Origin of the sequence: Stenotrophomonas sp. LMG 10879 (assembly GCF_002750935.1) — a bacterium.
GTDB classification, from domain to species: Bacteria; Pseudomonadota; Gammaproteobacteria; order Xanthomonadales; family Xanthomonadaceae; genus Stenotrophomonas; species Stenotrophomonas lactitubi_B.
Genome location: NZ_PEJT01000003.1, coordinates 228505 through 341312, shown reverse-complemented (window position 1 = coordinate 341312; position 112808 = coordinate 228505). Strand labels below are relative to the sequence as shown.

Here is a 112808-nt window from a genome sequence, read left to right as displayed (position 1 = left end):
GTCCTTGCGGTCGTGGTCCAGGCGGATTGTATTGTCGTGGTGCGGCAGCATTTCACCGAACCCGGTCATGCCGATGCGCCAGTCACCCGGCACGGTCAGCGCTTCCTTCAGGTCGGCGCCGATGTTCAGCTCGGCGATCTCGCGCGACCAGCCGTTTCGGCTGGCACCGCCCTGGTAGCCGAACCCGCGCAGGTAGCCACGCTTGTCGGCTGCGACGTTGCGGAAGCGCGGAATGTAGAAACCGCAGGGACGGCGGCCGAAGTAGTACTTGTCTTCGTAGCCCTCGACCCGGCCCGAGGCACCCGCACCGAAATGATGATCCATCACGTTGTGCCCCAACTCACCGGACGAAGAGCCCAGCCCGCCGTCCCATACATCGGTCGCCGAATTCATCAGCAGCCACGTCGAGTTGAACGACGACGCATTGAGGAAGATCACCTTGGCGGTGTATTGGTAGGTCTGGCCGGTTTCGGCGTCGATGACCTCCACGCCACGCGCACGCTTGCGATCCTTGTCATAGAGCACTTCCTTGACGATCGAGAACGGACGCAAGGTCAGGTTGCCGGTCTTCATCGCCGCTGGCAGCGTCGCCGCCTGGGTCGAGAAGTAGGCACCGAAGGGACAGCCCAGGATGCACTTGTTGCGGTACTGGCAGTTGACGCGCCCCTGCTCGGGCATCGGCTTGGTGATGTTGGCGGTGCGCGAGTGGATCATGTGGCGCGTTCCGCCGAAGGCCTTCTTGATACGCGCGGCCACATCCTTCTCGACGACGTTCAAGGGAATCGGCGGCAGGAACTCGCCGTCCGGCAACACATCCAGTCCCTCACGCGTGCCGGCGATGCCGGCGAACTTCTCCACATGGTCGTACCAGGGGGCGATGTCGGCGTAGCGGATCGGCCAGTCGGTGGCGATGCCGTCCTTCAGATTCGCTTCGAAATCCAGGTCGGAGAAGCGATAACTCTGACGGCCCCACATCAGCGAGCGTCCACCCACGTGGTAGCCGCGGAACCAGTCGAATCGCTTGGTCTCGATGTAGGGCGACTCCTGTTCGTCGGCCCACATCCCCTGCAGGTTCTCGGCCAGCGCGTAGTCGCGCATCAATACCGGGAAGGCAGCCTTCATCGCCTGTGTAGGCCGATTGCGATGCGGGAAATCCCACGCCTCCTTCATCGCATTGACGTAGTCCTTGACGTGCTCGATGTTGCGTCCGCGTTCCAGCATCAGGACCTTCAGGCCCTTCTCGGTCAATTCCTTCGCCGCCCAACCGCCACTGATTCCCGAGCCAACAACGATGGCGTCGTAATGATTGTCTGCCATGGATCTCTCACCTGGTGGATATCGTTTCAGACGTCGCAGAGGCGGATCGCCTCGCGCAGCGAGCCGACGGGATCCGGCGCTGCAGGCATGAATTCCTGCGCCAGATAACCATCGAAACCGGTGTCGCGGATCGCGCGACAGATGGCGGGGTAATTGAGCTCCTGCTGGTCCCCGATCTCGTGCCGTCCAGGCACGCCGGCGGTGTGATAGTGCTTGAAACAGGCATGGTGTTTGCCGATGGTGGCGATGATGTCGCCCTCCATGATCTGCATGTGGTAGATGTCGTACAGCAGGCCGAAGTTGTCCGAGCCAAGCCGCTTGCACAGCGCCACGCCCCAAGCGGATTGGTCGCACAGGTAGTCGCGATGATCGACCCTGGAGTTGAGCAGCTCCATCACCAGCACCACGCCACGTTTCTCGGCATGCCCGAGGATGCGCTTGAGGCCAGCCTCGGCGTTGGCCATGCCCTCCTGCGGGTCCATGCCGTTGCGGTTGCCGGAAAAGCAGATGAGATTGCGATAGCCGGCATCGGCGACCAGATCGATGTGCCGCGTGTAGCGCTCCACCAGCTGGTCGTGGAACTCGCGGCCGGCAAAGCCCTTGGTGAGGCCTAGCTCGGCGCCGTTGCACATCGAGCTGTATACGCCATGGGCCTTCAGCGTGGGCCAATCCTCCGGGCCCACCAGGTCGATCGCGGCAAAACCGATGCCCTTCACCGTCTGGCAGAGCTGGGCGACCGACAGCTGCGGGAAGGTCCAGCGGGCCACGGAATGCTTCAGGTTGCCCTTGAGCGGCGCAGTGGCTGCAAACGCAGGCAGAACGCCCGCAGCGCCGAGGCCGAGACTGCCGGCAACCGCGATGCGCAGCGCATCGCGCCGCGTGAGCCCCGGGCCCGGTCTGATCGAATGGATGGACATCCACCTTCCGGCCTCCCAACCGGTATCAAACACTGACGATTTCGCCGCAATGCAATCGATTGCACCATGGGGAGGAAATTGTTTTTTTGCAAGACGCAGTGCAAGAAAGCGGATGCTGCGGGGCACAACGGCAAGGCCGATTCCGGCGCCATCGCAGCTGAGCGGCGGAAGGTGTGCAGCGCACCGGCACTGCAGGAGGCGAGCGCGTACGGGGCTCAGGGCATCTCGCGTTGACCCTGCGTCCGGGCCAGCGCGCGCAGGTGTTGATGCCAGCGCGGCTCGAATTCCGCATAGCTGCCGATCAGCTGCTGGAATGCCGCAGGATCTCCACGACGGTGCAGAAGCAGCAGGGCTTGCCGATGATGGGCCTGGCCATCGCCCTCCATCAGGAAGTGGACCAGGCTCCACCACGCCAGGTAATAGCCGTTCACATGCTCCGCGACCGGCGGCCCGCTGTCCTCCACGAGTTGGCGCAGGGTGGGCAGCAGCGCATTTTCGAGGCTGGGGCGCCCGGCGCTGTCGAACCGCAGTTCGCCCAGCCACCAGACCGGATAGCTGGCCGGGTCCGGCGCGCCCACGTGCAGCACTCCGTCTGAAAGCCGGCTGGCGCCGAAGTAACAGGCCATGCCTTCGTTCATCCAGCGCCGCGGCGCCAGGCCACTGGCCTCGGCGAGCAGCTGGTGGCTCACTTCATGCAGCATCCACTGATGGGGCGCGTCACCCTCGCCCGGGTAGGCAAAGGCATGGGGCCGACGGTAGTACGCCTCGGCCCATGGGCTGCTGCGGTTGTGTGCCTTGAAGTCGGCCTGATCGCGATACAGCACCAACTGGAAGGGCCCGGCGGTGCCGTGCTGTCCCACGGTCATGGCATAGGACCGATGCAGCGCTTCCACGGCCATGCCGACCGCAGCGGTCTGTTCCGGGGTCGCCGCACTGTGGATGATGAAATGCGGAGTGCGCGACACCGTCGCAGGCAGGCCCGGTGGCGCGCCCGCAGGCGCTTCGCGCTGACCAGCGCCGCTACCGGCGTCGCCGCAGCCGCCGAGAATCAGCAGCAGGGCCACGCGGGCAAGGCGGATGGGCGTCATGTGCGCCCACGCTACAACAAAAAACCCCGGCAGGCGCTGGGCCTTGCCGGGGTTCTGCAGGCCGGAGCCTGGCGGGAATCAGAACGGAATATCGTCGTCAGCGAAGTCATCCATCGGCGGGGCCGACTGCTGCGGCTGCTGCTGTGGACGCTGCTGGCCGTAGCCGCCGCCCTGGTTGCCGCCCTGGTTGTAACCACCGCCCTGGCCGCCACGTGCGTTGCCGCCGCCACCGCCACCACCGCCGTACTCCTGGCGCGGGGCCTGCTGGCGCTGCGGACGCTCGCCGCCGCTGAAGTTGCCACCACCGCCGCCACCGCCGCCTTCACCGCGGCCGCCCAGCATCTGCATTTCGTCGGCGATGATGTCGGTGGAGTACTTCTCCACGCCGTCCTGGCCGGTGTACTTGTCGTAACGCAGGCTGCCTTCGACGTACACCGAGCTGCCCTTGCGCAGGTACTCGCCGGCGATCTCGCCGAGCTTGCCGAAGAACACCACGCGGTGCCACTCGGTACGCTCCTGCTGGTTGCCATCCTTGTCCTTGCGGACGCTGGTGGTGGCCAGGCTGATACGGGTGATCGCCATGCCGCTCTGGGTGTACTTCACGTCCGGGTCGTTGCCGAGGTTGCCGACCAGGATGACTTTGTTGATGCCGCGCGCCATAGGTACCTTCGTCCGTTGTCCAAGGGCAGGCCGCCAGTGATAGCACGTCCCCGGCCGGGGGTGCAGAGCGCTGGGGTCGCCCCCGGGAAATTTGGGGGATGCAAGAACGGGGCATCTTACCATCCCCGTGGCCGACACCTGGGTCAGGAAAGCGCCCGGACGGGGCCGGAATCGGGCCCGAAGCCCTGTCGCAGGGTCCTGCGCGCACCCTGCCCTGGCACCGGCGCCAGCCCAACGGCGCCGCATGGCATCATTCCCCGATCATCCCCCTTCCGGCCCCCATGACCATCAAAGGCAAAGCCACCTCCCTGGACATCGCCCACCTGGCGGGGGTCTCCCAGCCCACGGTGTCGCGGGCCCTGCGCGGCAGCCCGATGGTCAACGCCGAGACCCGCGAGCGCATCCTGCGCATCGCCCGCGAGCTGAACTACAAGGTCGACAAGAACGCCTCCAGCCTGCGCCTGCGCAATGCCGGCACCCTGGCCCTGCTGTTCTTCGAGGACCCGACCAATGACGACTCGCTGATCAATCCGTTCTTCCACTCGATGCTGGGCTCGATCACCCGCGCCTGCGCGCTGCACGGTCAGGACCTGCTGGTGTCCTTCCAGCAGCTGTCCACCGACTGGCAGGCCGATTACGAAGACAGCAACAAGGCCGATGGCATCATCCTGCTCGGCTACGGCGACTACCACGAGTCGCGCGACCGCCTGCAGCGGCTGGTGGAGCAAGGCACCCACTTCGTGCGCTGGGGCGCGGCCCTGCCCGGCCAGCCTGGCGTGTCCATCGGCAGCGACAATTTCCAGGGCGGGCATGACATCACCGTCCACCTGCTGCAACAGGGCTGCCGCCGCATCGCGTTCCTCGGCCATGCGTCCAGCCACTATCCGGAATTCCAGGAGCGCTATCGCGGCCACGTGGAAGCGCTGCGTGCGCATGGGCTGGCCGCCGACCCGGCGCTGCAGCACGATGCGATCACCACCGAAGCGTCCGGACACGAGGCCTGCCTGGCGCTGCTGGCGCAGGACCGCTCCATTGATGCGGTCTGCGCGGCCAGCGACCTGATTGCCATCGGCGCGGTGCGCGCCCTGCGCGAGCAGGGCCTGCGGGTGCCGCAGGACGTGGCGGTGACCGGCTTTGATGACATCCCGCTGGCGGCCTCGGTGTCGCCGCCACTGACCACCGTGCAGCAGGACACCAAGCAGGCCGGCCAGCTGCTGGTGGAGAAGCTGCTGGCGCTGATCGGCCGGCAGCCGGTGGAAGGCCAGAGCATCCCGGTGAAGCTGGTGGTGCGCGAGTCGTCGCTGCGCGCCTAGCCTCCTGTAGTGCCGAGCCATGCTCGGCAAAATGCATGAGAAGCAAAGCCAACGGCAGCCGAGCATGGGCTCGGCTCTACAAGGCCTACAGCGCTACGCGCCGCCGGGCATCGCCGTGCGTACCGCCATGCTGAACTCGTCCAGCAGGAACGGCTTGGCGATCATCGCCATGCCTTCGTCGAGGAAGGCCGCGCGTTCCTGAGCCTTTTCCGCATAGCCGGTCATGAACAGGATCGGCAGCGCTGGCCGCGATTGCCGCGCGATCTCCGCCAGCTGGCGGCCGTTGAGCCCCGGCAGCCCGACATCGGTGACCAGCAGATCGATGGTCTGCGCCGAGGCCAGGATCGGGATCGCCGCGTCGGCATCGCCCACCACCTGGGCGTGATACCCCAGGTCTTCCAGCACCACCGTCACCAGCATCCGTACCTGTTCGTCATCCTCCACCACCAGGATGGACTGGCCGGCACCACGCCGGATCGGCTGCGCGGGCGCAGGCTCGTCCTCCGCCACCGCTTCCGACAACGGAATGAACAACAGCACCGTCGTGCCCTCGCCCAGACTGGACTGGATCGCGATATGGCCGCCGGACTGCTGCATGAAGCCGTACACCATCGACATGCCCAGCCCCGTGCCCTTGCCGATGGGCTTGGTGGTGAAGAAGGGCTCGAACGCGCGTTCCACCACTTCCGGCGCCATGCCGGCACCGGTATCGGCTACCGCCACCATCGCGTAGTCGCCTGCGGGCACGGCCGTGTATTGACCTTCGCGAACGCTGACCGCCGATGCGCGCAGGGTCAGATCACCCCCGTGCGGCATCGCATCGCGTGCATTGATGGCCAGGTTCAACAGCGCGCTCTCGAACTGGTTGGCGTCCAGCGTGGCGTGCAGCGGCAGCGGCGAGGGCTCGGCGCGGATACGCACGGCCTCGCCCAGGGTGCTGTGCAGCAGGTGCTGCACCGAAACCAGCAGTGTGTTGATCTCCACCGGCCGCGCATCCAGCGACTGCCGCCGGGAGAACGCCAACAGGCGCTGGGTCAGTGCCGCCGCACGCTGGGCCGAGGCGGTGGCGGTGTCCAGGAAACGTTCGAGGTCGTCGACCCGCCCCATGTCCAGGCGCAGCCGCACGATGTCCAGCGCGGACAGGATGCCGGTCAGCATGTTGTTGAAGTCGTGGGCGATGCCGCCGGTCAGCTGGCCGATCGCTTCCATCTTCTGCGACTGCCGCAGTGCGGCGTCGCTGGCCTCGCGCGCCGCCATCTGCGCTTCCAGCTCACGGGTACGCTCGGCCACCATCGCCTCCAGCGCGTGCGCGTGCTGTTGGCTGCTGGCAAGGGCCAGCTTGGCGGCGGTGATATCGGTGACGAACACATGGAAGCCGTCGATGCGACCATCGGCATCCCGGCGTGGCGAGTAACGCACTTCGCAGTCCCGGCGCCCGTACACACGATGGGGCCAGACGATCTCGAACACCGCCTCACGGCCGACCAACGCCGCTTCCATCGCCGGCCGACGCTGCTGCCACACCGGCTCGCCGATGACCTCGCGCACATGCCTGCCGATCACGTCGCCGGTGGCCAGTTCGAACCAGCTTTCGTAAGCCTTGTTGGCAAAGCGGAAGCACAGCGCGCGGTCCACGAACGCGATCAGCACCGGCATCGCGTCGGCGATCAGGCGCAGCTCCGATTCGCTGCGCGCCAGCGCCGCGCGGCCATCAGCCAATGCGGTGACCTGGTCGCGCACCACGAACTGCTTCGCGCGTGCACGCAGCGCACCCTGCACTGCGCTGAGCAGCGACATGCTGCCCAGCGGCCGGTCCATCTCCACCACGTTGATCGAGCCGGGCAGCAGCGGTTCGCGGGTGGAACGCCGGTAGGAACGCGCCGAGCGCAGCAGGATGAACGGAATGTCCGACCAGGCCGGCTGCTGCTGCAGCGCCTGCAGCAGCGCTTCGCTGTCGCGCGCCACTGCTTCCTGGGTCACCACCACCAGCCCGGTGCAGTCATCGAGCTGGCGGGCCAATGCCTCCAGACCGGGGGCGATGTACGGTGTCAGACCCGCGTTGGCCAGCACCGCCGCGATGCTGTCGGCATCGCGGCCGAACGGAGCAACGATGCGGACAACCATGCCGCCATCATCGCTATCGGACATTGGACTGGCCCAGCAGCGCCGCACTGTCGCCGACGAATTCGGGCGTGCCGGTGAGGATGCCCTGGAAATCGGCCAGCGCGGCGCTGACCGTGATGCCGCGCCCGTCGATCTTCAGTTCACGGATGGTGTCCTCGTGCGCACCACCGCGGTTCTTGATCACCGAAATTGCTTTGCGGATGCGTCCCTTGGCTTCAAAGAAGCGGAACAGCACCACCGCATCGGCGATGTAGGACACGTTGAGGCTGCCGGTGGACATGGTGCCGACCAGCCCATGCTGTGGGTTGATCATGAAGGTCGCCACGCCCTTCTGGTTCAGGTAGGACAGCATCTCGTGCAGCTGCAGCATCAGCTGTTTTTCCTGCGGCATGGCGGTGACATAGCCGTTGAGGCTGTCGATCACCAGCACGCTGCAGTTTCGTTCTTCCACGGTCTTGCGCAGGTTCCAGGAGAACTCGCCGGGCGATATTTCCGCAGGATCGATCTGCAGGATTTCCAGCAGGCCCGAACGCAGGTGCTTGTCCAGGTCGATGTCCAGCGCGGAGGCGCGTGCCAGCAGTGTGCCGACCCGCTCGTCGAATTCGAAGATGCAGCTGCGCTCACCGCGCTCGCAGGCGGCCCAGACGTATTGCAGTGCCACGTTGGTCTTGCCGCTGCCGGCCGGGCCGGTCAACAGCGTGGAGGTACCGCGCAGCGGTCCACCGCCCAACAACCGATCGATCTCGTCCACTCCGCTGCTGATGGGCGTTCCGACGAACCGGCCGTGATGCTCGGAGGCGATCAGGCGCGGGAAAATCTGCACGCCGCCACGACGGATCACCATGTCGTGGTAGCCGGCAACGAAATCGACGCCCCGCAGCTTCTGCACCTGCATCCGCCGCCGCGCAGGGCCGAAGTCCAGGGTCAGGCGTTCCAGCGACAGCACGCCGTGGCACAGGCTGTGCAGCTGGCCATCGCGCTCATCGCCGGTGGACGTCAGGTCGTCCACCAGGAACACCGTCGCGCTTTTGGGCGCGAAGAACTGCTTGAGTGCGAGGATCTGCCGGCGATAGCGCAGCGAATCCTGTGCCAGCAGGCGCAGTTCCGACAACGAATCGAACACGACGCGCGTCGGCCCGATGCTGTCCACCTTGGACATGATCAGGTTGACCGTCTCGTCCAGCTCCATTTCCCACGAGTGCAGCACCGACTGCAGGCGGCCGTTGCCCATCGCCCCTTCGGCCGTACCCAGCTCGAACAGGTGCAGGCCGTCCAGCGACCAACCGTGGGCCAACGCGACTTCGCGCAGCTCCTCGGCCGTTTCCGAGAGCGTGATGTACAGGCAGCGCTCGCCGCGTCGCAGGCCTTCCAGCAGGAACTGCAGGGACAGCGTGGTCTTGCCGGAGCCCGGTGGCCCTTCGAGCAGGTACAGCCTCGCCTGCGGCAGCCCGCCGCCAATGATGCTGTCCAACCCTTCAATTCCCGTTGTGATCCGCATGCGCGCTCGCATTGACTTCGCTGTATGAGGGGCAGAGCGTATCGGCGCCCCTGTCGACGCATTGTGTGATCCAGCGCACCGATGCCAACGCATTCAGGAAGATTTCACGGCCGCCGCTTCACTGCACCAGCGACCCGCAGTTACGCTATGCGGGCGCAGTCCGCGCAGCACTCCCTACCGCCAGGAGAAGGCCTTTGTCCTCCGCCAGCAGTTCCCACACCGCACCGGTGACGGCGGCGAACGGCGAGTTGCACCTGGGCTGAGGCTCACGCTGCCCTGCCCTCGCACCGGAAATGCCCTTCCGGGCAACTCCCTGTCGAGGTTCCCATGCTCATTCCTGCGTCCGCACACGACGTGCGCGCTCTGCTGTCCTGCACCCATACCGCTGAAAACGCTGTCGCCCCACCCCAAGTGATCGCCCTGCTGGCCGACCTCACCGCCGCCATCGAGCCGCAGTTTGCGCCGGCCGCATGGCGGATCGTCGTGGCGGCACGCACGGTGGGCCTGCTGTCGCTGACCTGCACGCCGCAGGCCGGTGTTCTCACCCTCGGCTATGGCATCGCCCCGGCCCACCAGGGACGCGGCCTGGCCGGCGCCGCACTGGCCGAGTTCGTGCAATGGGCGTGGACGGAGCCGCGCATACACGTGCTGAAGGCCGAAACGGCGGTGGACAACCTGCCCTCGCAGGCAGTGCTGCGCCGGAACGGTTTCCGCACGGTCGGCCGGCGCGTGGATGCCGAGGACGGTGCGCTGCTGTGCTGGCAGCTGGATCGCTGGCCAAAGGCACCATGACCAAAGGGGCATGACGCAGCCCCCCGTTCAGCGCGATAAACAGCAGATCAACACACGGAAAGGTGTACGTCGCATGCTGAAGATCGATTCGCTGTCCAAGACGTACGCCAACGGCGTGCACGCGTTGAACGGGGTCACCCTGGATATTCCCCGCGGCATGTTCGGCCTGCTCGGGCCGAACGGCGCGGGGAAATCCTCACTGATGCGCACCCTGGCCACCCTGCAGGAGGCCGACAGCGGCAGTGCCACCCTGAGCATTCCGGGTGAATCACCGATCGACGTACTGCGCGACAAGGACGCCGTGCGCCGCCGCCTGGGCTACCTGCCACAGGACTTCGGCGTGTACCCGAAAGTCAGCGCGCTGGACCTGCTGGAGCACTTCGCCGTGCTGAAGGGCCTGACCCAGCGTGGCCAGCGTCGCGAGGTGGTCGATGGCCTGCTGCAGCAGGTGAACCTGTGGGATGCACGCAAGCGCAAGCTGGGCACCTACTCCGGGGGCATGCGCCAGCGCTTCGGCATCGCCCAGGCGCTGCTGGGCGACCCGCGCCTGGTGATCGTCGACGAACCCACCGCCGGGCTCGACCCGGAAGAACGCAACCGCTTCCTCAACCTGCTGGCGGCCATCGGCGAGAACGTGGCGGTGATCCTGTCCACCCACATCGTCGAGGACGTGACCGACCTGTGCCCGACCATGGCGATCATGAACAAGGGGCAGGTGCTGCTGACCGGGCGCCCCACCGATGCGATCGAGGCGCTGCAGCAGCAGGTCTGGCGCAAGCAGGTGGACCCGTCCGAACTGGCTGACCATGAGGCGCGCTACACGGTGCTGTCCTCGCGCCTGGTGGGTGGCCGTCCGGTGATCCACGTGCACAGCGCCAGCGACCCGGGCGATGGTTTCGCGCCCGTCGCACCCGATCTCGAGGATGTGTACTTCCAGCGCCTGCGCCTGCAGGCGCGTGCCCGCGCAGCCTGAGCGGAGCACATCGATGATCCTTACCTTCTTCCGCTTCGAGCTGCGTGAGCAGCTGCGATCGCCATTGCTGTGGCTGCTGGCTTTCCTGTTCGCTGCGCTGGCCTTTGGCGCGGCTTCCAGTGATGCAGTGCAGATCGGTGGCGGCAGCGGCAACGTGCATAGCAACGCGCCGACCGTGATCGCACAGATGCTGGGCGTCTTCACCCTGCTCGGCATGTTGGTCACCGCGTTGTTCATCAGCAATGCGCTGCTGCGTGATTTTGAACTGGGCACCGCCGAACTGATCTTCGCCAGCCCGGTGAAGCGTCGCGACTATCTGGCCGGGCGCATCGCCGCAGCGCTGGCGGCCGGCCTGCTGGTCTATATCCTGATCGCGTTCGGCCTGTGGCTGGCGCCATTCATGCCCTGGGTCGATCCCGAGCGCATGGGCCCGATCAGCTGGCAGGGTTTTGCCTGGACGTTCGCGGTAATCGTCATTCCCAACCTGCTGTTCACCACTGCGCTGCTGTCGCTGTTGGCCGCGTTGACCCGCTCGATCCTGTGGGTCTACATCGGTCTGGTGGCCTACCTGGTGCTGTTCGGCGCCAGCGCCGCCCTGCTGCGCGACATCGACAACACCTGGATCGCGGTGCTGACCGAGCCCTTGGGCATGCGTGCGCTGTCGCGCACCATCCGCTACTGGTCCACCGAAGAGCGCAACAGCGGCATTCCGGAACTGGCCGGCTACCTGCTGGTCAACCGCGTGCTGTGGCTGACCGTGGCCGCCGCGCTGTTCGCGGCCACCTTCGCCCTGTTCCGTACCGAGCGCAGCGGCAGTGGCCGCCGGCGCTGGGGCCGCGGCAAGGCGGTGGCATCAGCAGATCCCGCGCCGCTGCGACCGGCAACGACCACGCTGCCGCGGGTGACGCCGGTGTTCAGTACAGGCACCGCGTGGCGGCAGTTCCTGCGCCAGGTGCGCTTCGATACACGCGGTGTACTGCGCAGCGTGCCCTTCATCGTACTACTGGTGTTGGGCCTGGCCAATTTCCTGCCGTCCGCGCTGTTCCGGCAGACGCTGTACGGCACCTCCATCTGGCCGGTCACCTCGCAGATGATCATGGCCCTGCAGGGCGCCTTCAGCTGGCTGCTGATCATCATCGTGCTGTTCTTCGCTGGTGAGCTGGTGTGGAAGGAGCGTGGCGCACGCATCAACGAGGTGAACGATGCGATGCCGGTACCCAACTGGGTGCCGTTGCTGGCCAAGCTCGTCGCACTGCTGGCGGTGATCGCCTGCTTCCAGGCGGCCGGCGCACTGGCTGCCATGGCCGTGCAGCTGGCCAAGGGCTACACCCATCTCGAACCGCTGCTGTACCTGCGCAGCCTTGCGCTGGATTCGGTGGTGTACGTGCTGATGGGCGGCCTGGCGCTGGTGCTGCAGGTGCTGACCAACAACAAGTTCTTCGGCTACGCGCTGCTGATCGTGGTGATGATCGGCCAAGGCGTGCTGGGCATGCTCGACTACACCCAGAACATCTACAACTTCGGCAGCTGGCCGATCGCCCCCTATTCGGACATGAACGGCTACGGCCACTTCCTGACCGGACAGCTGGCCTTCCAGGGCTACTGGGCGCTGTTCCTGCTGGCACTGATGTGCCTGGCATCGGCATTCTGGGTACGTGGCGTCAGCCAGGGCCTGCGCCAGCGGCTTGCCCTGGCCGGGCGACGCCTGCGTGGCCCGACCGGCGCGATGGCAGCGCTGGCCGCCGTCGCGTTCATCGCGGTAGGCGGCTGGCTGTACTGGAGCACCAACATCCGCAACGACTTCCTTTCGCCGGACCAGCAGTTGGACCTGCAGGCCCGTTACGAACGCGAACTGTCGAAGTACCGCAACCTGCCGCAGCCGCGCATCATCGCCGTGGACAACCGGGTGGACCTGCATCCCGAGACCCAGTCGATGGTGATCGACGCCAACTGGACGATCCGCAACACCCATACCGCGCCCATCCAGGAGGTGCACGTGGCCATGGCCGACGACAAACAGCTGGTGGCCGTCGACCTGGGTGGACAGACGCTGTCGATGCACGACGCCGACCTCGGCTACCGCATCTATCGCCTGGCTGCGCCGTTGCAGCCGGGCGAAGAGCGCCGCGTCCATTTCCGTGTGGTGCAGCAGCCCCATGGCATCACCGCAGATCAGGCGCCGAGCAACATCGTCGACAACGGCAGCTTCTTCAACAGCCGCGTACTGCCGTCCTTCGGCTACAACGAACGCGTTGAGATCAGCGACCGCAACGAGCGGCGCAAGCGTGACCTCGGCGAGCCACGGCGCATGCCCAAGCTGGAGGACGAAGCCGCACGCGCGAACAACTACGTCACCAACGACGCCGACTGGCTCGACTTCCGCAGCACCATCTGCACCGCACCGGACCAGGTGGCACTGGCGCCGGGCTACCTGCAGCACGAGACCACGGTGAACGGGCGGCGCTGCTTCAGCTATGCGATGGACCGGCCGATGCTGAACTTCTACGCCTACCTGTCGGCACGCTGGGAGATTCGTCGGGCGAGGTACAAGGACATGCCGATCGAGGTGTATTTCGATCCCGCCCATGGCTACAACGTGGACCGCATGATCGACGCGGTGCAGAAGTCGCTGGCCTACTACGAAGCCAACTTCACTCCGTACCAGCATCGCCAGGTACGCATCATCGAGTTCCCGGGCTACCAGCGCTTCGCCCAGTCCTTCGCCAACACCATTCCCTATTCGGAGTCGATCGGCTTCATCGCCGACCTGCGCGACCCGGACAAGGTGGACTATGTGTTCTACGTGACCGCCCACGAAGTCGCGCACCAGTGGTGGGCGCACCAGCTGATCGGCGCAAACGTGCAGGGCGCAACCGTGTTGTCCGAGTCGCTGTCGCAGTATTCGGCACTGATGGTGATGGAGCAGGAGTACGGTCGCCAGCACATGCGCCAGTTCCTCAAGCGCGAGCTGGATGGCTACCTGTCCGGGCGCGGCGGTGAGGCCATCGAGGAGCTGCCGCTGGAGCGTGTCGAGAACCAGCAGTACATCCACTACCAGAAGGGTTCGCTGGTGTTCTACCGCCTGCGCGAGGAAATCGGCGAGGAGGCGTTGAACCGCGCCCTGAAGCGTTTCCTGCAGGACAAGGGCTACCAGCAGCCGCCGTACACGACCTCGCGGGAACTGCTGGCCTACATCCGCGCCGAAACGCCCGCCGACCGCCAGCAGCTGGTCACCGACTTGTTCGAGAAGATGAGCTTCTACGACAACCGGGTGTTGGCCACCAGCGCGCGCAAGCGTGCGGACGGTCGCTACGACGTGACCCTGGACCTGCATGCCAGCAAGCAGTACGCCGATGGCAAGGGCAAGGAAACCGCCGGCACCATGGACGACTGGGTGGAGATCGGTGTGTTCGCCAATGGTCCCTCGGGCAAGGAGCGCGACCAGAAGGTGCTGTACCTGCAGCGCCATCACATCACCACGGCAGCGCCGACGATCACGGTGACGGTGGATGCCAGGCCGGATGAGGCGGGCTTCGATCCGTACAACAAGCTGATCGACCGGGTGAGCGAGGACAACCGGCGCAAGGTGACGATGTGATGTGAGCGACGGTGCCGGTCCGTGGGCCGGCACCGTTTGCGGAAGCATCCACGCATGGCGTGGATCTACTGACATGCATCCACGCATGGCGTGGATCTACTGACATGCATCCACGCATGGCGTGGATCTACTGACATGCATCCACGCATGGCGTGGATCTACTGGCATGCATCCACGCATGGCGTGGATCTACTGGCATGCATCCACGCGTGGCGTGGATCTTCCCGGACGATGCGATGGCGGAAGCAGATCCACGCCATGCGTGGATGCAGTACTGCCCGGTTGACGCCCTCGGCTACGCTGCGGGGCTCTGCGAACCGGCCTTCGGCCCCAACACCGCCAACAGCACGTAGATCACGATCGACGCCACGGTGCCGAGTGCAGCCAGCAACATGAAGGCAAACTCCGAACGGCCCTGCTGCCGCGCCCACTGCCCCAGATGCCAGGCCGCGCCCAGATTGATCAGCCAGGCGATGACGAACACCGGCCACTGCACGATGCCGACCGCGCGCAGCAGTGGCATGGCGACGAGCGCTGCGACGATGGCGCCGATCAGGAAGACCAGGGCCAGACGGGAATGGCGTACCGAAGCGGCGGTCATGCGCCCAGCTCCCGTACCATCACCAGTACGCGATAGCCGTGGCTGTCGGCTTCCTGCACGGGCGTCCAGCCCAACCGCGCGTAAAGGCCGCCATCCAGGGCTTCGGTCTGCAGGTACAGATGCGAGACGCCCATCCGCACCGCCTGCGCCGCAGCCTGTTCGACCAATCTGCCTGCCAACCCACGGCCTCGATGACTGTCGGCCACGAACACACTGCCCAGCCAATGCTCGTACTGCGGAAATGCCTGCATCTCCCGGCGCTTGAGCTGCACCGCGCCTGCCACCTGGCCGCCATCGAATGCTGCAATCAGGTGCGGGAAGCCTTCCGCATCCTGCGGCTGGTTGAGCCGCTGCAGTTCCTGCTCCAGCGACACGCCGGCATCCCGGCCCCATTGCGCGTTGTACCACTGTGCCAGCTGCAGCCTTTCCGGCGCGTCGGCGGAGAGCACTTTGAATTCCACGGCGAAGCCTCAGTTCCGTTGTTGACCAAGGGGATCACGTACGGCACCCGAAGGGAAGCAGCCGAGCATGGGCTCGGCTCTACACCTGCGCGAAGTCCTTCAGGATCTCGCCGATGCCGCTGGGCGAGATCTCGAAGCCCAGCGAGGTACCCGGGTTGATCACCACGCCGTAGCCGCCCGGCACGCGACGCAGCACGTCCAGCATCAGCCAGCGGACCTGGTGTTCGGCCTGCTGGCTGTAGATGCCCACCCGCGCCGGATCGGTGAACACGGCCACGTGCAGGGTGCCCTGCTTGTCGAACAGCAGCGGATCGAAGCCGCTGCCATCGGGGGTGACCAGGCTGCCAGTCAGCAGCACTACCTCGGAGGCGACGAAGGCCTCCATGAACGCGCGGATCGGCACTGTTCCGTCCATCGCGGCCTTGAGCAGGGTTTCGATCGGGGTCTGCGGGGCAAGGTCGGTCATGGCGGTGCGGTGAGGCAATCAGGGGTGCCCATTGTAGAGCCGAGCCCACGCTCGGCTGCCACCATCTGCAGTCCGGGGAAGCGCAGCCGAGCGCAGGCTCGGCTCTACAGCCGCCCGGCCCGGGTCTCCCAGCGCCCCAGACGCTGGTCGCGAGACTGCTGGTCTGCCATGGCCTTGTCCAGTTCGGCCTGCAGGGCCGGCTGCTGCACCGGTGCATCCAGCACGTACACCTTCACCCCGTGCGCCGGCACCTCCACCTTCAGCGCGCGCTTCACCTTCATCTCGCCGCCGTCCAGCGCATCACGCCAGGTACCCGCCTGCAGGTACCGGTCCACTTCGATGCTGCGCACAGCATCGCCCTTGTTCAACAGCACCAGCGCAGTCTGCGCGACGTCGCCGTGCTGCAGCACGCGGAAGAACACCGCTTCATCGCCCTGCAGACGTTCGGTCACCTGCAGGCCGCGCTGCAGTGCGGGGGTGGCTTCACGCAGCTTGGCGATGCGTTGCAGCGACGCGAAGATCGGGCTCTGCGGGGCGGCATCCACCCGCGGCTGGCCGAAGTAGGCGCGGTTGCCGGCATGTTCCGCACGGCCACGCATGAAGCCGGTTTCCGAACCGTAATAGACCACCGGAATGCCACGTGCGGTGAACAGCCAGTTGTGCGCGTCGATGAAGCCGTTGTCGCTGGCCTGCAGGCGCGGCATGTCATGGTTGTCGTAGAAGCTCATCAGCTCGTACGGGTTGGCGTACGGGCCACCGGTCAGGTGCAGTGGCTCGGACAGGGTTTCAAACCCCTTGCCGGCGGTGCCGAAGGTCTGCTCCAGCGCGCCGCGCAGCGGGAAGTCGAGCACGCTGACATTGGCGTTGGCCGGCCAGGTGTGTTCCGCGATGCTGGCCGCGTTGTAGTCGAACGCTTCGCCGAACATGAACATGCCCGGGTGCTGCGCGCGGATGCGGTTGACGAACGCGTGCCACCACGGATGCGGCAGCCAGCCGATGGTGTCGATGCGCAGCGCATCCACGCCCTGCGCGGTCCACTGCAGATAGGCCCCCACCAGGTAGTCCATCACTGCCGGGTTGTCCTGATTGAAGTCGCTCAGCTCTGCCAGGTTGCCGTCGAAGATCGATCCGTCCTTGCTGTCGACCGGGCCGATGGCGTTGTAGAACGCGTGCAGCGGGTTGTGCTCCGGGTCCAGCTTCTGCGGCGGCAGGTTCTGGTGGTCGGCGATCAGCGTGCCGTTTTTGTCGAAGATCTGGCCGAACTGCGGCTGCCGCTTCGGCATGGTCCAGGCCGGCGACCCGTGGTTGCCGACGATGTCCAGCACCACCTTCAGGCCTGCGCCGTGCAGGCCCTTGGTCAACCCGGCAAAGTCCAGGTCCTTGCTCGGCAGGTGTTCATCGAGTTTGTAGAAGTTGATGCCCCAGTAACCGTGGTAGCCGGTCTTGCCACGGTCGGTCAGCGTGCTCGTGCAGCTGATCGGCTTGCTGCCGGTGAAGGCCTCGTCCGGGTTGTCGACGATCGGGGTGATCCACACCGCGCCGAAACCGAGGTTGCGGATGTAATCGGCGTTGTCGAGCACCCCGCGGAAATCACCACCGAGGTAGCCGATGTTGCCGTCCACCTTGTCCGGGCATGGCACCGGGATATCGAAGGTACGGTGCTTGCCGCCCTGGTCGCGATGGTCGTTGGACGGATCACCGTTGACGAAGCGGTCGGTGACCACGAAGTACACCGCGTCGCTGGCGAACGGCTCGGTGGTGCCGACATAGGCCGGGCGTGGCGCGGCCGCAGCATGGCCAGCGAACAACACAAGGGATACAGCAACAGACAGAGCACCACGCATCACACCACCTCCGGACGGGACGGAACCCGCAACACGCACAGGCCGGCAATCAACAGACTGCAGCCACCCAGCACCAGTACATGCATCGGCTGGCCCCCCAGCCATGCGCGCAGGGCGAAACCGAGCGCGCTGGCCGCGACCAGCTGCGGGATCACGATGAAGAAATTGAAGATGCCCATGTACACACCCATTTTCGCCGCCGGCACGCTGTCCGACAGCAGCGCATAGGGCAACGACAGGATCGAGGCCCAGGCAAAACCCACGCCGACCATCGACAGCAGCAGCCACTGCGGATCGTCGATGAACATCATCGAGATCAGCCCTGCCCCGCCCAGCCACAGGTTGACCAGATGGCTCCAGCGCAGGCCGATCGCCCGCACCATCGGCGGGATCATCAGCGCGGCCAGTGCAGCGAAGCCGTTGTAGGCACCAAACAGCACGCCCACCCAGTTGGCGCCTTCGTTGTAGGCCGCCGATTCGACGTCGGTGGAACCGAAGTGCATGCCGGCCACCGCGCGCGTGGTGAAGATCCACATCGCGAACAGGGCAAACCACGAGAAGAACTGCACCCAGGCCAGACGGCGCATGGTGATCGGCATCGCGCGCAGGTCACCGACGATGGCGGCCAGCATGTGCGTGCCCGGCAGTACCCGCGCCGCCGCCAGCAGTGCGCCATAGCCCGCGCACAGACCGGCCAGCACGTAAAGCATCTTGTCGCCCTGGCGCCACGCGATCAGTGCCGCCAGCAGCACGCCGAGCCCCAACCACAGCGCAACCTGCGCCCATGGCGCAGGGCCGCTGACCGCAGTGCCGGCGTGGTGCGCCGGCGGTTCGGCGTCATCGAAGCTGGCCAGCTCGTCGGGCGAATACTCACGTGTGCTGACCACCGTCCAGGTGATCGCTGCCAGCAGCACCACCGCGCCGAAGTAGAACGCATAGCGCACGGTATCGGGCACCTCGCCCGCCGCCGCCGTATTGGCAACCCCGAAGTGGGCCAGGATGAAGGGCAGGAAGCTGGCAACGATCGCGCCGACGCCGATGAAGAAGCTCTGCATCGCATAGCCGGCCGGGCGCTGCCGCGGTGCCAGCTGGTCGCCGACGAAGGCGCGGAACGGCTCCATCGATACGTTGATCGAGGCGTCCAGCACCCACAGCGTGCCGGCCGCGATCCACAGCGTCGGCGAGTTCGGCATCACCAGCAGGGCCAGCGTGGTGAGCACCGCGCCGATCATGAAGAACGGCCGGCGCCGTCCCCAGCGCGTCCAGGTGCGGTCGGACAGGTAGCCGATCACCGGCTGCACCAGCAGGCCGGTCAGCGGCGCGGCGATCCACAGTCCCGGCACCGCCTCCATGTCCGCACCCAGCGTTTCGAAGATGCGGCTGGCGTTGGCATTCTGCAGGGCGAAACCAAACTGGATGCCAAGGAAGCCGAAACACATGTTCCAGATCTGCCAGAACGACAACTGCGGCTTTGCAGGACGACTCATCGTGCGTCCTCTGCTGCCGTCACCGGCGCGACCTTCAGGGCGTGCACCTGGGCCTGGTTGAGCACGCCATCGCGCCCGCCCTTGCCGCCGGTGTAGTGCGCGAAGTGCTGCAGCGCGCTCATGTTGAAGCCCTCTTCAAGGGTCACCGTGCAGCGGCCCTTGGGCACCGCGAAGGTTGCAGCGGTCGAATCCTGCGCCGCCACGCTGTGCGGCAGAGCCACCGTGTGCCGCTGCGGCGGCTGGCCCTTGCACTGCACGGCCAGCTGTTTCACCGCCGCGGTCACACCGGTGTTGATGGGACCGTTCGGGTTGCTGTACTGCAGACGCAGGCGCACGTGGCCCGCCCTGGCGGCGTTGAACTGCCACTGCCGGCTGCCACGCAGCACCTGCTGCGGGCCGACGCAGACCATCGGACTGTGCAGTGATTCCAGCGAACCTTCACGACGGGTCAGGCTCAGGCAGTGCTGCAGGCCATCATCGCCGATACGCACCACGCCCTTTGCGGCAGTGGCCGCGACACCGTCCTGCCACAGCACCTGGCCGGCGGCGACCGCGACGGCCCACCACTTGCCGCTGCGCTTTGCCTGCGGCGCCAGCGGCGTGGCCGGCGCACGTGCATTGGCATCGGCGCGCGGCATCTCGCGGCTCACCGCTGCCGGCGCGGCGACCAGCTGCACGGTCGTCGTGGCGCCGCGCGTGCGCGTCTTTCCTGCGACCAGCAAGCCAGCGCCCACCTGCTTCGGGCGCTCCAGCACATAGCGCTTGCCGCCCGACTCCAGACTGATCCGCTTCTGCTTCCCGAACAGCTCCGGCACCAGCTCGGCCGGCAGCTTGGGCTGCACGCGACCGTCGTCCTGCACGCCGAACACACCCTCGGTCACCATCGACAGATAGCCGGCCACCGACCACAACTGGCGCTCGGAATTGACCACCGGGCCGCTCAAGGCGCCTTCGTCCACGTGCACGGCCTGGGTGACCAGCTCGTAGTTCTCCATGTTGGAACCGGCCAACGCCGCCCCTTGCATCAACGAGCGGATCTCCGCGGCGATGCGTGGCGCGTCGTCCACCCTGCGCGCCGCGCGCAGCGAGTAGGCGCTGACGAACGGCCAGATCGCGCGGTTGTGGTAGATCGGCTGCTGCGCTTCCTGCGGCCACACCACCGGGCTGCCGGCAGCACCCATCGGATAGCCCGCCAGCGCCCGGCGCGCGCGCTCGGCAGGCAGCACGTCGGCAAGGATGCCCAGCGACAGGCCAAGCAGATCGATCTTGGCGTACGGCACCGGGTGCGCCGCTTCGCCGATGTAACTCATGTACTGGCCCATGTCTTCGCGCCAGAAACGCGCGTCGATCTGCACCGCCAGTGCGTCGGCCCAGGCCTTGTACTGCTCGCTGCGTTCGCCGCCCCGCTGCGCGGCCATCTGCTGCGCCAGGCGCAGCGCCTGGTAGTGCAGCACGTTGGTGGACAGCGCATAGGAATCGCCGATGAAGCGCACGTCCTCGCGCGTCCAGTCCGGATAGGTCTGCTCGCGCCAGTCGAGGAACGAGGTCTCGCCGCGATACAGGCCCATCTGCGCGTCGAACACCATCGCCCGGTCCTGCGCCAGCGTGGCCTGCAGCGCCTGCCAGACCTGATCGGCAAACGCAGGATCATCCAGCAGGTGGCGTGCGGCCAGGAACCACACCACGCGGTCGCTGCTGATAGGCCAGCTGCCACCGGAGCCGGTGTCCTGGGCCACGAACAGGCCAGGCGTATGCCCGTCGCGCGCCGCCGACAACTTGAACTGCAGCGACTGCCGGGTGCGCTTCGGGTCCAGCTTGGCCAGCGCCAGGTCGGCAGCGAAGCTGACGTCGCGCGTCCACACGTATGGCCAACGCGCGCCGGTCTGGAAGCACTCGCACGGTACCGGACGGCCTTCATCGAAGGCCGGATCGCGGATGGCGTCCACCCGGTCCTGGTCCATTTCCTGTTGAGCCAGTGCGAACAGCGCATCGAACATCACGCTGCCGGTCTGGCTGCGCATGGGCGCGGCGGCGATGCGCACCTCACCCTTGGGCGCATGCAGGATGAAGCTGCCCTTGGCAGCGGCTTCGGCACGCGCCTGGCGGCCGTCGAATGTCAGGTCGGCCGCGTGCGCGGTCGTCCCCAGCGCTGCCCCCAGGGCAGCGGTCAGGCAAATGATCTTCAGCATCGAAGCGGCAGACCGGCTTGCGCCCGTCGACCTCCCTCCCTCTCTGCACCGTTGTGGGTCCGCACTGCCGTTGCCGGCGTGCGGGCGCGGCACCTCCCTCAAGGTGCCCTGGCCCCATGGTAGACGCGGGGCTGTGGGCTGCGTCCAGCTGCATACGTATTCATGGCGCGCGGGACCGGCGCACCTGCTGCGCTGGCTTATGGTCCGGGTCTGTCAACGGCGCCTTGGGAGGGGAAATGCCGACGTCACCCACAACGGTACGCGCAGTGTTCGCGCACGCCTTCGGCCTGGCCCTGCTGGGATTGGCCACGCTGGCACAGGCGGCGGCACCGCAGATCGCCAGCGTCGAATCACCGGACAAGGTATTGAAGGTCAGCCTGGTGCTGGACGGCGGTACCGCACGCTACCGCGTCGAGCGCCTTGGCCAGACCGTGGTGGCCGATTCGAAGCTGGGTTTTGAACTGCGTGATGGTCGCCTCGACCGCGACTTCAGCCTGCTGGCGCAGGAACGCCGCAGTGTCGACGACCGCTGGGAGCAGCCGTGGGGCGAGCGCCGCCTCACCCGCAACCACTTCAACGAACTGACCGTGCACCTGGCCGAAACCACCGGCAGCAAACGCCGGCTGGACCTGGTGTTCCGCGTCTACGACGACGGCCTGGGGTTCCGCTACGTGTTCCCCGAGCAACCGAATCTGCGCGAAGCGATCATCGATGACGAACTGACCGAGTTCGCCATCGCACCGGAGTCCACCGCCTGGTGGATACCCGCAGGCGAACCGATCCACTACGAATACCTGTACCAGCGCACGCCGCTGCGCGAAGTGCCACTGGTGCACACGCCGATGACCCTGCGCAGCCACGACGGCCTGCACGTGGCCATCCATGAAGCGGCCCTGGTCGACTATGCAGGCATGTGGCTGCGCCGCACCGATGGTCAGCGCCTGCGCGCGCAGCTTTCGCCTTCGGCCGAGGGCTGGAAGGTACGCCGCGCCCTGCCCTTCGCCACGCCATGGCGCACCCTGCAGATTGCCGACCGCGCCGGCGGGCTGGTCGAGTCCGATCTGATCCTCAACCTCAACGAGCCCAATGCGCTGGGCGACGTGAGCTGGGTGAAGCCGGCCAAGTACCTGGGGGTGTGGTGGTCGATGCACCTGGATGAAGAAAGCTGGGCGACCGGACCGAAGCATGCGGCCACCACCGCCAAGACGAAGAAGGTGATCGACTTCGCCGCCGCGCACGGCTTCCGTGGCGTGCTGGTGGAAGGCTGGAATCCGGGCTGGGACGGCAACTGGGTCGGCAACGGTTACGACTTCGACTTCACCCGCGCCACGCCGGATTTCGACATCGAAGCACTGTCGGCGTACGGGTTGAAGAAGGGCGTGCACCTGATCGGCCACCATGAAACCGGCTGCGCCATCGAACACTACGAAGACCAGCTGGATGCTGCGCTGGACCTGTATGCGCGGCTGGGCGTGGACCAGTTCAAGACCGGCTACGTCTGCGACGACGGCCAGGTCGATCGCCGCAACCCGGCCGGCGGCCCGCTGTGGCGCGAGTGGCACGACGGGCAGTTCATGGCCCGTCATCACCTCAAGGTCGTGCAGGAGGCCGCGCGCCGGCACCTGTCGGTGAATCCACACGAGCCGATCAAGGACACCGGCCTGCGTCGCACCTACCCGAACTGGATCTCGCGCGAAGGCGCGCGCGGCATGGAGTACAACGCCTGGGGCCAGCCGCCGAACCCGCCCGAGCATGAGGTCAACCTGGTGTTCACCCGCATGCTGGCCGGGCCAATGGACTACACCCCCGGCATCCTCAGCCTGAAGGGCCGCCACGGCCAGGCCATCCCCAGCACGCTGGCCCGCCAGCTGGCCCTTTACGTGGTGCTGTACAGCCCGATCCAGATGGCCGCGGATCTGCCCGAACACTACCTGCAGCACCGCGACGCGTTCCGCTTTATCGAGGACGTGGCGGTGGACTGGGAGCAGAGCCGCGTGCTCGATGGCGAGGTCGGCGACTACGTGACGATCGTGCGCCGCGACCGCAACAGCCGCGACTGGTTCCTCGGCAGCATCACCGATGAGAACGGCCGCGTGCTGCCGGTGTCGCTGGGCTTCCTGGAGCCGGGCGTGCAATACCGCGCCGAGATCTACCGCGATGGCGACGGCGCGGATTTCCGCAGCAATCCCTTCGCCTTCAAGGGCGAGACCCGCGAGGTCAGCAGCACCGATTCACTCACCCTGGTGCTGGCGCCGGGCGGCGGGCAGGCAATCCGCTTCACGCCGGTCCACTGAACGCTTGCCGGCCTGCGCGCCCCTGTAGCGCCCGAGCCCATGCCCGGGCGGCGGTGCGCAGCACCGGAACGCAGCCGAGCGTGGGCTCGGCTCTACGGAACGATGCACCTGAAAGCGATTACAACCCTGCAAACGCCATTGAATACGTATGCAGGGTGATTCCCACGAAGAACGCGCTGCCTACCATAGCGGCGACGACAGCGGCCACCGCGTCGCACGTCCTCGACAGCATCTGGACGACCACGAATCGCACTACAACATTGCCTGGGAGGGGAAAATGTTGAACCACAAGCGCAGTGCGCTGAGCATCGCGTTGGCCGTCGTACTGACGCCGTCGCTGGCAGCAGCACAGTCCACGCAGACCACCACCACCCCGCCGACCGGCACCGCCGCCACCAACCTGGATGCCGTGCAGGTCACCGGCATCCGACGCGGCATCGAAAGCGCCATCGCGACCAAGCAGGACGCCACCTCGGTGGTCGAAGCGATTTCCGCCGAGGACATCGGCAAGCTTCCCGACGTCAGCATCGCCGAATCGATCTCGCGCCTGCCCGGCCTTGCCGCGCAGCGTGTGGCCGGCCGTGCGCAGGTGATCAGCGTGCGCGGCCTGTCGCCGGATTTCGCCACCACCCTGCTCAACGGCCGTGAAGTGGTCAGCACCGGCGACAACCGCGGCGTCGAGTTCGACCAGTACCCGTCCGAGCTGGTCAACGGCGTGACCGTGTACAAGACCCCGGATGCGGCGCTGGTCGGCCAGGGCCTGTCGGGCACCATCGACATGCAGACCGCACGTCCGCTCAGCTTCCCCGACCGTGTCATCGCGATCAGCGGCCGCTACCAGAAGAGTTCGTTGGGCCGCGCCGCCGACACCGATCCGTACGGCAACCGCTTCAGCGCCAGCTACATCGACCAGTTCCTGGACAAGACGCTCGGCATCGCCATCGGCTACGCGCACAGCGACATGCCGATCCAGGAAAACCAGGTGGGCCTGTACGAGCCGTGGACCACCGAGCACACCACCAACGGCAACCGCCCCGGGGTTGCTGCTGGCACCTACTTCACCGACGGCATCAAGGCGTTGCGCCGCACCGGCAACAACAAGCGCGACGGTGTGATGGCCACGATCCAGTTCCGGCCGAACAACAGCTGGACCAGCACCTTCGACGCGTTCCATACCGAGGCGGAGCAGATCGACACCGCCAACCAGTTCGAGCTCAACCTCAGCAACTACAACGGCAACTACACGCCGGGCCTGCTGGTCAGCAATCCGCAGGTCAATGCCAATGGCACCTTCACCGGTGGCACCGCCAGTGGCGTGTACCCGCTGGTGCGCGGCATGTACAACAAGCGCAAGGACAAGATCGATGCGTTCGGCTGGAACAACGAGTTCACCTTCGGCAGCGTCAAGCTGGTCGCCGACCTGAACTATTCCAAAGCCACCCGTGACGAGCTGAACCTGGAAAACAACCTGCAGCTGACCCCGATGCCGCAGCTGGATACGGTCGGTGTGCAGTTCCGCCAGGATGGCTTCTCGCAGATCAGCCCGGGCCTGAACTACTCCAACCCGGATGCGCTGTTCCTGACCAACACCATCTACGGTTCTGGTTACGGCAAGGTGCCGAAGGTGGAAGACCGCCTGAAGGGCGGCAAGCTGGCCGCGACCATCGCCCTGCCCGAAGCAATGGCGTCGTGGGCACCGGACCTGGATATCGGCGTGAACTATGCCGACCGCCGCAAGGTGAAGACCCAGTCTGAAGGCAACATCCTGCTGGGCGCGCAGGGCGATGCCAACATCGCATCGGACCTGCAGTACCGCCCGGTCAACCTCGGCTTCGCTGGTCTGGGCACCATCCCGGCCTGGAACGTGCCGGGCGCGGTCGGTCGCTACATGACGTTCAATCCGGTCGACAACCTCGACTACCTGATTCCCAAGTCGTGGACGGTGCAGGAAAAGATCACCACCGCCTGGGCGCGCCTGAACATCAACACCGACATCGGTGTGGTCGGCGTGCGCGGCAACATCGGCGTGCAGATGCAGCACACCGACCAGAGCTCGGACTCACGCTACTGGGACAGCTCGCAGGCGGCCGGCAACAACATCCAGCCGTACTCCGATGGCCGCAAGTACAACGACTGGCTGCCGAGCTTGAACCTGGCCTTCATGTTCCCGCACGAACAGACCCTGCGCTTTGCTGCAGCCAAGCAGGTCGCCCGCCCGCGCGTGGACCAAATGCGGGCCGGCCTGGAGTTCGGCGTGGATACCGGTACCGGCCGCCCCGGTGGCAGTGGCGGCAATCCGCTGCTGGATCCGTGGCGCGCCACCGCGCTCGACCTGTCCTACGAGAAGTACTTCGGCGAAAAGGCCTACGTGGCCGCCGCGATCTTCTACAAGGACCTGAAGAGCTACGTCTACACCCAGTCGGTGGACAATTACGACTTCACCGGGCTGCTGGGCAACTATGTGCCGCCGCCGGGCATGGTGGTGCCGGTGCTGCCGACCGGTACGTTCTCGACCCCTGAAAACGGCAAGGGCGGCACGCTGAAGGGCCTGGAGCTGACCGCGTCGTTCCCGCTGGACATGCTGACCGACAGCCTGCGTGGCTTCGGCGTGCAGGCCAGTGCGACCTTCAACAAGAGCGACATCCAGATCCTGGATCCGGAAAGCGCCTCCAGTGTGGGCAGCGATCCGATCAGCCTGCCCGGTCTGTCCAAGCGCGTGTACAACTTCACGGCCTACTATGAGCGCAGTGGCTTTGAAGCACGTGTCAGCCAGCGTCGTCGTTCGGACTTCATCGGCGAGATCGGCAACTTCAACGGCAACCGCACCCTGCGTTACGTGGTGGGCGAGAACGTGACCGATGCGCAGATCAGCTACACCTTCAGCGACAGCAGCAGCCTGCGCGGGCTGACCCTGCTGCTGCAGGGAAGCAACCTGACCAACGAGCCGTACCGCACCTACGCCGGCACCAAGGATCGCCCGCTGGAGTACATCGAGTGGGGCCGCACCTACATGCTGGGCGTGAACTACAAGTTCTAGGATCAGGATCAGTAGTGCCAGGCCATGCCTGGCAACGACATCAATCGGCAGAAGCGGAAACCCGCTGCGCAGGCAGCGGGTTTTCTTTTGCGCGCGTGCCGACAGATGATCGGTAAGGCCCATCCACGCATGGCGTGGATCTACCCGATTGGCATCGCATCCATGCATGACCGGGATCCATTCGGCACACCCCAGGTAGATCCACGCCATGCGTGGATGCCGATCGCCGGAACATCGCCTCTCCGGTAGATCCACGCCATGCGTGGATGCTCTACACCGCAACCGCGCCCACAAAAAAGGGACGGGGCGCTTCGGCCCCGTCCCCGCAAGTACCGCCACCGGAGAAATCGGTCAGCTGCGTCGTGCGCAATACACCGCGCGCGGCGGCAGCTGCAGTTCGTTGCCCTGTACCGTCCCCGCATCCGGGCCCGGTACGGTCACCTGCTGCCAGGTGCCCGCCGGCAGCGGATGGGTCACCGCCTCGGCCGAAAGGTTGAAGGCCAGCAGGAGAGTTTCATCTGCAAGCATACGCTCGAACAGCAGCACTGGCTCGGCACTGTCCAGGAACCGGATGTCACCGTGCAGCAGGGCCGGCTGGGTACGGCGCCAGGCCAGGAAACCACGGAAAGCCGACAGCACCGACTGCGGATCCTGCGCCTGCACCGCCACGGCCGCCGCCTGGTGCTCGGCCGGGATCGGCAGCCACGGCTTGCCGGTGGTGAAGCCGGCCAGCGGCGCGTCGATCCACGGCAGCGGCGTGCGGCAGCCGTCGCGCCCCTTGAAGTTCGGCCAGAAGGTGATGCCATACGGGTCCTGCAGCGCCTCGAACGGCACCTCGGCCTCGGCCAGGCCCAGCTCCTCGCCCTGGTACAGGCAGACCGAGCCGCGCAGGGAGCACAGCAGCGCCACCAGCATCCGCGCCAGGCGCGGATCGGCCGGATGGCCACCCCAGCGGCTGACCGCCCGCTCCACGTCGTGGTTGGACACCGCCCAGCACGGCCAGCCCTGGGTCATCGCCGCTTCCAGGCGCGACACCGTGTCGCGGATGTAGGCCGCGCTGTAGTCGTTGACCAGCAGCTCGAAGCTGTAGCCCATGTGCAGGCGGCCATCCTGGGTGTATTCGGCGGTGGTCGCCAGCGAGTCCTCCGACGAGATCTCGCCCAGGCTCACCGCCCCCGGGTACTCGTCCAGCAGGGCACGCAGCTGCTCCAGGAACGGCAGGTTCTCCGGCTGGGTGTTGTTGTAATAGTGGTACTGGTAGGCGTACGGGTTGTCCGCGCTGAAGCCGCGGCCGACGCGCTTGTCGGCCGGCTTGGGCGGGTTGTCGCGCAGCTGCGCGTCATGGAAGCAGAAGTTGATCGCATCCAGGCGGAAGCCATCCACGCCCCGGTCCAGCCAGAAGCGCACGTTGTCCAGGGTCGCCTGCTGCACCTCCGGGTGGTGGAAATTCAGGTCCGGCTGGTCCACCAGGAAGTTGTGCAGGTAGTACTGCTCGCGGCGCGGCTCCCACTGCCAGGCGCCGCCGCCGAACAGCGACAGCCAGTTGTTGGGGGGCGTGCCGTCCTCGCGCGGATCCACCCACACATACCAGTCCGCCTTCGGATTGCTGCGGTCCTGCCGGCTCTCGCGGAACCAGGCATGCTCGATCGAGGTATGGCTGAGCACCTGGTCGATCATCACCTTGAGGCCGAGACCATGCGCCTTGGCCAGCAGCCGGTCGAAGTCGTCCAGGCTGCCGAACAGTGGATCGACATCGCGGTAGTCGGCGATGTCATAGCCGAAGTCGGCCATCGGCGATCGGAAGAACGGCGAGATCCAGATCGCATCCACGCCCAGCGCGGCGATATGGTCCAGGCGCTGGATGATGCCGGGCAGGTCGCCTACCCCGTCGCCGTTGGCGTCGAGGAAACTGCGCGGGTAGATCTGGTAGATGACGGCTCCGCGCCACCATGGATAGTGCGACATCGACAGCCCCCCTCCGGGCATGCGGGACCCGCTGCAAGCGGGCCGAAAACCAACTCCCGCAAGCTTAGCGGCGGCCCGGGACGATGGCGCCGCCTGCATACGTATTCACGCCGGACGCCGTGCTCGGCGGTCCGCAGCGGCGGCCTGGGAACCGGTTTCCTCCCCAATTCACAGGCAACGCCTATAATCAGGGATGAGCCTGAAAGCCTGATCGCATGACCATCACTGAAGACACCCGTCCCGCCCTGGGCCTGTCCCAGATCCAGTCGCTTGCCGCAGCCGACATGGCTGCCGTCGATGCCCTGATCCGCCGCCGGCTGTCCTCGGATGTGGTGCTGATCAACCAGATCGCCGACCACATCATTTCCGCGGGCGGCAAACGCCTGCGGCCGATGCTGGTGATGCTGGCCGGCCATGCGGTCGGCGGCGCCGGCCCCGAGCACCACCAGCTGGCCGCGATCATCGAGTTCATCCACACCTCCACCCTGCTGCACGACGACGTGGTGGACGAATCCAGCCTGCGCCGCGGCCGCAGCACCGCCAATGCGCTGTGGGGCAACGCGCCGAGCGTGCTGGTGGGCGACTTCCTGTACTCGCGCAGCTTCCAGTTGATGGTCGAGCTGGACCGGATGTCGGTGATGCAGATCCTGGCCGACACCACCAACCGCATCGCCGAAGGCGAAGTGCTGCAGCTGCTGCACGTGCACAACCCGGACACCGACGAAGCGGCCTACCTGCGTGTGATCGAGCGCAAGACCGCGGTGCTGTTCGCCGCCGGCACCCGCCTGGGCGCACTGGCCAGCGGCGTCGATGAAGCCACCCAGCAGGCCCTGTACGACTACGGCATGCACCTGGGCTACGCGTTCCAGATCGCCGATGACGTGCTGGATTACTCGGCCAACGCCGACGAACTGGGCAAGAACCTGGGTGATGACCTGGCCGAGGGCAAGGCCACGCTGCCGCTGATTCACGCGATGGCGCATTCGGATGAAGCCACCCGCCAGCGCCTGCGCGAGATCGTGCAGAACGGCGACGCCTCGGCGATGCCGGAAGTGCTGGCCGCGATCCACGCCACCGGCGGCCTGGACTACAGCCGCCGTCGTGCCGAGGAATATGCGGAAGCCGCCGAACGCGCGCTCGACGGCCTGGCCGACAACGATGCCGTCGCCGCCCTGCGCGGCCTGGCCCGCTACGCGGTACAGCGCTCGCATTGACCGGTAGTGCCGACCAACGGTCGGCACCTACCAGGGCAGGTGGGCGCCGACCGTTGGTCGGCACTACATGAACCGCTCCTCGAAGAACTCATCCAGCGCCTTCCAGGCACGCTTCGCCGCACGCTCGTTGTACTGGCAGCCCGGCGGGCTGTTGGCATCACGCTCGGCAAAGCAGTGCACCGCACCGCTGTAGTTGGTGAACTCCCAGTCCACCTTGGCCGCATCCATTTCCTTCTGGAAGCTGCCGATATCCTCGGCGGTCACGCTCTTGTCGTCGGCGCCGTTCAACACCAGCACCGAAGGATGGCTGCCACCGGCCTGCGCCGGCAAGGGCGACCCGAGCCCGCCATGCAGGCTGACCACACCTGCCAGCGGCGCACCGGCACGGGCCAGTTCCAACACCGTGGTGCCACCGAAGCAGAAGCCCACCGCGCCGATCCGGCTGGCATCCAGCGGTGCCTTGCCCGCCTGCGCCTTCAGCACGTTCACCGCCTCCAGTGCCCGCGCCCGCAGCAGCGGCCGGTCGTTGCGCAGCTTGGTCGCCACCGGCCCCGCCTCGGCATCGGTCTTCGGTCGCACACCCTTGCCATACACGTCGGCCACCAGCACCACGTAATCATCGCCAGCCAGCTGCTTGGCCTTCTCGATGGCCGATTCGTTCACGCCCTTCCAGTTCGGCACCATCACCAGGCCGGGGCGCTTGTCATGGTCGCCATCGTCATAGACCAGCACGCCGCTGAAGGTCGTGCCCTGGTGCTTCCACTCCACCGGCTGCGTCTTCATCGCCGCCCACGCTGGCATCGCCGCCAGCCCCAGTACCATCGCCACACCGCAACGCCAACGGTTCATGCGCCTGCTCCAGAGTAAGGGACGGAAGGGATTAAGCCGCAGAACGCCCTCCCGTGTCGCATTCTGCATTGGCTGCGTGACGCAGGTGTGGTTGGATACGACCTGATCCCCTCCGTCCCCTCTCTGCATGAACCTTGTTGATCGCTTTCTGTCTGGCCTGATCCCGCGCTTGCCCGAGGACGATGCCCCGCAATGGGCATGGACCGAAGGTGCCAGCGAGGCCGATCTGCAACGCCTGCGCGCGCAGTGGCCGCAGGTTCCCGACAGCCTGGTGGAGCTGCTGTCGCGCGTGGATGGCACGCACTATCGCGAATACCCGAAAGGCGAGGTCTGTGTGCTGATGCTGGGTTCGGACGTGGGCGACTACCCCTACTACCTGCGCTCGGTGGCACAGATCTTCGAGGACCAGCAGCAGTGGGACGACAGCATCCGCTCCATCTACGAAGAATGGCTGGATGACGAACCGGACATCCTCGGCGAAGGCATCGACGCCGACCTGCCAATGAACCGCCGGCTGTGCTTCTCGCACTGCATGAACAACGGCGGCACCTCGATGCTGTATCTGGATTTCGATCCTGCGCCCGGCGGCAGCGTCGGCCAGGTGGTGCGCTATCTGCATGATCCGGACAGCTACGTAGTCATCGCGCCCAGCTTTGATGCGTACCTGCAGCAATTGATTGATCGCGATTACGCGTTCATCAACGAAGACGAATGAAGGCAGCCGAGCGTGGGCTCGGCTCTACCGTAGATCCACGCCATGCGTGGATGGCGGTTTCACCCGCACTCGATCCAATGCAACGTCCCAGGCTCAAATGCCAGCAGGTCCGCCGCCTCCAGCTGATCCCGCGACCAATGACGTTCCGGCGGTTTCGGCTGCCGGGCGCCCACCGAACCGTCGTAATCGCGTACCAGCAAGCCAATGCGCGCGGCCCCGGACTGCAGCAGCGCGTCGATGCGCTGCAGCCATTGCCCGGCATCGCCCAGGGCTTCATCCTGGCGCCCCTGCTGATCCTGCTCATGTCGCGCCAGCTGCTCGGCCAGCGCGCGGGCGATCTTGGCCTCACTCCAGCCTTTTCTACGCCAGCGTTCGGCATCGCCCTTCCACTCCGATTCGGCACGCGCCGAGGCCAGCGCCGTACCGCAATCGCAGTGGCCCGCGCTCAGCCAAGGCTGCCAGCCGGGGCCGACGGCCGCCTGCAGGCTGGGTGAATCCTGCACGAACAACCGCCGGCCGCTGCGTTCCATGATCGCGGCGGCGTCAACGTGCGGCAACGAAGCAGGCAGGAACAGGGTAATGAAGGTGCACATGCGGTCCACCAGGCCAGTCCAGGAATCAACACATGGTAGATCCACGCCATGCGTGGATGGATGCATGCGGGGTCAATCCGGGGTCAGAGCCCTTTCCTGCGGAAAGGGATCCGACCCCTCAGCCGATCCCGATACCCGGAATCGCGCTGATGGTGTCCGGGTCGAACCCGGCCAGCTCGGCGAAATGCCGCCCGCGTGCGACGTAATCGCGATAGGCGCCATAGCTCGGCGCGCCCGGCGACAGCAGCACCACCCCACCCTGCTCGCCCAGTGCGCGACGCGCCAGCACCATCGCGTCGGGCAGATCGGCAGCAGCATGCAGACCAAAACGGCCGGCATCGGCCAACGGCTGCAGCATCGCGTGGATGCGTGGGCCGTTGCTGCCCATGGTCACGATCTCCACCGGCGGCACGTCGTGCGCCATGTGCTGCATGAAGTCGGTCCAGTCCAGGCCGCGATCATGCCCACCCACCAGCAGCGCGATGCGCTGGCCGGCGAAGCACTCCAGCGCCGCCAGGCTGGCGTGCGGCGTGGTGCTGATCGAATCGTTGACGTAGGTCAGGCCATCGGCCTCGCCAATGCGCTGCAGGCGGTTCGGCAGCGGCCGGAAATCCTGCACCGCCGGCGCCAGCGCCACCGCATCCAGGCCCAGCGCCTCCAGTGCGGCCAGCACCGCGCACAGGTTGCCGCGGTTGTGCCGGCCCGGCAGCGGCGTGTTGCGGGTATCAAACACCGCCTGCTCGGCGCGATGCACGATGTCGCCGCGCATATGCCAGCCCTGCGGCTGGTTGAACCAGACCACCTCGCTGGCGGGCAGCGACAGCGCGGCCAGATGCGGGTCCGCGGCATTGAGCACGGCAACGCGCGGCGCGGCGCCGGTCACCAGCTGCAGCTTGTCTTCGATGTAGCGTTGTTCGCTGCCGTGCCAGTCCAGATGTTCCGGGAACAGGTTCAGCACCACGGCTACCTGCGGGTGCGCACCACTACGTGCGACCTCGCCGGTCTGGTAGCTGGACAGCTCCACCGCCCAGTACGCAGGCGCCGGCTGCGGGTCCAGCACTTCCAGCAGCGGCAGGCCGATGTTGCCGACCAGACCGGTGCGATGCCCGGCTGCGCGCAGCAGGTGCGCGACCAGCGCGGTGGTGGTGCTCTTGCCCTTGGTGCCGGTCACGCAGATGGTGTCGCGCACGGTGCCTTCGGCATCGGCATGTTCGGCAAACCACAACGCCGTGCCACCGATGAAGGCGGTGCCCTGCTCCGCCGCCGCCAACGCGATCGGCAGATACGGGCTGATCCCTGGCGACTTGATCACCACCTCGAAAGAAGCCAGTGCTTCGGCCGTGGGTTCGCCGCGGACATCCAGCGCGCCCTGCGTTTCCGCACGCGCGGCCTCGACCTCGGCGGCCGGGCAGAACAGGCTCAGGCCAAGCGACGGCAGGCGCGCACGCAACACCGCAAACGCAGCACGCCCCTCACGCCCCCAGCCCCACAGCGCTACGCGCTTGCCGTCAAGCTGCGAAATCTTCACGCACCCGTTCCCACAGCGCCGCCGGAATACGATGTTCGCCCTGCAGCTGCATCAGCGGTGCCAACTCCAGTTCGGCCGCATCCAGCTGCGGCCGGATTTCATTGCAGAAGCGCTTCACCAGCGCGTCTTCCTTCCACTCCGGGCGCTGCGCCAGGGTTGCCATCGCCGCACGCGATTCGCGGCCTTCGCCCACGCATTCGAACGGCTTGTGGTCCTGGAACTCCAGCAGCGCGTCGAAGCCACCGGCCTGCTCGATGTCGTCCAGCAGGTTGCGGCCGAAGATGCGCACCAGGCGGGTCTTCGGCATGAACGGGGCCAGCGCCAGGAACACGAAGTGGCACTTCGGGCAGACGCCGCACCAGCGGTTCACCGGGCGCTCGCCGAGAATGTGGAAATTGCGGTTGCAGCTGGAGAAATGCGCGTCGTAGAAATCGCTCTTGGCGAACTGGCGGGCCACCGCCAGCTCCGACATCGGCCGCAGCAGCGAGTAGTACTGCAGATCAGCGGCTACCTGCTTCTGCACGTACTCGCCAAAGGCCTGCTCGAACGCCCAGCCCTTCGACCACTGGTGGTTGACCTCGCCGGTGCCCGGAATCTGGCTGCCGTAGCTGGCCGAACGTTCGTTGGAGAACACCACCTGGTCCACACCCTGCAGCACTGCCGCCAGCACCATGATCGCCGAGTTCACCGCGGTGACCGGGATGTGCCCGTTCCAGGCGCCCTGGCGGTTGAGCTCGAACAGCTCCGGTGCCAGTGCGCGGCCGAGGTTCAGGGTCGGCAGGCCGGTGCGTTCGGCGCAGGCGCGGATCAGCTGCGAACCGCCGATCCAGGTCACCGTCTCGTCCACGCCGGCGCGACGCAGCGCTTCGATGCTGACCAGCGAATCCTTGCCGCCACCGATGGCGACCAGCGCATGCGCCTGCAAGCCCAGCTCCGGTGCCTGCACCGGCTGACCCTGTACCGGCAGGCGGAAGCGACCGCGCAGGTTCAGGCCGTTGCGGTAGGCGAATTCGCCCAGGCCGTTGAGGTAGATGGTTTCCACCAGCGCCGCGGTATCGGCGTCGATGCTGTAGCTGTCGATGCTGACCGTATCGGGCACACCGGCCTTGTAATAGCTCACGCCGGCAATCAGGTGCAGCAGCCGCAGCGCGCGCTGCACGGCGTCGGCACGGGCCGGTTCCAGTACGAACGGGGCGCCCGGCACGGTCACGGTTTCCACCATCTCCGGGCCGTCATCGAAGGCGTAGACCAGCTTGGCCACGCCGGTGTCCGCGGCGAATTCGCAGCGGACGAAGCGGAAGCGGGAAACCTGGTGTTTATCGAAAGCAGTCATGGTGAATCCAGTTCAAGCACGGTCAGGCACGTGCCCGCGCGCAGGCGCGGGACGTGTCGGTGGGCGGGTGCAGGGCGCGCAAGGCGGCAATCATTCGATCACGTCCTCGCGCGGCATCGCCCGCTGGTTGTAGGTGTTGGACATCACATAGCCGTACGCGCCGGCGTCGGCGATCAGCATCACATCGTCCGGCGCGGTCGACACCGGCAGCTTGCGGCGCTTGCCGAACACATCGCTGGATTCGCAGATGGGACCGACCACATCAAACGCGGCTTCGGCGTAACCGCCCTGGCGGCTGAGGTTCTCGATGTCGTGCCAGGCGTCGTACAGGGCCGGGCGCATCAGCGTGTTCATGCCGGCATCCAGGCCGACGCGGCGCACGCCGTCCTTCTCCACCACCTGGGTGGCGTGGGTCAGCAGCACGCCCGATTCGGCCACCAGGAAGCGACCCGGCTCGATCGCCAGGCGGAACGCCGGATGCAGCGCCTTGACCTCGGCCAGGCCCTCGGCCCAGGCCTCCAGGTCGAACGGCTCGTCTTCGTCGCTGTACGGAATCGGCAGGCCACCACCGATGTCGATGGTGTGCACGCTGCCGATACGGCGCGCGAAACCGGCCAGCTCATCGCACATCAGGCGCCAGTGCTGGGCTGTTTCCACGCCACTGCCCAGGTGCGCATGTAGGCCGACCACGCGGGTGCCCAGCTCGGTGGCCGCGCGCACGAACTCGTCCACGCGCGCGATCGGCAGGCCGAACTTGGATTCCTTGCCACCGGTGCGGACCTTGGCGTGGTGGCCTTCGCCACGGCCCAGGTCCACGCGCAGCCACAGCTCGCGGTTGCGGAACAGGTCCGGCCAGCGCTGCAGGGCTTCGACGTTGTCGACGGTGACGGTCACGCCCAGCGCGAACGCCGCTTCGTACTCGCTGCGCGGGCAGAAGCTGGGGGTGAACAGCACGCGCTTGGGCGACAGTTCCGGAATGGCCTGGAACACATGCTTCAGCTCACCGTGCGACACGCACTCCAGGCCGAAACCTTCGGCTTCCAGCAGCTGAAGGATGGCCGGATGGCTGTTGGCCTTGATCGCGTAGTAGCGCTGGTCGATCGGCTTGATCGCCGCCAGCGCGCGGGCACGCGCCCGCACCGTCGGCAGGTGGTAGACGTAGCGCGGTGTGCCGGCATCGGCCAGCTGCAGCAGGTGCGCCCGCTGGCCGCGCCACCACGGCGTACCACGCGGACGCACGGTGCCGGCGATTTCGCGCCAGCGCGGGCCGAATACTTCGGTCTCTTCCACCGGCATCGCGCCGCTGTCGATCAGTTCGGCGTGCAGGATCGGCAGCAGGCCATCGGCATCGGCTTCGTCGATGACGAAGGTCAGGTTCAGGTCGTTGGACGACTGCGAGATCATGTGCACGCGCTCACGACCGAAGGTCGCCCAGACGTCCGACAGCTTGTGCAGCAGCGAGCGCATGCCCAGGCCGACCAGGGTGATCGCCGCGCACGGCACGATCACCTTGACCTTGCAGATCTGCGACAGGTCGGCCGACAGCGCGGCCAGCACATCGGTGTTGACCAGGTTCTCGGACGGGTCCAGCGACACGGTGACGTTGGTCTCGGCCGAACCGATAAGGTCCACCGACAAGCCGTGCTTCTTGAACAGGCCGAACACATCGGCGAGGAAGCCGACCTGCTGCCACATGCCGATGCCTTCCATCGACACCAGCACGATGCCGTTGCGACGGCTGATCGCCTTCACCCCCGGCACCGGCGCGGCGTTGCCGTCGATGCTGGTACCCGGCAATTCCGGGCGCTCGGTATCGAGGATCGCCATCGGCACGCCGGCATCGCGGCACGGCTTGATCGAGCGCGGGTGCAGCACCTTGGCGCCGGTGGTGGCGATTTCCTGCGCTTCGTAATAATCCAGGCGGGTCAGCAGGCGCGCATCCGGCACGTCCTTGGGGTTGGCGCTGAACATGCCCGGTACATCGGTCCAGATCTCCACGCGACTGGCGCCGAGCAGCGCACCGAAGTACGCCGCCGAGGTATCCGAACCGCCGCGACCGAGAATGGCGGTGCCACCGTCGGCATGACGCGAGATGAAACCCTGGGTGATCAGCAGGCGCGTGGGCTGCGCACGGAAGCGCTGCGCCCACTCGGCATCGGCACGCCACTGGCAGTTCACCGACAGGCGTTGCGACCAGTCGCTCTGGTTCGGCTGCGGTGGCAGCGCGTCCAGCCACTGGCGCGCATCCATCCAGCCGAAATCCAGGCCGCTGGCGCGCAGGTAGGCCGCGCCCAGGCTGGAAGACAGCAGTTCACCCTGGCCCAGCACTTCGGCCTGCCAGTCCAGCGGACGGTTGGGCGCACGCGGGTCGTCCAGCAGGCCCTGCAGTGCGGCCAGCCGCTCGGCCAGCACCTCGGTGCCGAGGCCCAGCTCTTCCAGGAACCCCTGGTGGCGTTCGACCAGCGCCGCCACGCGATCGCGGCTGTCCGGCGCGCCATCGGCAATCGCGGTCAGTTCATTGGTGACCCCGGACAACGCCGAAACCACCACCAGCACGCGCGATCCGGTCTCTTCCGCCCGTTTTTTCGCCAGCTTCCCGATCGTGTCCCAGCGGTGGCGACGCGACACCGAGGTGCCGCCGAACTTCAGTACGATCCAACGATCGACAAGGGGGGAAGCTGACATGGATAGGCTATGTGTAATGTGGGGAAGCCGCCCTTGGGGGCGGAACCTTCGATTCTAAGCCCAATACACCCGTCAATGACCGCCTACCGTTACCTGCAGCTCGATGTCTTCGCCCATCACCCCGGTACCGGCAACCCGCTCGGTGTCGTGTTCGACGCGGATGGGCTGTCCACCGACCGCATGCAGGCCCTGGCCGCCTGGCTGAACCTGTCCGAGACCGTGTTCTTCCTGCGCCCCACCGCTGCCGGCGCCGACTACCACGTCCGCATCTTCACCCCCGCCAGCGAGCTGCCCTTCGCCGGCCATCCCAGCGTGGGTGCCGCCTGGGCGGCGGTCACCTGCGGCCTGGTGCAGCCACGCGACGGGGCCTTGGTACAGCAGTGCGCGGCCGGCCTGCTGCCGGTGCAGGTCACGGGCCCGGCCAACGCGCCCACCATCCGCCTGGCCAGCCCAGCGGCGCGCCTGCTGCCGACAGCACCGGGCGCCGTCCCGGAAGCGCTGCGCGCCGCCACCGCTGAAGGCCAGTGCGCCGAACTCTGGGAAAACGGCCCGCGCTGGTGGCTGCTGCCGCTGCGCGATGCCGACGCCGTACGCACGCTGGTACCGGACATGGCCGCCCTGCGCGACTGGAGCATGGCCACCGATGCGCTCGGCGCAGCGGTGTTCGCGCTCGAACCCGGTACCGGCCATGACCTGGTGGTGCGTGCGTTCTGCCCTGCCGATGCCCCCAACGTGCCCGAGGATCCGGTGACCGGCAGCGTCAACGCGCTGATCGGCGCCTGGCTGCGGCAGCGCAATGCGTTGCCCGGCGAGAACGGGAGCTATGTGGCCAGCCAGGGCCGCGAGGTCGGCCGCGACGGCCGCGTCCAGGTCACTGTCGATGCACAGGGCACGGTATGGATCGGTGGGCAGGTGCAGCCGGTGATCGACGGCAACATCCGCTGGTAGCGTCGCCCCCGCCGGCCTGCCGCGCTGCGCGCTCGCGGGGCATGGCCCCGCGCTACCCTATGCGGCCTGTTTCCTGGAGTTCACGCCTGATGTCCGCACGCCGTTTCCTGCAGCTGGATGTGTTTTCCCCGCGCCCGGGCGCCGGCAATCCGCTGGCTGTCGTGCTCGATGCCGAAGGCCTGGACGATGCGGCAATGCAGGCCATCGCCCGCTGGACCCGCCTGCCCGAAACCACCTTCGTGTTCCCGCCACAGGGCCCCGGCGCCAGCTACCGGCTGCGCATGTTCAGCCCGCAGAAGGAAGTGCCGTTCGCGGGCCATCCCAGCGTCGGCACCGCCCATGCGGTACTGCAGGCGGGCCTCGCCCTGCCCATCGATGGGCTGCTGGTACAGGACGGCATCGCCGGGGCGTTGCCACTGCGCGTGACCGGTGAAGGCGCGCAGCAGCGCATTGCCATCCGTACGCCGCGTGCACAGCTGGCCGAGACCGCGGCAGCCGACGATCCGCGCCTGCAGCCCGCCCTGCAGGGCTGGCCGCTGGGTGCGCTGCCACCGGCGCGCATGCAGGGCGGTCGCAGCTGGTGGGTCGTGCAGGTTGCGGACGAAGCCGCGTTGCGCGCCCTGCGCCCCGATTGGGACGCGATCGCCACGCTGGCTGAATCGACCGACAGCATGGGTGTGTTCGCCTATGCCTTTGCCGATGGCAGCGACGGTTACGACCTGGCCGTGCGCGCCTTCGTCGGCAATGGACGCCGCTTCGAGGATGCGGCTTCAGGCGCGGCCAACGCCGTGCTGGCGGCCTGGCTGGATCTGCGTGATGCCCTGCCGGACGGCCGCCAGCCCTTCGAAGTCAGCCAAGGCCGCGAAGTCGGCCACGATGCGCGCCTGACCCTGCTGGTCGACGAAGAAGGCGAGGTCTGGTCCGGTGGCCAGGTGCAGACGGTGATTTCCGGCACCATCGACTGGTGATTACCCGCACGCGGGTAGCGCCGGGCCATGCCCGGCGTCTTTCCGCCGCGCTCGCCGGGCATGGCCCGGCGCTACCAACTTCTCAGCCCAGCTCGGCTTCCAGACTGATCGGCACTGCGCTCAGCGCCTTGGAAACCGGGCAGTTCTGCTTGGCGTCATCGGCGATCGCGCGGAACTGCGTCGCATCGATTCCGGGCACCACCGCCTTCACTTTCAGCCGGATCTGCGACAGCTGCGGGCCGCCTTCCATCGACAGATCGACCTTGGCTTCGGTATCCAGCGAGGTCGGGGTGAAGCCGGCTTCGCCGAGCTTGGCCGACAGCGCCATGGTGAAACAACCGGCGTGCGCGGCAGCGATCAGTTCCTCGGGGTTGGTGCCCTTTTCATCACCGAAACGGCTGTTGAAGCCGTAGCGGGTTTTGTCCAGAAGGCCGCTCTGTGGCGTGCTCAACTGGCCCTTGCCTGACTTCAGGTCGCCTTCCCAATGCGCGGTAGCGTGTCGCGAGATTCCCATGTCCTGCTCCGTTGTGGCTGCGATGAACCAATACCCTGGCACGCACCGCGTTAGCCCTGCGTCGCTCCGCCGCATGCGCCGCGCCTGTCCCGAGCCAGCGAGTGGACACTTCTTCGCCATCACTCCGGCGATTTTTCCCTTGTTTTCAGTCATTTCGCCAACCCGACCGAAAACAACAACAGCGCAATGCAGTGCACCACCGCCCCCGCTTCCCCCACGGCCGGCCATGTACTGAATCGGCCTGGATATGAAAAAACATGCACTTTCAGCGCTCCAGGCTATTGGCGGCGCCCAAGAGTTGCCCTACATTGCGCTTGCCGACGGGGTTCGGCGCCGACCAAACAACCAACCGTTCACGGAACAGGAAACCATGGCAAAGACCGCTAAGAAGGCTGCCCCGAAGAAGGCAGTGAAGAAAGTCGCGACGAAGGCTGCCGCCGCCAAGCCGGCCGCTCCGAAGCCGATCAAGGAAGTGCTGACCAAGTCGGGCCTGGTTGCACACATCGCTGAAGTCTCCGGCGTTGTCGCCAAGGACGTCCGCGCTGTGCTGGCCTCGCTGGAAGGCGCTGTCGCCGCTTCGGTGCACAAGAAGGGCGCCGGCTCGTTCACCCTGCCGGGCCTGCTGAAGATCAGCACCGTCAATGTGGCAGCCAAGCCGAAGCGCAAGGGCATCAACCCGTTCACCAAGGAAGAGCAGTGGTTCGCCGCCAAGCCGGCCACCACCAAGCTCAAGGTTCGCCCGCTGAAGAAGCTCAAGGACGCTGCGCTCTAAGCGCGCGCCCTGCAGCGGATACCTGACGGGACGGCCTTGGCCGTCCCGTTTTTATTTACCCGCTCTCCAGTAGATCCACGCCACGCGTGGATGCCGCCCCCTGCGACCCCGCAACACAGCGTTTCCCGCGCCCGCGCAATCACCCGCACAGGCCCGCCGCCCATGGCCGCGCCGCTGTTTTTCCAGTGCAGGAACGAACCGGGTGGAACACTGCGTGCAGCCCCGGCCATCGCCGCCGACCGATGCCTTGCCTATGGTGGAGCCATTCCTCCCCACCAGCGCGAGCACCCCTCATGGCCAGCCCCTCCACCCGCTACCGGATCTCGGTGACCCCGATCGAAAAGGACGGGCACCAGTGCACCGGGCGCTGCACCATCGAACTGGAACACCGCGCCAGCCGCGACCTGATGCGCCTGCTGGAATCAGCCCCGCGCACGGCCGGGCTGAGCGGCGACGAACGTGCCACCCTGGTGGTGGCGACCCAGCTGCTGCGTGACATCGTGCAGCGCCATGCGGACACCGACGGCCATGCGCTGGCCGCTATCGCCGCCCAGGTGCTGCCGGCGCTGGATGCGCTGGAGCAGCTTCCCTCTTCGCGCTGAGGCGGCCCCGGCCGCTACACTGCCGCCTTCCAGGTCGCCTCGGGGAGGAGGCAGACATGCGCGGTTTTCTTTGCTTGTTGATCCCGTTGCTTGCGGTGGGGTGTTCCAACCCGCCGCCTCAGGCGGATTCCACGACACCAGACTCAGCCCCCGCCGCAACCACCGCTTCCGCACCAATGACGGAAGCGGCATCGGAGGCGGCTTCCGTCGACGCCATCACCATCGACCCGCTGTATGGCGCCGTTGCCATCGGCAGCGAATCGCCCGCAGCGATGCTCAACCGCTACATGCTCGACCTGCTCAACCAGAACAAGGCGCGCAGCGATGCGGCCTGGGCCTACGCCCCGGCCGACCCGCGTCACGCTGACGACGCCGTGCTGCGCCTGCTGCCCGACGTACGCAACCTGCGCCTGGACAGTGATGTGGCGGTGCCGCGCGACGATGGCCAGCCGCCGCGCCTGCTGCAGGTGCCGGTGAAGATCCGCGCGGTGACCGCCGAAGGCACCTTCCGCTACCACGGCTGGTACCGCGTACAGCCCAGTGCCGACGGCCGCGCCTGGCAGATCCAGTCGGCCAGCCTGCAGCCAACGCTGGACTGAACCGTTGCAGCGGTGTGTACCCGCGATTCAGCGGGCAAAGCTACTCTGTAGGCCTCTTCGATCCTTCTTCCGGTCACCACCATGCGCCTGCGTTCCCTGATGACCCGCCTTGCCGCCTCGACCGTGCTGATTGCTGCCGCGATCGGTGCGCAGGCCGCCCCTTCGATCTCCGGTCGTGAACTGGCGGTCGGCGCCAGCGACGTGCAGCAGTACCTGGACGGCAGCTTCCCGCGCACCCAGGACGCACTGGGCGGCCTGATCGCACTGACCATGAGCCACCCGCAGCTGAGCCTGCCGGCAGGCGAACGATTGAACCTGGGCATGGACGTGGCGCTGGCCACTGCGGGCGGCAACCCGGCCAAGCTGGGTACCGTGAAGCTCAGCAGCGGCCTGCGCTATGACGCGCAGACCCAGGGCTTCCACCTGCAGCAGCCGACCGTAGATGATTTCACCCCGGCCAGCCAGGGCGGCCGCCTCGACTCCCGTACCCGCGGCCTGCTCAACGCATGGCTGAGCGACTACGCCCAGCGCGAACCGATCTACAAGCTGGACCCGGCCGTGGCCGGCCTGCTCGGTGCCCTGCAGGTGCAGTCGGCGCAGGTAAAGAACGGCAAGCTGGTGGTGACCTTCAACCAGAACCTGGGCAACCTGGTGCCGGCCGGCGTCCTGGGAAAATAAGCTCCCGCCAGATACGGTAGCGCCGGGCCATGCCCGGCGGCTTCTGCCCTTTCCGCGCTTCGCGCTCGCCGGGCATGGCCCGGCGCTACCGCATCACACCATCACGCCGCCAGCGCCTTCACCAGCGCCTCGCTGAAAGCGGGAATGTCATCCGGCTTGCGGCTGGTGATCAGGTTGCCGTCCACCACCACTTCCGCGTCGCGCCAGCGCGCGCCGGCATTGGCCAGATCCTGCTGCAGCGACGGCCACGACGTTACCTCATGTCCCTTGGCCAGCCCGCTGTTGATCAGCAGCCAGGGGCCGTGGCAGATCGCCGCCACCGGCTTGCCGGCATCGGCCACGCCGCGGATGAAGTCCAATGCCGCTTCGTTGGTACGCAGGGTGTCCGGATTGATCACGCCGCCGGGCAGCACCAGCGCATCGAAGCGGCCGGCATCGGCCTCGTCCAGCGGCTGATCCACGGCGACCGAATCACCCCAGTTCTTGTCCTTCCAGCCCTTGATGCTGGCCTCTTTGGCCGGCGAGACCACGCTCACCCGCGCACCCTCCGCTTCCAGCAGGCGCTTGGGCTCGATCAGTTCGGACTGCTCGAAACCGTGCGTGGCGAGGATGGCGATCTGCTTGCCGCGTAGGCGCTGTGTCATGTCGTGCTCCAGATGAAGGGGAGCGGACAGGGTGGGCGAAGGCGCATTGAACGACGGTGACCTGGTCGTGCACGGCAGGTGCAGAAACGCCCGGGTAGCGCCGGGCCATGCCCGGCGGCTCCTGATTCCGCCCGCGCTTCGCGCTCGCCGGGCACGGCCCGGCGCTAGCGGATCAACGCTTGGGCTGCAGCATCGTGCCGGTGCACTTGGGCGAACCGCAGCGGCACTCCCAGATCTTCTTCAGCTTGGCCGTATGCCGCTCGGCCAGGGTGATGCCGTAGTTGTAGGTCAGCTCTTCGCCGGCCTTGATGTCGCGCAGCGCCTCGATGAACACCTTGTCGCCGCGGCTGTCACCGTCTTCGTCTTCCTCGATCACCGCCTCGCAGTTCGGGTCGCAGCTGTGGTTGATCCAGCGCGCGTCGTTGCCCTTGTAGTTGGCATCGATCACCCAGTCGTCGTTGAGGGTGAACAGGAACGTATGGCCGCTTTCCACGTCGCCACTGTCATCGGCATCGACATCGCCGTGGCTGCGCAGCAGGCCCTTGTACTGGATCACGCGCTCGCCCTGCTTGATCGGGGCCACGGAAAACACACCGTTGCCGTGGATGGCGGACTTGCGGGCTTGGATCTTCTTGGGCATCGGCAAGAGACGTTTGCAGCGAAAGGAACGTTGATTCTCGCCCATTCCGGGTGATTGCGAAAATCACCCCCATGCCCCAGCATGTCGCCCCGTCGGCCGCCCTCGGCCGCCGACCTGCAGCCGGCCCCAAGCGCCCGCTGAATGGCCGGGTTGGATGCCGGTGAATAAAAGCGTACAATTTCAGTCCGCTTTAAGAACCACTCGCATCCCATGTTGCGCGTCACCAAGCTCACCGATTACGCCACCGTCGTACTGACCGTGCTCGCCGCCCGTCCGGGCGAGGTGCTCAGTGCCACCGAGCTGGCCGAATTCACCGGTCTGGAGCCGCCCACCGTCAGCAAGGTGCTCAAGCCACTGGCCCAGGCCGGTCTGGTCGAAGGCCTGCGCGGCGTCCGCGGCGGCTACCGCCTGACCCGCCCATCGATCGAGATCTCGCTGTTTGAAGTGGTTGAAGCCATGGAAGGGCCGTTGGCCCTGACCGAGTGCAGCCACGACCACCACCAGTGCGGCATGGCGCCCAAGTGCGGCGCACGCAGCAGCTGGCGGCTGATCAACGACGTGGTCTCCGAGGCCCTGCGCGATGTCAGCCTGGCGCAGATCCTGCCCCCTCTTCCCCTTGTCGACGAAGAACAGCGCCGCACCATCGCTGTCGACGTCGTCTCCTGATCCGTAGGCAGCCCCCCATGGCCACCGAAACCATCGAAACCGTCGCCAGCGACGACACCCCCAACCGCGAGATCCACGAGCAGCTCGGCCGCAAGTATTCGGCCGGCTTCATCACGGACATCGAGTCGGACTCCCTTCCCGCCGGCCTGGACGAGGACACCATCCGCGCCCTGTCGGCGAAGAAGGAAGAGCCGGAATGGATGACGCAGTGGCGCCTGGACGCCTACCGCCACTTCCTGACCATGCCGATGCCGAACTGGGCCAAGCTGCAGATCGCCCCGATCGACCTGCAGGCGCTCAGCTACTACTCCGCGCCGAAGGGCCCGAAGTACGCCTCGCTGGATGACGTGCCGAAGGAACTGCTGGACACCTACGACAAGCTGGGCGTGCCGCTGCACGAACGCGCCAAGCTGGCCGGCGTGGCCGTGGATGCGGTGTTCGATTCGGTCTCCGTCGGTACCACCTTCCGCAAGGAGCTGGCCGAGAAGGGCGTGATCTTCTGCTCGATGTCCGAAGCCATCAAGGAACACCCGGAACTGGTGCGCCAGTACCTGGGCACCGTGGTGCCGGTCGGCGACAACTACTTCGCCGCGCTCAATTCGGCGGTGTTCTCCGATGGCAGCTTCGTCTTCATCCCCAAGGGCGTGCGCTGCCCGATGGAACTGAGCACCTACTTCCGCATCAACGCCGGCCACACCGGCCAGTTCGAGCGCACGCTGATCATCTGCGAAGAGAAGGCGTACGTGTCCTACCTGGAAGGCTGCACCGCGCCGATGCGCGACGAGAACCAGCTGCATGCGGCGGTGGTCGAGCTGGTGACGCTGGACGATGCCGAGATCAAGTACTCCACCGTGCAGAACTGGTACCCGGGTGATGAGAACGGCGTCGGCGGCATCTACAACTTCGTCACCAAGCGTGCCGAATGCCGTGGCGCGCGCAGCAAGGTCACCTGGACCCAGGTCGAGACCGGCTCGGCGATCACCTGGAAGTACCCGTCCTGCGTGCTGCTGGGCGACGATTCGGTGGGTGAGTTCCACTCGGTGGCGCTGACCCACCATCGCCAGCAGGCCGACACCGGCACCAAGATGATCCACGTCGGCAAGCGCACCAAGAGCAAGATCATCAGCAAGGGCATCAGCGCCGGCCGCGGCCAGAACACCTACCGCGGCCTGGTGAAGATCGACCGCAATGCCGACGGCGCGCGCAACTACACCCAGTGCGATTCGCTGCTGATCGGCAAGCAGTGCGGCGCCCACACCTTCCCCTACATCGAGGTGAAGAACCCGGGCGCGACCGTCGAGCACGAGGCCACCACCTCGAAGATCTCCGACGACCAGCTGTTCTACTGCCGCGCACGTGGCATCAGCCAGGAAGACGCGGTGTCGATGATCGTCGACGGCTTCTGCAAGCAGGTGTTCCGCGAACTGCCGATGGAGTTCGCGGTGGAAGCCAAGAAGCTGCTGGAAGTCTCGCTGGAAGGTTCGGTGGGCTGATCGCCCGCCCTGCCCTCGCACAACGCATTCTTTTTACCGGCGGGCCGCGGCCCGCACCACGGAAACCCCCACCATGCTGAAGATCGAAAACCTCCACGCCCGCATCGGCGACAAGGAAATCCTCAAGGGCCTGTCCCTGGAAGTGAAGCCCGGCCAGGTGCACGCCATCATGGGCCCCAACGGCGCCGGCAAGTCCACCCTGGGCAATGTCCTGGCTGGCCGCGACGGCTATGAGGTCACCGAAGGCAGCGTGCAGTTCGAAGGCGTCGACCTGCTCGACCAGGACCCGGAAGCGCGCGCCGCAGCCGGTCTGTTCCTGGCGTTCCAGTACCCGGTGGAAATCCCCGGCGTGAACAACACCTACTTCCTGCGCGCCGCGCTGAATGCACAGCGCAAGGCACGCGGCGAGGAAGAACTGGATTCCATGCAGTTCCTCAAGCTGGTTCGGCAGAAGCTGGCCGTGCTGCACCTGAAGGACGAACTGCTGCACCGTGGCGTCAACGAAGGCTTCTCCGGTGGCGAGAAGAAGCGCAACGAGATCTTCCAGCTGGCCGTGCTCGAGCCGAAGCTGGCGATCCTGGACGAAACCGATTCGGGCCTGGACATCGATGCGCTGAAGAGCGTGGCCGACGGCGTCAACGCGCTGCGCAGCGCGGACCGCTCGTTCCTGGTCATCACCCACTACCAGCGCCTGCTGGACTACATCAAGCCGGACGTGGTGCACGTGCTGGCCGATGGCCGCATCGTCAAGAGCGGTGGCCCGGAACTGGCGCTGGAACTGGAAGCGCACGGCTATGACTTCCTGAAGGACCGGGTCGTGCCCGAGGCGGCGGTCTGATGAGCGCCCTGCTCGACTCCATGGCCCAGGCCTTCTGCGGCAGCGATGCGCGCCGCGAAGTGCTCGACAGCGTGCTGCGCGACGGCCTGCCCGGCGCACGCAGCGAAAGCTGGAAGTACACCTCGCTGCGCCAGCTGGAGCGCCGCAGCTTCACGGCCGCGCCGTTGGCCCCGGCGCTGCTGGATGTCGCCGTGCTGGAGGACATCCCGGCACCGCGCCTGGTGTTCGTCAATGGCCGCCTCGACGACGCGCTGAGCGACGTGCAGGGCCTGCCGGCCGGCGTGCAGCTAGAAACGCTGTCTTCCGCGCTGGCCGCTGGCGAGGACGCCGTGCGCTTCCTCGGCCGCCGCTACGAGCGCAGTGACGACGTGTTCGCCCGCCTCAACGCCGCCCTCGCCGATGAAGGCGTGGTGCTGCGCGTGGACGACGGCGTGCAGGTCGAGGTGCCGCTGCAGCTGGTGTTCGCCAGCGTCGCCGGCGACACCGACCTGGCCTGGCATCACCGCCACCTGATCGAACTGCGTGCGGGCGCCAGCCTGGGCGTGGTCGAGCACCGCTTCAGCGTCGGTGACTCGGCGCACCTGGACAACACCGTGCTGCACGCCCACGTCGCCCGCGATGCGGTGCTCAAGCACGCCCGCGTGCAGGCGGGCAGCGCGCGCCAGACCAGCTTCCTGCGTACCGACGCGGTACTGGCCAAGGACGCGCAGTACCACCGCGTGGACCTGGAGCTGGGTGCCGCGCTCAGCCGCCATGAACTGAACGTGCGTCTGGAAGGCGACAACGCCCAGCTTACCGCCAATGGCGTGCTGCTCGGCACCGGCCGTCGCCACGTCGATACCCGCCTGGGCATCGACCACATCGCCCGCGACACCAGCGCCGAGCTGCAGTGGCGTGGCGTGGCCGCCAACCGCAGCCGCGTGGTGTTCCATGGCGGCATCCAGATCCGTGCCGGCGCCGATGGCACCGACGCCAACCTGTCCAACAAGAACCTGCTGCTGTCGGCCGACGCCGAGATCGATACCCAGCCGACGCTGGTGATCGACGCCGACGAAGTGAAGGCCGCACACGGTGCCACCGTCGGCCAGCTCGACGCCAACGCGTTGTTCTACCTGCGCTCGCGCGGCCTGCCGCAGGCCCAGGCGCAGGCGCTGCTGAGCGCCGCGTTCTGCCACGAACCGCTGAAGGTGCTGCCCGAAGCGCTGCGCGAGCAGCTGGCACGGCGCTTGGACAAGGCGCTGGCCGAGGCGGGCGTGGCATGAACCTGTCCACCCCGCGACCGATCGAAGCACCCGCCGACGCCCCCGACTGGGCGCGCGTACGCCTGGACTTCCCGCTGCTGATGCGCGAAGTGCACGGCAAGCCGCTGGTCTATTTCGACAACGCCAACACCGGCCAGAAGCCGGTGCAGGTGATCGGCGCGGTGGACGAGTTCTACCGCCGCTACAACGCCAACGTCAGCCGTGCCGTGCATGCGCTGGGCACCGAGGCCACCGACGCCTACGAGGGCGCGCGCAACAAGCTGGCCCGTTTCCTCAACGTGCGCAGCAATGATCTGGTGCTGTGCAGCGGCACCACCTTCGCGATCAATCTCGTTGCCTACTCCTGGGCGCTGCCGCGGCTGAAGGCCGGCGACGTGATCTTGGTGTCGCGCATGGAGCACCACGCCAACATCGTGCCGTGGCAGTTGGTCGCCCAGCGCACCGGCGCGACCATCCGCGTGGCCGAGATCACCCCCGACGGCGCGCTGGACCTGGACGCGCTGCGTGCGGCGATGACCCCCGAGGTCAAGCTGCTGGCCGTGGCCCATGTCTCCAACGTGCTCGGCACCATCAACCCGGTGCGCGAGATCTGCCGCGAAGCCCGCAAGCGCGGCATCATCACGGTGGTCGACGGCTCGCAGGCCGCACCGCACCGCAAGGTCGATGTCACCGCGATCGGTTGCGACTTCTACGCCATCACCGGCCACAAGATGTGCGGCCCGACCGGTACCGGCGCGCTGTGGGCGCGTCGCGAGCACCTGGATGCGATGCCGCCGTTCCTGGGCGGCGGCGAGATGATCAAGGAAGTCAGCTTCGACGGCACCGTGTTCAACGATGCCCCGCACAAGTTCGAAGCCGGCACCCCCAACATCGCCGGCTTCATCGGCCTCGGCGTGGCGGCCGACTATCTGCAGAACGTCGGCCTGGACCACGTGGAAGCGCGCGAAGCCGAGCTGCTGGCGCACTTCACCGAAGAGCTGCGCCGGGTCGATGGCCTGCGCATCATCGGCGAGGCACCGGAAAAGGCCGCGGTGGTGTCATTCCTGATCGACGGCGCACACGCGCACGACCTGGCTACACTGCTGGATCTGGAAGGTGTAGCCGTGCGCTCGGGCCAGCACTGTGCGCATCCGCTGCTGCAGTACTACGGCGTGGCGGCGACCTGCCGTGCGTCGTTGGCGTTCTACAACACGCATGAAGAGATCGAGCGGTTCATGACCGCGTTGACGAAGGTGCGGAAGTTGTTGGGGTGAGTTTCCAGCAGCAGCTGGGAGAGACGAGAACGCCGCGGAAGACCGCGGCGTTTTTGCTTCTAGCGACTTCCCAAATTGACCCGCTATATGACGGCCGTAAAAGGCGGCTTGCGGAGAAAAAATCACATATACCAACCAATGCAATTCCACACAGAACGCCCGCGAGGCGCGAACTTCCGTTATGCATCAGACGAGCAACGACAAGCCGCACCAACAAGGCTCGCCAGGCACCTGCCACCAACCCAATCGACTCATCCGCTACAAACTCAATTGAACGCCTTCCATTACACCCATCCGATCTACATCCACTGGAGCACTTGGGGATCTGGGAGCACCATCGCGATTCCAGCGAAACGTGCCGGTCACCCGCAAGAATTTTTTCTCCCCATCCTCAACCGAAGGGATCTCTCGAAAGGCACCTGGACTTGATTCTGGATAGGCCACCAATGAACTGAATGAGTCCCTTGCGTCCAGTTCATCACGCGAGGGAAAGAACAAGATCGCACCATTGACCTGATCCATCCATGCATGGAAAGAAACCAATCGCCCGTCAAATTTTTCTGGCTGAGACAACAGCGCAGACATCGTGGTCATGCACGTTTCAGCTCCCAACTCATTTCCACGAAATTTACAGGCGCTTGGAGTTCCCGCGGAGCCCACATCTTGACTGGATGAGGAACAAGCGCCAAGGATGAAAACTAGCGTAACGACTGCAAACCACCGGCGTCTGGGATCCATCATTTCACCTTAAAGAAGTAGTCTTCGGCCGCAATGTACGCGCCAGGGCTCGTTCTAGCATTGACCGCTCCATTCATGCCTCTGAAGTCGAATCCCATGACGGAACCGCTAGGAGTGGCCACATAGCTGTTAACACCTGCAGATCTTGCTCTCTCCAGATCACCGCGGTAGAGACTCCCCTCCCATCGACCACCGCAAAAACAGGATCCCTTCCAGTAGCTGAATGCTGTATTCACGGGATGTGTATGGGCAATGGCCACCCTGACACCTGGGCCTGCGTAGTTGTTCTGCCCTTGAACTACGCTACCCGCTCCAGCGCCCGCAGTGGCATCACCCAAAGCAAAGTTGACAGCTGTGTAAGACTGATCGGAAAGCTGCGCGATATCAGCCCCTACTTCCAAATTGGTTGCACTGGTTACAGGCCGCGCAACTTCCGCAAAGTATCTGGCAGATCTAGCCTCCGAACTTTGTCGATTAGGAATACTGTTCGCCCTGTCGATGTACGCTTGCGGATCCCTCTTGATTGCCGCCAACTGCCCGCGAGATAGACTTTTTCCGCCTGCATTCTCGGTCATTCTGCAGTCCCAGTCCTTCCCGCACGCTCGCCGTCCATCAGGGTCGATTAGGCTATATGGGTTTGCATTTGCATATCGATACCGGCCAAAAGCATTCACCGAGCTCTGGAAAGCCGAAACCGGATCAACGCTCAGGAACGATGAAGTTGTCGGATCATAGTACCGCTGCTGCATGTAGCTCAGACCTGTGCCCGAGTCCGTCACATGCCCGGTGTACCCAGGACCATCTTTCAACGGCCGATTGACCACGGCCCCATACGGTTCATACACCCTCCGCTCGATTACATTGCCGGTGGCATCGGTTATCGCCACCGGTGAGCCCAAGGCGTCGGTGTGGATGTATTCCACCACTTCCTGGGCCGCAGCCGGTGCAGCACCGGCCATAGTCGCCACCACAAGAAGCGCTGCGCGAATCAGTAGAGAAGTGACTCCATTCATGGCTCAGTCCCAGCTCAGTACACCGCGGGTGACGGGATGGTCGGCTGACCACGACGAGCAACCGCCTGCATTGCAGGCACGCACGCGATAGTTGCCTGCACAATACGCATTGCCGTTTGCACTCACATAGGCGTTGGGCCCCGTATACAGACGCTTGCCACCGCCACCACTCTCAAGCTGGTACTCGGTGGCGTCGGCCATTTGGCTCCACCCCACCGAGCACTGCACCTGGTAGGGCGCCTTGCGCGTGGTCAGCCATTCCGCCAGATAGAAATGGGGCGTCCCTGGCGGAAGTGCCACTGTTACCGTCACGATGCCTGAGTAAGGGCTGCACCCCACGAAGTTGCAGGCACGCACGCGATAGGCATAGCTGCCCTTGCCGCGGTCCGCGCCGAAGCTGTTAGCACCGCCGTTATGCACCACGGTCCAACCACCGCCGTTGGCGCTCTCCTCCAGGATGAAGCTTTCGCTGTTGGCCGGCACTGACCAGCTGAAGCTGTACTGCGGCACATTCACCAGGCCCGGCGCGCTGATCACCGGCTCGATCGTCGGCGCACCGATCACGGCAACCGCTGCAGATCCCGACCACGGCCCGCATCCAGCGCCGTTGCAGGCGGCCACGCGGTAGGCATAGTTCCCCACACCACGTGCGGGCGTTGCAAAGGACACCACATGTGCATCCATCAGCGTCACCCACCCACCGCCATTGGTGCTTTCCTGCAGCGTGTAGCGGTCAGCACCGCCAATTCCGTTCCAGCCGATGCCAATGCTGCCCGGTGCCGAACGGGCCGGCGCTGATACTCCCGGAACACTCGCAGGCGGGTAGACCACCGCCACCGCAGCGCTACCGCTGTAGCTGGTACACCCCACCGGATTACACGCGCGGACACGGTAGTTGAAGCTGCCTCCCGGTTTGCCGGTGAACCCCTTGGATTGGCCCACCGCATTGTGGACCTGGGTCCAGGCACCACCATTGGCACTCTCGTCGAGCTCAAAGCGCTCTGCACCGGCAGAGGCCGACCAACTGACGCTGTAGCTGCCGTTGAAGGCGGTTGCCGGTACGGTCAGCACAGGCACCGTAGCCGGCGGCAGTTCGACGGCAACCGAAGCGGTGTTGCTCCACTCACCACAGACCACGCGACAACCACGCACACGGAACTGATAGGTACCGGTAGCCAGACCGGTACTGGTGAACGCCTGCACCGCACCGTCGAAGATCGTGCTCCAAGTACCCGCTTGGGCACGCTGCAGCTCATAGCGGTTGGCGCCACCGGCCGGACTCCATGTCAAGTTAACGCTGCCTTGGGTGATGTAGCCTGGGGCGCTCAGCGCCGGAATGCTGGGTGCGGCCTCGCCGTGCACCTGCGCCACCAGACTGCCGGACAGGTACAGATAGTCTGTCTGCTTTCCCGTGCGCTCATTGCGCTGGAAACGCAGCACGCCGCCATTGTCATAGAACGAGTAGATGGCGCCCGACTCGCTGTTCCAGGCTTTCACCCGGCGTCCATGCGCGTCGTATAGATAGGCTTCCGTTGCCCCCACCGTACGCAGGCGGTTGCCGTAGTCGAAACCAAACGCCTGGCCATTGCGGATCGAAAGATTGCCCTGCACGTCATAGCCGAGACCGACAACGGTCGCGCTGTTACCAGTATCGACAACATTGACCAGACGATTGGTCGGATCGAAATAATGCGTGCGGTCCCGACTACCGACCTTGGCCCGGCGCAGGTTGTCCAGTGCGTCGTACTCATACAGCGCATTGCCAAAACCAGGTGCGGTAACCGAGCGCAGTCGATCCAGCCCGTCGTAGGCCATGTCACGATTGCCTGGCGCACCCGGCAAGCCATCAGAGATGGCCATCACGTTGCCACCCGCATCGTAGTCGTAGCTGTCATCGAGCACTGCGGCCGCAGCGGTTGCATCGCGACTTCGATCAGGAAGACCACGTGCATTCTGGGTCATCGTATGGACAACGCCATTGCCATAGACGAAGCGCGCCAAGGCACCATTGGCAAAATAGCTGGCCTCCTTCGCATAGCCCGCCACCGATGTGGCGCGGCCGAGTGCATCCGGGGCGTAGCTGGCGATACGCCCGCCCGGATACGTGTTGCTCGCAAGCGTGCCATTGCCATCGTAACCATAGGCGAAGTTCACCGTTCCCAGATCCAGATGCTGCAGCGTCTCGCTGCTGAGCAGACGACGATGGTTGTACTGGTAGCGATTGATGACGAGCGGACGGCCGGCATCGTTCTGCGTACTGATTTCTGCGGGCAGGCCGTCCGGCGTGTATGACCAGGTCTGGTTGCCGCGGCCATCGGGGAAGATCAACGCCAGCAGTCGATTGGCAGCGTCATAGCTGCGCTGAACCGCACGCCCGCTGGCAAGCGCCTCGGCGCGATTGCAGTCGCTGGCGTTGGTCAAACCCGTGCCAGCAGCCGACCACAGGACATTGCCGGCAGCATCGTAGTCCTGCACCGTCGCCCCGGTTTCCGGCTCGATGGTCTTGCACAGCTGCTGGTAACCGTCATAGACATAACGGCGGGTCAGCGCCTGGCTGCCGTCGGCGCTGCGACGGGTGATCGCCAGCGGCTTGCCGAGAACGTCGCGCTGGATCTCGGTCACGACCCCTTCTGGATGCTGCAGCGTCAGCGGCATCTCATAGGTGGGCTGGTCATAGGCCAGGTGCCGTGTTGTTGTCGACTGGCCGCGTGGATTGGTCACCTTCACCGACAGGTTGCCCACGAACTCGGAGCGAGTCACCAAGGCGCCAAGTTCGGACGACTGGCTGACCACGACCGGTCGACCCAGCGCATCGTACTGCGTGCTGGTGCCACCAAGCGACGCGTTGATGTCGGAAAGCGAGCGAACAGGATAGGACGCGAACACTGTTTTGCCACTGGTGTCGTAGCGGGTCACGACTGCGCTATCGAGAACGTTGTTTGCATTTTCAGTGACCAGCACCGGGCGGAACATGGCGTCCAGATAAGTGTCGGTCCGTCTACCGCCTTGGGTTCGGGAATGCTTCCATGCGCCAGCCGGCACGCCGAACTGCGCTCCGCCCAACCGCTGCAGGTCCATGGTCACCGCATTCCAACTCACGGTGTCGCCACCAGGGAACTGCTGGCTGCGTAGGCGCCCCATGCTGTCGTAGCTGAAACTGGTGGTCGCACCGATTTCATCGGTCAACGAGGTGATCCAACCGTTGTCGTCCACCACAACGTTGCGCGTCGCTCCATTGGGAGATTCAGCCGTGGCTGGCATCCGCAACTGCTGCGGCACACCGCGTTTCCAACCGGAAAGATGGCTGGTGTTGCCACGGCCGTCGGCGACCGACGCCACCGTACCGTCGGCTGCGTAGGTCACCTGCTGTGCCAGACGCCCGAAGGCATACGCCCGTATCGGCAACGCATTGGTCGTGTCGAACTCGGTGCGTGATTGCTCAACACCATTGACTACGCTACGCGCTGACTGACCGTTCACCCATAGTGCGAGGTTGTCATAGTAGGTGGTTGCGCTGGTGCGACTCTGCCCGGAGGAGTTGCCCTCGACGACAGTCACTTCGCGTGCAAAAGCGTCGAATGCCTGCACGGTGCGGGTGAACTGCACGCCATCCTGTTCCACGACAGTGGACTGGACAGGACGGTTGTAGTGCGCCTTGAGATCACTCGCCCCGTATTTGAAGTCCTTGCCGGCTTCCTTGGGAAATGGCGCCGAGTCCAGTTGGGCATCCGGGTAGTAATTGTTGCGATCAACGCGCACGACGGAGCCGCCCGAACGCGTCGTGGTCGACAGGAGAAGACCGTCGTTGTACGCCACCTCCTTGCCGAACTCATACACACGCACGACACCGTCAGGCAGCGTCTCGGTGGTGATCTTCGGCTCGGCCTGGCCCGGAGGAATGTCCGGACCGCCCAGATCGTTCGCGTAGGCCCCATTGAGATTGGTGTACTGATAGGTCCACTGCGCCGTGGGCATACCTGGACCACTGATGGTCTTGGCCACAAGCGACATTGCGTCACGATAGATCGGCGTGTAGTTCCAACCATCAGCAAACAGGTGATTGTCGCCGGAAGTCTGGCAATCCAGAGAGACGTTCTTGCGCCCGTGGCGGAACGGCCGGAACAGGAAGGTTCCCAAAGCACCCGAAGGATGCTGGACGGTCATGGATATCTCGCTCGGCACGATCTTGTTCATGCGAGAACAGGTTGCCGGATACTCCATGTACTCCCAGATGTTCTGCCCGATGTAGTCGGCATACTTATGTGTGACTGAAAGCGGCGGCAGGTTGTAGACCCACTGGGTTCCGTCCGGCAGCGTCACCGTCCGCAGGATATCGGCCTCGGTGTAGTCATAGATCCATGTACGCCCTGCTGTCGTGGCAGAAGCGATCAATCCCTTCGCGTTGTAGATCAGGCTGATCTCGCGACCATCGTTGGCTACCATGCGCAGCAGTCGGTCACCACTCCATTCAAAGCGCACCCAGTTGCCGAAGCGATCCACGATCTGCGATGGGTACAGGAACACACGCTTGCGATTCAGAAGCGCGTTGCTTTCCGGCCCGTACGGTTGCAGCGTCGCGCTGGTGTTCGCTCTGGCCACCATCCAGTCGAAGTAATACCTGGTGCCATCAGGTGCATGACCAAGAAATCCTTGCCCCGGCTGACCACTCTTCAACGCGCTCAAACAGCTGAACGTCCAGCCTCCCTTCGTGCTCCAAGGCGCAGGCTCGCCAAACTGCGGCTGCGGCTGGCGCGGGTCACCGTTGCCGCCGAGCACCGGCTCTCCGCCGCCCCCCGGCAGGGAAAGGCGCACGCCGTCCCAGAACGTATGCGTATTGAAGTTGACGATCTGCGTGTGCCGTCGATTCCAGACATCGAGCGCCGGCGGTGCGCCCACCGTCGAACAGCGCGCTGCCGGCGCCCAATAGCCGGCGGCAGCAGTTTCCGGCAGATCACCGTAGACACCTGACAACGATGGAATATCCAAGCCCCAATCGGAGAACGGGCTCTCGCTGCTGCCGTCACCAGCGCTGTAGGTTCGGCTCAGCGTCATCGGCAAGCTGCCATTGCCCGGGATCGAAATATCCGTGGCCTTGAAGCTGATCGAACCGTCATACAGGTTCACCTGCTCACCAAAGATCTCGCCCTTCAGCGGCTCGACAAGATCGCCATACTTCAAGCGCTTGTCATATTCCTGACGCCAAGTCGGCACGATCTGGGCGGAAGCGGTTACCGGCGCCATCACGCAGAGGGCCAGTGCTGTCAGAAGCAGGCCTTTGATGGCGTTTGCCGCGCGCGGATGAGCAATGAGCCGTGACTGCATGAAGATCCTCCCTGGATCGACCTTCCTTGAGAGCCCCGCCCACATCGCGCCACTGTCGATGCTCAGATCGGACGGTGCCCACTCCGGCAGACAACCACACGCTTGAAAACGGTGGGCGGGCACTGCTTCATTTATGAATGAAAAATGAAGATGATGTCAACAAGACGTATCCGACACACTTGGCAAAGCCAGCCGGATCAGCAACCTCCCCGCCTGCCCCCACGCCACCTAAAATGCCCCCCATGAGCACCCTGACCTTCCGCGCCGCCACGTCGGCCGACATCCCCGCCCTGATCACCCTGGTCACCTCGGCCTACCGTGGCGACGCCAGCCGCGTCGGCTGGACCACCGAAGCCGACCTGCTGGACGGCGCCCGCGTCGACGCCGCAGGCATCCAGGGCGACCTGGACCGCCCGCGCTCGACCATCCTGCTTGCCGAACGCGACGGCCAGCTTGTGGCCTGTGCCCACGTCGCCGACGTCGACGGCAAGGGCTACTTCGGCATGTTCTCGGTCGACCCGGCCCAGCAGGGCGGCGGCGTTGGCAAGCAGCTGATGGACGCCGCCGAAGCCCATGCCGCACGCGAATGGAACGTGCCGGTGATGCAGATGACGGTGATCGATGTGCGCGATGAACTGATCGCCTTCTATGAGCGCCGCGGTTACCAGCGCACCGGCATCAAGAAGCCGTTCCCGTATGGCGACGAACGCTTCGGCATTCCCAAGCGCGACGACCTGCGCTTCGAGATCCTGGAAAAGCCGCTGGCCGGAGCCACCGCGTGAGCGAGGCCTGGACCTTTGTCTGCGCTGGCGTCGAACTGCTGCCGGGCGAAATGAAGAGCGTGTTCGACGAAGTCACCGGTACGCCGATCGTAGTGTTCAACCTCGACGGCGAACTGTACGCGCTGGAAGACCAGTGCACGCATGAGGAATTCGAGCTGTCCTCGGGTGAGTTCAACACCGCCGAAGGCAGCGTCGAATGCGTGCTGCATGGTGCCCGCTTCGACGTGCGTGATGGCCGCGCCCTGTGTGCGCCGGCCTATACGGCGGTGCCGAAGTTTCCGGTGAAGCGCGAGCACGACGCGGTGTGGACGCGCGACGACCGCGATTGAAGCCAGGGGCATCCACCCATGGGGTGGATCTACTGGAACAGCCTGAGGGGCCTTTCAGGGACCCTGCGGGCCACCCGGAACCGGCTGCCCGTCCCGTACATGCGAATCATTATCGTTGATGTTATCCTACGTAACATCTTCGTAATGCCCCCCGCCTGCGCCATGGCTTCGTCCGCGCCCACCGCCACGCTGTGCCAGCTCGCCCGTCAGGGGTGGCCGCTGCTCGTGGCCGCGCTGCTGACGCTGCTGCTGGGCTGGTCGGCGCTGCACGAAGGACGCGGTGGCGGCCACGCCGCCAACGCCGGCTGGCAGGCGCATCTGCACGATATCGAGCAGGTCGCTCCGCTGCCGGCCCCTTCCGGCGACGAATGCCCTCATCACGCCGCCCCCGCCCCGGAACCTCCGGTGGATGGTGAAGGCGGCACGCCCTGCGCTGGCACTGCCCCGCCGCGTGCTGCGCTGGTGGCCCACATCCCGTTGTGGCACTCCGATGCCCTGCGCTGGCAGCTCCACGACCCCTCGCTGCGCCTGAATCCCGGCCACGCACCTCCGGCACCGCTCGCCATCTGAGGCGCCCTGCGGCCGTTGCCGTGCGCCTGATTGCGTTTCCGGCCAGCCGAGCACGGCCCGGCTCCATAGAACCCACCTCCTGCCTGTCGCCGCGCGCCCAGCCGTGCTGGCCGGCCCTCGCTCATTCCCCATCCAAGCCACCGCCAACCTGCCCATGACCCACATCAAGACCCGCAAGTACGCACCTCGCGTTTCGGTACTGGCCACCGCCACCCTCGCCGCCGGCTTTGCGCCGCTGGCGGCACAGGCGGCCGACGACGCCGGCGCCAGCAAGGCCACCGAACTGGACAAGGTCCAGGTGCGCGGCAGCTGGTTCAACCCGTCCTCGCCGAAGTTCACCGCCGCGCTGCTGGACACCCCGAAGTCGGTCTCGATCGTCTCGGAAAAGCTGATCGCCGAAACCGGTGCGACCAACCTGCAGGATGCGCTGCGCATGGTTCCGGGCATCACCTTCGGTGCCGGCGAAGGCGGCAACCCGACCGGTGACCGCCCCTTCATCCGCGGCTTCGACTCGCAGAGCAACATGTTCGTCGATGGCCTGCGCGACGTCGGTTCGCAGACCCGCGAAGTGTTCGACCTGGAGCAGGTGGAAGTGGTCAAGGGCCCGAGCTCGGCCTACGGCGGCCGTGACTCCGGTGGTGGCAGCCTCAACCTGGTCAGCAAGACCCCGAAGCTGAAGAACGAGACCACTGCCAGCATGGGCATCGGTACCGACAGCTACGCACGCGGCACCGTGGATGCCAATTACGTGCTGGGCGATGGCATCGCCGCACGCCTGAACCTGATGAAGCACGAGTCGGACATTGCCGGTCGTGACGCGGCCAACGTCAGCCGCTGGGGCATCGCGCCGTCGATCGCGTTCGGCCTGAACGGCCCGGCGCAGCTGATCGCCAGCCACTACCACATGCAGAGCGACGACCTGCCCGACGCAGGCGGCTTCCCGTACGGCAACCCGAACGGCGCACCGGTATCGAAGTGGGTCGACGGCCGCCCGATGGTGCCCGACCGCAACAACTACTACGGCCTGGTGGACCGCGATTTCCAGCGCACCCGCGCCGACATCAGCACCCTGGACGGCAGCTACGACTTCGGCAGCCACAAGCTGCGCAACATCGCGCGCCTGGGCAACACCAGCAACGATTACCTGTGGACCCAGCCGGACGACAGCCAGGGCAACCCGAACAACTACGGCACCTTGTGGCGCCGTACCAACAGCCGCGCCGTCGACGTCAAGAGCTTTGCCGACCAGCTGAGCCTGACCGGTGCGTTCCAGACCGGTGCGCTGAAGCACAGCTACAGCGCCGGCCTGGAATACAGCGATGAAAAGATGACCCGCGGCAGCTACCTGATGACCCCGGGCACCAACAACCCGCTGACCAACAGCAGCAAGTGCCCGACCACCGGCGCCGCCACCGGCTACAACTGCACCAGCTTCGACAACCCGAACCCGAACGATCCGTGGGCGGCCACCCATGCGGTGTACCGCAGCGACAAGGCGCTGGACGTCGAGCAGCGCACCAAGACCACGTCCGCCTACCTGTTCGACACCATCGAACTGAACGCGCAGTGGATGATCAACGTCGGCCTGCGTTACGACGACTTCTCCACCACCCTGACCACCCCGGTGGCCGGCAAGGCGCCGACCCGCGTGCGCAACGACAATGACTTCCTGAACTACCAGGCCGGCATCGTCTTCAAGCCGGCTGCCAACGGCAGCATCTACCTGTCCTACGGCACCTCCTCCACCCCGCCGGGCATGGACGGTGGCGACGGTTCCGATGGCCTCAGCGCCACCGTGGCCGACCTCAAGCCGCAGGACACCAAGAACCTCGAACTGGGCACCAAGTGGGACCTGTTCGACAACCGCCTGAACCTGACCGCGGCGATCTTCCACACCGTGATGGACAACGCGCGCGTGACCGTGGACAACGGCACCAGCCAGAACGCCGGCAAGAAGGAAATCAACGGCGTGGAACTGGGCTTCACCGGCCAGCTGACCGATGCCTGGAGCCTGTACGGCGGCTACACCTACCTGGATTCGGAACTGAAGGACAACGGCTTCGTCTGCGCCGTGTCCGGCCGTACCTGCCCGTCCAACGTCTACGTGCCCTCGCCCTACAACGGCAACGTGTTCCCGAACACCGCCAAGCACAGCGCCACGCTGTGGACCACCTACCGCTTCCCGTTCGGCCTGACCGTCGGCGCCGGCGCCAACTACTCCGACAAGCAGTACGGTGACGTGGCCAACACCAAGTGGATCCCCAGCTACACCCGCTTCGATGCGATGGCCAGCTACGCGATCCAGGACAACATCAGCCTGCAGTTGAACGTGCAGAACCTGACCGACAAGACCTACTTCACCAAGGCCTATGCGTCGCACTACGCGAGCATCGCTCCGGGCCGTTCGGCCACCCTGGCACTGAACGTGAAGTTCTGATGTAACCCGCACCACCCACACGGCGGCAGGATCTCCTGCCGCCGTTTTTGTTTCCGGCGATACTCCGCGCATGGCTTCCAACACCCCGTTTGATTCCGACGCACTGGCAGACCTGCTGCTGCACGACCCGCAGGCCGCCTTTGCGCGCGTGCGCGATGCGGCACAGGCCGGGCAGGTCGAGGCGCAGCTGCTGCTGGCGCAGATGCACATGGAAGGCAAAGGCACGCCGGAAGACGCTGCTGCGGCACTGCTCTGGTACGAGACCGCAGCCAACAACGGCGCGCCGATGGCGATGAACATGCTCGGCCGCTGCCATGAACTGGGCCAGGGCACCCCCGCCAATCCTTCGCTTGCCGCGGTCTGGTACCGGCGCGCGGCCGACACCGGTCTGGACTGGGGCCTGTACAACCTGGCCAACCTGCTGGCCACCGGCCGTGGCGTGCCGCAGGACCGTGCACAGGCACTGGCGCTGTATACCCGCGCGGCGCATCTGGGCCACGCCAAGTCGATGAACCTGCTGGCCCGGCATCTGGAGGACGGACTGGACACCGGACGCGATCCGCAGGCGGCGCTGGCGTGGTATCGGCGCGCGGCCGAGGCCGGCGATTTCCGCGGCCAGGCCAACTACGCCTCGATCCTGCTGCAGGCCGGTGAAACCGAACAGGCCGTGCATTGGCTGCGGCTGGCGCTGCAGCACGGCAGTCCCGCCTTCATGGCGCATATCGTGCCCGAGCTCGCCGCCTCCCCCCATCCGCAGGTGCGCGCCCTGGTCGCACCGTCCGCTTGCTGAGGACTTCCGCATGCTGCTGCACATCCCCGACATCCTCAGCGCCGGACAGGTGGCTGATATCCGCCGCAGGCTCGATGCGGCAGACTGGACCGATGGCCGCGAGACTGTCGGCCACCTCGGCGCGCAGGCCAAGCACAACCAGCAACTGCCGGAAGCTGCGCCGCTGCGCCGCGAACTTGGCGAAACCATTCTGGTCGCGCTGGCACGGCACCCACTGTTCTTCAGCGCAGCGTTGCCGCTGAAGTACCTGCCGCCGCGCTTCAACCGCTACAGCGGCGGCGGCACCTACGGCTTCCACGTCGATGGCGCGGTGATGAACCTGGCCAACGGCGAGCAGCTGCGCTCGGACATCTCCTGCACGCTGTTCCTGTCCGACCCGGACGAGTACGACGGCGGCGAACTGATCATCAGTGACACCTACGGCGAGCATGAAGTGAAACTGCCGGCCGGTGATCTGATCGTGTATCCCTCCAGCAGCCTGCACAAGGTCAACCCGGTCACCCGCGGCGCGCGCGTGGCCTCGTTCTTCTGGGTGCAGAGCATGATCCGCGACGATGTGCAGCGGCGCCTGCTGTGGGAGATGGACACCTCCATCGAACGCCTGCGACAGACCGCTGGCGATGCCGACGCGGTGCTGCAGCTGACCGGCGTGTACCACAACCTGCTGCGACGCTGGAGCGAAGTCTGAGCCGATCAGGCCACCCTTGCGACAACTTGGCAATCATTCTCATTTGCAACGGCTAACGGGTCTCATTACAATCACGCCCCGTTGACGCCGGATGTTCCGGCCAGCCAGGGATTTCCGCTTGCGTCGCCCGTTCCGCCCCCGCCCGCTTCGGCTTGTACAGCTCGGCACCGCCATGCGCGGCCGTCGGCCTGCGCTGGCCAGCCTGCTGGCGTGGGTGGCGATGTTGACGCTGTTGCTGGGCACCCTGCCACTGCTGCCAGTGGCCCATGCGGCTGCAACCCAGGCGCTGCAGCAGCCGCTGGAAGAGCGCGGCGGCGAAGGCCCCCTGCAGGAAGAAGCACCGGCCAAGCTGCGGCGCTGCGCTTCTGCACCGGCCAAGTCCTCTGACAAGCCGGCGCCGCCGCTGCTGCTGGCCAGCCACTGGCTGCGTACCGAACTTGCTCTGGTTCCCTCCGCGTCGGCTCCGTCCGGCGCGCGTCCGCACTGGCCCTTGGCCGCACCCGACATGCCCTGGGCCGATGCGCCCGGGCGTCGCCAGCAACGCGGCCAGGCGCCGCCGCTCGCCTGATCCACGGCACGCTGTGACCGCCTGCGCGGTTGCATCGGCTCGCCGCTGCCTGCTTCACCTCTGCCGCCCCTGACCGGGCCCTCCCTGCCCCTGTCGTGCGCGCTCCGCGCCCGGCATCGCGCTGTCCTGCATCCTTCGAGGTATCTGCCATGGCCCAGCGCCATCGTGTCCGTTCGTCCCTGTCCCGCCACCTGTTGACCAGCGCCGTGCTGGCCGCCGTCGCAGCTCCCGCCTACGGCAGTGGTGCCGCCAGCGGCGCACCGCAGACCCTGGACAAGGTGGTGGTGACCGCCTCCGGCTTCGAGCAGAAAGTGGTCGATGCACCGGCCAGCATCAGCGTGGTCAGCCGCGAAGAGCTGAGCAAGCGCCCCTACACCAGCCTGGTTGACGCGTTGCGCGACGTTGAGGGCATCGACGTCGGCCTGGAAGCCACCGACAAGAACGGCCGCGCCACCATCTCCATGCGCGGCCTGCCGTCCGAGTACACCCTGGTGCTGATCGACGGCCGCCGCCAGAGCAATGCCGGCCAGCTGTATCCGAACAACTTCGGCGGTGGCCAGTTCGCCTACCTGCCGCCACTGGATGCGATCGAGCGCATCGAAGTGGTGCGTGGCCCGATGTCCACCCTGTACGGCTCGGATGCGATGGGCGGCGTCATCAACATCATCACCCGCCGCAACCAGGACAGCTGGCACGGCGCGGTCACCCAGGGCTTCACCGTGCAGCAGGACGATCAGTTCGGCAATGCGCGCAGCACCGACCTGTACCTGAGCGGCCCGCTGGTCAAGGATCGCCTCGGCCTGGCCGTGCGCGGCAGCTACTACGACGCCAAGGCATCCAATCCCGAATGGGACGCACTGACCCTGCCCGACGGCACCTTGTGGGAACGCAGCATCGGTTTCGGTGGCGGCGGCAAGTCGGTGGCCAACACCAACTGGAACACCGGCGTGCGTCTGAACTTCCACGTCAACGACGACCACGAACTGTGGCTGGACTACGACGTCTCTCGCCAGAAGTACGACAATAGCGAGGGCCAGACCGGCACGCTCGACAGCCTGGCCAGCCTGTGGCGCGTGGGCAACGCGGTGGTCCCGAACCCGAACGGCAACGGCACCGTCACCCGCCGCGTGGTGCAGCCGCGCGTGGGCTACACCGCCTACCAGCGCTATGAGCGCGACCAGCTGTCGCTGACCCATCAGGGCCGCTACAGCTTCGGTACCTGGCAGACCTCACTGACCCACAGCAAGAGCAACAACCTCGGCCGCTCGCTGCCGCTGACGCTGGACGAGCGCGCCGGCCTGCAGACCCTGTGGAACGACGTCTGCCGCCGCACCGGCGCCGCCAGCAACTGTGCCGCCGGCCGCAACAACGCGCTGGGTGCACTCAACGCCAGCGAACAGGCACGCCTGCAGGCATTCCTGCCGCGTCCGCTGCGCACCATGGAGCTGGAAGGCTACGTGCTGGACACCATGCTCGACCTGGACTTCGACGCACACAAGCTGACCGTGGGCGGCCAGTACAACGACACCGACATGGTGGACGGCGTGTTCGGCATGGACGGTGCCGGCTATCGCAGCAACACCAGGCAGAAGCACCGCATGTGGGCGTTGTTCGCCGAGGACAACTGGTCGCTGACCGAGACCCTGACCGCCACCTTCGGCCTGCGCTACGACGACCACAACATCTTCGGCAGCCACCTCAGCCCGCGCGGCTACCTGGTCTGGAACGCCACCGATGCCTGGACCTTCAAGGGCGGCGTCAGCACCGGCTACAAGACCCCGCGTCCGGACCAGCTGTTCCCCGGCATCACCGGCTTCGGTGGCCAGGGTGTGCTGCCGCTGGTGGGTTCGCCCAACCTGAAGCCGGAAACCAGCACCAACTACGAGCTGGCCGCGTACTACGAGGGCCAGCGCTGGGGCTTCAACGTCACCGGTTTCATCAACAAGTTCGAAGACAAGATCGCCAGCGGCGGCACGTTCCCCAACTGCGAGGTGGCACCTGCCGGCAGTGGCTACTGCGTGGACATCGGCCCGGGCTGGGCCTCGCTGGGCTACAGCACCTTCACCCAGAGCGTGAACATCGACAAGGCCGAAACACGTGGCGCGGAACTGGCCGGCCACGTCGACCTGCTGGACAACCTGCAGCTGCGCGGCAACTACACCTGGACCAAGAGCGAGCAGACTGCCGGTTCCGGCAAGGGCCTGCCGATCACCGGCACCATGCCGGCCAAGCACATGGCCAACGCCAGCCTGAACTGGCAGCTCAACGATGCCATCAGCCTGTCGTTGATCGGCGAAGGCCGCTACGACCGCTACCGCGACACGATCCTCGATGCCGGCGGTGCCAGCCACACCCGCTACTACGAGGACTACACGATCTTCCACCTCGGTGGCAGCTGGAAGGCCACGCAGTGGCTGACGTTCAACGCGCGGGTCAACAACCTGTTCGACAAGAACTTCGTCTCGCAGTCGTGCCTGCTGACCAGCCCCAGCGAATACAACTGCGTGGACGACTACGCCACCAAGGACCAGCGCCGCAGCTACTGGATCTCGCTCAACGCGAAGTTCTGAGGCCGCGACCGGTAGTGCCGGCCTTGGTGGGTGCCTACCTTGGTCGGCACCGCTCCATCCACGCATGGCGTGGATCTACTGCCCATACCGAACTTGGTCGGCGTTTCATCCACGCATGGCGTGGATCTACCGGTCCGCACTACCCCTTCAGAGATACACAACGACATCTAATTGCGAGCAATTCTCATCAATGATGTAATGGCCAGTATTCATCCGTCCCGAACCGTGCCGTGAGCCGTCCCGCATCTTCCACCGTGCAGCAGCAGAGCCGCGGCTTCTGGCTGCGTACCCTGCACCAGTGGCACTGGATCAGCTCGGCGGTCTGCCTGATCGGCATGCTGCTGTTCGCGGTGACCGGGCTCACGCTGAACCATGCGGCGAAGATCGAAGCCAAGCCAGAAGTGCAGAACCAGCATCTGGAACTGCCGGCCGACGTGCGCGGCCAGCTCGGCACACGCGAGGACGGCAACGCGCCGATCCCGCGCCCGGCCCGGCAATGGCTGGACGAGCAGCTGGGCATTTCCATCGGCGGCCGACCCGCCGAATGGTCAGCCGAGGAAATCTACCTGTCGCTGCCACGCCCCGGCGGCGACGCCTGGCTGAGCATCGACCGCGAAACCGGCGCAGTCGAGTACGAATCGACCTCGCGCGGCGCGGTGTCCTACCTCAACGACCTGCACAAGGGCCGCAATGCCGGCCCCGCGTGGGGCTGGTTCCTGGACGTGTTCGCCGTGGCCTGCCTGGTGTTCTGCATCACCGGTCTGTTCCTGCTGCACCTGCATGCGCGGCAGCGACGCATGACCTGGCCGCTGGTCGGCCTGGGCCTGATGATTCCGCTGCTGATCGCCCTGCTGCTGATCCACTGAACTTCCACCGTGATTTCCATCCGTTTCTCCGGAGCCGCCCCATGCGCGTCACCCTGACCATCGCCCTCAGCGGCCTGCTGGCCACCTCGCCGGCCTACGCCACCACCCTCGACATCAACGTCGAAGTGCCCAAGCTCAACGTGGCCGAGTACCACCGCCCGTATGTGGCGGTGTGGCTGGAAGGCGCCGACCAGAAGGTCGCCGCCAACCTGTCGGTCTGGTACCAGCAGACCAGCAACAGCGAAGGTCATGGCACCAAGTGGCTGCCCGACCTGCGCCAGTGGTGGCGCAAGAGCGGCCGCACCCTGCAGGTGCCGGTGGATGGCGTGACCGGCCCGACCCGCCCCGCCGGCAAGCACGCGCTGTCGTTCAACGACAAGCAGCCTGCGCTGAAACAGCTGGCCCCGGGCAACTACACCCTGGTGGTGGAAGCGGTGCGCGAAGTCGGCGGCCGTGAACTGCTGAAGATCCCCTTCACCTGGCCGGCCACCGCCGCACAGAACGGCCGCGCGCAGGGCGCCACCGAACTGGGCCAGGTCACCCTCGCCGTCAAGCCTTGATCAAGCGGGGTCGGATCCCTTCCGCAGGAAGGGCTCTGACCCCATCGCCATATCCTCGGGGTCAGAGCCCTTTCCTTTGGAAAGGGATCCGACCCCTTCCAACTGGAGTCTTCCGCATGAAGCGCACGCTCGTCCTCGCCGCCGCTCTGGCCGCTGCCCTTCCCTTCTCTGCCCTGGCCCACAAGGCCTGGCTGCTGCCCTCGCAGACCGTGATCGCCGGCAATGCGCCGTGGATCACCGTCGATGGTGCGGTCTCCAATGACCTGTTCTATTTCAACCACGTGCCGCTGCGCCTGGAATCGGTGGTGATCACCGCCCCGGACGGCAGCACCGTGCAGGCGCAGAACGCGGCCACCGGCAAGTACCGCAGCGTGTTCGACGTCGAGCTGAAGCAGCAGGGCACCTACCGCATCGCCTCGGTCAACGACGGCCTGTCGGCCACCTATGAACTGAATGGCGAGCGCAAGCGCTGGCGCGGCACCGCCACCACCTTCGGCGAACTGCCCAAGGATGCCAAGAAGCTGGAAGTGAGCCAGTCGGTCGGCCGCGTGGAGACCTTCGTCACCAACGGCGCGCCGAACGACACCGCGCTGAAGCCGACCAACCGCGGCATCGAGCTGGTGGCCGTTGGTCACCCGAACGACCTGTTCGCCGGCGAAGAAGCGACCTTCCGCGTACTGGTCGACGGCAAGCCGACTGCGGGCCTGGAGTTCGAGATCGTGCGCGGTGGCACCCGCTACCGCAATGCGCAGGACGAGCAGAAACTGACCAGCGACGCCAAAGGCGAGATCAAGGTGACCTGGCCGGAAGCCGGCATGTACTGGCTGGAAACCGGCACCGAGGACAAGAAGACCTCGGTCAAGCAGGCTGCCAAGCGCCGCCTCAGCTACGTTGCCACGCTGGAAGTACTGCCGCAGTAAACGCATCGCTGCGATGCCCGGCGCACCCGGGTATCGCAGCCTGCTACGCATGCCCATGACCTCTACCGCACTCGACATCGCCCGGCTGGGTGGCACCACCATGGGCACCACCTGGAGCGTGTCACTGGTGGCACCGCGTCAGCGCGACCTGCATCCGCTGCATGCGGGCATCCAGGCCCGCCTGGATGAAGTGGTCGCGCAGATGAGCACCTGGGAAGCGGGTTCCGACCTGAGCCGCTACAACCGCGCCGACGCGGGTCACTACTGCGTGCTGCCGGCCGAGACCCGCCACGTCCTGGCCTGCGCACAGGCCATCGCCGCCGCCAGCGACGGCGCCTTCGATCCCACCCTCGGCCCACTGGTGGCGCTGTGGGGCTTCGGTGCGCATGCCGGTGAACGACGTGCACCCAATGCCGTCACGCTGCAGGCAACCCGCGCACGCTGCGGCTGGCAGCGCCTGCACTGGCAGGACGATGCGCTGCTGCAACCGGGCGGACTGGAGCTGGACCTCTCGGCGATCGCCAAGGGCTTCGGCGTCGACCACGTCGCCGCGTGGCTGCGCGGCCAGGGTGTGAACGCCGCACTGATTGAAGTTGGCGGAGAACTGGCAGGCTATGGGCGCAAGCCTGACGGCCAGCCGTGGCGCGTGCTGGTGGAGTCGGCGCCGGAAGAAGATGCCCACACCGATACGCCACCGCGTGTACTGGCGCTGGATGGAAAGGCAGTGGCCACCTCCGGCGATCGCTGGCACCAGTATCAGGACGATGGCGTTGCCTACAGTCACAGCCTCGACCCACGCAGCGGCACGCCGGTGCGACAGGTCGCAGCCGCGGTCACCGTGGTCGCCGACGACGCGATGCACGCTGACGCCTGGGCCACCGCACTAACCGTGCTCGGTCGCGACGCGGGCATCGCGCTGGCAGAGCGCGAAGGGCTGGCCGCACGCTTCCTGGAGCGCACCGCCGATGGCCCGCGCGAAACTCTCAGCAGTGCCTTCCAGCGACTGCTGGATAAGCAGGCCGCATGAGCACTCGTTTCTCGCGCGCAACCCTTGGCAACGTCGCAGTGCTGGTCCTGCTGGCAGTGATCGGCTTCGCCCTGCTGCGCCTGCACCTTGGCGAAGTGTGGTGGCAGGGTGCGCCGCCGTCGCGGCAGTGGGGTATCGCACTGGCCGCCACCGCGCTGTATTCACTGGCGTGCACCGTGGTGTGGTGGCGCAGCCGTCCACGCGATGACACGACCGAAGGCGGCGACCAACCGATGCTGCTGGTCTGGTCCAGCCAGACCGGCTTTGCCCGCGAACTGGCCGAGCGCAGTGCGCAGGCCCTGCGCTCGGCCGGCGTGCCGGTGCGCCTGCGCGGTCTGCACGAAGTGGATGCGCCCCTGCTTGCGGGCAGTGCGCGTGCACTGTTCATCGTCAGCACCACCGGCGAAGGCGATGCACCCGACCACGCCCTGCCCTTCCTGCGCCAGGTGATGACCACGCCGCCGCCCCTGGGCCACCTGCAGTACGGCGTGCTCGCGCTGGGTGATCGCAGCTACGGGCATTTCTGCGCGTTCGGCCACCAGCTGCACGACTGGCTGCGCCAGCATGGCGCGCATCCGCTGTTCGATGCCATTGAAGTCGACAACGCCGACCCGGCCGCCCTGCGCCACTGGCAGCAGCTGCTCGGCCAGCTCGGCGGCGACGCCAGCGAACTGCCCGATTGGACACCGGCCCAGTACCAGCCGTGGACGCTGCTGCAGCGCATCCACCTCAATCCCGGCAGCATTGGTGGTCCTGTCCATTGGCTGCGCCTGCAACCACCGACTGACAGCAGCGCGCACTGGCAGGCGGGCGACATCGCCGAGGTCGGACCCCAGCACGCCGATCAGAGCACGCGCGACTGGCTGCAGGCGCAGGGCTTCGATGCCAACACTGTGTTGGACGACGGGGATACGCTGCTCGCCCGCGTTGCACGCTCGCATCTGCCCTCCTTGGTTGCTGCGGGCGATCTGCCTGGCTTGTTGGCGGCACTGCAGCCACTGCCGCATCGCGAATATTCCATCGCCTCGGTGATGGACGACGGCGCGGTGGAGCTTCTGCTGCGCCTTCAGCTGCGTGCCGATGGCACACCGGGCGTTGGCAGTGGCTGGCTGTGCGACCACGCCGTCGTCGGCGAGCCGGTGCAGATGCGCCTGCGCCGCAACGAGAATTTCCACGGCGTCGCCATCGATGTTCCGCTGCTGCTGATCGGCAACGGCACCGGTATCGCCGGCCTGCGTGCACACCTGCACGAGCGCGCACGTGTTGGCGGCGGTCGCACCTGGTTGTTGTTCGGCGAACGCTCGGCCGCGCATGATTTCCACTTCGGCGATGAGCTGCAGGCGATGCTCGCCAACGGCACGCTGACCCGCCTGGATACGGTATTCAGCCGTGATGGCGGCGCGCATCGGTATGTGCAGGATCGCCTGCTGGCCGAAGCGGCCACGCTGCGGCAGTGGGTCGATGAAGGCGCAACGATCCTGGTCTGCGGCAGCCTGCAGGGCATGGCCCCGGCAGTGGATGCGGTGATCGAGCAGGTGCTCGGTGCCGACGGCAAGGAAGCGCTGCTTTTGACCGGTCGTTACCGGCGCGATGTGTATTGAGCGAACGAGTGGAGCAAACCGCCTCTTGTGGGTGCGAACCGCTTCCTGGTGGGTGCGAACCTTGGTTCGCACGATGACGCAGTATTGGCCGCCGCATCCACGCATGGCGTGGATCTACTGGAGCACAGCGACCGCATTTTCAGTAGATCCACGCCATGCGTGGATGATTGCCTCCCGGCGCCGACGCTGGATCAGCCGCCCGCGGCGCTCACCCGTATCGCCAGCAACTCCCCGCCGCCCTGCAGTGCATGCCGCTGACGCGCGCCGGCCGCCAACCACGCGGTATCGCCGCCCTGCATCGCAGGCAATCCACTGTCCGCACCAAACGTGGCCTGCCCACCCAACAGGTGCAGGGCCCACGCCACACCCGGCTCGCAGAAGAAGAACATCGGCCCGACCAGCGGCCGGTGCAGCAGCTCGGCCTGCAGCTGCTCGCGCTTCCACATCAGGTTGAAATCGTGGGTGGTGCCGTCGACCAGTTCGCCATGCAGCGCGGCTTCGCCGGCAAAACGCACGCGCCCATGCGGTGGCAGCACCTCGGCCACGCGGCCGTCCTCGAAACGCAGGCGCACGCCATTGCCCTGCAACAACACCAGTTCGCGCTCGACACCGGGGAACGCGGAAAACGCGGCGTCCTGTTCGATTTCGGCCACTGACAGGCGCAATGCCCAGTCATCGCCCTGCGCCGGCAACCGCAGGATCTCGCGGGTCCAGCCGAGGCCGTTGCGCCAGCGTTCGCGGCGGTAATCCAGGCTGGAAATCACCTGGCTCGGGGTCTGCAGCAGGGAGTCGATGTTCATGCGCGCATTGCATCATGCCGCGCGCCACAGCGCATCACCGCGTTGCAAGACCCGAGGCCGTCCCGCAATCGCCACCCAGCAGCTGCGAGTGCTTGAGCCAGTCCTGGTCGGGGTAGTACGCGAACACCATCGTGCCGCCTCGCAGCGCGTCGATCAGCGGCTTGGCCACCGACAACCGCACCGCCGGGCAGCCGAGACTGCGCCCCAACCGCCCCTGCAACTGTGCGGTGGAGGGATTCACATACGGCGCACCGTGGATGACGATGGCGCGCTCGCGTGCACGATCGTTGAAACCCGGCTCCAACCCTGCCAGGCGCAGCGAATAGCCGTTGCCGCCCATGTAGGTTTCCTGCGCGGTGAACGCGCCGAGACTGGACATGAAGCTGCCATCGCGGTTGGAAAAATGCTCGGTGCGGTTTTCGCCGCTGTTGCGGCCGTGCGCCACCCATTCCTCGAACAACAACCGCTGGCGAGCCAGGTCGAACACCCACATCCGCGGCTCGGTGGACGGCCGCGAGTAGTCGATCACGCTCAGGCGCTCACCGCTGACACCCAGTTCCGGCCGCTGCAGCGCGCAGCGCATGGCGTGGGCGGCCAACTGCAGCACCCGGCGGTCAGCCTTGGGCGCGCTGCGGGCCAGCTGCGCAGCGAGATCATCGGCGCTGATCGCGGCAACAGGCGTCTGTGCCCCGGCCGGGGCGCTGGCAGTGGTCGCCAGCAGGCCAAGGGCGGCCAGCCGGCACAGGCGGAAAGCAGACATGGGCACGTAGGGAGGGCTCAGGATCCCTTGAGGGTGGACGCTGGCGGCTCCGATTCCAAGACCGGCTGCATTCCCGATTCAGCCGCGCTTGGGCGCACCGCCGGCAGCGAGGTCACCAGCAGGGTCGTGCCCGGCACCAGCACCTGGTACAGCTGGCGGGCGAAATCGGCCGGCAGGGCCATCGGCAACGACGGCGTGGCCAGCAGGTCCGGCGTGGCCTGGGCGCGGTCCTGGCCCAGCAGCGGATAGGCCGTCCACTGGTGCAGGCGCTGCTGCGCATCAAGCGGGCTGGGGGTATCGCTGTAGCCCTGGCCCATCACGAACAGGGTGGTGCCCTGGAACGCCGGCAGCGCGTCGGCCTTCAACGGCGACTCACCGATCATCACGCCATCGCGCAGTACGTACAGGCGCTGGTCGTGCAGGCTGACCAGGATGCCGACCTGCCCGCTGGGGGCGGCCGCATCATCCCACCACGCCTTGTCCGGGGCGCCGGCCTCGCCTTCCGGCAGGGCCTGTCCGCGCGCATTCACCGGCGCCAGCACCGCCGGATAGGCCAGCGTCATCGGCGCGCTCTTGGCATCGGCCACGACCACCGTATCGCCGCGCTTGGTTTCGCTGAACAGCTTCTGCGCGAAGGCCTGCGGCAGGCGCACGCAGCCATGCGAGGCCGGGTGCCCGGGCAGGCTGCCGCCGTGAAGGGCGATGCCGTCCCAGGTCAGCCGCTGCATGTACGGCATGGGTGCGCTGTTGTAGAGGTTGGAGCGGTGGTCCTTGTCCTTCTGCAGGATGGTGAACACACCGGTCGGCGTCTCATGGCCGGTCTTGCCCGAGCTGATCGTGGTCAGGCCGATGGCGATGCCGTTGCGGTACACGTAGGCGCGTTGCTCATCCAGGCTCACCACCAGCACGATCGGCCCGGCCGGCGAAACTTCCGGATGCCACAGGTACTCGCCGGGCTTGAGGTCGGTCGGCCCGCGCACGTCGGACGTCGTCGCCGCGACCGGCTTGGAGGGTGCGGCCGCGTGCGCGGCGCAGGGCAGTGCCAGCGCGGCGGCGAGCATCAGGGTCAAACGGTGCAGGTGCATCCAGCCGATTCCATTCCATGCGAAGGCCTCACCGTACACCATGCGCGCGTGGTGGCTGCGCCAAAAGAAATTGCCCGGCGACACAGCCATGTGTCGTACCGGGCAATCGTCACGTCCCTGTCGGCCTGCTGCCACCCCCTCGCATCCTGCGAAGCGGGGGCGGCGTTGCATCCTGCACGCGGCCGCGTCTGTCCTGTTTGTATCTCAGCCCCTTCCACAGGTCTGTGATGCCACCATCCTGGTGATTGGTGCCGCATCCCTGCGACGGTCGGTGGTTACGGGCATCCTGTCCGTAGCCAATGGACCTGCATCCTGCCGGTCCCGACGTTTCCTGTTGTCAGCGCCTGGGTACGGTTCGCACCGGTACCGATCCGGGTACCGGATCCGCAGGCAACATCGTGTTGCCAACGGTGATCCGCCGTCGATTCCGTTCGACGATCGATGTCCCTATCCCCTTCACCTGCGTCAGGTCCTCGACGCGGTGAAACGGGCCGTGTCTGCGCCGGTGCTCGACGATTGCCGCGGCCTTGGTGGCCCCGACCATCGTCAATCCCTGCTGCAGCGCCTGGGCATCGGCCCGGTTGATGTCGATCGGCTCGGCAGCTTGCGCCGCCGCGATCCACATTCCCAGTACCAGCGCCCTAAACACGACAAACCAAGGCACGACGTGTATCTCCTTGTGGTTCTGACCGTCCCGACCGGCAATCCCGTCGGTCGAAACAGTGTCCGTCACCACATGCACACAGCGTATCGGGTTCACGGATTTCTAAAAGCCAGCCAAATACCCGACGTGATGTAGGGAAAACCCTACCCTTGGCCGAGGCGTAGAATGGGCGGATCAGCCATGCAACCGGAGTTTCAGATGGACAGCGCCAAGCTCGGCCAATTCGTCAATGACAAGTGGGACAGCGACATCGTCCCGCAGTTGGTCGACTACATCCGCATCCCCAACAAGTCGCCGATGTTCGACGCCAACTGGGTGCAGAACGGCTACATGGAGCAGGCGGTCACCCTGATGGAAACCTGGGCCAAGGCGCAGGAACTGCCCGGCCTGAAGGTCGAAGTGGTCCGTCTGGAAGGCCGTACCCCGCTGATTCTGCTGGAAATTCCGGCGACCGGCGCCGAAACCGGCGACGACACCATCCTGCTCTACGGCCACCTGGACAAGCAGCCGGAGATGACCGGCTGGGACGACGACCTCGGCCCGTGGACCCCGGTCCTGCGCGGCGACAAGCTGTATGGCCGTGGTGGTGCCGATGACGGTTACGCCATCTTCGGCTCGCTCGCTGCCGTGCTGGCGCTGCAGGCCCAGGGCCTGCCGCACGCCCGCTGCGTGGTGTTGATCGAAGCCTGTGAAGAATCGGGCAGCTACGACCTGCCGGCCTACGTGGACCACCTGGCTGACCGCATCGGCAAGCCGTCGCTGGTGGTCTGCCTGGATTCGGGCTGCGCCAACTACGACCAGCTGTGGTGCACCACCTCGCTGCGAGGCCTGACCGGCGGCAACTTCTCGGTGAAGGTGCTCAACGAAGGCGTGCACTCCGGTGATGCCTCCGGCGTGGTGCCGTCCAGCTTCCGCCTGCTGCGCCAGCTGCTGTCGCGCATCGAGGACCAGGACACCGGCCGCATCCTGATCGAGGGCATGAACGTGGAGATCCCGGCCGAGCGCCTGGAGCAGGCCAAGCGCGCCGCCGATGTGGTCGATACCGCGATCTTCGAGAAATTCCCGCTGGTCGACGGCCTCAAGCCGATGAACGACGACCTGACCGAGCTGGTGCTCAACCGTACCTGGCGCCCTGCCCTGTCGGTGACCGGCATCGGCGGCATGCCGCCGCTGGAATCGGCCGGCAACGTGCTGCGCCCGCATACCGCGGTGAAGCTGTCGCTGCGCCTGCCGCCGACCGCCGATGGCAAGACCTGCGGCGAACTGCTGAAGGAAGCCCTGCTGCGCGATCCGCCGAACGGCGCGCAGGTCACCCTGGACCTGGAAAAGGCCTCCACCGGCTGGAACGCGCCGGCGATGGCACCGTGGCTGACCAAGGCCATCGACGATGCCAGCCAGACCTTCTTCGGCAAGCCGGCGATGTACATGGGCGAAGGCGGCTCGATCCCGTTCATGGGCATGCTTGGCGAGAAGTTCCCGGGCGCCCAGTTCATGATCACCGGCGTGCTCGGCCCGCACTCCAACGCCCACGGCCCGAACGAGTTCCTGCACATCCCGATGGGCAAGAAGGTCACCTCGTGCGTGTCCAAGGTGATCAGCGAGCACTACGCGGCCAGCCTGCGTGGCGAGACCAGCGGTTCGCCGGTGGCCGCCGACAGTGGCACCCGCCACGGCGACCACGGCTGCTGCTGATCCAGACACACCGTGACGGACGCAGCCCGGCCTTGCTAGGCTGCGTCCACCCTTGGCGGAAATCGCGCGCATGAACGGTCTGTTTGGCAGCACCAGCTGGCTCTACATCATCCTGGTCGGCTTCTTCGTCGGCCTGCTGGGACGCTTCTTCATGCCCGGCAACAACCGCATGGGCTGCCTGCTGACCATCGTGCTGGGCATCATCGGTGCGCTGCTGGCCGGCTGGTTCGGCCAGTACATGGGCTGGTACGCGCCCGGTGAACCGGCTGGCTTCCTCGGCGCGGTCGTCGGCGCAGTTGTCGTGCTGGCGATCCTGCGCCTGTTCAGCGGCCGCCGCTGAGTCGCCACCTCCTCTTCATTCTGCCCCGACGTTGGCGCGCCCGGCGCGCCCGGATATGCCTGCATGACCGAACCCGCCTCTGATCCCCAGCGCAGCGCGCAGCGCCTGCAGTGGGCCCGTACCCAGCTCGAGGACGGCAACGCCGTGGTCGAACGCGCCTCGGTCGACGCCGGCATGCGCAGCTACTGGCGCACCACCAGCCAGCGCGGCAGCCACATCGTGATGGACGCCCCGCCAGGGCTGGAAGACCCCACGCCGTGGCTGCGCATGCGCGGCCTGCTGCACGATCACGGCCTGCGCGTACCCGCGCTGCTTGCCCAGGATCTCGACGCCGGCTTCCTGCTGCTGGAAGACCTGGGCGGCCCGACACTGGCGAAGATCCTCGACGAACGCAATGCCGACGCGTGGTTCAGCCGCTCCATCGAACAGCTGTTGCGCCTACAGGCCATCCCGGTGCCTGCCGATTTCGGTCAGTTCGGCGAAGCGCTGCTGCAGCGTGACGCCGGCCTGTTCGATGAGTGGTTCCTGCAACGTCATCTTGGCCTTGAACTGGACTGCGGCGAGATCGAAGGCCTGCAGCTGGTCCACCGCCGGCTGATGGACAACGCGCTGGGCCAGGCCCAGCTGATGACCCACCGCGACTACATGCCGCGCAACCTGATGCCGGTGGACGGCGGCCCGGCCGTGCTGGATTTCCAGGACCTGGTGCGTGGCCCGATCGCCTACGACGCGGTGAGTCTGTTCAAGGATGCCTTCCTGAGCTGGCCGCTGCAGCGCGTGGACGAATGGCTGTCGCAGTATCACCAGCGCGCGCGCGATGCCGGCCTGCCGGTGCCCGACCGTGCCACCTTCCTGCGCGATGCCGACTGGATGGGCATCCAGCGCCACGTGAAGATCCTCGGCCTGTTCTGCCGCCTGCGCTACCGCGACAACAAGGGCCACTACCTGGACGACGCGCCACGCTTCATCGCCTACCTGGATGAGGTGCTGCCGCGCTACCGCGAACTGGCACCGTTGCAGCAGCTGCTGGACTTGCGGATCAAGCCGGCACTGGCCGAATTGGCCGCGCCGATGCGCGTGCTGCGCTGAAGGCCGCGTCGATGAAGGCACTGATTTTCGCCGCTGGCCTGGGCGAGCGCATGCGTCCACTGACCCTGCACACGCCCAAGCCGCTGCTGGCAGTGGCGGGCAAACCGCTGATCGTGTGGCACATGGAACGGTTGGCGGCGTTCGGCATCCGCGACGTGGTGATCAACACCGCATGGCTCGCCGCGCAGTTTCCGGCCACATTGGGCGATGGCCGCCAATGGGGCCTGCGCCTGCATTTCATGCACGAAGGCGATACCCCGCTGGAAACCGGTGGCGGCATCCTCAATGCATTGCCAGCGCTGGGGGACGATCCGTTCCTGGTGGTGAACGGCGATATCTGGACCGATTTCGATTTCGCCACGCTGCCGCGTGAACCGGCCGGCGAAGCGCATCTGGTGCTGGTCGACAACCCCGCGCAGCACCCCAACGGTGACTACCGGCTGGACGCGCACGGCATGCTGCACCACGACCGCGAAGGTCCGTGCCTGACTTATGCCGGCATCGGCGTCTATCGTCCTTCGATCGTGACCGATTGGCGCGCGGTGATCGGCGAGGCACCTGGCAGCGAGCGCGTGCCACCGAAGTTCTCGGTGGTGCCGTTGCAGAAGCATTTCATGGCGCAGGGGCGGATCAGCGGTCAGCATCATCGCGGTCGCTGGACGGATGTCGGGACCGTTGATCGCCTGCGTGCGCTGGACGTTGAGTTGGCCGCGAACGGCTGAGCCCCTCGTGGTTGGTCGTCTTCAGAGCGGAAGCCTTGCTTGGCCGGGCGGGATGGGCTGCGCAGGGGGCGCTGCAAGTACGTCCATGTAAGCTCGGTCGCCGCATCCATGCGGCTCACGCCCCTGCGCAACCCACCCCGCCCGGCCTCTGACAGTTTGCGTGTGCGTCCAGCCACGGAAAAAGGAAGAAAAGCAGAAGCGGGTCGCTTCGCTCACGAAGCTATAAGCGCATCCACGCATGGCGTGGATCTACGTGTCGACCAAGGTCGACACCCACCGACAGCAGTGCAGAACGCCGTCCCGACAGATCGCGGGAACCTGTCGAAGGCGGGGTGGCTCAGGTTGCGGGGGCGTGAGCGCCATGGGCCCGAGGCATGCCTCGGGCGGGTTGGGCAGGACGCCCAACCCCGGTCTTGCCGTGTGCGCAGGACAGCGCACACGAGCAAGGCGCGACCGAGGCTACATGGACGTACTTGCGCCGCCCCCCGCAACCTGAGCCACCCCGCCATCCCACGGGTAGCCCGCTTTTGACGTTGACGTTGACGTTGCTTCGGCTTCGGCGGGTGCAGGGCGCAGCCCTGCCGACCAACCCTAACCTCAGTAACGAGGACGGCCTTCTTCCAGTACCTGGCGCAGGAACGGCACGGTGATCCGCCGTTTCGCCGCCAGCGATTCGCGATCCAGCCAGTCCAGCAGCGTGATCAGTCCACCCAGCTCGCGGCCGGTGTGCGACAGCAGCCACTCGATGGCGGCCTCGTCGATCGCCAGCCCACGGCGCAGCGCGCGCTCGCGCAGCACCGCCGCGCGGCCTTCCTCGTCCAGCGGCTGCAGCAGCACGCGCACGCATTGGCTCAGGCGCGAACGCAGGTCCGGCAGCACCAGGCCCAGTTCGCCGGGCGCCTTCTGCGCGGTGTACAGCACCGTCACGTCGGCAGCGCGCGCGCGGTTGTGGAAATCGAACAGCGCGATTTCGTCCTCGCGGTTGCCCGCCACCGCATCCAGGCCATCCAGCGCCACCAGCTCGCGCTGCTCCAGTCCTTCCAGCGCCACCCGCACCCGGCCAACCACACTGGCCAGCGGCACGTACGTCGGCAGGCGCCCGGCCTGCTCGGCGCTGGAACACATCGCCAGCGCCTGATGGGTCTTGCCGGTGCCGGCCGCGCCTTCCAGGTAGATCCAATCGTGGCTGGCCCCTACCGCGATGGCATGCAGCTGCGCCAGCGCGCCGTCCGGCGCACCGATGAAGCTCTCCAGGCGCTGGTCCCGCGGGTAATGCAGGGCCAGCGGAAGTTGCGGCACACCAATCACTTCAGTTCCGGACCCTTGTCATTGCCAGGCACGATGATATGGGGCTGGTCGATCACGCCATCAAGCACGATCGCGGGCTTCTCGCCGGCATACAGCTCACTCTGCCGGTAGCGCTGGTGCGCATAGCGCAACAGCACATTGCTCACCGCCGCCACCGGCAGTGCCAGCAGCATGCCGAGGAAGCCGAACAGCTGGCCACCGGCCATCACCGCGAAGATCACCGCCACCGGGTGCAGGCCGATCTTGTCGCCGACGATGCGCGGGGTCAGCACGTAGCTCTCCAGCAGCTGGCCGACGGTGAACACCACGCCGACCAGGATCAGCAGCTTCAGGTCGAACCCCTGCGCCTGTACCAGCGCAGCCACGATCGCCATCAGGATGCCGGTGGTCGCGCCCAGGTAGGGAATGAAGCTGATCAGGCCGGCGATCAGGCCGATCAACAGGCCCAGCTTGAGCCCAACCAGCGACAGGCCACCGGCGTAGATCACGCCCAGCGCCAGCATCACCAGGAACTGCCCGCGGATGAACGCACCGAGCACTTCGTTGGATTCCCGCGCCAGCGAGGTGATCGTGCCGATCTGGTTGCGCGGAATCACCGATGCCACGCGCTCGACCAGCTTGTCCCAGTCACGCAGGAAGTAGAACGCCAGGATCGGCAGCAGCAACAGGTTGACCACCCAGGTGACCACCGTGAAGCCCGAGCGCGATACGTAGCCCATGAAGGTCGTTGCGAACCCGCCGGCCTGCTGCCAGTGGCTGCGCACCCACTCGATCAGGCGGTCCGGGTCCATCCACTGCATCACTTCCAGCCCGGTCTTCTGCTCGAACCAGGGGATGCCCTTCTCCATCAACCAGGCCTGCGCCTGCGGCGCCGCTGCGATCAAGGTCGTGATCTGGCGCTCGATCATCGGCACCAACACCAGCAGCAGCGCCACGATCACCAGCACCATCGCCACGAACACCAGCACCACACCGGTCATGCGCGAGCGGCCAGTGGCCTCGATGCGGTCCACCAGCGGGTCGCCCAGCCAGGCCAGCGCCAGCGCCAGCACGAACGGGGTCAGGATCGGTGCCAGCAGCCAGACGATCCAGCCGATCAGGCCCGCCAGCAGGATGTACTTCAGCCGACGCAGGAACTGCGCGATTTCCGCTTCCGGGGACAGGATCATCGCAGGCGGTACTCGTTGCTGACCGGCGCCGGTGCCGGTGCACCGGTCGTGTCGTCGATCGGCGTCGGCAGGGCCGGCAGGGTCGCCGACGGCACCAGCACGCCGTTGTCGCCGAGCATGCGGTTGAAGCCGGCCAGGCCGGTGGTCATTTCCAGATTCAGCTCCAGATGGTCGGCGGTCGCGCGCAGCGGGGTGACGTTGCGCACCACCGCCACTTCACGCAGGCCGGCAGCCAGGCGCAGGTATTCGTCGGCGCTGTTGATGCCGGTCACCACCACGCGGTAGGTGCCCGCCTGGCCGGTGGCCGCACCGGCCTTGGCATAACGCTTGACCAGCGCGTCGGCGGCGCCATCGGCACCGGCGGCCATCGCGCGCATCGCGTTGGCGTCCTTGCTGGTCCACTTGTTCAGTTCACGGCCGTTGTCGACGAACACCCAGTCCGCCTGCCAGCCGCCATTGGCGCGGTAGAGCTTGCCGATCAGCTGCATCGGCGGCGAGTAGCGCGACGAGGCCCGGGCGACCGCGGCGCTGTCCTGGCGCCAGATGGCACCGGCCAGGGCCTGCTCGGCGGCACCACCACTGGGCAGGCCGAGCTTGTAGCCGCGCTCGATGGCCCGGCTCAGCAGCGGCCGCGCGGCATTGGCCTGCTGCACGCTGACCAGGCGCGGACCGCTGCCGTCATCGACGGCCAGCCACAGCACCGGCTTCGGTCGTGGCTGCGGCCACAGCGGCAGGCCCAGGGCCGACACCAACCCGTCCACGTCATCCTCGCGGAAGCGCGCGACCAGCAGGGTACGGAAGCTTGGCGCACCACTGGCGCCCACGCTCTGGTCCTGCTTGTAGTCGTAGCTGGCCACGTAGTCCTTGGCATTGCGCAACGCCTGGACCACGCCGGGGCGGGACATGACGCTGCGATCACCGGACAATTTGCCCAGTACCACGCTCAACGCGCGGGCAAGTGCACCGTTGCGGTCAGCCTCGGCTTGGCTGTTGACGGGCACTTCGGCCTCGTACGCACCACTGGCAGTGGCAACATCCCCCTCGGTTCGCATGCCGCTCTGGGCCATCGTGGCCACCGGCAGGCACAGCGCAAGGAGCAGGGTCAAAAACAGGCTGCGGCGCATCAGGACATCCATTGGCTCGACGTATCCGGGGGGAATTGTTGCCCGAATACGGCCTTTGCGCCAATGCGGCCTGTTAAAATCGGCGATTCAACCCCTGCCAGCGCCGACGCCCGTGACCAACAGCCCGTCTTCCGCCCCTTCTCCCCTCACCTACCGTGACGCGGGTGTCGACATCGACGCCGGCAACGAGCTGGTCGAGCGGATCAAGCCCCTGGTCAAGCGCAGCTTCCGTCCGGAGGTGATGGGCGGCCTGGGTGGCTTCGGCGCCCTGTTCGACCTGTCCAACAAGTACCGCGAGCCGGTGCTGGTGTCGGGCACCGACGGCGTGGGCACCAAGCTTAAGCTGGCCCACCAGCTGAACCGCCACGATACGATCGGCATCGACCTGGTCGCCATGTGCGTGAACGACGTGCTGGTACAGGGCGCCGAGCCGCTGTTCTTCCTGGACTACTTCGCCACCGGCAAGCTGGACATCGATACCGCCGCCGCGGTGGTGGGCGGCATCGCCAATGGCTGCACCGAGGCCGGCTGCGCGCTGATCGGCGGCGAAACCGCTGAAATGCCCGACATGTACGCGCCGGGTGAGTACGACCTGGCCGGCTTCACCGTTGCTGCCGTCGAAAAGAGCGAGCTGAAGGACGGCGCCCATGTCGCCGAAGGCGACGTGCTGATCGGCATCGCCTCGTCCGGCCCGCACTCCAACGGTTACTCGCTGGTCCGTCGCATCTACGACCGCGCCGGCCGCCCGGCCGAGCTGGAGCTGGAAGGCGGGGTCAAGCTGGTCGATGCGCTGATGGCCCCCACCCGCCTGTACGTCAAGCCGATCCTGTCGCTGCTGAAGTCGCACGGCGATGCCATCCATGGCATGGCCCACATCACCGGCGGCGGCCTGACCGAGAACATCATCCGCGTGGTGCCCGAGGGCCTCGGCCTGGACATCCAGGCCTCGTCGTGGACCCTGCCGCCGGTGTTCCAGTGGCTGCAGAAGGAAGGCGCGGTGGCCGACAGTGAAATGTGGCGGACCTTCAACTGCGGCATCGGCTTCGTGCTGATCGTCGTCCCGGACCAGCTGGAGGCCGTGTCCGCTGCGGTCAAGGCGCAGGGCCTGGAGCACTGGACGATCGGCCAGGTGGTCAGCGCCCAGGGCGGCGAACGCGTCCACATCGCCTGATCCACCGGACAAAGGAACCCGCATGGACGCACCTCCTCCCTTGTCGACGCCGCCGGCCCCGCCGGTGCTGCCGCCGAACCCGGCCGTGCCGGTGTTCGGCCCGCAGGACGCCACCCAGCTGCGCCAGCTGGCGATCGGCCACTACGTGGTCGCCGGCCTGATGGCGGTGTTCTCGCTGATCTTCATCCTGCACATCGTGCTGGGCATCGCCATGCTGTCCGGCTCGCTGCCGATGAAGTCCGGCGGTGAACCGTCTTCGCCGGAAGAACAGCAGTTCGTCGGCTGGCTGTTCACCGTGATGGGCGTCTGCATCGTGCTCGGCGGGCTGACCCTCGCAGGCTTTGTCGCCTATGCCGGCCGCTGCCTGTCGCAGCAGCGCCGCTACCTGTTGTGCATGATCGTGGCCGGGCTGTCGTGCCTGTTCACCCCCATCGGCACCATCCTCGGCGTGTTCACCCTGGTCGTGCTGCTGCGCCCGCAGGTGAAGGCCGCCTTCGCTGGCCAGGCGGGTATGGCATGAACGATGGACTGAACCCACCGCCGCTGCCACGGCAGACCCTGGCGGACCTGCAGACCGCCAGCCACCTGCACAACCTGAAGATCCTGTTCTATGCACTGGCAGGCTTCCATTGGCTGGCTGCGCTGGTGTTCCTCGGTTTTGTCGGCATCGTCGCCTTCGAACGCGGCATGGATGACGGTGCGGTGCTGGCGACGGTGTACGGCGCGGTGTCGCTGCTGGCCATCGGGCTGGGCGTCCTGCAGCTGCGCACCGCGCGGCTGCTTGGCCAGCGCAGCAATCTGGCCTGGTGTCGCGGCGCGGCCTGGGCCGCGGTGATGGCCGGCCCGCTGGGCATGGCGCTGACCGCCTACGCGGTGTATTTCCTGCGCAAGCCGGAGATCGCCGCACTGTTCGACCGCGGCGACCACGTCAGCGTCTGAGCTGGCAGGCGCATGTTCCGTCCCTTCTGCTGATTGCTCCGACATGTCCACGCCCGCTGTCCCCTCGCTCGCCAGCAACCGCGCCACCCACTCCCTGTCAGGACCGAAAAAGGTCGCGTTGGCCGCGGTGCTGGGCATATTCGCAGCAACCTGGATCCATCCGCTGTGGCCGCTCGAGCAGACCCTGCACAGCTCGCTGACCGTGATCGGCCTGCTCGCCCTGTGGTGGGTGGACCGGCGCTGGCAGCTGGGCAACGGTGCCTTCATCGCGATCTGCGGCTTCATCGCCATCCACTGCGTGGCCGCGCGCTGGCTGTATTCCAACGTGCCCTATGACGCTTGGCTGCAGTCGCTGCTGGGATGGTCGCCGGATGCCGCCTTTGGCTGGCAGCGCAACCACTTTGATCGCCTGATCCACTTTCTCTATGGCGTCTGCTTCACCCCGGCGTTGCTGCAGTTGGCGCGACAGTCCTGGCCTGCACTGCGGATCGGCCAGGACTTTACCCTGGCGGTGATGGCGGTGATGTGTTCCAGCCTGGTGTATGAGTGGCTGGAATGGGGCATCGCCCTTGCCCTGTCGCCGGAAGCGGCCGAGGCCTACAACGGCCAGCAGGGCGACATGTGGGACGCGCACGCGGACATGCTGCTGGCGACTGTGGGCAGCCTGCTGCTGTGGCCGTTGGTGCGCCGGAGCGCGGGACGATGAGCATCTGCCGAATCGCCGTGCTGGCCTCCGGACGCGGCAGCAACCTGCAGGCCATTGTTGATGCCATCGCTGCGGGGCGGCTGCAGGCCGAGGTTGTCGGCGTGTTCTCCGACCGTCCCGATGCGACCGCACTGGAGCGGGTGGCAGCGGATCGACGCTGGGCGCATGCGCCGAAGGAGTTCAGCGATCGCGCCGCCTACGAGCAGGCGCTGGGTGATGCGCTGGCTGCATCCGCCCCGGACTGGATCGTCTGTGCCGGCTACATGCGCATCCTCGGTGCCGATTTCGTACAGCGGTTCAATGGCCGCCTGGTCAATATCCATCCCTCGCTGCTGCCGCTGCACAAGGGCCTGCACACCCATGCACGGGCGCTTGAGGCCGGCGATAGCGAGCACGGCGCCAGCGTGCACCTGGTGGTGCCGGAACTGGATGCCGGCGCGGTGCTGGCGCAGGCCCGGGTTCCGGTGCTTGCCGGCGATGACGCGCAGACCCTGGCCGAACGCGTGCTCGCGGTGGAGCATCCGCTGCTGATCGCCACCCTGGAACTGCTGTGTGCAGGCCGCCTGGCTGAACGGGAAGGCCAGCCGACATTCGACGGTCACCCCCTGTTTAGCCCCTTGGCTCTAGATTCCGCCGGGAACCTGAACCGGTAACGCCCGTGCACACGCCCCGCTGACTGCGGGGCTGGCATCCTGCTCCCCTCCTGCGGTTCCTGTCGGCCATGAAGACCACGACCCTGCTGCGTACAACCCTGCTGCTGCCGCTTGCCGTCCTCGCCTGTGCGGGCTGGGGCCAGGCAACAGCGCCTGCTGCGCCGGCACCTGCCGAGGTGGCGCCGCCGGTGCTGCCGGCGCTGGCCTGGGAGCCGCCGCCGCTGCAGCCGTTCAGCGCGACCTACCAGGCCTTCTACAAGAGCAAGGAAGCGGGCGACGCGACCATGCAGGTCACCCACACCGGCGGCAGCCAGTGGCGGGTGGACATGCAGGTGGTCGGCCGCCGCGGCTTTGCCAGCGTGCTCGGCCTGAACATCGAGCAGAGCACCGTGTTCGAGGAGCGCAATGGCGTGTACGCGCCGCTCAGCCAGAGCACGGTGCGCAAGGGCCTGTTCCTCGGCAAGAAGGCCGTCGGCACCTACAACTGGCAGGCCGGCACCGCGCAGTGGAGTGGCGACGTGGAAAAGAAGCGCGCACAGCCGATTCCGCTGCAGGCCGGCGATCAGAGCGCCCTGCTGATGAACCTGGCGATCATGCGCGATGCCCGCCCTGGCGCGGCCATGCACTATCGCTACGTCGACATGGGCAAGGTGCGCCAGCACGATTACCAGGCCGCGCCACAGACCGAGAACGTCGAGGTCGGCGACCTGTCCTACAACGCGCTGCGGGTCTATCGGACCAACGGCGGCAACAACGAAACCATTCTCTGGATCGCCAACGGTGTCCCCACCCCGGTGCGCATCCTGCAACGCGAAGACGGCGAAGATCGCGTCGATCTGCGCCTGATCGAATACCAAGGAGTCTGAGCATGAACACCCTGACCCGCCCCCTGACCTGGATCGCTGCTGCCGCATTTTCGGTGGCCAGCCTGCCGGCCATGGCCCTGCAGCCGTTCAAGGCCGACTACCTGGCCAGCTACATGGGCATGCAGGCCAACGGCAGCATGACCCTGACCAGCGAAGGCAGCAACAAGTGGCGCTACAGCCTGCAGGTCAAGAACCAGCTGGCCGACCTGAGCCAGACCACCGTGTTCGAGGAGGTGCGCGGGCAGCTGCGCCCGCTCAGCAGCCAGGACCGCTCGGCGTTGCTGGTGAAGAAGCGCAATGTGCAGGCCAACTACAACTGGACCAGCAACCAGGCCACCTGGACCGGCGACATCAAGCCGGACCGCGCCGGACCGATCGCCCTGAAGGCCGGCGATATGGACGCCCTGCTGATCAACCTGGCCATTGCCCGCGACCTGGCTGCCGGCAAGCCGCTGACCTATCGCATGGTCGACGAAGGCCGGGTCAAGAACATGACCTACCGCGTGGTGGGCAAGGAATCGGTGACCGTGGGCGGCAAGAGCTACGAGGCCACCAAGGTCTCGCGCACCGACGGCAACAAGGAGCTGATCGCCTGGATCGTGCCGGAGTTCCCGGTGCCGGCGCGCATGCTGCAGCGTGAAAGCGGTCGTGACGCGCTGGACCTGACCATCAAGGCGATGAACTGACCGGCGATCCGCGTCATCCACGCATGGCGTGGATCTACTTCACGTCCCAGTAGATCCACGCCATGCGTGGATGAATGTCCCAAAAAAACGCCCGCTTCCGCGGGCGTTTTTTTATTTCTTCGGCGTTTCCGCCGGCGCGAACTCGGTGCGGCAGTCCACCCGGATCTGCTCGCCCGTCGATCGGCGCACGAAGGTGCGGCAATGGCGGTTGCCGTCCTGGCTGTCGTTCACCGCCACCGCATAGAACGACTGGATGATCTCGTCACGGGTCACCGTGCCGTCGCCATTCCAGTCCATGTCCTTCTGCTCGATGCCCTTGGTGATGGCGATGTTGGCGTACCAGGCGTAGCCCAGCCACGCCAGCACGATCAGCACCAGCACCAGGAGCGCCTTGCGGCGACGGCTGAACTTGCCGCGCAGGATCATGCGGCCACGCGCCGGATGGTGGCGCCGAGCGAAGACAGCTTCTCTTCGATGTTCTCGTAGCCGCGATCAAGGTGGTAGATGCGATCGATGGTGGTATCGCCATCGGCCATCAGGCCGGCCAGGATCAGCGATGCCGATGCGCGCAGGTCGGTCGCCATCACCGGCGCACCGCTCAGGCGTTCGTGACCGCGCACGATCGCGGTGTGGCCTTCCACCTGCACGTCCGCGCCGAGGCGCAGCAGTTCGTTGACGTGCATGAAACGGTTCTCGAAGATCGTTTCGTTGATCACGCCCACGCCATCGGCCACGCAGTTGAGCGCCATGAACTGCGCCTGCATGTCGGTCGGGAACGCCGGGTACGGCGCGGTGGTCAGGTTGACCGCCTTCGGCCGCTTGCCGTGCATGTCCAGGGTGATGCTGTCTTCGCTGGTCTCGATGGTCGCGCCGGCTTCCACCAGCTTGGCCAGCACCGCGTCCATGGTGTTCGGGCGGGCGCGGTTGACGGTGACCTTGCCACCGGTCATCGCGGCGGCCACCAGGAAGGTGCCGGTTTCAATGCGGTCGGGCAGCACTTCATGGCGGCCACCGGACAGGCGCTCGACACCTTCGATGACCAGGCGGGCGGTGCCCAGGCCTTCGATCTTCGCGCCGAGTGCGATCAGGCAGTGCGCCAGATCGGTGACTTCCGGTTCCATCGCCGCGTTGTCGAGGATGGTGGTGCCTTCGGCCAGTACGGCAGCCATCAGCACGTTCTCGGTACCGGTCACGCTGACCATGTCGAAGGTGAAGTGACCCCCCTTCAGGCGCTTGGCGGTGGCCTTGATGAAGCCGTTCTCGACCACGATCTCGGCACCCAGTGCCTGCAGGCCCTTGATGTGCTGGTCGACCGGGCGCGAGCCGATCGCGCAGCCGCCGGGCAGCGACACTTCGGCCGCGCCGAAGCGGGCCAGCAGCGGGCCCAGCACCAGGATCGAGGCGCGCATGGTCCTGACCAGCTCATACGGCGCCACATGCTGGTTGACCGGACGCGGGTCGACCACGATCGCGCTGCCGCGCGACAGCGTGCCCTGGTCGATGGTCACTTTCGCGCCCAGTTCGCCCAGCAGCTTCACCGTGGTCACCACGTCATGCAGATGCGGCACGTTGGTGATCTCCACCGGCGCGTCGGCCAGCAGGGTCGCACACAGGATGGGGAGGACGGCGTTCTTGGCGCCGGAGATGCTTACTTCACCGTGCAGCGCAGCGCCGCCGGTCACAACGATCTTGGCCATGTATTGGGGATCTTCTGCGGTTCAGCCGGCTTCGGCCGGGGTCACGGTTTTCAATGCGAGCGCGTGGATCGCGCCGCCCATCAGGTCGCCCAGAGTGGCATACACCATCCGGTGGCGGGCCAGCGGCATCTTGCCGGCAAAGGCCTCGCTGACCACGGTCGCTTCGAAATGCACGCCATCGTCACCCTGCACGTCGGCGCGGGCGCCGGGCAGGCCGGTTTCGATCAGATTGCGGATGGTGTCGGCGTCCAACGGGCTTTCCTAATAAAATGTGCGTCCATTCTACTTCCGCTGCGTGGCGTCCGCATGGCCGAATCCCTGTTGCCCCCCCGTTCCGCCGACCCTGCTGCCCTGGTCGCCAGTGGCCGGCGCGTGTTCGAGATCGAACGGCAGGCGCTGGACGCCGTGGCCGACCGCCTCGGCGACGCCTTCCAGCAGGCCTGCCGGGCGATCCTGGGCAGCCGCGGCCGGGTGGTCGCCACCGGCATGGGCAAGTCCGGCCATGTCGCGCGCAAGATCGCCGCCACCCTGGCCTCCACCGGCACCCCGGCGTTCTACGTGCACCCGGGCGAGGCCGGCCACGGCGACCTGGGTATGATCACCGAGGACGACGTGGTGCTGGCCCTGTCCTATTCGGGTGAATCGGATGAGCTGCTGATGCTGCTGCCGGTGCTCAAGCGCCAGGGCAATGTGCTGATCGCCATGACCGGCCGGCCGCAGTCGAGCCTGGCCAGCGCCGCCGATTTCCACCTGGATGTGAGCGTGCCGGCCGAAGCCTGCCCGCTGGCGCTGGCGCCCACCTCCAGCACCACCGCCTCGCTGGCGATGGGCGACGCCCTGGCAGTGGCCCTGCTGGACGCGCGCGGCTTCACCGCCGACGATTTCGCCCGCTCGCACCCGGCCGGCAGCCTCGGCCGCCGATTGCTGCTGCACATCACCGACGTCATGCACACCGGCGAGGACCTGCCCAAGGTCGATGTCGGCGCCAGCCTCAGCGAGGCGCTGATGGAGATGAGCCGCAAGCGCCTGGGCATGACCGCCGTGGTCGACGACCAGGGCGTGCTGATCGGCCTGTTCACCGACGGCGACCTGCGCCGCGCGCTGGATACCGACCTGGACGTGCGCACCGCGAAGATTGCCGATGTGATGACCCGGCAACCGCGCACCATCAGCGCCGACAAGCTGGCGGTGGAGGCTGCGCGGCTGATGGAAACCCACAAGATCACCGGTCTGATCGTGGTCGACAGCCAGGGTCGCGCGGTCGGCGCCCTGAACATTCATGACCTGTTGCGGGCCCGGGTGGTTTAACCGACAGTCCGTAGACCCCATTCAGTCTGTACCAACGAGCCCGCAACCACCGAGTCCGATGCCCTGATGCCCTGGTCCCCCCTGCCCGCCTTCCCCGCCCACCTGCATGCCACTGCGGCCGGTATCCGCCTGGCCTGTTTCGACGTGGACGGCACCCTCACCGACGGTCGGCTGTACTACGACAAGGATGGCAACGAGAGCAAGGCGTACTTCGTGCAGGATGGCCTGGGCCTGAAACTGCTGCAGCAGCACGGTATCCACCCCGTGCTGATCACCGCGCGCAACAGCCAGTCCGCGCTCAAGCGCGGCGCCGACCTGGGCATCGACACCCAGATCGCCGTCGGCGACAAGCTGGCCAGCGTGCAGGCGCTGTGCGCGCAGCACGGCATCGGCCTGGAGCAGGTGGCCTTCATGGGTGACGACCTGCCGGACCTGGCGCCGCTGGGCGCGGTCGGCCTGGCCGTTGCCCCGGCCAATGCGCATCCGTGGATCGCCGAGCGCGTGCACTGGATCACCCGCGCCGACGGCGGCCGTGGTGCCGCGCGCGAGCTGTGCGATGTGCTGCTGGCCGCGCAGGGCCGCCTGGATGCCGTGCTGGCGAGGTTCGGCGCATGAATGCCCCCACCTTGAACTGGCGGATGATCCTCGGCGTGGGCCTGCTGCTGGCGGCCCTGCTGAGCAGCTGGGCCGCACTGCGCAACCGTGAAAAGGCACCTGTCGTTGAAGGCCAGGACGCCGGTGTGGACTACATCCTGCACGACTTCCAGATCGTCGCCCTGGACGAACACGGCAAGGAATCGACCACCCTGCGCGCGCCCCTGCTGGAACGCCAGCGTGGCGACCAGACGCTCAACATCACCACCCCGCTGTTCGAAATGCCCGACAAGGACGGCAAGCACTGGACGCTGCGCGCCGAGACCGGCTGGCTCAGTGCCAAGGGTGACGAGATGAAGCTGCGCGGCAACGTCGCCGGCGACAGCCCGGCCGATCCCGGCGTGGTCCCGACCACCTTCCGCACCGACCACCTGGACGTGTTCCCGAAGGACAACCGCGCCCGCACCGATGCCCTGGTGACCATGACCCGGCCGGGCATGGAGCAGTCCGGCGTCGGGTTCGAGGTGGATTCGAAGAACAACACGTATCATTTCCTCAGCCAGTCCAAGGGCCGTTACACGCCCAAGCGCTGATTCCGCCGCCCGCCCGCGACGTCTTCCCGACAGGCGCGAAGCAGGCAGCCCCCACCCGCAGCCCCCGGTCCCGCCGGAGGGCCACCACCGGTAGAACGGACCCCGATGAAGATTCCCTTTGCAGCCGTGCTCGCACTCAGTCTTCTTGTCCCCGCTGTCGCCTTTGCCAAGTCGACCGACCGCAATGAAGCGATGAACATTGATTCCGGCGCGCAGTCCGGCACCCTCACCGGTGACGGCAAGACCGTGCTGTCGGGCGGCGTGATCATCACCCAGGGCACGCTGGACCTGCGTTCGTCCGAGGCCGAGATCTACCTCAAGGGCGGCGAAGCCGTGCGTGCGGTGTTCACCGGCAAGCAGGCCAAGATGAAGCAGCAGCTCGACGATGGCAGCTGGATGGATGCGGTGGCCGACCGGATCGACTACGACATCACCACCGAGATCATCACCCTGACCGGCAACTACAAGGTCACCAGCGCGCGCGGCACCAATGCCGGCCAGCGCATGGTCTACAACACCCGCAGCGGTGAGATGAACTCCGGCGGCGACGGCAGCCGCGTGCGCACCGTGATTCCGCCGAAGAACAAGACGCCTGCGGCCGCCCCGGCTGCGGCGCCGGCGGGAGGCAAGAAGTAATGCTCGTCGCAACTGGCCTGCGCAAACGCTACAAGCAGCGCGAAGTCGTCAAGGACTTCGGGCTGACCCTGGACGCCGGCGAAGTGGTTGGCCTGCTGGGTCCCAACGGTGCCGGCAAGACCACCTGCTTCTACATGATCGTCGGCCTGGTCGGTGCCGATGCCGGCAGCATCGTGCTGGACGGCAAGGACATCACCGGCGACCCGATGTATACCCGCGCCAAGCAGGGTGTGGGTTACCTGCCGCAGGAACCGTCGGTGTTCCGCAAGCTGACCGTGGCAGACAACCTGCGCCTGGTGCTGGAACTGCGCGAGGACCTGGATTCGGCTGGCCGCGAGCGCGAACTGAACAGCCTGCTCGACGAACTGCAGCTGGGGCACGTGTCCGAACAGCTGGGCGCCAGCCTGTCCGGTGGTGAGCGCCGTCGTTGCGAGATCGCGCGTGCGCTGGCGGCGAAGCCGCGGCTGATCCTGCTCGACGAACCCTTCGCCGGTGTGGACCCGATCTCGGTCGGCGAAATCCAGCGCATCGTCACCCATCTCAAGCAGCGCGGCATCGGTGTGCTGATCACCGACCACAACGTGCGCGAGACCTTGGGAATCTGCGACCGCGCGTATATCCTCGCAGAGGGCACCGTACTGGCCCAGGGCTCGCCCGAGGCGATCCTGGACAACGCCGACGTGCGCCGCGTCTACCTTGGGGATTCCTTCAAGCTGTAACCGCGGCCGCCGGGCCCTCTCCCTTCCGTTCGGCACAGGCATGAAGACTCGGCTGCAGACATCGTTGGGACAGCAGCTGGTGCTTACGCCCCAGCTGCAGCAGGCGATCAAGCTGCTGCAGATGTCCACGACCGAGCTGGAGCTGGAAATCGCCCAGGCAGTGGAGAGCAATCCGCTGCTGGACTGGTCCGACAGCAACGACGAAGGCGCCGGTGTCGACAAGGAGGCCAGCAGCGACGACGCGGGCGCAGACAATGACGCCCCGCCCGACAATGCTGAAAGCAGTGGCGACGACTGGGCGCCCGCCGAGCTGGACTGGAGCAGTGGCGGCAGCGGCGGAAGTTTCGATGATGACGACGACAACGGCAGTGCTGCCGAACGCGTCGCCGAAACCGAAACCCTGGCCGACCACCTGCTGTGGCAGCTGCACCTGACCCACCTGTCCAACCGCGACCGCAGCATCGGCGCCGCGCTGATCGATTCGCTGGAAGACGATGGCTATCTGCGCGAGCCGCTCTCGGCCATCGCCGAAGCGCTGCTGCCGGCGATCCATGCCGGTGAAGACGAAATCCTGACCGTGCTGCACCAGATCCAGCGCTTCGACCCCGTTGGCGTGGCTGCACGCAGCCTCGGCGAATGCCTGCAGCTGCAGCTGGACGTGCTGCCTGCCGACACCCCGTGCCTGGCCCTGGCCCGGCAGGTCGCCGCAGGCCCACTGGAACAGCTGCCGCGCAGCGGCGTGACCGGCCTGGCCCAGCAGCTGAAGCAGCCGTTGGCCGAGGTCGAGACCGCCGTGGCCCTGCTGCGCTCGCTGGACCCTCGCCCCGGCACGCAGATCGCTCCGCTCGCCCAGGACACCTACGTGGTGCCGGACGTGGTCGTGTGGCGGCAGAACGGCATCTGGCGCGCCGCGCTGGCCGCCCATGCCGGCCCCAGGCTGGTGATCCACCGCGGGTACGAGCAGATGATCCGTCGCTGCGGTGACGCCGATGCCGGTTATCTGCGCGGCCAATTGCAGGAAGCGCGCTGGCTGCTGAAGGGCCTGCAGGCGCGTGGCGAGACGCTGCTGCGGGTGGTGCGCAGCCTGATCCAGCAGCAGGCGGGCTTCCTTGAATTCGGCGAACAGGCTCTGCGCCCGCTGACCCTGCGCGAGATCGCCGGCGAACTGGGCCTGCACGAATCCACCGTGTCGCGCGCGATCGCCCGCAAGCATGTGCGTACGCCACGCGGCACCCTGCCGCTGCGTGCCTTCTTCGCCTCGGGCATCGACACCGACGGCGGTGGCGAAGCGTCCAGCACCGCCATCCAGGCCATGATCCGGCGCCTGATCGATGACGAGAACCCACGCAAGCCGCTTTCTGACGCCAAGCTGGCTGACCTGCTCAAAACATCGGGAATCCCAGTAGCGCGGCGCACCGTGGCGAAGTATCGTGAGGCCATGAACATCTCCGCCTCGCACGAAAGAGTCAGAATCGTTTGACGCGCCGCCGCGCCCGGCGGAGAGGTTCATTGGCACATCCGATCAAAGGAGAAACCCGATGCGCATCGAAACGTTTGGCAAAGATGTCGAAGTCACCCCGGCCCTGCAGTCCTATGTGGAGGAGAAGCTGGCCCGGATCGGCAAACACTTCGACCAGCACTGCGAAGCGCGGGTGACCCTCAAGCTGCAGAAGACCGAGCACCACGTCGATGCCAGCCTCAATATTCCGGGTCAGACCCTGCACGCTGAAGCCAATGCGCAGACCATGTATGCCGCGATCGACCTGCTGGCGGACAAGCTTGACCGCCTGGTGATCAAGCACAAGGAGAAAAAACAGCAGCACGCACCGCTGCCGGTGGGCGACAATGGTGGCTGATCGCCACCGCTCCCCGCAGACATGCCCCTGACTGACCTCCTGGCGGCCGTGCAGACCCAGCTCTGCACGGCCACCGACCGCGACAGCGTCCTGCAGGCCGCGGCCGGATTGCTGGCCTGCCGCCAGGCCAATGCCGAACAGATCTATCTCAACCTGTGCCAGCGCGAAGCGTTGGGCAGTACCGCGATCGGCTACGGCATCGCCATCCCGCATGGTCGTGCGCCGACCCTGGATCGACCCCGTGGCGCGCTGCTGCGCCTGCAGACTCCGGTCGATTTCGGTGGCGACGAGCCGGTGGACCTGGTGTTCGCCATGGCCGTTCCCGCCCACTACACCCATCAACACCTGATGCTGCTGTCCGAGCTGGCCGAGCTGTTTTCCGCGCCCTGCATCCGCCAGGCGCTGCGCGAGGCCGGTGATGCACGGGAGCTGCGCCAGGCCCTGGACCTGACCCCACCAGCGAGCGCCGCATGAATACCAGCATCACTGCCCGCGAACTGTTCGAACAGCAGCGTGAGCGGCTTGGCCTGCGTTGGGCAGCGGGCAAATCCGGCGAGAAGCGCGAGCTGGAGGCCGGCAACACGGTCTCGCGGCGCCCTTCGCTGGCCGGCTATCTCAATGCGATCTATCCCAACAAGGTGCAGATCCTCGGTACCGAGGAACTGTCCTGGCTGGACGCGCTGGAACCACGCCAGCGCTGGGAGACCATCGAAAAAATCATGCAGTCGCATCCGCTGGCGCTGGTGCTGACCCGCAACCAGCCCTGCCCGGAAGACCTGCGCGCGGCCGCCGATGAATCCGGCACGCCGCTGTGGCTCTCGCCCAAGCGCGGCCACGAGCTGCTCAACCACCTGTCCTACCACCTGGCGCGTACGCTGGCGCCGCGGGTGATCCTGCACGGCGTGTTCATGGAGATCTACTCCATCGGCGTGCTGATCACCGGTGAAGCCGGATCCGGCAAGAGCGAACTGGCCCTGGAGCTGCTCAGCCGCGGTCACCGCCTGGTGGCCGACGACGCCCCCGAGTTCACCCAGATCGCCCCGGACGTGCTCGATGGCACCTGCCCGGAGCTTCTGCAGGACCTGCTGGAAGTGCGCGGCCTGGGTGTGCTCAACGTGCGCGAGATGTTCGGCGACACCGCTGTAAAGAAGAACAAGTACCTTCGGCTGATCGTCCACCTGACCAAGCCGATGACCGAGCCCACCCCCCATGGTTACGAGCGCCTGACCGGCGACTCGGGTACGCGCCACGTGCTGGACCTGGACGTGCCGCTGATCACCCTGCCGGTGATGCCCGGCCGCAACCTGGCCGTTCTGACCGAGGCGGCCACCCGCCTGCACATTCTGCGTACCAAGGGTATCGACCCGGCGGCGATGTTCATCGCCCGCCACAGCAACCTGCTGGAACGGCGAACGCCCTGACCCCCCTGTCCTTCGAAGAGCCCGTCCATGAGCACCGTCATTCCCACCGCCCCGACCCTGATCATCGTCAGTGGCCTGTCCGGCTCGGGTAAATCCGTCGCCCTGAAGACCTTCGAGGACCAGGACTATTACTGCTCGGACAACCTGCCGATCCAGCTGCTGCCGGATTTCGTGCGCAATGTCCTGAGCCATCACGACGGTGCGGCAGTACGCCGGCTGGCGGTGGGCATCGATGTGCGCGGGCAGAGCGACCTGACCCAGCTGTCCAACTGGCGGCAGCTGGCCACCGATGCCGGGGTGGACGCCAAGGTGCTGTTTTTCGAGGCCAGCGATGAAACGGTGCTCAAGCGCTATGCCGACACCCGTCGCCGGCACCCGCTGAGCCAGCTCGGTCTGTCGCTGCCGGAAGCGATCGCCCGCGAGCGCGAACTGATCGCACCGCTGCGCCGCGAAGCCGATGCGGTGATCGATACCAGCGCGTTGAACGTGCATCAGCTGCGCCGCCGGATCATCACCGAATTCGCGATGGGCCATGCCACCCGCCTGTCGCTGCTGTTCGAATCGTTTGCCTACAAGCGTGGCGTGCCGGCCGAGGCCGACTTCGTGTTCGACGCGCGCGTGCTGCCCAACCCGCACTGGGATCCGGAACTGCGGGCGCTGAGCGGTCGCGAACCGGGCGTGCGCGATTACCTGGAAGCGCAGCCGGATGTGCAGCGCTACCTGGCGCAGCTGATGGATTTCCTGGATACGTGGCTGCCGAAGCTGGGGGATGGCACCCGCAGCTATGTGACGGTGGCCTTCGGTTGTACGGGTGGCAAGCACCGCTCGGTATTCCTGGCCGAACGCCTGGCGCGCCATGCACGTGAGAAGGGCTGGGAAGACGTGGCGACCTATCACCGCGAACAGGATTGAGGGGTGGTCGGCCGGGCTGCGCCCGGCACCCGCAGAAACCACGGCAACGTCAACGGCAAGCGCCTGCATTTCGTGGGATGCGGGGCGGTGTGGGCCTGCAGGACACACCGTAAACCCTTCCTTGGGGGCTCGATGGCGCCATCCATGGCGCCAACGGTCCTGCAGCCCCATACCACCCCACCTCCGACGGATTTTTGCTGCTGTTGGTAGGTGTCGACCTTGGTCGACACGGTAGCTCCACGCCATGCGTGGATGCATCCCTGTCAGGCATCGAAAAACGGATGCGGTCGGATCCTTTTTCAACGAAAAAGGGCTCCGACCCGAGCAACACTGAATACGGGACACAGTGCCCCTCTCCTGCTGCTATCGCCAATTCACCTTGACCTGTTAACGTGCAGTAATGACCTGTGGCATTCTCCTCGTAACACATCCTGGGGTCGGGATCGCCCTGCTTGAGGTGGCGACCCGGCTTCTGCGGCAGTTGCCGTTGAAAACCGAAGCTTTCGAAGTACCGTTCGACGCAGACCTGGATGCTCTGCTCCCGCTCGCCTCGGCCGCTCTGCGGCGGGTCGATGGGGGTGAGGGCGTGCTGATCCTGACCGACCTGTACGGCGCCAGCCCCGCCAACCTTGCCGGGCAGCTGGCCCGGTTGGGGACCCCGGTTCGCCGGGTGTCGGCGCTGAGCCTGCCGATGTTGCTGCGGGTGATGAATTATCCGGAACAGGGACTGGATCAACTGCCTGCCACTGCGGCGGCGGGCACCCGTAATGGAGCGATAGTCGACGATGCTTGAACGAGAACTCACTGTGAGCAACCGCCTGGGCCTGCATGCCCGGGCCACCGCCAAGCTGGTGCAGACCCTGGCGCCGTTCCGCTGCAACGTGACCATGGCCGCCAAAGGCCGTGAGATCAACGCCAAGAGCATCATGGGCGTGATGCTGCTGGCGGCTGGGCAAGGCACGCCGGTCACCATCCGCATCAACGGCGAAGACGAAGTGGCCGCGATGGACGCGGTGGTCGACCTGTTCGAGCGTCGCTTCGACGAGGACAACTGAGCGTGCCGCGCGCGCGCGCCGGCCAAGCCCCCACCGGCCAACGGCCGGTACAGCTGCTGGCCGGACACGGCGCCGCCCGAGGTACGGCGATGGGCCGCGCCCGCGTGCGCCTGCCGCATGCACTGGAAGTAGCCGAACAACGCGTCACCCCTTCCCAAGTTGAAGCGGAGCTGGCGCGCCTGCACCGCGCCGTCGACGCGGCACGCACGGAAATGCACGAGCTGCGCCAGCGCCTGCATGGTGCGCTGAACCAGGAAGTGGGTGAATTCCTCGACCTGCATGCACTGCTGCTGGACGATCCCGAACTGCTGTTCGGCCTGGACGAACTGATCCGCAGTGGCCCCTACAGCGCCGGCTACGCATTGCGCCTGCAGCGCGACCGCCTGGCCAAAGTCTTCGATGGCATGGACGATGCCTACCTGAAGAGCCGCATGGACGACCTCGACCATGTGATCGGGCGCATCCATGCCTTCCTGCAGCCCGAGCGGCCCGCAGCGGTGAAAGGCCTGGCCGGTGAAATCCTGGTCTGCGACAACATCGCCCCTTCCGAGCTGGCCCAGCTGCAGTCGCACGGTGTCGTCGGCATCGTCACCAGCGCGGGCAGCGCGCTTTCGCACAGTGCGATCCTCGCCCGCAGCCTGCACCTGCCGTTGATCGTCAGCGTGCCGCAGCTGCTGAGCAAGGTGATCGACGGCGACGTGTTGATCATCGATGGCGCCGACGGCAGCATCACCGTCAACCCGCAGGCCGACAACCTGCGTGACTACCGCGCACGCCTGAAGGAGCACGCGCGCGAGCAGCGCGAGCTCGGCCGCCTGCGCAGCAAGCCCAGCCGTACCCGCGACCAGGTCGACATCGCCCTGCTGGCCAATGCCGAATCGCTGGAGGATGTGACCCAGGCGCATGCGCTGGGCGCCCACGGCCTGGGCCTGTACCGCACCGAATTCCTGTTCCTGCAGCGCAACGAACTGCCGGACGAAGAAGAACAGTTCCAGACCTACCGCGATGCGGCATTGGGCATGAGTGGCCGCCCGGTGACCATCCGCACCTTGGATCTGGGTGCAGACAAGGCCGACCGCACCGGCCTGACCCTGAGCAACGAGGAAAACCCGGCGCTGGGCCTGCGTGGCGTGCGACTGTCACTGGCCCGGCCCAAGGTGGCCGACACCCAGATGCGCGCGATCCTGCGTGCCTCGGCCTACGGCAAGCTGCGCGTGCTGGTGCCCATGGTCAGCACCCGCGATGAACTGCTGGCGGTACGCCGGCGCATGCAGAAACTCGGCGAGCAGCTGCGCGCCGAGGGCCACATGGTGGCCGAGCACGTGCCACTGGGCGCGATGATCGAAGTGCCCGCCGCCGCGCTGGCACTGGAGAGTTTCATCGACCTGGTCGACTTCCTGTCGATCGGCACCAACGATCTGGTGCAGTACCTGCTGGCCGCCGACCGCAACAACGAAGCACTGGGCGAACTGTATTCGCCGCTGCACCCGGCCGTGCTGCGGCTGCTGCAGATGGTGATCGAGACCGGCGCGCGCCATCGCATTCCGGTGGCGGTCTGCGGCGAGATCGCCGGCGACGCACGGATGACCCCGCTGCTGCTGGCGCTCGGCCTGACCGAATTCAGCCTGCACCCGGGCACCTTGCTGGAAGTACGCCGGGCTGTCCGTGATGCCGACCTCGGTGCCCTGCGCGCCCGCGCACCGAAGCTGCTGGGCATGCGTGACCGCCGCGGCATCGAGCGTTGGCTGGCGTTGGTGGCGGACGCGTCCTGATTCCCGCGCTACGCGCTCGCCGGGCATGGCCCGGCGCTACCGCCGCGTGCCACCCTTGGTAGCGCCGGGCCATGCCCGGCGGAATGTGTGGACCCCGCTGGCCGCAGGCCAGCGGGGTATGCGCTGAAACATCCCCTTGCGATAATGACGCGCTGAACACCCCTGTTGCCGCATCCTTGCCAGGATCGCGGCTTTTCTTATCCCCGCGGGAGCTGCGATGGCTGAGGCTGTACGCCACGACAAGACTGCGCGCCAGTTGCGGATGCTGTCCGATGCACTGGACAGCGGTCGGCTGGGCCCGGTACGCCGTCTGGTCAATACCCTGGCGCCGGCCGAGATCGGCAACCTGCTCGAATCGCTGCCACCGGGCAAACGCGAGATCGTCTGGGGCCTGGTCGATCCGGAAGACGACGGCGAGGTGCTGGTCCACGTCGGCGACGACGTGCGCGAGAGCCTGCTCGCGGACATGGACCCGGACGAGATCATCGCCGCGGTCGAAGACCTCGACATCGACGATCTGGCCGACCTGGTCGAAGACCTGCCGGACACGGTCATCGACGAAGTCCTCAAGTCGATGGACCGCGAGAACCGCGAGCGCCTGGAACAGGTGCTGTCCTACCCCGAGGACAGCGCCGGCCGCCTGATGAACCCGGACGTGGTGACGGTGCGCGCCGACGTCAATGTGGACGTGGTGCTGCGCTACCTGCGCCTGCGCGGCGAACTGCCCGACCATACCGATCACCTGTTCGTGGTCAGCCGCCGCCATCAGTACCTGGGCCGCGTGTCGCTGGCCTCGCTGGTGACCCACGAAGACACCACGCCGATCAACCGCCTGATCGACGATGAGCAGCCTGCCATCGATGTCGGCGAAAGCGACCAGGAAGTGGCGCGGCAGTTCTCCGACCATGACTGGATCTCCGCGCCGGTGGTGGATGACAACAACATCCTGATCGGCCGTATCACCATCGATGACGTGGTCGACATCATCCGTGGCCAGGCCGAGCACCAGGCGCTGGGCGCCGCCGGCCTGGACGAGGACGAGGATCTGTTCAGCCCGGTCTGGCGCGCGATGCGGCGCCGCCTGATGTGGCTGTCGGTGAACCTATGCACCGCGTTCCTGGCCTCCAGCGTGGTCGGCCACTTTGAAGGCACCATCGACAAGCTGGTCGCGCTGGCCGTGCTGATGCCGATCGTCGCCGGGCTCGGCGGCAATGCCGGCACCCAGGTGCTGGCGCTGATGGTGCGCGGCCTGGCGCTGGGCCAGGTCGGCAGTTCCAACGCACGCACGCTGCTGTGGAAGGAAGTGCGGGTCGCCCTGCTCAATGGCGTGGTGCTCGGCTCGGTACTGGGCCTGATCGTGCTCGCCTGGTTCCACTCGCCCGGACTCTCGGCGGTGATCGCCATCGCGCTGACCTGCAACCTGTTGTTCGCGGCACTGGCCGGCGTGCTGGTGCCCCTGGGCCTGAAGCGCTTCGGCTTCGATCCGGCTTTGGCCAGCGGCATCTTCCTGACCGCGGTGACCGATTCGATGGGCTTCTTCACCTTCCTCGGCCTGGCCACCATGGTCCTGCTGCACTGACTGGAACTGCCATGGCAACGACAATCGAAAACTATTTTGCGCCGGGTTGGCGCGACCAGCTGCACACCTGTGCGGCCTGCGAATGGAAAGGCAGTTCGCGGGCAATGGTGATGGAGCTGGACGAGGACGCCACCGAGTACGTGTGCCCGGTGTGCGAGAACCCGCTGCTGGTGGTGCTGCATCCGGACATGGCGCAGGTGCAGGCCGCAGCCTCAGGCGGCAATGCCGAGGCACAGGAGCAGCTGCAGATCATCGCCAGCTTCCCGCGCCCGCAGTGATGCGGCGCACGATGCCGGGCCGGCCGCAGCGCACTACCATCGAAGCGACCTCGCCCTCATGGGAATCGCCATGCTTCGATCGTTCTCGCGCTGGCTGCCACTGCTGGCCCTGCTGATCATGACCGGGTGCGCCAGTACGCCGCCCGGTGCGCGCGGCCACTTCGAGGCACGCGCGGTGAAGGTGGACGGCGAGACGGCCTACTACCAGGTGTTCATTCCAGCCGCTGCCGCGCGCGCGGCAGGGCCGCTGCCGGTGGTGCTGTTCCTGCACGGCTCCGGCGAGCGCGGCGGCGATGGCGTGAAGCAGACCCACGCAGGCCTGGGCCCGTACCTGCGTCGGCACGCCGCCGATTTCCCCGCGCTGGCGGTGTTTCCGCAGGCACCCGGCCGAGAAGAATGGAGCGGCCGCAACAACCGTGTGGCGATCGCGGCACTGGACGCCACGATTACAGAATTCGGCGCCGATCCGGCACGGCAGTACCTGACCGGGATGTCGATGGGCGGCTACGGCAGCTGGAACATCGCCCTGGACGATCCGCAGCGCTTTGCCGCGATCGTGCCGGTCTGCGGCGCGGTGCTGGCGCCGCGCGCGGTCCGCCCCACCCTGTTCGTCGAACAGGTGGCGCGTGAGACCGATCCCTACACGGTGATCGCCCAGCGCCTGCAGCCCACCCCGATCTGGATCTTCCACGGCGCGCTGGATGATGTGGTGCCGCCGGAGGATGATCGCCGGCTGCATGCCGCCTTCCAGACCGCAGGCGCGCGTGATGTGCGCTATACCGAGTACCCGGACGGCAACCACAACGCCTGGGATGCCACCTACGCCGACGCGGCGATGTGGGCGTGGTTGTTCCAGCAGAAGCGCTGAACTACAGCTCCTGCTGGAAAACCTCCGCGGTGGGTGCCGACCGTTGGTCGGCACTATCTCTCCGAACCCATATGTTCAATTGACTGGAACCTCCCTTCAACTTCCCATCGACACCACGCATGGGGATATTCACCAAGCTGCGCGGTCAGCCCTGCCCTGATCGGATTTCCCAACACGTACATTGCATGACGGAACAGAGATTCATCGGAGCGGATCGCGTGATCGTGATAGCTCGATTGCCAGAATCGTCCTGACCGGCCGGACATGCGGTTGATCCGCAATGCACTGCTCGATTTGAAGCGTTGCATGATGTAGTCCAGCGAGAACGCGCGGAGCTCCACAAGCCAATGGATGTGGTCCGGCATGACCACATAGGCAAGTGAGTGCGTCAGACCTTCAGCATCAATGCGGCGGACCACGTCCATCACCACCTGCGCCGCAGTGGCATCGTCGAAGTAGCGTCGACGCCCTTGAGTGACGGTGGTCAGGATGTAGGATTGCCCGATCCGGGAATGGCGGCCAAGGCATAGGCGTGCACGGTTCATGGGCCCAAGCGTGTGCCTACCGGCAGTCCCCTTCTATCGGGCAACCCCTCCGATGCAGGTAGGGCTGTAGCCAATCAATGGTTGCGTCCAGCACCACGGGACTGACTGCACTGTGCCGACCAACGGTCGGCACCCACCGAGGCAGTTCAAGGTGAATCCTCCTCTGTGCCGACCAACGGTCGGCACCCACCCAATCGGGACGCGGGGTCTCAACCCAGCAGGGTTTCCAGCACGGCCATGCGTACGGCAACGCCGTTGGCGACCTGGCGCAGCACCCACGACTGCGGGCCGTCGGCCACGTCGTCGGTCACTTCCACACCGCGGTTGATCGGGCCCGGGTGCAGCACGGCTGCGTCCTTGCCGGCGCGGGCCAGGCGTTCGGTGTTCAGCCCGTACTGTGCGTGGTACTGCTCCAGCGACGGCACCAGCCCTTCTTCCATGCGCTCGCGCTGCAGGCGCAGCATCATCAGCGCGTCGACGCCTTCCAGCATCGCGTCGAAATCATCACCCACCACACAGCCCTTCAGGGTGTCGTCGTCCGGCAGCAGCGACTGCGGGCCGCACACGCGGATCTCGCCGACGCCCAGCGTGCGCAGCGCATGCAGGTCGGTGCGGGCCACGCGCGAGTGCTTGACGTCACCGACGATCACCACCTTCATCTTCGAGAAGTCCGGGCCCTTGGCCTGGCGCAGGGTCAGCATATCCAGCAGGCCCTGGGTCGGGTGCGAGCTGCGGCCGTCGCCGGCATTGATCAGCGCGGTGCCCTCGCCCGCCACGGCGGCCAGCGCGGCCACGGCGCCGTCATCCGGGTGGCGTACGACGAAACCACGCACGCCCATCGCTTCCAGGTTCTTCAGCGTGTCGCAGGCGGTTTCGCCCTTGCGCGTGGACGAAGTGGAGGCGTCGAAGTTCAGCACGTCCGCCCCCAGCCGCTGCGCCGCCAGATGGAACGAACTGCGGGTACGGGTGGAGGGTTCGAAGAACAAGGTGCACACCGCCGATCCGCCCAGCACGTGGCGCTTGTTGCCGACACGGCCGACCGCGGCATCGCGGATCTGGCCGGCGCGGTCGAGCAGCTGCACCAGGGTGTCGCGGGGAAGACCTTCAAGCGTCAACAGGTGGCGCAGGCGGCCGGAGTCATCGAGTTGCTGGGCGGTCATGGCGGGGTTCGTATCGTCAGGAAATGGGAATGGCGTCGTCCGGCGACGACAACCAGCGGTCGATGATCACCGCCGCAGCCACGGCATCGAGGGCGGCCGCATCGCGGCGGCGCTTGCGCCCTTCGGCGCGCTCGACGGCGAAGCGGCGGGCGGCCTCGACCGAGCTGGAACGCTCGTCGATCATCACCACCGGCAGTTTGAAACGTTCCCGCAGCTGGCGGGCAAAGCCCTGCGCGCGCTTGCGGTTGGGCTGGTCCTGGCCGTCCAGGGTCAGCGGATCGCCAACCACCAGGCCATCGGGCTTCCATTCCTTGAGCAGGCGTTCGATCGCCGCCCAGTCGGGACCATTGCCGTGCACATCGACCACGGCCACCGCGCGCGCATGCGCGGCGAACGCACTGCCGATCGCCACACCGATCCGGCGCGAGCCGACATCGAAGCCGAGCACGGTGCCATCGCGGCGGATGAGGGCCGGCTCAGACATGGCCGCTGTAATCGGTCAGCCGGAACAGATCGACGCCAATGCGCGAGGCGGCACCCTGCCAGCGCTGTTCCAGCGGCAGCTGGAACACCAGCTCGGCGTCGGCCGGCACGGTCAGCCAGCTGTTTTCGGACAGTTCGCTTTCCAGCTGGCCGGCACTCCAGCCCGCGCAGCCCAGGGTGACCACGGCGTTGGCCGGGCCTTCGCCGCGCGCCATCGCCTCGAGGATGTCACGCGAGGTGGTCAGGTACAGGCCGTCACCGACGACCAGGCTGGAATCCCACGCGCGCGCATCGTCATGGATGACGAAACCACGTTCGGGATGCACCGGCCCGCCATTGAGCACCGGACGCGCCTGCAGACCACCATCGACGGTGGCGATGTCCATCTGCGCCAGCACTTCGCCCAGGGTGTACTCGGACGGCTGGTTGACCAGCACCCCCATTGCTCCGTTCTCATCGTGCTGGCAGATCAGCGCAACGGTGCGGGCGAAGGTGGCGTCGATCAGCGACGGCAGCGCCACGAGCAGGTGATTGGCGAGGGAAGTCGGCGTTACTGGCATGGGCGTCATTCTAACCGCTGCGGCCGGATGCGGGCGCGAAGGGATGGGCTAGGATGGTGCGATTCCATGGAGGATTGAGCGATGCAACAGGATGCTCCGCTGCCCTGGTCGACCCGCAGCATGATCGTGCTGATCGCGCTGCTGCAGGGTCTGGCCTTGTACGCCGCACAGGAACTGGCGCCACACTGGCCCTTCCACGATCTGGCCTGCCGTTACAGCTGGAATGCCTGGGTACTGACGGTGCCTTCGGCCATCGCCCTGACCCTGGGCCACCTGCGTGACCGGCGCCTGTGGCTGCACGCCCTGCTGGCCTCGCTGCTGGTGATCGCGCTGGCCGCATGGGTTGGCTGGAATCTTGCCGGCGTCGAAAACATCTGGGTTGCGTCCCTGCGCGATCCGCTGTCGATCAGCCTGGCCATCGCCACCTTCGTGCTGTTGCCATGGTGGCAGTTCCGTCTGCAGCACGGGCATTGGCGCGCGGACTACCCGGCGCTGTTCGAGCGGGCGTGGCAGAACGGTCTGATCCTGCTGGTCGCGGCGGTGTTCACCGGCCTGGCCTGGATGCTGTTGTGGCTGTGGGCGGCGCTGTTCTCGGTCGTGAAAGTGGACTTCTTCCATCATCTGTTCAGGGAGCGCGCATTCGTCGCCCTGGCGACCGGTACCCTGGCCGGGTTCGGCGTGCTGATCGGCCGTACCCAGCATCGCGCCATCCAGATCATCCGCCAGGTCTTGTTCGCACTTTGCCGCGGGCTGCTGCCGCTGCTTTCGTTCATTGCGGTGCTGTTCGTGATTTCACTGCCGCTGACAGGCCTGGCCTCGCCAGGTGGCTATCGCTCGCAGGCGCAGGAGCTGCTGACTCTGGCAGTGCTGCTGGTATGCATGGTCAACGCGGTCTATCAGCGCAGCGGCATCGAGCGCCCCTACCCGACGATGCTGCGCCGGGTGGTCGAGGCCAGTCTGCTGGTGCTGCCGGTGTACACAGGCGTGGCGCTGTACTCGCTGGCGCTGCGCATCGGCCAGTATGGCTGGACCATCGAGCGCTTCTGGGGCGTGGGTGTTGGCGTGCTCACCGCCGGTTACGCCGCAGGCTATGCGCTGGCGGCGGTGCGCCGGAGCGAGCGCTGGCTGCAGGGCATCGAACCGGTGAACCGGGTGATGTGCTGGGCCGTGCTGGCCTTGGCCGTGCTGGGTAATACGCCGCTGCTGGATCCAGCACGCATCGCCGCCCGCAGCCTGGCCGAGCGTGTGCGTGCCGATCCCTCCGCACTGACGGTCAATGACAGCCGCCAGCTGCGGCAGTACAACGGGCGCCCCGGCGTGGATGCGCTGCGCGCGCTGCAGCAGGACCCGGTCATCCAGGCCGACCGGCGCGCAACGGCGATCATCGCCCAGCAGATGAAGGGTGAACGCGGTGCCAGCTATACCCTGGAGGACTACGTGGAGGCGGGTGTCTACGACCTTCCGACGCTGAAGCAGCGCATCACCCTGGCCAAGGGCAGCGCATCGCCGCCGGACACCTGGTGGACGAGCGTGCTGGAGCATATGGATGCAAGCGACTGCGTGAAGGAAGACAACGGCTGCATCGCCCTGCAGCGCGATCTGGATGGCGATGGCCAGCAGGAGGTGCTGCTGTGCAAGGAGGGCCGCAGCCGGGGGCCGGAGTGCGCGCTGCATGTCTGGCAGGACGCCCAGTGGCGGGAGGCGGCCGAGGTAAACTTCCGCGAAGACGATGGCAAGGCGGCGAACCAGGCGCTTCGCGACGGCCAGCTACGCATTGCGCCCAGCCGTTGGCCCGATCTTTCGCTGGGCGACCAACCGGCTGACATCCACCACTCCCATGACTTCGGCAGGATGAAGGAAAAGCAATGAGCGGATACTGCCGCATCGCCCCGGGCCACCCGGTGCACGAGTACTACCACGCCAACGAATATGGTTTCCCGCAGCGCGATGAGCGCGAGCTGTTCGAGCGCCTGCTGCTGGAGATCAACCAGGCTGGCCTGAGCTGGGAAACCATCCTGAAGAAGCGCGAGGGGTTCCGCGCGGCCTATGACGCCTTCGACGTCGATCGCGTCGCCGCCTATGCCGAGCAGGACATCGAGCGCCTGCTGTCGGACCCTGGCATCATCCGCAACCGCTTGAAGGTGCTGGCGGCGATCCACAACGCGCAGGTGATCCAGCAGCTGCGCCAGAGCCACGGCAGCTTCGCCGCGTGGCTGGACGCGCACCACCCGCGCAGCAAGGCCGACTGGGTGAAGCTGTTCAAGAAAACGTTCCGCTTCACCGGCGGCGAGATCACCGGCGAGTTCCTGATGAGCCTGGGCTACCTGCCGGGCGCACATGCCGAGGACTGCCCGGTGCACGCCACGCTGCTGAAGCTGGCGCCACCGTGGGTGCAGTCATCGCCCCGCTAATGCCGGCGACTGGCCGGCATTACCCTTGAGCCGTCAGACGCCCATGTAACGGCCCGGGCGGTGGTTGAACATCAGCACCAGGCTGAGCACCACCGCACCGATGGCCGAGTACATCACCTTCGACGGCGACAGCACGAAGAATGCAGCCACCATCAGGCATGCATCGAAGGACATCTGCACCTTGCCGGCACTCCAGCCGCGGGTGCGCTGCAGGTAGACCGCGAGGATACCGATGCCGCCGAGGCTGGCGCGATGGCGGATGAAGAACAGGATGCCCAGGCCGGACAGCGCGCCACCGACCAGCGCCGAGTACAACGGCGCGATATGCGAGAAGTCGGCCCAGCGCGGCAGGATGTCGGTCAGCAGGCCGCAGGCGGTGACCGCCGCGAACGTCTTCAGGGTGAATTCCCAGCCCATGCGGCGCACGGCCACCCAGTAGAACGGCAGGTTGACCAGCACGAACACCAAGCCGAAGTTCCAGCCCATGGCGTAGTGCAGCAGGAAGGCCATGCCGGCCATGCCGCCGATCATCAGCCCGCCCTTGGCGAAGATGGCCAGGCCCAGCGAGGCCACCAGCATCGCCAGCACCATGCCCTGCACGTCCTCGGCGACCGAGTGGCGCAGTGCCTTCTCGTCGGCGGGGGTGCCGGCAACATCCGGCGGCGGGGTCAGCGGACCAGCGGTGACCAGGTGGCCGTCAGCGTCGTCGCACGGCGCCGGGCCATGGGATTGGAGGGACATACAGGTGGGGGCACTACGGGTGGGGAGCGGTATTAGACACGATCTGCATGACAGTTGCAGATGAAATCGTTCAGTTGGGAGTTCCGGCGAACGACGCAGCCCCTCGTGGCTGGGCGGCATACTGCCTCCAAATCTGGCAGTGGGCCGGGCGGGTGGGCTGTGCAGGGGGCGCTGCAAGTACGTCCATGTAAGCTCGGTCGCCGCATCCATGCGGCTCACGCCCCTGCACAGCCCACCCGCCCGGCCTTGGACAATTTCCGTGCGCGTCCAGCCACGTAATGAGAAAAGAAGAGCAGAAGCGCGTCGCTGCGCTCGGTGGAGCGGTTGTCTCAGCGCTGGGTGGCCAGGTGGTGGGCGACCAGGGCATTTGCGTGGCCATGGCCCAGCCCATGCTCGGATTTCAGGAAGCTGACCAGCTCCATGTGCTTCAGCCCCGGCCGTTTGGCCAGCAGCCCCAGCCAATGCGTCACCGGCTGCCCGTAGGTCTTCTCGATGGACGGAAAGTAGGACGCCGGGCCCTTGGGTTTGCTGTCGGTGCTCATGTGCTGCTCCCTGTTGTTTGGAAAGTACCCATTCGACGAACCACGGAACCACAAATCGACATGGCGGATTTACAAACCAGCACCGGCACAACCCGGCACCTATCCACGCATGGCGTGGATCTACGTGTCGACCAAGGTCGACACCTACCAACTGCCTCGGGAACCTGTCGACGGCGGGCGCCGGGCGCAGCCCGGCCGTATCATCCCCCTCATGCCGCGTGAAAACCTCAACGACCTGCAAGCCTTCGTCCACGTCGCCCGCGAAGGCAGCTTCACCAAGGCCGCCGCCCAGCTGGGCGTGTCCCAGTCCGCCCTCAGCCATGCCATGCGTGGGCTGGAAGAACGGCTGGGCGTGCGCCTGCTGACCCGCACCACCCGCAGCGTCGCCACCACCGAGGCCGGTGCCCGTCTGCTGGAGACCCTGGCCCCGCGCCTGGCCGAGATCGAAGACGAACTGGCCGCACTGGCCGAATATCGCGAGCGACCCGCAGGTACCATCCGCATCAATGCCACCGGCCACGCCGCCGAATACCTGGCCTGGCCAAGGCTGGCGCCGCTGCTGCAGCAGTACCCGGACCTGAAGGTCGAGCTGACCACCGATTACGGCCTGGCCGACATCGTCGCCGAGCGCTATGACATCGGCATCCGTCTCGGTGAGCGCCTGGCACGCGACATGGTGGCGCTGCCGATCAGCCCGCCGCTGCGCATGCGCGTGGTGGGCGCGCCGTCGTACTTCCGCCAGCACGTGGCGCCGGTGCACCCGCACGATCTGGCCGGGCACAACTGCATCACCCTGCGCCTGCCCACCCATGGCGGCCTGATGCCGTGGGATTTCGGCCAGGACGGCAACGAGCTGAGCATCCGCGTCTCTGGTCAGTGGACCTTCAACACCATGGGCATGACGCGGGCGGCAGCGCTGGCTGGCAGTGGCCTGGCCTGGCTGCCCGAGGACCAGGTGCAGGCGGCCCTGCAGGAGGGCCGCCTGCAATCCACACTGGATGACTGGTGCCCGCACTTCGACGGCTATTACGCGTACTACCCGTCGCGCCGGCATGTCACCGTGGCGATGCGCACCGTGCTTGATGCGCTGCGCGGGCCGATGATGGATTGAGGAGTGCGGACCAACGGTCCGCACCCACCACAGGCCGAGAGTCCGCACCCACCGCAGAACGCACCCACTGCGATCAGCCCTTGGCCTGTGCCGCACGCTGCGCGTTGTAGCGCTCGCCGACGATGGCGATCTCCTGCAGCGTCTGCGCGATACGCTCCAGCTCGGCCGGCGACAACTGCAGGTCGGCGGCGGCCAGGTTCTCTTCCAGGCGATGGACCTTGGTCGTACCCGGAATCGGCACGATCCACGGCGCCTGCGCCAGCAGCCAGGCCAGCGCGACCTGTGCCGGGGTGGCACCCCGCGCCGCCGCGATCGTGGTGATGCGGTCAACCAGTGCTTGATTGGCCCGACGCGCTTCCACTTCGAAACGTGGCACGGTATTGCGGAAATCGTTGTCGGCGAAGGTGGTGTCGGCGTTGATCGCGCCGGTCAGGAAGCCGCGCCCCAGCGGACTGAACGGGACGAAGCCGATGCCCAGTTCCTGCAGCGCCGGCAGCAGTTCGCGTTCCGGCTCACGCCACCACAGCGAGTACTCGCTCTGCACTGCAGCCACCGGTTGCACGGCATGGGCGCGACGCACCGTGGCCGCACTGGCTTCGGACAAGCCGAAGTGGCGCACTTTGCCCTCGGCGATCAGGTCACGCACGGTACCGGCGACGTCCTCGATCGGCACGTTCGGATCAACGCGGTGCTGGTAGAACAGGTCGATATGGTCCGTGCGCAGACGCTTGAGGCTGGCTTCGGCCACCGCGCGGATGTTCTCCGGGCGACTGTCCAGGCCGGTGTCGACCTGTGCGTCCTTGAAGCCGAACTTGGTGGCGATCACCAGCTTGTCGCGGTGCGGTGCCAGCGCTTTGCCGAGCAGATCTTCGTTGGTATACGGCCCATAGACTTCGGCAGTGTCGAAGAAGGTCACGCCGCGTTCGACCGCCGCATGCAGCAGAGCGATGCCTTGGCTCTGCTCGACGGCGGGACCGTAGCCGTGGCTCAGGCCCATGCAGCCCAGGCCCAGGGCGGAGACTTTCAGGCCGCTGCGGCCGAGTTCACGTGTCTGCATCGTCGTGCTCCAGTAGGGGAGCGATGACGATACGCCTGCAGGACCGGCGGATTGAACGACCTGGATGACAGTCGGTCATGACTGGATTTCATGAATGCCGTCGTGCCACACACAATCCGGCATCCGCTGGTCGAGGTACCTACGCCACCTTGGACGGCAGCTGATAACGCACTTTGGTGCCCTCCAGCGTGATCCATTTCTTCTGCTGGAGTTGCTGAATGAGCGCAGTGACATCCTTTGCCGGCAGTGCTTTCTGAAACAGGCTGTGGATCGCACAGGTGAGCGACTTCATTGAAGCCGGCCGCGCCTTGCCCTGCTTCACCAACACCGCATGTACGCGCCGCAGACGCGCATCGACGCCCAGGGCTGGCGGCTTGGGCTTCGATACGATCGGCGCCGGAACCTTGGCCGGAGCCCGCTGCGTGCCACGGAGCATCGGCAGATCGGCCACGGAAGCGCACCGCAAGACGTTGAGATGACGCGATTGCAGGTGCGCAACCAGCGGATCGAAGCCGGTGTCCCTCGAAACGATCTGGAAGAAGGCGCTGGGATCGGCTGCCGCCATTTCGCCAATGTAGAAGGCTATATGGAAATCCAGCGCGTTGGAGCCGCTCCCATTGCAACGCACATAGCGGCCGTTGCTGCCCAATGCCTGGACTGCCTCGGCGACATCCATGCTGATCCGCGACTGCGATGCGCCAACAAAAATCAGCACGGTGAAACCAGGGGCAACCAACTCCCTGAGAGACGGAGGCTGCACATTCTCGTAATCGATGAGGACAACATTGCGAGCAAGCGGCATATCCATATGCACCCCATTTACGAGAGTCAACCAGCGGCAGCGGCCCCTCACCGGACCTCTGAAATCTCCACCCCATCCAGCCCCTGCGACAGGGTACGGGCATCGCCGCCCTGGCTGAGCTTGATGCGCAGGCGCACTTCGTTCTGCGAATCGGCGTAGCGCAGTGCGTCCTCGTAGCTGATCTCACCGGCCTGGTACAGCTCGAACAGGCTCTGGTCGAAGGTCTTCATGCCGAGCTGGACCGAATCCTTCATCAGCTCCTTCAACTTGTGGATCTCGCCGTCGCGGATGTAATCCTGCACCAGCGGCGTGCCCAGCAGTATCTCCATCGCGACCTTGCGCGAGCGGCCATCCGGCGACGGAATCAACTGCTGCGCGACCACGCCCTTGAGGTTCAGCGACAGATCCATCAGCAGCTGGTTGCGGCGATCTTCCGGGAAGAAGTTGACGATGCGGTCCATCGCCTGGTTGGCGTTGTTGGCGTGCAGCGTGCACAGCACCAGGTGGCCGGTTTCGGCGAAGGCGATGGCGTGGTCCATGCCCTCGCGGGTACGCACCTCGCCGATCATGATCACGTCCGGGGCCTGGCGCAGGGTGTTCTTCAGCGCGGCTTCCCAGCTGTCGGTATCGATGCCGACTTCGCGCTGGGTGATGATGCAGCCCTCGTGCTTGTGCACGAATTCGATCGGGTCTTCGATGGTGATGATGTGCCCGGTCGAATTCTGGTTGCGGTAGCCGATCATCGCGGCCAGCGACGTGGATTTACCGGTACCGGTAGCGCCGACGAACAGGATGATGCCGCGCTTGGTCATCGCCAGCGTCTTGATGATCGGCGGCAGGCTCAGCTCTTCCACGGTCGGGATGCGCGTCTCGATGCGACGCAGCACCATGCCGACCTGGTTGCGCTGGTAGAAGCAGCTCACACGGAAGCGGCCGACACCGGACAGGCCGATGGCGAAGTTGCATTCGTGGGTCTTTTCGAATTCCTCGCGCTGCGCCGGCGTCATCACGTTCAGCACCAGGTCGCGGCTCTGCTGCGGGGTCAGCGGAGTCTGGGTGATCGGCGAGATCTTGCCGTTGACCTTGATCGCCGGCGGCATGCCAGCGGTGATGAACAGGTCCGAGGCGCGCTGGTGCGCCATCAGCTTGAGGAACGAGGTGAAATCGATGGTGGTCGCGGTGGTGTTCACGGCGGGCTCCCAATGGGGCATGTACCAGGAATCGGTCGGTGGAGGAAACAGCGCGGGGCCGATGGCGCAGTGCTGCGCCCTGCCCCGCCATTGCCTCGCCTTACTCGAACAGACGCTTGTCCTTGGCGTATTCGCGGGCCTGGTTGCGGGTGATCAGGCTGCGCTTGACCAGGTCCTGCAGGTGCTGGTCCAGGGTCATCATGCCGTACTGCTGACCGGTCTGGATGGCCGAGTACATCTGCGCCACCTTGTCTTCGCGGATCAGGTTGCGGATGGCCGGAGTGCCGACCATGATTTCCCACGCGGCGGTACGACCGCCACCGACCTTCTTCAGCAGCGCCTGCGAAATGACCGCGCGCAGCGATTCGGACAGCATCGAGCGCACCATCGGCTTTTCGCCAGCCGGGAACACGTCGATGATGCGGTCGATGGTCTTGGCCGCCGAACTGGTGTGCAGGGTGCCGAACACCAGATGGCCGGTTTCCGCGGCGGTGAGCGCCAGGCGGATGGTTTCCAGGTCACGCAGTTCGCCGACCAGGATGATGTCCGGGTCCTCACGCAGCGCCGAACGCAGCGCCTCGTTGAAGCCGTGCGTATCGCGATGCACTTCGCGCTGGTTGATCAGGCACTTCTGCGAGGTGTGCACGAATTCGATCGGATCCTCGACAGTGAGGATGTGGCCGTATTCGTTCTTGTTGATGTAGTCGATCATCGCCGCCAGCGTGGTCGACTTGCCCGAACCGGTCGGGCCGGTCACCAGGATCAGGCCCTGCGGCTGCTGGATCACCTCGCGGAACAGCGGCGGGCAGGCCAGGTCTTCCAGGGTCAGCACTTCGGACGGAATGGTACGGAACACCGCACCGGCGCCACGGTTCTGGTTGAACGCATTGACACGGAAGCGCGCCAGCGACGGGATCTCGAAGGAGAAGTCGACTTCGAGGAATT

Annotated in this window: 106 protein-coding genes (2 of these 106 only partly in view); 62 read left to right on the top strand and 44 right to left on the bottom strand. The window is 66.3% G+C overall.

Annotated elements, in window-relative coordinates; genetic code table 11:
- From CR919_RS06615 to CR919_RS06600, 4 genes are all read right to left on the bottom strand, one after another.
- Positions 1-1317: the 5' portion of a GMC family oxidoreductase gene (locus CR919_RS06615; RefSeq protein WP_099819324.1), read on the bottom strand. Its footprint begins 369 nt before the window's first position; 1317 of the gene's 1686 nt are visible here — the first part of the coding sequence; the start codon lies at positions 1315-1317; its stop codon lies off the left edge, out of view.
- Between the two features lie 26 nt (positions 1318-1343).
- The gene (locus tag CR919_RS06610; protein WP_099819323.1) at positions 1344-2234 is read right to left on the bottom strand and encodes a TIM barrel protein; all 891 of its coding nucleotides are present in this window, start codon (positions 2232-2234) and stop codon (positions 1344-1346) included.
- A gap of 215 nt (positions 2235-2449) precedes the next feature.
- Positions 2450-3322 (bottom strand): hypothetical protein, encoded by an 873-nt coding sequence (locus CR919_RS06605; RefSeq protein ID WP_099819322.1) that lies wholly within the window; start codon positions 3320-3322, stop codon positions 2450-2452.
- Positions 3323-3400: 78 nt separating this feature from the next.
- Entirely contained in the window at positions 3401-3982 is a 582-nt protein-coding gene (locus tag CR919_RS06600) for a single-stranded DNA-binding protein (protein WP_099819321.1), read from the bottom strand.
- Positions 3983-4263: 281 nt separating this feature from the next.
- On the opposite strand from CR919_RS06600, the gene CR919_RS06595 reads away from it, so the two are divergent.
- On the top strand, positions 4264-5295 hold the full coding sequence (locus CR919_RS06595) for a LacI family DNA-binding transcriptional regulator (protein WP_099819320.1): 1032 nt from the start codon (positions 4264-4266) through the stop codon (positions 5293-5295).
- A 93-nt stretch (positions 5296-5388) separates the two neighbouring features.
- Here the strand turns inward: CR919_RS06595 and CR919_RS06590 are convergent, their stop codons facing one another.
- Positions 5389-7443, bottom strand: a complete 2055-nt coding sequence (locus tag CR919_RS06590) for a PAS domain-containing sensor histidine kinase (protein WP_099819319.1) — start codon at positions 7441-7443, stop codon at positions 5389-5391.
- On the bottom strand, positions 7433-8929 hold the full coding sequence (locus CR919_RS06585) for an ATPase domain-containing protein (protein WP_099819318.1): 1497 nt from the start codon (positions 8927-8929) through the stop codon (positions 7433-7435). Before CR919_RS06585 ends, CR919_RS06590 begins: the two co-directional genes overlap by 11 nt.
- Before the next feature lie 315 nt (positions 8930-9244).
- Between CR919_RS06585 and CR919_RS06580 the strand changes: the two genes are divergently transcribed.
- The 3 genes from CR919_RS06580 to CR919_RS06570 all read left to right on the top strand — a co-directional run bounded on the left by CR919_RS06580 (position 9245) and on the right by CR919_RS06570 (position 14280).
- A complete protein-coding gene (locus CR919_RS06580; protein WP_099819317.1) occupies positions 9245-9709 on the top strand; it encodes a GNAT family N-acetyltransferase in 465 nt (154 codons plus the stop codon).
- A 73-nt stretch (positions 9710-9782) separates the two neighbouring features.
- Complete coding sequence (locus tag CR919_RS06575) at positions 9783-10682, top strand: ABC transporter ATP-binding protein (protein ID WP_099819316.1); 900 nt, start codon at positions 9783-9785, stop codon at positions 10680-10682.
- Between the two features lie 13 nt (positions 10683-10695).
- The gene (locus CR919_RS06570; RefSeq protein WP_099819315.1) at positions 10696-14280 is read left to right on the top strand and encodes a M1 family aminopeptidase; all 3585 of its coding nucleotides are present in this window, start codon (positions 10696-10698) and stop codon (positions 14278-14280) included.
- A gap of 295 nt (positions 14281-14575) precedes the next feature.
- On the opposite strand, the gene CR919_RS06565 is transcribed toward CR919_RS06570, so the two are convergent.
- The 6 genes from CR919_RS06565 to CR919_RS06540 form a co-directional block, all read right to left on the bottom strand.
- Positions 14576-14881, bottom strand: coding sequence for a hypothetical protein (locus CR919_RS06565; RefSeq protein WP_099819314.1), 306 nt, complete (start codon positions 14879-14881; stop codon positions 14576-14578).
- Complete coding sequence (locus tag CR919_RS06560; RefSeq protein ID WP_099819313.1) at positions 14878-15342, bottom strand: GNAT family N-acetyltransferase; 465 nt, start codon at positions 15340-15342, stop codon at positions 14878-14880. The genes CR919_RS06565 and CR919_RS06560 overlap by 4 nt, the downstream gene beginning before the upstream one ends.
- 79 nt (positions 15343-15421) lie before the next feature.
- Entirely contained in the window at positions 15422-15808 is a 387-nt protein-coding gene (locus CR919_RS06555) for an SseB family protein (protein ID WP_099819312.1), read from the bottom strand.
- A 104-nt stretch (positions 15809-15912) separates the two neighbouring features.
- Positions 15913-17652, bottom strand: coding sequence for an alpha-amylase family glycosyl hydrolase (locus CR919_RS06550; protein WP_099819311.1), 1740 nt, complete (start codon positions 17650-17652; stop codon positions 15913-15915).
- Complete coding sequence (locus tag CR919_RS06545) at positions 17652-19139, bottom strand: MFS transporter (protein ID WP_099819310.1); 1488 nt, start codon at positions 19137-19139, stop codon at positions 17652-17654. The genes CR919_RS06550 and CR919_RS06545 overlap by 1 nt, the downstream gene beginning before the upstream one ends.
- Positions 19136-21328, bottom strand: a complete 2193-nt coding sequence (locus CR919_RS06540; RefSeq protein ID WP_099819309.1) for a Six-hairpin glycosidase-like protein — start codon at positions 21326-21328, stop codon at positions 19136-19138. Before CR919_RS06540 ends, CR919_RS06545 begins: the two co-directional genes overlap by 4 nt.
- A gap of 236 nt (positions 21329-21564) precedes the next feature.
- On the opposite strand from CR919_RS06540, the gene CR919_RS06535 reads away from it, so the two are divergent.
- Entirely contained in the window at positions 21565-23622 is a 2058-nt protein-coding gene (locus tag CR919_RS06535; protein ID WP_099819308.1) for a glycoside hydrolase family 97 protein, read from the top strand.
- Between the two features lie 277 nt (positions 23623-23899).
- Positions 23900-26659, top strand: coding sequence for a TonB-dependent receptor (locus tag CR919_RS06530; RefSeq protein WP_165787245.1), 2760 nt, complete (start codon positions 23900-23902; stop codon positions 26657-26659).
- A gap of 351 nt (positions 26660-27010) precedes the next feature.
- On the opposite strand, the gene CR919_RS06525 is transcribed toward CR919_RS06530, so the two are convergent.
- Positions 27011-28624, bottom strand: a complete 1614-nt coding sequence (locus CR919_RS06525) for an alpha-glucosidase family protein (protein WP_099819307.1) — start codon at positions 28622-28624, stop codon at positions 27011-27013.
- Positions 28625-28839: 215 nt separating this feature from the next.
- Here CR919_RS06525 and CR919_RS06520 point away from each other — a divergent pair, with 215 nt between their 5' ends.
- Positions 28840-29838 (top strand): polyprenyl synthetase family protein, encoded by a 999-nt coding sequence (locus CR919_RS06520; RefSeq protein ID WP_099819306.1) that lies wholly within the window; start codon positions 28840-28842, stop codon positions 29836-29838.
- 63 nt (positions 29839-29901) lie between these two features.
- Here the strand turns inward: CR919_RS06520 and CR919_RS06515 are convergent, their stop codons facing one another.
- Positions 29902-30687 (bottom strand): dienelactone hydrolase family protein, encoded by a 786-nt coding sequence (locus CR919_RS06515; protein ID WP_099819305.1) that lies wholly within the window; start codon positions 30685-30687, stop codon positions 29902-29904.
- 127 nt (positions 30688-30814) lie between these two features.
- On the opposite strand from CR919_RS06515, the gene CR919_RS06510 reads away from it, so the two are divergent.
- The gene (locus CR919_RS06510) at positions 30815-31402 is read left to right on the top strand and encodes an SMI1/KNR4 family protein (RefSeq protein WP_099819304.1); all 588 of its coding nucleotides are present in this window, start codon (positions 30815-30817) and stop codon (positions 31400-31402) included.
- 59 nt (positions 31403-31461) lie between these two features.
- On the opposite strand, the gene CR919_RS06505 is transcribed toward CR919_RS06510, so the two are convergent.
- The 4 genes from CR919_RS06505 to CR919_RS06490 form a co-directional block, all read right to left on the bottom strand.
- The gene (locus CR919_RS06505; RefSeq protein ID WP_099819395.1) at positions 31462-31995 is read right to left on the bottom strand and encodes a hypothetical protein; all 534 of its coding nucleotides are present in this window, start codon (positions 31993-31995) and stop codon (positions 31462-31464) included.
- A 118-nt stretch (positions 31996-32113) separates the two neighbouring features.
- The gene (murD, locus tag CR919_RS06500; RefSeq protein WP_099819303.1) at positions 32114-33523 is read right to left on the bottom strand and encodes a UDP-N-acetylmuramoyl-L-alanine--D-glutamate ligase; all 1410 of its coding nucleotides are present in this window, start codon (positions 33521-33523) and stop codon (positions 32114-32116) included.
- Positions 33504-34856 carry a UDP-N-acetyl-alpha-D-muramoyl-L-alanyl-L-glutamate epimerase gene (gene murL, locus CR919_RS06495; protein WP_099819302.1) on the bottom strand — a complete coding sequence of 451 codons (1353 nt, stop codon included), beginning with the start codon at positions 34854-34856 and terminating at the stop codon, positions 33504-33506. Before murL ends, murD begins: the two co-directional genes overlap by 20 nt.
- Before the next feature lie 90 nt (positions 34857-34946).
- Positions 34947-37541, bottom strand: a complete 2595-nt coding sequence (locus tag CR919_RS06490; protein WP_099819301.1) for a bifunctional aspartate kinase/diaminopimelate decarboxylase — start codon at positions 37539-37541, stop codon at positions 34947-34949.
- Positions 37542-37616: 75 nt separating this feature from the next.
- Here CR919_RS06490 and CR919_RS06485 point away from each other — a divergent pair, with 75 nt between their 5' ends.
- Positions 37617-38489, top strand: coding sequence for a PhzF family phenazine biosynthesis protein (locus tag CR919_RS06485; protein WP_099819300.1), 873 nt, complete (start codon positions 37617-37619; stop codon positions 38487-38489).
- 89 nt (positions 38490-38578) lie between these two features.
- The gene (locus CR919_RS06480; RefSeq protein WP_099819299.1) at positions 38579-39457 is read left to right on the top strand and encodes a PhzF family phenazine biosynthesis protein; all 879 of its coding nucleotides are present in this window, start codon (positions 38579-38581) and stop codon (positions 39455-39457) included.
- An 82-nt stretch (positions 39458-39539) separates the two neighbouring features.
- On the opposite strand, the gene CR919_RS06475 is transcribed toward CR919_RS06480, so the two are convergent.
- On the bottom strand, positions 39540-39971 hold the full coding sequence (locus CR919_RS06475) for an OsmC family protein (RefSeq protein ID WP_019659396.1): 432 nt from the start codon (positions 39969-39971) through the stop codon (positions 39540-39542).
- Positions 39972-40341: 370 nt separating this feature from the next.
- On the opposite strand from CR919_RS06475, the gene CR919_RS06470 reads away from it, so the two are divergent.
- From CR919_RS06470 to CR919_RS06455, 4 genes are all read left to right on the top strand, one after another.
- Positions 40342-40743, top strand: coding sequence for an HU family DNA-binding protein (locus CR919_RS06470; protein WP_089239384.1), 402 nt, complete (start codon positions 40342-40344; stop codon positions 40741-40743).
- Between the two features lie 293 nt (positions 40744-41036).
- Positions 41037-41345 carry a DUF3861 family protein gene (locus CR919_RS06465; RefSeq protein ID WP_099819298.1) on the top strand — a complete coding sequence of 103 codons (309 nt, stop codon included), beginning with the start codon at positions 41037-41039 and terminating at the stop codon, positions 41343-41345.
- A 176-nt stretch (positions 41346-41521) separates the two neighbouring features.
- Complete coding sequence (locus CR919_RS06460) at positions 41522-41944, top strand: hypothetical protein (RefSeq protein ID WP_343124855.1); 423 nt, start codon at positions 41522-41524, stop codon at positions 41942-41944.
- Between the two features lie 81 nt (positions 41945-42025).
- Positions 42026-42622 carry a DUF1439 domain-containing protein gene (locus CR919_RS06455; RefSeq protein WP_099819296.1) on the top strand — a complete coding sequence of 199 codons (597 nt, stop codon included), beginning with the start codon at positions 42026-42028 and terminating at the stop codon, positions 42620-42622.
- Positions 42623-42723: 101 nt separating this feature from the next.
- On the opposite strand, the gene CR919_RS06450 is transcribed toward CR919_RS06455, so the two are convergent.
- Both CR919_RS06450 and CR919_RS06445 read right to left on the bottom strand, forming a co-directional pair.
- Positions 42724-43266 carry a type 1 glutamine amidotransferase domain-containing protein gene (locus CR919_RS06450; protein WP_099819295.1) on the bottom strand — a complete coding sequence of 181 codons (543 nt, stop codon included), beginning with the start codon at positions 43264-43266 and terminating at the stop codon, positions 42724-42726.
- A 172-nt stretch (positions 43267-43438) separates the two neighbouring features.
- Complete coding sequence (locus tag CR919_RS06445) at positions 43439-43906, bottom strand: SET domain-containing protein-lysine N-methyltransferase (RefSeq protein WP_010483549.1); 468 nt, start codon at positions 43904-43906, stop codon at positions 43439-43441.
- A gap of 210 nt (positions 43907-44116) precedes the next feature.
- Between CR919_RS06445 and CR919_RS06440 the strand changes: the two genes are divergently transcribed.
- The 5 genes from CR919_RS06440 to CR919_RS06420 all read left to right on the top strand — a co-directional run bounded on the left by CR919_RS06440 (position 44117) and on the right by CR919_RS06420 (position 49418).
- The gene (locus tag CR919_RS06440; RefSeq protein WP_025873978.1) at positions 44117-44572 is read left to right on the top strand and encodes an SUF system Fe-S cluster assembly regulator; all 456 of its coding nucleotides are present in this window, start codon (positions 44117-44119) and stop codon (positions 44570-44572) included.
- A 17-nt stretch (positions 44573-44589) separates the two neighbouring features.
- Positions 44590-46065 carry a Fe-S cluster assembly protein SufB gene (sufB, locus tag CR919_RS06435; protein ID WP_099819294.1) on the top strand — a complete coding sequence of 492 codons (1476 nt, stop codon included), beginning with the start codon at positions 44590-44592 and terminating at the stop codon, positions 46063-46065.
- Between the two features lie 73 nt (positions 46066-46138).
- Positions 46139-46903 carry a Fe-S cluster assembly ATPase SufC gene (gene sufC, locus CR919_RS06430; protein ID WP_089239372.1) on the top strand — a complete coding sequence of 255 codons (765 nt, stop codon included), beginning with the start codon at positions 46139-46141 and terminating at the stop codon, positions 46901-46903.
- Positions 46903-48165: a Fe-S cluster assembly protein SufD gene (gene sufD / locus CR919_RS06425; RefSeq protein WP_099819293.1), complete on the top strand. Its 1263-nt coding sequence runs from the start codon at positions 46903-46905 to the stop codon at positions 48163-48165. The genes sufC and sufD overlap by 1 nt, the downstream gene beginning before the upstream one ends.
- Positions 48162-49418, top strand: a complete 1257-nt coding sequence (locus CR919_RS06420; protein WP_088101583.1) for a cysteine desulfurase — start codon at positions 48162-48164, stop codon at positions 49416-49418. The genes sufD and CR919_RS06420 overlap by 4 nt, the downstream gene beginning before the upstream one ends.
- 258 nt (positions 49419-49676) lie before the next feature.
- On the opposite strand, the gene CR919_RS21025 is transcribed toward CR919_RS06420, so the two are convergent.
- From CR919_RS21025 to CR919_RS06410, 3 genes are all read right to left on the bottom strand, one after another.
- Positions 49677-50012: a hypothetical protein gene (locus CR919_RS21025; RefSeq protein ID WP_133119594.1), complete on the bottom strand. Its 336-nt coding sequence runs from the start codon at positions 50010-50012 to the stop codon at positions 49677-49679.
- A gap of 143 nt (positions 50013-50155) precedes the next feature.
- Complete coding sequence (locus CR919_RS06415; protein ID WP_099819292.1) at positions 50156-51169, bottom strand: RHS repeat-associated core domain-containing protein; 1014 nt, start codon at positions 51167-51169, stop codon at positions 50156-50158.
- A 3-nt stretch (positions 51170-51172) separates the two neighbouring features.
- Complete coding sequence (locus tag CR919_RS06410; RefSeq protein WP_099819291.1) at positions 51173-56491, bottom strand: RHS repeat domain-containing protein; 5319 nt, start codon at positions 56489-56491, stop codon at positions 51173-51175.
- Positions 56492-56733: 242 nt separating this feature from the next.
- Here CR919_RS06410 and CR919_RS06405 point away from each other — a divergent pair, with 242 nt between their 5' ends.
- From CR919_RS06405 to CR919_RS06345, 13 genes are all read left to right on the top strand, one after another.
- Positions 56734-57273, top strand: coding sequence for a GNAT family N-acetyltransferase (locus CR919_RS06405; protein WP_099819290.1), 540 nt, complete (start codon positions 56734-56736; stop codon positions 57271-57273).
- Positions 57270-57602 carry a non-heme iron oxygenase ferredoxin subunit gene (locus tag CR919_RS06400; protein WP_099819289.1) on the top strand — a complete coding sequence of 111 codons (333 nt, stop codon included), beginning with the start codon at positions 57270-57272 and terminating at the stop codon, positions 57600-57602. The genes CR919_RS06405 and CR919_RS06400 overlap by 4 nt, the downstream gene beginning before the upstream one ends.
- 162 nt (positions 57603-57764) lie before the next feature.
- A complete protein-coding gene (locus CR919_RS06395) occupies positions 57765-58172 on the top strand; it encodes a hypothetical protein (protein ID WP_099819288.1) in 408 nt (135 codons plus the stop codon).
- Positions 58173-58326: 154 nt separating this feature from the next.
- Entirely contained in the window at positions 58327-60609 is a 2283-nt protein-coding gene (locus CR919_RS06390) for a TonB-dependent siderophore receptor (RefSeq protein WP_099819287.1), read from the top strand.
- A 70-nt stretch (positions 60610-60679) separates the two neighbouring features.
- Positions 60680-61399: a tetratricopeptide repeat protein gene (locus tag CR919_RS06385; protein ID WP_099819286.1), complete on the top strand. Its 720-nt coding sequence runs from the start codon at positions 60680-60682 to the stop codon at positions 61397-61399.
- 10 nt (positions 61400-61409) lie between these two features.
- Entirely contained in the window at positions 61410-62087 is a 678-nt protein-coding gene (locus CR919_RS06380; protein ID WP_099819285.1) for a Fe2+-dependent dioxygenase, read from the top strand.
- A 172-nt stretch (positions 62088-62259) separates the two neighbouring features.
- Complete coding sequence (locus CR919_RS06375; protein ID WP_099819284.1) at positions 62260-62655, top strand: hypothetical protein; 396 nt, start codon at positions 62260-62262, stop codon at positions 62653-62655.
- Positions 62656-62804: 149 nt separating this feature from the next.
- Entirely contained in the window at positions 62805-65225 is a 2421-nt protein-coding gene (locus CR919_RS06370; protein ID WP_099819283.1) for a TonB-dependent receptor, read from the top strand.
- A gap of 230 nt (positions 65226-65455) precedes the next feature.
- On the top strand, positions 65456-66091 hold the full coding sequence (locus CR919_RS06365) for a PepSY-associated TM helix domain-containing protein (protein ID WP_099819282.1): 636 nt from the start codon (positions 65456-65458) through the stop codon (positions 66089-66091).
- A gap of 41 nt (positions 66092-66132) precedes the next feature.
- Positions 66133-66651, top strand: coding sequence for a DUF2271 domain-containing protein (locus tag CR919_RS06360; protein WP_032975835.1), 519 nt, complete (start codon positions 66133-66135; stop codon positions 66649-66651).
- 116 nt (positions 66652-66767) lie between these two features.
- Positions 66768-67571 carry a DUF4198 domain-containing protein gene (locus tag CR919_RS06355; protein WP_099819281.1) on the top strand — a complete coding sequence of 268 codons (804 nt, stop codon included), beginning with the start codon at positions 66768-66770 and terminating at the stop codon, positions 67569-67571.
- Between the two features lie 55 nt (positions 67572-67626).
- Positions 67627-68598 (top strand): FAD:protein FMN transferase, encoded by a 972-nt coding sequence (locus CR919_RS06350; protein WP_099819394.1) that lies wholly within the window; start codon positions 67627-67629, stop codon positions 68596-68598.
- Positions 68595-70199 carry a sulfite reductase subunit alpha gene (locus CR919_RS06345; RefSeq protein WP_099819280.1) on the top strand — a complete coding sequence of 535 codons (1605 nt, stop codon included), beginning with the start codon at positions 68595-68597 and terminating at the stop codon, positions 70197-70199. The genes CR919_RS06350 and CR919_RS06345 overlap by 4 nt, the downstream gene beginning before the upstream one ends.
- Positions 70200-70390: 191 nt before the next feature.
- Here the strand turns inward: CR919_RS06345 and CR919_RS06340 are convergent, their stop codons facing one another.
- The 4 genes from CR919_RS06340 to CR919_RS06325 form a co-directional block, all read right to left on the bottom strand.
- A complete protein-coding gene (locus CR919_RS06340) occupies positions 70391-70999 on the bottom strand; it encodes a HutD family protein (RefSeq protein WP_099819279.1) in 609 nt (202 codons plus the stop codon).
- Positions 71000-71033: 34 nt separating this feature from the next.
- Positions 71034-71759: a murein L,D-transpeptidase catalytic domain family protein gene (locus CR919_RS06335; RefSeq protein WP_099819278.1), complete on the bottom strand. Its 726-nt coding sequence runs from the start codon at positions 71757-71759 to the stop codon at positions 71034-71036.
- Positions 71760-71776: 17 nt separating this feature from the next.
- Positions 71777-72844 carry a L,D-transpeptidase gene (locus CR919_RS06330; RefSeq protein ID WP_089241204.1) on the bottom strand — a complete coding sequence of 356 codons (1068 nt, stop codon included), beginning with the start codon at positions 72842-72844 and terminating at the stop codon, positions 71777-71779.
- A gap of 337 nt (positions 72845-73181) precedes the next feature.
- A complete protein-coding gene (locus CR919_RS06325; protein ID WP_343124856.1) occupies positions 73182-73469 on the bottom strand; it encodes a helix-hairpin-helix domain-containing protein in 288 nt (95 codons plus the stop codon).
- A 237-nt stretch (positions 73470-73706) separates the two neighbouring features.
- Between CR919_RS06325 and CR919_RS06320 the strand changes: the two genes are divergently transcribed.
- The 4 genes from CR919_RS06320 (at position 73707) to murU (ending at position 77351) form a co-directional block, all read left to right on the top strand.
- Positions 73707-75200: a M20 family metallopeptidase gene (locus CR919_RS06320; protein ID WP_099819277.1), complete on the top strand. Its 1494-nt coding sequence runs from the start codon at positions 73707-73709 to the stop codon at positions 75198-75200.
- 70 nt (positions 75201-75270) lie between these two features.
- Positions 75271-75540, top strand: coding sequence for a GlsB/YeaQ/YmgE family stress response membrane protein (locus tag CR919_RS06315; protein WP_089239335.1), 270 nt, complete (start codon positions 75271-75273; stop codon positions 75538-75540).
- A 63-nt stretch (positions 75541-75603) separates the two neighbouring features.
- Positions 75604-76629: a phosphotransferase gene (locus CR919_RS06310; protein ID WP_099819276.1), complete on the top strand. Its 1026-nt coding sequence runs from the start codon at positions 75604-75606 to the stop codon at positions 76627-76629.
- An 11-nt stretch (positions 76630-76640) separates the two neighbouring features.
- A complete protein-coding gene (murU, locus tag CR919_RS06305; protein ID WP_099819275.1) occupies positions 76641-77351 on the top strand; it encodes an N-acetylmuramate alpha-1-phosphate uridylyltransferase MurU in 711 nt (236 codons plus the stop codon).
- Positions 77352-77948: 597 nt separating this feature from the next.
- Here the strand turns inward: murU and hda are convergent.
- From hda to CR919_RS06285, 3 genes are read right to left on the bottom strand one after another with little or no spacing between them, the layout of a single operon-like run.
- A complete protein-coding gene (gene hda, locus CR919_RS06295) occupies positions 77949-78656 on the bottom strand; it encodes a DnaA regulatory inactivator Hda (RefSeq protein WP_099819392.1) in 708 nt (235 codons plus the stop codon).
- Positions 78656-79828 (bottom strand): AI-2E family transporter, encoded by a 1173-nt coding sequence (locus CR919_RS06290; protein ID WP_099819274.1) that lies wholly within the window; start codon positions 79826-79828, stop codon positions 78656-78658. Before CR919_RS06290 ends, hda begins: the two co-directional genes overlap by 1 nt.
- Entirely contained in the window at positions 79825-80952 is a 1128-nt protein-coding gene (locus CR919_RS06285; protein ID WP_243379943.1) for a DUF2066 domain-containing protein, read from the bottom strand. The genes CR919_RS06290 and CR919_RS06285 overlap by 4 nt, the downstream gene beginning before the upstream one ends.
- A gap of 112 nt (positions 80953-81064) precedes the next feature.
- On the opposite strand from CR919_RS06285, the gene purM reads away from it, so the two are divergent.
- The 7 genes from purM to CR919_RS06250 all read left to right on the top strand — a co-directional run bounded on the left by purM (position 81065) and on the right by CR919_RS06250 (position 85973).
- Positions 81065-82123: a phosphoribosylformylglycinamidine cyclo-ligase gene (purM, locus tag CR919_RS06280; protein ID WP_099819273.1), complete on the top strand. Its 1059-nt coding sequence runs from the start codon at positions 81065-81067 to the stop codon at positions 82121-82123.
- A 22-nt stretch (positions 82124-82145) separates the two neighbouring features.
- Positions 82146-82643, top strand: a complete 498-nt coding sequence (locus CR919_RS06275) for a hypothetical protein (RefSeq protein WP_099819272.1) — start codon at positions 82146-82148, stop codon at positions 82641-82643.
- Complete coding sequence (locus CR919_RS06270) at positions 82640-83062, top strand: hypothetical protein (RefSeq protein WP_099819271.1); 423 nt, start codon at positions 82640-82642, stop codon at positions 83060-83062. Before CR919_RS06275 ends, CR919_RS06270 begins: the two co-directional genes overlap by 4 nt.
- 43 nt (positions 83063-83105) lie before the next feature.
- Positions 83106-83768, top strand: a complete 663-nt coding sequence (locus CR919_RS06265; RefSeq protein WP_099819270.1) for a DUF2238 domain-containing protein — start codon at positions 83106-83108, stop codon at positions 83766-83768.
- Positions 83765-84421 carry a phosphoribosylglycinamide formyltransferase gene (gene purN / locus CR919_RS06260; RefSeq protein ID WP_099819269.1) on the top strand — a complete coding sequence of 219 codons (657 nt, stop codon included), beginning with the start codon at positions 83765-83767 and terminating at the stop codon, positions 84419-84421. Before CR919_RS06265 ends, purN begins: the two co-directional genes overlap by 4 nt.
- A 68-nt stretch (positions 84422-84489) precedes the next feature.
- Positions 84490-85287, top strand: a complete 798-nt coding sequence (locus tag CR919_RS06255; protein WP_099819268.1) for a DUF3108 domain-containing protein — start codon at positions 84490-84492, stop codon at positions 85285-85287.
- A 2-nt stretch (positions 85288-85289) separates the two neighbouring features.
- A complete protein-coding gene (locus CR919_RS06250) occupies positions 85290-85973 on the top strand; it encodes a DUF3108 domain-containing protein (protein WP_099819267.1) in 684 nt (227 codons plus the stop codon).
- 111 nt (positions 85974-86084) lie between these two features.
- Here the strand turns inward: CR919_RS06250 and CR919_RS06245 are convergent, their stop codons facing one another.
- Genes CR919_RS06245 through CR919_RS06235 form a run of 3 tightly spaced genes read right to left on the bottom strand, consistent with a single transcriptional unit; the run spans position 86085 to position 87922 of the window.
- Positions 86085-86399 (bottom strand): hypothetical protein, encoded by a 315-nt coding sequence (locus tag CR919_RS06245; protein WP_099819266.1) that lies wholly within the window; start codon positions 86397-86399, stop codon positions 86085-86087.
- Entirely contained in the window at positions 86396-87670 is a 1275-nt protein-coding gene (gene murA / locus CR919_RS06240) for a UDP-N-acetylglucosamine 1-carboxyvinyltransferase (RefSeq protein ID WP_099819265.1), read from the bottom strand. The genes CR919_RS06245 and murA overlap by 4 nt, the downstream gene beginning before the upstream one ends.
- Before the next feature lie 21 nt (positions 87671-87691).
- Entirely contained in the window at positions 87692-87922 is a 231-nt protein-coding gene (locus tag CR919_RS06235) for a BolA family protein (protein ID WP_089239309.1), read from the bottom strand.
- A 54-nt stretch (positions 87923-87976) separates the two neighbouring features.
- Between CR919_RS06235 and CR919_RS06230 the strand changes: the two genes are divergently transcribed.
- From CR919_RS06230 to CR919_RS06155, 16 genes are all read left to right on the top strand, one after another.
- On the top strand, positions 87977-88978 hold the full coding sequence (locus CR919_RS06230; RefSeq protein ID WP_093817547.1) for a KpsF/GutQ family sugar-phosphate isomerase: 1002 nt from the start codon (positions 87977-87979) through the stop codon (positions 88976-88978).
- Between the two features lie 66 nt (positions 88979-89044).
- Complete coding sequence (locus tag CR919_RS06225; RefSeq protein ID WP_099819264.1) at positions 89045-89593, top strand: HAD hydrolase family protein; 549 nt, start codon at positions 89045-89047, stop codon at positions 89591-89593.
- The gene (lptC, locus tag CR919_RS06220; RefSeq protein WP_089239303.1) at positions 89590-90165 is read left to right on the top strand and encodes an LPS export ABC transporter periplasmic protein LptC; all 576 of its coding nucleotides are present in this window, start codon (positions 89590-89592) and stop codon (positions 90163-90165) included. The genes CR919_RS06225 and lptC overlap by 4 nt, the downstream gene beginning before the upstream one ends.
- A gap of 105 nt (positions 90166-90270) precedes the next feature.
- On the top strand, positions 90271-90801 hold the full coding sequence (gene lptA, locus CR919_RS06215; protein WP_099819263.1) for a lipopolysaccharide transport periplasmic protein LptA: 531 nt from the start codon (positions 90271-90273) through the stop codon (positions 90799-90801).
- A complete protein-coding gene (gene lptB, locus CR919_RS06210; RefSeq protein ID WP_025874019.1) occupies positions 90801-91520 on the top strand; it encodes an LPS export ABC transporter ATP-binding protein in 720 nt (239 codons plus the stop codon). The genes lptA and lptB overlap by 1 nt, the downstream gene beginning before the upstream one ends.
- 40 nt (positions 91521-91560) lie before the next feature.
- On the top strand, positions 91561-93000 hold the full coding sequence (locus CR919_RS06205; protein WP_099819262.1) for an RNA polymerase factor sigma-54: 1440 nt from the start codon (positions 91561-91563) through the stop codon (positions 92998-93000).
- A 58-nt stretch (positions 93001-93058) separates the two neighbouring features.
- Positions 93059-93376 carry a ribosome-associated translation inhibitor RaiA gene (raiA, locus tag CR919_RS06200; RefSeq protein WP_004147311.1) on the top strand — a complete coding sequence of 106 codons (318 nt, stop codon included), beginning with the start codon at positions 93059-93061 and terminating at the stop codon, positions 93374-93376.
- Between the two features lie 21 nt (positions 93377-93397).
- Entirely contained in the window at positions 93398-93850 is a 453-nt protein-coding gene (locus CR919_RS06195; protein WP_032977285.1) for a PTS sugar transporter subunit IIA, read from the top strand.
- Positions 93847-94797 carry an HPr(Ser) kinase/phosphatase gene (hprK, locus tag CR919_RS06190; protein WP_004147299.1) on the top strand — a complete coding sequence of 317 codons (951 nt, stop codon included), beginning with the start codon at positions 93847-93849 and terminating at the stop codon, positions 94795-94797. Before CR919_RS06195 ends, hprK begins: the two co-directional genes overlap by 4 nt.
- Positions 94798-94824: 27 nt before the next feature.
- A complete protein-coding gene (rapZ, locus tag CR919_RS06185) occupies positions 94825-95709 on the top strand; it encodes an RNase adapter RapZ (protein ID WP_165787244.1) in 885 nt (294 codons plus the stop codon).
- A 400-nt stretch (positions 95710-96109) separates the two neighbouring features.
- A complete protein-coding gene (locus CR919_RS06180; RefSeq protein ID WP_099819261.1) occupies positions 96110-96502 on the top strand; it encodes a PTS fructose IIA subunit family protein in 393 nt (130 codons plus the stop codon).
- Entirely contained in the window at positions 96495-96764 is a 270-nt protein-coding gene (locus tag CR919_RS06175; RefSeq protein WP_025874024.1) for an HPr family phosphocarrier protein, read from the top strand. The genes CR919_RS06180 and CR919_RS06175 overlap by 8 nt, the downstream gene beginning before the upstream one ends.
- Before the next feature lie 2 nt (positions 96765-96766).
- Complete coding sequence (ptsP, locus tag CR919_RS06170; protein ID WP_099819260.1) at positions 96767-98536, top strand: phosphoenolpyruvate--protein phosphotransferase; 1770 nt, start codon at positions 96767-96769, stop codon at positions 98534-98536.
- Positions 98537-98753: 217 nt separating this feature from the next.
- Positions 98754-100115, top strand: coding sequence for a magnesium transporter (gene mgtE, locus CR919_RS06165; protein WP_025874026.1), 1362 nt, complete (start codon positions 98754-98756; stop codon positions 100113-100115).
- Positions 100116-100126: 11 nt separating this feature from the next.
- Complete coding sequence (locus CR919_RS06160; protein ID WP_099819259.1) at positions 100127-100393, top strand: hypothetical protein; 267 nt, start codon at positions 100127-100129, stop codon at positions 100391-100393.
- Between the two features lie 70 nt (positions 100394-100463).
- Positions 100464-101261, top strand: coding sequence for a prolyl oligopeptidase family serine peptidase (locus CR919_RS06155; protein WP_099819390.1), 798 nt, complete (start codon positions 100464-100466; stop codon positions 101259-101261).
- Positions 101262-101314: 53 nt separating this feature from the next.
- Here CR919_RS06155 and CR919_RS06150 read toward each other — a convergent pair whose 3' ends face one another.
- The 4 genes from CR919_RS06150 to CR919_RS06135 all read right to left on the bottom strand — a co-directional run bounded on the left by CR919_RS06150 (position 101315) and on the right by CR919_RS06135 (position 104009).
- The gene (locus CR919_RS06150; protein WP_099819258.1) at positions 101315-101806 is read right to left on the bottom strand and encodes a transposase; all 492 of its coding nucleotides are present in this window, start codon (positions 101804-101806) and stop codon (positions 101315-101317) included.
- A gap of 209 nt (positions 101807-102015) precedes the next feature.
- Complete coding sequence (locus tag CR919_RS06145) at positions 102016-102966, bottom strand: aspartate carbamoyltransferase catalytic subunit (protein WP_099819257.1); 951 nt, start codon at positions 102964-102966, stop codon at positions 102016-102018.
- 16 nt (positions 102967-102982) lie between these two features.
- Positions 102983-103450: a Holliday junction resolvase RuvX gene (ruvX, locus tag CR919_RS06140; protein ID WP_099819256.1), complete on the bottom strand. Its 468-nt coding sequence runs from the start codon at positions 103448-103450 to the stop codon at positions 102983-102985.
- A complete protein-coding gene (locus CR919_RS06135) occupies positions 103443-104009 on the bottom strand; it encodes a YqgE/AlgH family protein (protein ID WP_099819255.1) in 567 nt (188 codons plus the stop codon). Before CR919_RS06135 ends, ruvX begins: the two co-directional genes overlap by 8 nt.
- A gap of 81 nt (positions 104010-104090) precedes the next feature.
- On the opposite strand from CR919_RS06135, the gene CR919_RS06130 reads away from it, so the two are divergent.
- Positions 104091-105878: a DUF4153 domain-containing protein gene (locus tag CR919_RS06130; protein WP_099819254.1), complete on the top strand. Its 1788-nt coding sequence runs from the start codon at positions 104091-104093 to the stop codon at positions 105876-105878.
- Positions 105875-106420, top strand: a complete 546-nt coding sequence (locus tag CR919_RS06125; protein WP_099819253.1) for a DNA-3-methyladenine glycosylase I — start codon at positions 105875-105877, stop codon at positions 106418-106420. The genes CR919_RS06130 and CR919_RS06125 overlap by 4 nt, the downstream gene beginning before the upstream one ends.
- A 33-nt stretch (positions 106421-106453) precedes the next feature.
- Here the strand turns inward: CR919_RS06125 and CR919_RS06120 are convergent, their stop codons facing one another.
- Complete coding sequence (locus CR919_RS06120; protein ID WP_099819252.1) at positions 106454-107161, bottom strand: YitT family protein; 708 nt, start codon at positions 107159-107161, stop codon at positions 106454-106456.
- Between the two features lie 329 nt (positions 107162-107490).
- Positions 107491-107703: a DUF4287 domain-containing protein gene (locus CR919_RS06115; RefSeq protein WP_025874036.1), complete on the bottom strand. Its 213-nt coding sequence runs from the start codon at positions 107701-107703 to the stop codon at positions 107491-107493.
- A gap of 211 nt (positions 107704-107914) precedes the next feature.
- Between CR919_RS06115 and CR919_RS06110 the strand changes: the two genes are divergently transcribed.
- The gene (locus CR919_RS06110; RefSeq protein WP_089239281.1) at positions 107915-108814 is read left to right on the top strand and encodes a LysR family transcriptional regulator; all 900 of its coding nucleotides are present in this window, start codon (positions 107915-107917) and stop codon (positions 108812-108814) included.
- 73 nt (positions 108815-108887) lie between these two features.
- Here CR919_RS06110 and CR919_RS06105 read toward each other — a convergent pair whose 3' ends face one another.
- The 4 genes from CR919_RS06105 to CR919_RS06090 form a co-directional block, all read right to left on the bottom strand.
- Complete coding sequence (locus CR919_RS06105; RefSeq protein WP_099819251.1) at positions 108888-109871, bottom strand: aldo/keto reductase; 984 nt, start codon at positions 109869-109871, stop codon at positions 108888-108890.
- A gap of 139 nt (positions 109872-110010) precedes the next feature.
- The gene (locus CR919_RS06100) at positions 110011-110679 is read right to left on the bottom strand and encodes a PIN domain-containing protein (RefSeq protein ID WP_133119592.1); all 669 of its coding nucleotides are present in this window, start codon (positions 110677-110679) and stop codon (positions 110011-110013) included.
- A 41-nt stretch (positions 110680-110720) separates the two neighbouring features.
- Positions 110721-111884: a PilT/PilU family type 4a pilus ATPase gene (locus tag CR919_RS06095; RefSeq protein ID WP_099819249.1), complete on the bottom strand. Its 1164-nt coding sequence runs from the start codon at positions 111882-111884 to the stop codon at positions 110721-110723.
- 79 nt (positions 111885-111963) lie between these two features.
- Positions 111964-112808, bottom strand: the 3' portion of a protein-coding gene (locus tag CR919_RS06090) for a type IV pilus twitching motility protein PilT (protein ID WP_004147099.1). It continues 193 nt past the right edge of the window; only the last 845 of its 1038 coding nucleotides appear in the window; its start codon lies off the right edge, out of view; its stop codon occupies positions 111964-111966.

Excerpts from the sequence above, each read along its gene's own strand:
- CR919_RS06610 (WP_099819323.1), bottom strand. The coding sequence starts at position 2,234 with ATGTCCATCCATTCGATCAGACCGGGCCCGGGGCTCACGCGGCGCGAT.
- CR919_RS06605 (WP_099819322.1), bottom strand. The coding sequence starts at position 3,322 with ATGACGCCCATCCGCCTTGCCCGCGTGGCCCTGCTGCTGATTCTCGGC.
- CR919_RS06600 (WP_099819321.1), bottom strand. The coding sequence starts at position 3,982 with ATGGCGCGCGGCATCAACAAAGTCATCCTGGTCGGCAACCTCGGCAAC.
- CR919_RS06595 (WP_099819320.1), top strand. The coding sequence starts at position 4,264 with ATGACCATCAAAGGCAAAGCCACCTCCCTGGACATCGCCCACCTGGCG.
- CR919_RS06590 (WP_099819319.1), bottom strand. The coding sequence starts at position 7,443 with ATGTCCGATAGCGATGATGGCGGCATGGTTGTCCGCATCGTTGCTCCG.
- CR919_RS06585 (WP_099819318.1), bottom strand. The coding sequence starts at position 8,929 with ATGCGAGCGCGCATGCGGATCACAACGGGAATTGAAGGGTTGGACAGC.
- CR919_RS06580 (WP_099819317.1), top strand. The coding sequence starts at position 9,245 with ATGCTCATTCCTGCGTCCGCACACGACGTGCGCGCTCTGCTGTCCTGC.
- CR919_RS06575 (WP_099819316.1), top strand. The coding sequence starts at position 9,783 with ATGCTGAAGATCGATTCGCTGTCCAAGACGTACGCCAACGGCGTGCAC.
- CR919_RS06570 (WP_099819315.1), top strand. The coding sequence starts at position 10,696 with ATGATCCTTACCTTCTTCCGCTTCGAGCTGCGTGAGCAGCTGCGATCG.
- CR919_RS06565 (WP_099819314.1), bottom strand. The coding sequence starts at position 14,881 with ATGACCGCCGCTTCGGTACGCCATTCCCGTCTGGCCCTGGTCTTCCTG.
- CR919_RS06555 (WP_099819312.1), bottom strand. The coding sequence starts at position 15,808 with ATGACCGACCTTGCCCCGCAGACCCCGATCGAAACCCTGCTCAAGGCC.
- CR919_RS06550 (WP_099819311.1), bottom strand. The coding sequence starts at position 17,652 with ATGCGTGGTGCTCTGTCTGTTGCTGTATCCCTTGTGTTGTTCGCTGGC.
- CR919_RS06545 (WP_099819310.1), bottom strand. The coding sequence starts at position 19,139 with ATGAGTCGTCCTGCAAAGCCGCAGTTGTCGTTCTGGCAGATCTGGAAC.
- CR919_RS06540 (WP_099819309.1), bottom strand. The coding sequence starts at position 21,328 with ATGCTGAAGATCATTTGCCTGACCGCTGCCCTGGGGGCAGCGCTGGGG.
- CR919_RS06535 (WP_099819308.1), top strand. The coding sequence starts at position 21,565 with ATGCCGACGTCACCCACAACGGTACGCGCAGTGTTCGCGCACGCCTTC.
- CR919_RS06530 (WP_165787245.1), top strand. The coding sequence starts at position 23,900 with ATGTTGAACCACAAGCGCAGTGCGCTGAGCATCGCGTTGGCCGTCGTA.
- CR919_RS06525 (WP_099819307.1), bottom strand. The coding sequence starts at position 28,624 with ATGTCGCACTATCCATGGTGGCGCGGAGCCGTCATCTACCAGATCTAC.
- CR919_RS06520 (WP_099819306.1), top strand. The coding sequence starts at position 28,840 with ATGACCATCACTGAAGACACCCGTCCCGCCCTGGGCCTGTCCCAGATC.
- CR919_RS06515 (WP_099819305.1), bottom strand. The coding sequence starts at position 30,687 with ATGAACCGTTGGCGTTGCGGTGTGGCGATGGTACTGGGGCTGGCGGCG.
- CR919_RS06510 (WP_099819304.1), top strand. The coding sequence starts at position 30,815 with ATGAACCTTGTTGATCGCTTTCTGTCTGGCCTGATCCCGCGCTTGCCC.
- CR919_RS06505 (WP_099819395.1), bottom strand. The coding sequence starts at position 31,995 with ATGTGCACCTTCATTACCCTGTTCCTGCCTGCTTCGTTGCCGCACGTT.
- murL (WP_099819302.1), bottom strand. The coding sequence starts at position 34,856 with ATGACTGCTTTCGATAAACACCAGGTTTCCCGCTTCCGCTTCGTCCGC.
- CR919_RS06490 (WP_099819301.1), bottom strand. The coding sequence starts at position 37,541 with ATGTCAGCTTCCCCCCTTGTCGATCGTTGGATCGTACTGAAGTTCGGC.
- CR919_RS06485 (WP_099819300.1), top strand. The coding sequence starts at position 37,617 with ATGACCGCCTACCGTTACCTGCAGCTCGATGTCTTCGCCCATCACCCC.
- CR919_RS06480 (WP_099819299.1), top strand. The coding sequence starts at position 38,579 with ATGTCCGCACGCCGTTTCCTGCAGCTGGATGTGTTTTCCCCGCGCCCG.
- CR919_RS06475 (WP_019659396.1), bottom strand. The coding sequence starts at position 39,971 with ATGGGAATCTCGCGACACGCTACCGCGCATTGGGAAGGCGACCTGAAG.
- CR919_RS06470 (WP_089239384.1), top strand. The coding sequence starts at position 40,342 with ATGGCAAAGACCGCTAAGAAGGCTGCCCCGAAGAAGGCAGTGAAGAAA.
- CR919_RS06465 (WP_099819298.1), top strand. The coding sequence starts at position 41,037 with ATGGCCAGCCCCTCCACCCGCTACCGGATCTCGGTGACCCCGATCGAA.
- CR919_RS06460 (WP_343124855.1), top strand. The coding sequence starts at position 41,522 with ATGACGGAAGCGGCATCGGAGGCGGCTTCCGTCGACGCCATCACCATC.
- CR919_RS06455 (WP_099819296.1), top strand. The coding sequence starts at position 42,026 with ATGCGCCTGCGTTCCCTGATGACCCGCCTTGCCGCCTCGACCGTGCTG.
- CR919_RS06450 (WP_099819295.1), bottom strand. The coding sequence starts at position 43,266 with ATGACACAGCGCCTACGCGGCAAGCAGATCGCCATCCTCGCCACGCAC.
- CR919_RS06445 (WP_010483549.1), bottom strand. The coding sequence starts at position 43,906 with ATGCCCAAGAAGATCCAAGCCCGCAAGTCCGCCATCCACGGCAACGGT.
- CR919_RS06440 (WP_025873978.1), top strand. The coding sequence starts at position 44,117 with ATGTTGCGCGTCACCAAGCTCACCGATTACGCCACCGTCGTACTGACC.
- sufB (WP_099819294.1), top strand. The coding sequence starts at position 44,590 with ATGGCCACCGAAACCATCGAAACCGTCGCCAGCGACGACACCCCCAAC.
- sufC (WP_089239372.1), top strand. The coding sequence starts at position 46,139 with ATGCTGAAGATCGAAAACCTCCACGCCCGCATCGGCGACAAGGAAATC.
- sufD (WP_099819293.1), top strand. The coding sequence starts at position 46,903 with ATGAGCGCCCTGCTCGACTCCATGGCCCAGGCCTTCTGCGGCAGCGAT.
- CR919_RS06420 (WP_088101583.1), top strand. The coding sequence starts at position 48,162 with ATGAACCTGTCCACCCCGCGACCGATCGAAGCACCCGCCGACGCCCCC.
- CR919_RS21025 (WP_133119594.1), bottom strand. The coding sequence starts at position 50,012 with ATGACCACGATGTCTGCGCTGTTGTCTCAGCCAGAAAAATTTGACGGG.
- CR919_RS06415 (WP_099819292.1), bottom strand. The coding sequence starts at position 51,169 with ATGAATGGAGTCACTTCTCTACTGATTCGCGCAGCGCTTCTTGTGGTG.
- CR919_RS06410 (WP_099819291.1), bottom strand. The coding sequence starts at position 56,491 with ATGCAGTCACGGCTCATTGCTCATCCGCGCGCGGCAAACGCCATCAAA.
- CR919_RS06405 (WP_099819290.1), top strand. The coding sequence starts at position 56,734 with ATGAGCACCCTGACCTTCCGCGCCGCCACGTCGGCCGACATCCCCGCC.
- CR919_RS06395 (WP_099819288.1), top strand. The coding sequence starts at position 57,765 with ATGGCTTCGTCCGCGCCCACCGCCACGCTGTGCCAGCTCGCCCGTCAG.
- CR919_RS06390 (WP_099819287.1), top strand. The coding sequence starts at position 58,327 with ATGACCCACATCAAGACCCGCAAGTACGCACCTCGCGTTTCGGTACTG.
- CR919_RS06385 (WP_099819286.1), top strand. The coding sequence starts at position 60,680 with ATGGCTTCCAACACCCCGTTTGATTCCGACGCACTGGCAGACCTGCTG.
- CR919_RS06380 (WP_099819285.1), top strand. The coding sequence starts at position 61,410 with ATGCTGCTGCACATCCCCGACATCCTCAGCGCCGGACAGGTGGCTGAT.
- CR919_RS06375 (WP_099819284.1), top strand. The coding sequence starts at position 62,260 with ATGCGCGGCCGTCGGCCTGCGCTGGCCAGCCTGCTGGCGTGGGTGGCG.
- CR919_RS06370 (WP_099819283.1), top strand. The coding sequence starts at position 62,805 with ATGGCCCAGCGCCATCGTGTCCGTTCGTCCCTGTCCCGCCACCTGTTG.
- CR919_RS06360 (WP_032975835.1), top strand. The coding sequence starts at position 66,133 with ATGCGCGTCACCCTGACCATCGCCCTCAGCGGCCTGCTGGCCACCTCG.
- CR919_RS06355 (WP_099819281.1), top strand. The coding sequence starts at position 66,768 with ATGAAGCGCACGCTCGTCCTCGCCGCCGCTCTGGCCGCTGCCCTTCCC.
- CR919_RS06350 (WP_099819394.1), top strand. The coding sequence starts at position 67,627 with ATGACCTCTACCGCACTCGACATCGCCCGGCTGGGTGGCACCACCATG.
- CR919_RS06345 (WP_099819280.1), top strand. The coding sequence starts at position 68,595 with ATGAGCACTCGTTTCTCGCGCGCAACCCTTGGCAACGTCGCAGTGCTG.
- CR919_RS06340 (WP_099819279.1), bottom strand. The coding sequence starts at position 70,999 with ATGAACATCGACTCCCTGCTGCAGACCCCGAGCCAGGTGATTTCCAGC.
- CR919_RS06335 (WP_099819278.1), bottom strand. The coding sequence starts at position 71,759 with ATGTCTGCTTTCCGCCTGTGCCGGCTGGCCGCCCTTGGCCTGCTGGCG.
- CR919_RS06330 (WP_089241204.1), bottom strand. The coding sequence starts at position 72,844 with ATGCACCTGCACCGTTTGACCCTGATGCTCGCCGCCGCGCTGGCACTG.
- CR919_RS06325 (WP_343124856.1), bottom strand. The coding sequence starts at position 73,469 with ATGTGGATCGCGGCGGCGCAAGCTGCCGAGCCGATCGACATCAACCGG.
- CR919_RS06320 (WP_099819277.1), top strand. The coding sequence starts at position 73,707 with ATGGACAGCGCCAAGCTCGGCCAATTCGTCAATGACAAGTGGGACAGC.
- CR919_RS06315 (WP_089239335.1), top strand. The coding sequence starts at position 75,271 with ATGAACGGTCTGTTTGGCAGCACCAGCTGGCTCTACATCATCCTGGTC.
- CR919_RS06310 (WP_099819276.1), top strand. The coding sequence starts at position 75,604 with ATGACCGAACCCGCCTCTGATCCCCAGCGCAGCGCGCAGCGCCTGCAG.
- murU (WP_099819275.1), top strand. The coding sequence starts at position 76,641 with ATGAAGGCACTGATTTTCGCCGCTGGCCTGGGCGAGCGCATGCGTCCA.
- CR919_RS06290 (WP_099819274.1), bottom strand. The coding sequence starts at position 79,828 with ATGATCCTGTCCCCGGAAGCGGAAATCGCGCAGTTCCTGCGTCGGCTG.
- CR919_RS06285 (WP_243379943.1), bottom strand. The coding sequence starts at position 80,952 with ATGCGCCGCAGCCTGTTTTTGACCCTGCTCCTTGCGCTGTGCCTGCCG.
- CR919_RS06275 (WP_099819272.1), top strand. The coding sequence starts at position 82,146 with ATGGACGCACCTCCTCCCTTGTCGACGCCGCCGGCCCCGCCGGTGCTG.
- CR919_RS06270 (WP_099819271.1), top strand. The coding sequence starts at position 82,640 with ATGAACGATGGACTGAACCCACCGCCGCTGCCACGGCAGACCCTGGCG.
- CR919_RS06265 (WP_099819270.1), top strand. The coding sequence starts at position 83,106 with ATGTCCACGCCCGCTGTCCCCTCGCTCGCCAGCAACCGCGCCACCCAC.
- purN (WP_099819269.1), top strand. The coding sequence starts at position 83,765 with ATGAGCATCTGCCGAATCGCCGTGCTGGCCTCCGGACGCGGCAGCAAC.
- CR919_RS06255 (WP_099819268.1), top strand. The coding sequence starts at position 84,490 with ATGAAGACCACGACCCTGCTGCGTACAACCCTGCTGCTGCCGCTTGCC.
- CR919_RS06250 (WP_099819267.1), top strand. The coding sequence starts at position 85,290 with ATGAACACCCTGACCCGCCCCCTGACCTGGATCGCTGCTGCCGCATTT.
- CR919_RS06245 (WP_099819266.1), bottom strand. The coding sequence starts at position 86,399 with ATGATCCTGCGCGGCAAGTTCAGCCGTCGCCGCAAGGCGCTCCTGGTG.
- murA (WP_099819265.1), bottom strand. The coding sequence starts at position 87,670 with ATGGCCAAGATCGTTGTGACCGGCGGCGCTGCGCTGCACGGTGAAGTA.
- CR919_RS06230 (WP_093817547.1), top strand. The coding sequence starts at position 87,977 with ATGGCCGAATCCCTGTTGCCCCCCCGTTCCGCCGACCCTGCTGCCCTG.
- CR919_RS06225 (WP_099819264.1), top strand. The coding sequence starts at position 89,045 with ATGCCCTGGTCCCCCCTGCCCGCCTTCCCCGCCCACCTGCATGCCACT.
- lptC (WP_089239303.1), top strand. The coding sequence starts at position 89,590 with ATGAATGCCCCCACCTTGAACTGGCGGATGATCCTCGGCGTGGGCCTG.
- lptA (WP_099819263.1), top strand. The coding sequence starts at position 90,271 with ATGAAGATTCCCTTTGCAGCCGTGCTCGCACTCAGTCTTCTTGTCCCC.
- lptB (WP_025874019.1), top strand. The coding sequence starts at position 90,801 with ATGCTCGTCGCAACTGGCCTGCGCAAACGCTACAAGCAGCGCGAAGTC.
- CR919_RS06205 (WP_099819262.1), top strand. The coding sequence starts at position 91,561 with ATGAAGACTCGGCTGCAGACATCGTTGGGACAGCAGCTGGTGCTTACG.
- raiA (WP_004147311.1), top strand. The coding sequence starts at position 93,059 with ATGCGCATCGAAACGTTTGGCAAAGATGTCGAAGTCACCCCGGCCCTG.
- CR919_RS06195 (WP_032977285.1), top strand. The coding sequence starts at position 93,398 with ATGCCCCTGACTGACCTCCTGGCGGCCGTGCAGACCCAGCTCTGCACG.
- hprK (WP_004147299.1), top strand. The coding sequence starts at position 93,847 with ATGAATACCAGCATCACTGCCCGCGAACTGTTCGAACAGCAGCGTGAG.
- rapZ (WP_165787244.1), top strand. The coding sequence starts at position 94,825 with ATGAGCACCGTCATTCCCACCGCCCCGACCCTGATCATCGTCAGTGGC.
- CR919_RS06180 (WP_099819261.1), top strand. The coding sequence starts at position 96,110 with ATGACCTGTGGCATTCTCCTCGTAACACATCCTGGGGTCGGGATCGCC.
- CR919_RS06175 (WP_025874024.1), top strand. The coding sequence starts at position 96,495 with ATGCTTGAACGAGAACTCACTGTGAGCAACCGCCTGGGCCTGCATGCC.
- mgtE (WP_025874026.1), top strand. The coding sequence starts at position 98,754 with ATGGCTGAGGCTGTACGCCACGACAAGACTGCGCGCCAGTTGCGGATG.
- CR919_RS06160 (WP_099819259.1), top strand. The coding sequence starts at position 100,127 with ATGGCAACGACAATCGAAAACTATTTTGCGCCGGGTTGGCGCGACCAG.
- CR919_RS06155 (WP_099819390.1), top strand. The coding sequence starts at position 100,464 with ATGCTTCGATCGTTCTCGCGCTGGCTGCCACTGCTGGCCCTGCTGATC.
- CR919_RS06150 (WP_099819258.1), bottom strand. The coding sequence starts at position 101,806 with ATGAACCGTGCACGCCTATGCCTTGGCCGCCATTCCCGGATCGGGCAA.
- CR919_RS06145 (WP_099819257.1), bottom strand. The coding sequence starts at position 102,966 with ATGACCGCCCAGCAACTCGATGACTCCGGCCGCCTGCGCCACCTGTTG.
- ruvX (WP_099819256.1), bottom strand. The coding sequence starts at position 103,450 with ATGTCTGAGCCGGCCCTCATCCGCCGCGATGGCACCGTGCTCGGCTTC.
- CR919_RS06135 (WP_099819255.1), bottom strand. The coding sequence starts at position 104,009 with ATGCCAGTAACGCCGACTTCCCTCGCCAATCACCTGCTCGTGGCGCTG.
- CR919_RS06130 (WP_099819254.1), top strand. The coding sequence starts at position 104,091 with ATGCAACAGGATGCTCCGCTGCCCTGGTCGACCCGCAGCATGATCGTG.
- CR919_RS06125 (WP_099819253.1), top strand. The coding sequence starts at position 105,875 with ATGAGCGGATACTGCCGCATCGCCCCGGGCCACCCGGTGCACGAGTAC.
- CR919_RS06120 (WP_099819252.1), bottom strand. The coding sequence starts at position 107,161 with ATGTCCCTCCAATCCCATGGCCCGGCGCCGTGCGACGACGCTGACGGC.
- CR919_RS06115 (WP_025874036.1), bottom strand. The coding sequence starts at position 107,703 with ATGAGCACCGACAGCAAACCCAAGGGCCCGGCGTCCTACTTTCCGTCC.
- CR919_RS06110 (WP_089239281.1), top strand. The coding sequence starts at position 107,915 with ATGCCGCGTGAAAACCTCAACGACCTGCAAGCCTTCGTCCACGTCGCC.
- CR919_RS06105 (WP_099819251.1), bottom strand. The coding sequence starts at position 109,871 with ATGCAGACACGTGAACTCGGCCGCAGCGGCCTGAAAGTCTCCGCCCTG.
- CR919_RS06100 (WP_133119592.1), bottom strand. The coding sequence starts at position 110,679 with ATGGATATGCCGCTTGCTCGCAATGTTGTCCTCATCGATTACGAGAAT.
- CR919_RS06095 (WP_099819249.1), bottom strand. The coding sequence starts at position 111,884 with ATGCCCCATTGGGAGCCCGCCGTGAACACCACCGCGACCACCATCGAT.